The organism is Paraburkholderia sp. BL10I2N1, assembly GCF_004361815.1.
Taxonomy (GTDB): domain Bacteria; phylum Pseudomonadota; class Gammaproteobacteria; order Burkholderiales; family Burkholderiaceae; genus Paraburkholderia.
Genome location: NZ_SNWA01000004.1, coordinates 287,437 through 380,914, shown reverse-complemented (window position 1 = coordinate 380,914; position 93,478 = coordinate 287,437). Strand labels below are relative to the sequence as shown.

The 93,478-nt window shown below is 60.9% G+C and carries 68 protein-coding genes and 10 pseudogenes; 31 read left to right on the top strand and 47 right to left on the bottom strand.

Features of this window, described 5'->3' with window-relative positions:
* Positions 1 to 272: 272 nt before the first annotated feature.
* From B0G77_RS43010 to B0G77_RS45460, 12 genes and pseudogenes are all read left to right on the top strand, one after another.
* Positions 273 to 791, top strand: a complete 519-nt coding sequence (locus B0G77_RS43010) for a biotin/lipoyl-containing protein (protein WP_133667916.1) — start codon at positions 273 to 275, stop codon at positions 789 to 791.
* A 14-nt stretch (positions 792 to 805) separates the two neighbouring features.
* Positions 806 to 1,042: pseudogene (locus B0G77_RS45675) on the top strand (biotin carboxylase N-terminal domain-containing protein); the annotation flags it as partial.
* A 14-nt stretch (positions 1,043 to 1,056) separates the two neighbouring features.
* Positions 1,057 to 1,121: pseudogene (locus B0G77_RS45670) on the top strand (hypothetical protein); the annotation flags it as partial.
* A 49-nt stretch (positions 1,122 to 1,170) separates the two neighbouring features.
* Positions 1,171 to 2,241, top strand: coding sequence for an ATP-grasp domain-containing protein (locus B0G77_RS43005; protein WP_243751544.1), 1,071 nt, complete (start codon positions 1,171 to 1,173; stop codon positions 2,239 to 2,241).
* On the top strand, positions 2,238 to 3,689 hold the full coding sequence (locus B0G77_RS43000) for a hypothetical protein (protein WP_133667915.1): 1,452 nt from the start codon (positions 2,238 to 2,240) through the stop codon (positions 3,687 to 3,689). Before B0G77_RS43005 ends, B0G77_RS43000 begins: the two co-directional genes overlap by 4 nt.
* 28 nt (positions 3,690 to 3,717) lie before the next feature.
* On the top strand, positions 3,718 to 5,211 hold the full coding sequence (locus B0G77_RS42995; RefSeq protein WP_133667417.1) for a carboxylase: 1,494 nt from the start codon (positions 3,718 to 3,720) through the stop codon (positions 5,209 to 5,211).
* On the top strand, positions 5,208 to 5,639 hold the full coding sequence (locus tag B0G77_RS42990) for a Zn-ribbon domain-containing OB-fold protein (protein WP_243751488.1): 432 nt from the start codon (positions 5,208 to 5,210) through the stop codon (positions 5,637 to 5,639). Before B0G77_RS42995 ends, B0G77_RS42990 begins: the two co-directional genes overlap by 4 nt.
* A complete protein-coding gene (locus B0G77_RS42985; protein ID WP_133667914.1) occupies positions 5,636 to 7,186 on the top strand; it encodes an AMP-binding protein in 1,551 nt (516 codons plus the stop codon). The genes B0G77_RS42990 and B0G77_RS42985 overlap by 4 nt, the downstream gene beginning before the upstream one ends.
* Before the next feature lie 6 nt (positions 7,187 to 7,192).
* Positions 7,193 to 8,365 (top strand): acetyl-CoA acetyltransferase, encoded by a 1,173-nt coding sequence (locus B0G77_RS42980; RefSeq protein ID WP_133667913.1) that lies wholly within the window; start codon positions 7,193 to 7,195, stop codon positions 8,363 to 8,365.
* A 72-nt stretch (positions 8,366 to 8,437) separates the two neighbouring features.
* Positions 8,438 to 9,268: an SDR family NAD(P)-dependent oxidoreductase gene (locus B0G77_RS42975; RefSeq protein WP_133667912.1), complete on the top strand. Its 831-nt coding sequence runs from the start codon at positions 8,438 to 8,440 to the stop codon at positions 9,266 to 9,268.
* A 290-nt stretch (positions 9,269 to 9,558) separates the two neighbouring features.
* Positions 9,559 to 10,704, top strand: coding sequence for a porin (locus tag B0G77_RS42970; RefSeq protein WP_133667911.1), 1,146 nt, complete (start codon positions 9,559 to 9,561; stop codon positions 10,702 to 10,704).
* 487 nt (positions 10,705 to 11,191) lie between these two features.
* Positions 11,192 to 12,763: a methyl-accepting chemotaxis protein gene (locus B0G77_RS45460; protein WP_133667910.1), complete on the top strand. Its 1,572-nt coding sequence runs from the start codon at positions 11,192 to 11,194 to the stop codon at positions 12,761 to 12,763.
* Between the two features lie 742 nt (positions 12,764 to 13,505).
* Here the strand turns inward: B0G77_RS45460 and B0G77_RS42960 are convergent.
* Both B0G77_RS42960 and B0G77_RS42955 read right to left on the bottom strand, forming a co-directional pair.
* The gene (locus B0G77_RS42960; RefSeq protein ID WP_133667909.1) at positions 13,506 to 14,999 is read right to left on the bottom strand and encodes a tyrosine-type recombinase/integrase; all 1,494 of its coding nucleotides are present in this window, start codon (positions 14,997 to 14,999) and stop codon (positions 13,506 to 13,508) included.
* Positions 14,996 to 15,961: a DNA-binding protein gene (locus tag B0G77_RS42955; RefSeq protein WP_133667908.1), complete on the bottom strand. Its 966-nt coding sequence runs from the start codon at positions 15,959 to 15,961 to the stop codon at positions 14,996 to 14,998. Before B0G77_RS42955 ends, B0G77_RS42960 begins: the two co-directional genes overlap by 4 nt.
* A gap of 845 nt (positions 15,962 to 16,806) precedes the next feature.
* On the opposite strand from B0G77_RS42955, the gene B0G77_RS42950 reads away from it, so the two are divergent.
* The 7 genes and pseudogenes from B0G77_RS42950 (at position 16,807) to B0G77_RS42920 (ending at position 36,977) form a co-directional block, all read left to right on the top strand.
* Entirely contained in the window at positions 16,807 to 17,832 is a 1,026-nt protein-coding gene (locus B0G77_RS42950) for a hypothetical protein (RefSeq protein ID WP_133667907.1), read from the top strand.
* A gap of 1,189 nt (positions 17,833 to 19,021) precedes the next feature.
* Positions 19,022 to 21,169, top strand: a complete 2,148-nt coding sequence (locus B0G77_RS42945; RefSeq protein WP_133667906.1) for a hypothetical protein — start codon at positions 19,022 to 19,024, stop codon at positions 21,167 to 21,169.
* On the top strand, positions 21,162 to 30,644 hold the full coding sequence (locus B0G77_RS42940; protein ID WP_133667905.1) for an RNaseH domain-containing protein: 9,483 nt from the start codon (positions 21,162 to 21,164) through the stop codon (positions 30,642 to 30,644). The genes B0G77_RS42945 and B0G77_RS42940 overlap by 8 nt, the downstream gene beginning before the upstream one ends.
* Complete coding sequence (locus B0G77_RS42935) at positions 30,592 to 31,830, top strand: hypothetical protein (RefSeq protein ID WP_133667904.1); 1,239 nt, start codon at positions 30,592 to 30,594, stop codon at positions 31,828 to 31,830. The genes B0G77_RS42940 and B0G77_RS42935 overlap by 53 nt, the downstream gene beginning before the upstream one ends.
* A gap of 1,406 nt (positions 31,831 to 33,236) precedes the next feature.
* Positions 33,237 to 34,712: pseudogene (locus tag B0G77_RS42930) on the top strand (CoA-binding protein); the annotation flags it as partial.
* A 138-nt stretch (positions 34,713 to 34,850) separates the two neighbouring features.
* Positions 34,851 to 36,149 (top strand): MFS transporter, encoded by a 1,299-nt coding sequence (locus B0G77_RS42925; protein WP_133667903.1) that lies wholly within the window; start codon positions 34,851 to 34,853, stop codon positions 36,147 to 36,149.
* A 45-nt stretch (positions 36,150 to 36,194) separates the two neighbouring features.
* Complete coding sequence (locus B0G77_RS42920) at positions 36,195 to 36,977, top strand: substrate-binding domain-containing protein (RefSeq protein ID WP_133667902.1); 783 nt, start codon at positions 36,195 to 36,197, stop codon at positions 36,975 to 36,977.
* A 15-nt stretch (positions 36,978 to 36,992) separates the two neighbouring features.
* Here B0G77_RS42920 and dctA read toward each other — a convergent pair.
* The 12 genes and pseudogenes from dctA to B0G77_RS42860 form a co-directional block, all read right to left on the bottom strand.
* Positions 36,993 to 38,295: pseudogene (gene dctA, locus B0G77_RS42915) on the bottom strand (C4-dicarboxylate transporter DctA).
* Positions 38,292 to 39,221, bottom strand: coding sequence for a LysR family transcriptional regulator (locus tag B0G77_RS42910; protein ID WP_133667900.1), 930 nt, complete (start codon positions 39,219 to 39,221; stop codon positions 38,292 to 38,294). Before B0G77_RS42910 ends, dctA begins: the two are co-directional and overlap by 4 nt.
* Positions 39,222 to 39,807: 586 nt before the next feature.
* Positions 39,808 to 40,035, bottom strand: coding sequence for a hypothetical protein (locus B0G77_RS42905; RefSeq protein WP_133667899.1), 228 nt, complete (start codon positions 40,033 to 40,035; stop codon positions 39,808 to 39,810).
* Positions 40,036 to 40,112: 77 nt separating this feature from the next.
* Complete coding sequence (locus B0G77_RS42900; protein WP_208116608.1) at positions 40,113 to 41,636, bottom strand: altronate dehydratase family protein; 1,524 nt, start codon at positions 41,634 to 41,636, stop codon at positions 40,113 to 40,115.
* A gap of 25 nt (positions 41,637 to 41,661) precedes the next feature.
* Positions 41,662 to 42,795 (bottom strand): mannitol dehydrogenase family protein, encoded by a 1,134-nt coding sequence (locus B0G77_RS42895; RefSeq protein ID WP_133667897.1) that lies wholly within the window; start codon positions 42,793 to 42,795, stop codon positions 41,662 to 41,664.
* A 25-nt stretch (positions 42,796 to 42,820) separates the two neighbouring features.
* A complete protein-coding gene (locus tag B0G77_RS42890) occupies positions 42,821 to 43,831 on the bottom strand; it encodes a zinc-binding alcohol dehydrogenase family protein (protein ID WP_133667896.1) in 1,011 nt (336 codons plus the stop codon).
* 112 nt (positions 43,832 to 43,943) lie between these two features.
* Positions 43,944 to 44,273 carry an L-rhamnose mutarotase gene (locus B0G77_RS42885; RefSeq protein ID WP_133667895.1) on the bottom strand — a complete coding sequence of 110 codons (330 nt, stop codon included), beginning with the start codon at positions 44,271 to 44,273 and terminating at the stop codon, positions 43,944 to 43,946.
* A gap of 10 nt (positions 44,274 to 44,283) precedes the next feature.
* Complete coding sequence (locus tag B0G77_RS42880) at positions 44,284 to 44,652, bottom strand: amidohydrolase family protein (RefSeq protein ID WP_279571403.1); 369 nt, start codon at positions 44,650 to 44,652, stop codon at positions 44,284 to 44,286.
* A gap of 24 nt (positions 44,653 to 44,676) precedes the next feature.
* Positions 44,677 to 45,693 carry an aldo/keto reductase gene (locus tag B0G77_RS42875; protein WP_133667894.1) on the bottom strand — a complete coding sequence of 339 codons (1,017 nt, stop codon included), beginning with the start codon at positions 45,691 to 45,693 and terminating at the stop codon, positions 44,677 to 44,679.
* Between the two features lie 113 nt (positions 45,694 to 45,806).
* The gene (locus B0G77_RS42870; RefSeq protein WP_133667893.1) at positions 45,807 to 46,751 is read right to left on the bottom strand and encodes an ABC transporter substrate-binding protein; all 945 of its coding nucleotides are present in this window, start codon (positions 46,749 to 46,751) and stop codon (positions 45,807 to 45,809) included.
* 68 nt (positions 46,752 to 46,819) lie between these two features.
* The gene (locus tag B0G77_RS42865) at positions 46,820 to 47,848 is read right to left on the bottom strand and encodes an ABC transporter permease (RefSeq protein WP_133667892.1); all 1,029 of its coding nucleotides are present in this window, start codon (positions 47,846 to 47,848) and stop codon (positions 46,820 to 46,822) included.
* Entirely contained in the window at positions 47,841 to 49,388 is a 1,548-nt protein-coding gene (locus B0G77_RS42860; protein ID WP_243751551.1) for a sugar ABC transporter ATP-binding protein, read from the bottom strand. The genes B0G77_RS42865 and B0G77_RS42860 overlap by 8 nt, the downstream gene beginning before the upstream one ends.
* Positions 49,389 to 49,628: 240 nt before the next feature.
* Between B0G77_RS42860 and B0G77_RS42855 the strand changes: the two genes are divergently transcribed.
* On the top strand, positions 49,629 to 50,369 hold the full coding sequence (locus B0G77_RS42855; protein ID WP_133667891.1) for a FadR/GntR family transcriptional regulator: 741 nt from the start codon (positions 49,629 to 49,631) through the stop codon (positions 50,367 to 50,369).
* A gap of 453 nt (positions 50,370 to 50,822) precedes the next feature.
* On the opposite strand, the gene B0G77_RS42850 is transcribed toward B0G77_RS42855, so the two are convergent.
* A complete protein-coding gene (locus B0G77_RS42850) occupies positions 50,823 to 51,644 on the bottom strand; it encodes an IS5 family transposase (protein WP_243751541.1) in 822 nt (273 codons plus the stop codon).
* Positions 51,645 to 51,646: 2 nt separating this feature from the next.
* Between B0G77_RS42850 and B0G77_RS45180 the strand changes: the two genes are divergently transcribed.
* Both B0G77_RS45180 and B0G77_RS42840 read left to right on the top strand, forming a co-directional pair.
* Positions 51,647 to 52,006 (top strand): hypothetical protein, encoded by a 360-nt coding sequence (locus tag B0G77_RS45180; protein WP_243751540.1) that lies wholly within the window; start codon positions 51,647 to 51,649, stop codon positions 52,004 to 52,006.
* A 213-nt stretch (positions 52,007 to 52,219) separates the two neighbouring features.
* Positions 52,220 to 53,308, top strand: a complete 1,089-nt coding sequence (locus B0G77_RS42840; protein ID WP_133667889.1) for a fatty acid desaturase — start codon at positions 52,220 to 52,222, stop codon at positions 53,306 to 53,308.
* 83 nt (positions 53,309 to 53,391) lie between these two features.
* Here B0G77_RS42840 and B0G77_RS45175 read toward each other — a convergent pair.
* The 3 pseudogenes from B0G77_RS45175 to B0G77_RS42830 all read right to left on the bottom strand — a co-directional run.
* A pseudogene (locus B0G77_RS45175) lies at positions 53,392 to 53,645 on the bottom strand (ISKra4 family transposase); the annotation flags it as partial.
* Positions 53,646 to 53,717: 72 nt separating this feature from the next.
* Positions 53,718 to 53,942 (bottom strand): annotated as a pseudogene (locus B0G77_RS42835) (ATP-binding protein); the annotation flags it as partial.
* Positions 53,943 to 54,231: 289 nt separating this feature from the next.
* Positions 54,232 to 54,477: pseudogene (locus B0G77_RS42830) on the bottom strand (zinc-binding dehydrogenase); the annotation flags it as partial.
* Between the two features lie 150 nt (positions 54,478 to 54,627).
* Between B0G77_RS42830 and B0G77_RS42825 the strand changes: the two are divergent.
* Positions 54,628 to 55,449: an IS5 family transposase gene (locus B0G77_RS42825; RefSeq protein WP_243751539.1), complete on the top strand. Its 822-nt coding sequence runs from the start codon at positions 54,628 to 54,630 to the stop codon at positions 55,447 to 55,449.
* Between the two features lie 299 nt (positions 55,450 to 55,748).
* Here the strand turns inward: B0G77_RS42825 and B0G77_RS42820 are convergent, their stop codons facing one another.
* Positions 55,749 to 56,363 (bottom strand): hypothetical protein, encoded by a 615-nt coding sequence (locus B0G77_RS42820; RefSeq protein WP_208116607.1) that lies wholly within the window; start codon positions 56,361 to 56,363, stop codon positions 55,749 to 55,751.
* A gap of 262 nt (positions 56,364 to 56,625) precedes the next feature.
* Between B0G77_RS42820 and B0G77_RS42815 the strand changes: the two genes are divergently transcribed.
* A complete protein-coding gene (locus B0G77_RS42815; RefSeq protein ID WP_133667887.1) occupies positions 56,626 to 57,954 on the top strand; it encodes an MFS transporter in 1,329 nt (442 codons plus the stop codon).
* 194 nt (positions 57,955 to 58,148) lie between these two features.
* Here B0G77_RS42815 and B0G77_RS42810 read toward each other — a convergent pair whose 3' ends face one another.
* Complete coding sequence (locus B0G77_RS42810; RefSeq protein ID WP_133660315.1) at positions 58,149 to 59,663, bottom strand: winged helix-turn-helix domain-containing protein; 1,515 nt, start codon at positions 59,661 to 59,663, stop codon at positions 58,149 to 58,151.
* Positions 59,664 to 59,833: 170 nt separating this feature from the next.
* Between B0G77_RS42810 and B0G77_RS42805 the strand changes: the two genes are divergently transcribed.
* On the top strand, positions 59,834 to 60,103 hold the full coding sequence (locus tag B0G77_RS42805) for a DUF4148 domain-containing protein (RefSeq protein ID WP_133667886.1): 270 nt from the start codon (positions 59,834 to 59,836) through the stop codon (positions 60,101 to 60,103).
* 255 nt (positions 60,104 to 60,358) lie between these two features.
* On the opposite strand, the gene B0G77_RS42800 is transcribed toward B0G77_RS42805, so the two are convergent.
* The 12 genes and pseudogenes from B0G77_RS42800 to B0G77_RS42745 form a co-directional block, all read right to left on the bottom strand.
* A complete protein-coding gene (locus B0G77_RS42800; RefSeq protein ID WP_133667885.1) occupies positions 60,359 to 61,801 on the bottom strand; it encodes an aldehyde dehydrogenase family protein in 1,443 nt (480 codons plus the stop codon).
* A gap of 140 nt (positions 61,802 to 61,941) precedes the next feature.
* Positions 61,942 to 63,129 carry a fumarylacetoacetate hydrolase family protein gene (locus tag B0G77_RS42795; protein ID WP_133667884.1) on the bottom strand — a complete coding sequence of 396 codons (1,188 nt, stop codon included), beginning with the start codon at positions 63,127 to 63,129 and terminating at the stop codon, positions 61,942 to 61,944.
* 84 nt (positions 63,130 to 63,213) lie between these two features.
* Positions 63,214 to 64,998 (bottom strand): IlvD/Edd family dehydratase, encoded by a 1,785-nt coding sequence (locus B0G77_RS42790; RefSeq protein WP_133667883.1) that lies wholly within the window; start codon positions 64,996 to 64,998, stop codon positions 63,214 to 63,216.
* 16 nt (positions 64,999 to 65,014) lie between these two features.
* Positions 65,015 to 65,212: pseudogene (locus tag B0G77_RS42785) on the bottom strand (MFS transporter); the annotation flags it as partial.
* Positions 65,213 to 65,440: 228 nt separating this feature from the next.
* Positions 65,441 to 66,436, bottom strand: coding sequence for a LacI family DNA-binding transcriptional regulator (locus B0G77_RS42780; RefSeq protein WP_133667882.1), 996 nt, complete (start codon positions 66,434 to 66,436; stop codon positions 65,441 to 65,443).
* Positions 66,437 to 66,565: 129 nt separating this feature from the next.
* Positions 66,566 to 67,450: an SMP-30/gluconolactonase/LRE family protein gene (locus B0G77_RS42775; protein WP_133667881.1), complete on the bottom strand. Its 885-nt coding sequence runs from the start codon at positions 67,448 to 67,450 to the stop codon at positions 66,566 to 66,568.
* Positions 67,447 to 68,214, bottom strand: a complete 768-nt coding sequence (locus tag B0G77_RS42770) for an SDR family oxidoreductase (protein WP_133667880.1) — start codon at positions 68,212 to 68,214, stop codon at positions 67,447 to 67,449. Before B0G77_RS42770 ends, B0G77_RS42775 begins: the two co-directional genes overlap by 4 nt.
* An 81-nt stretch (positions 68,215 to 68,295) precedes the next feature.
* Positions 68,296 to 70,701, bottom strand: coding sequence for a glycoside hydrolase family 3 N-terminal domain-containing protein (locus B0G77_RS42765; RefSeq protein WP_133667879.1), 2,406 nt, complete (start codon positions 70,699 to 70,701; stop codon positions 68,296 to 68,298).
* Positions 70,702 to 70,963: 262 nt separating this feature from the next.
* The gene (gene ugpC, locus B0G77_RS42760; protein WP_133667878.1) at positions 70,964 to 72,094 is read right to left on the bottom strand and encodes a sn-glycerol-3-phosphate ABC transporter ATP-binding protein UgpC; all 1,131 of its coding nucleotides are present in this window, start codon (positions 72,092 to 72,094) and stop codon (positions 70,964 to 70,966) included.
* 66 nt (positions 72,095 to 72,160) lie between these two features.
* Positions 72,161 to 72,991: a carbohydrate ABC transporter permease gene (locus tag B0G77_RS42755; protein WP_133667877.1), complete on the bottom strand. Its 831-nt coding sequence runs from the start codon at positions 72,989 to 72,991 to the stop codon at positions 72,161 to 72,163.
* A 3-nt stretch (positions 72,992 to 72,994) separates the two neighbouring features.
* Positions 72,995 to 73,912 carry a sugar ABC transporter permease gene (locus B0G77_RS42750; RefSeq protein WP_243751537.1) on the bottom strand — a complete coding sequence of 306 codons (918 nt, stop codon included), beginning with the start codon at positions 73,910 to 73,912 and terminating at the stop codon, positions 72,995 to 72,997.
* A 61-nt stretch (positions 73,913 to 73,973) separates the two neighbouring features.
* Positions 73,974 to 75,269: an extracellular solute-binding protein gene (locus tag B0G77_RS42745; RefSeq protein WP_133667876.1), complete on the bottom strand. Its 1,296-nt coding sequence runs from the start codon at positions 75,267 to 75,269 to the stop codon at positions 73,974 to 73,976.
* 284 nt (positions 75,270 to 75,553) lie between these two features.
* On the opposite strand from B0G77_RS42745, the gene B0G77_RS42740 reads away from it, so the two are divergent.
* Entirely contained in the window at positions 75,554 to 76,603 is a 1,050-nt protein-coding gene (locus B0G77_RS42740) for a LacI family DNA-binding transcriptional regulator (protein ID WP_133667933.1), read from the top strand.
* Here B0G77_RS42740 and B0G77_RS42735 read toward each other — a convergent pair.
* The 10 genes from B0G77_RS42735 to B0G77_RS42690 all read right to left on the bottom strand — a co-directional run bounded on the left by B0G77_RS42735 (position 76,582) and on the right by B0G77_RS42690 (position 86,394).
* Positions 76,582 to 76,971 carry a type II toxin-antitoxin system VapC family toxin gene (locus tag B0G77_RS42735; RefSeq protein ID WP_133667875.1) on the bottom strand — a complete coding sequence of 130 codons (390 nt, stop codon included), beginning with the start codon at positions 76,969 to 76,971 and terminating at the stop codon, positions 76,582 to 76,584. The two genes, B0G77_RS42740 and B0G77_RS42735, sit on opposite strands and share 22 nt — an antisense overlap.
* A complete protein-coding gene (locus B0G77_RS42730; protein WP_133667874.1) occupies positions 76,968 to 77,201 on the bottom strand; it encodes a type II toxin-antitoxin system Phd/YefM family antitoxin in 234 nt (77 codons plus the stop codon). Before B0G77_RS42730 ends, B0G77_RS42735 begins: the two co-directional genes overlap by 4 nt.
* Positions 77,202 to 77,649: 448 nt before the next feature.
* Positions 77,650 to 77,883: a type II toxin-antitoxin system Phd/YefM family antitoxin gene (locus tag B0G77_RS42725; RefSeq protein WP_133667873.1), complete on the bottom strand. Its 234-nt coding sequence runs from the start codon at positions 77,881 to 77,883 to the stop codon at positions 77,650 to 77,652.
* 90 nt (positions 77,884 to 77,973) lie between these two features.
* Positions 77,974 to 79,104 carry a sn-glycerol-3-phosphate ABC transporter ATP-binding protein UgpC gene (gene ugpC / locus B0G77_RS42720; RefSeq protein ID WP_133667872.1) on the bottom strand — a complete coding sequence of 377 codons (1,131 nt, stop codon included), beginning with the start codon at positions 79,102 to 79,104 and terminating at the stop codon, positions 77,974 to 77,976.
* Positions 79,105 to 79,196: 92 nt separating this feature from the next.
* Complete coding sequence (locus tag B0G77_RS42715) at positions 79,197 to 80,534, bottom strand: GH1 family beta-glucosidase (RefSeq protein ID WP_133667871.1); 1,338 nt, start codon at positions 80,532 to 80,534, stop codon at positions 79,197 to 79,199.
* Positions 80,535 to 80,595: 61 nt separating this feature from the next.
* Entirely contained in the window at positions 80,596 to 81,426 is an 831-nt protein-coding gene (locus tag B0G77_RS42710) for a carbohydrate ABC transporter permease (RefSeq protein WP_133667870.1), read from the bottom strand.
* Complete coding sequence (locus B0G77_RS42705; protein ID WP_133667869.1) at positions 81,426 to 82,448, bottom strand: sugar ABC transporter permease; 1,023 nt, start codon at positions 82,446 to 82,448, stop codon at positions 81,426 to 81,428. The genes B0G77_RS42710 and B0G77_RS42705 overlap by 1 nt, the downstream gene beginning before the upstream one ends.
* 94 nt (positions 82,449 to 82,542) lie before the next feature.
* Positions 82,543 to 83,790 (bottom strand): extracellular solute-binding protein, encoded by a 1,248-nt coding sequence (locus B0G77_RS42700; RefSeq protein ID WP_133667868.1) that lies wholly within the window; start codon positions 83,788 to 83,790, stop codon positions 82,543 to 82,545.
* 195 nt (positions 83,791 to 83,985) lie between these two features.
* The gene (locus B0G77_RS42695; protein WP_133667867.1) at positions 83,986 to 85,038 is read right to left on the bottom strand and encodes a substrate-binding domain-containing protein; all 1,053 of its coding nucleotides are present in this window, start codon (positions 85,036 to 85,038) and stop codon (positions 83,986 to 83,988) included.
* A gap of 204 nt (positions 85,039 to 85,242) precedes the next feature.
* Positions 85,243 to 86,394, bottom strand: coding sequence for a porin (locus tag B0G77_RS42690; RefSeq protein ID WP_133667866.1), 1,152 nt, complete (start codon positions 86,392 to 86,394; stop codon positions 85,243 to 85,245).
* Positions 86,395 to 87,080: 686 nt separating this feature from the next.
* Here B0G77_RS42690 and B0G77_RS42685 point away from each other — a divergent pair.
* Together B0G77_RS42685 and B0G77_RS42680 are read left to right on the top strand one after the other, a co-directional pair.
* On the top strand, positions 87,081 to 87,392 hold the full coding sequence (locus B0G77_RS42685) for a BON domain-containing protein (protein WP_133667865.1): 312 nt from the start codon (positions 87,081 to 87,083) through the stop codon (positions 87,390 to 87,392).
* A 323-nt stretch (positions 87,393 to 87,715) separates the two neighbouring features.
* The gene (locus B0G77_RS42680) at positions 87,716 to 88,900 is read left to right on the top strand and encodes an endo-1,4-beta-xylanase (protein WP_133667864.1); all 1,185 of its coding nucleotides are present in this window, start codon (positions 87,716 to 87,718) and stop codon (positions 88,898 to 88,900) included.
* A 59-nt stretch (positions 88,901 to 88,959) separates the two neighbouring features.
* Here B0G77_RS42680 and B0G77_RS42675 read toward each other — a convergent pair whose 3' ends face one another.
* The 3 genes and pseudogenes from B0G77_RS42675 to B0G77_RS45170 form a co-directional block, all read right to left on the bottom strand.
* The gene (locus tag B0G77_RS42675; protein WP_243751536.1) at positions 88,960 to 89,349 is read right to left on the bottom strand and encodes a hypothetical protein; all 390 of its coding nucleotides are present in this window, start codon (positions 89,347 to 89,349) and stop codon (positions 88,960 to 88,962) included.
* 34 nt (positions 89,350 to 89,383) lie between these two features.
* Positions 89,384 to 90,700, bottom strand: a complete 1,317-nt coding sequence (ltrA, locus tag B0G77_RS42670) for a group II intron reverse transcriptase/maturase (protein WP_208116495.1) — start codon at positions 90,698 to 90,700, stop codon at positions 89,384 to 89,386.
* Positions 90,701 to 91,324: 624 nt separating this feature from the next.
* Positions 91,325 to 91,471 (bottom strand): annotated as a pseudogene (locus B0G77_RS45170) (IS30 family transposase); the annotation flags it as partial.
* Positions 91,472 to 91,668: 197 nt separating this feature from the next.
* Between B0G77_RS45170 and B0G77_RS42660 the strand changes: the two are divergent.
* The 3 genes from B0G77_RS42660 to B0G77_RS42650 are packed head-to-tail and all read left to right on the top strand — an operon-like array spanning position 91,669 to position 92,458.
* The gene (locus tag B0G77_RS42660; RefSeq protein ID WP_133667863.1) at positions 91,669 to 91,935 is read left to right on the top strand and encodes a type II toxin-antitoxin system Phd/YefM family antitoxin; all 267 of its coding nucleotides are present in this window, start codon (positions 91,669 to 91,671) and stop codon (positions 91,933 to 91,935) included.
* Positions 91,932 to 92,261, top strand: a complete 330-nt coding sequence (locus tag B0G77_RS42655; protein WP_133667862.1) for a type II toxin-antitoxin system RelE/ParE family toxin — start codon at positions 91,932 to 91,934, stop codon at positions 92,259 to 92,261. The genes B0G77_RS42660 and B0G77_RS42655 overlap by 4 nt, the downstream gene beginning before the upstream one ends.
* An 8-nt stretch (positions 92,262 to 92,269) precedes the next feature.
* Positions 92,270 to 92,458 (top strand): hypothetical protein, encoded by a 189-nt coding sequence (locus B0G77_RS42650; RefSeq protein ID WP_243751535.1) that lies wholly within the window; start codon positions 92,270 to 92,272, stop codon positions 92,456 to 92,458.
* A 61-nt stretch (positions 92,459 to 92,519) separates the two neighbouring features.
* Here B0G77_RS42650 and B0G77_RS42645 read toward each other — a convergent pair.
* Together B0G77_RS42645 and B0G77_RS42640 are read right to left on the bottom strand one after the other, a co-directional pair.
* Positions 92,520 to 92,814, bottom strand: a pseudogene (locus tag B0G77_RS42645) (FAD-dependent monooxygenase); the annotation flags it as partial.
* Positions 92,815 to 93,038: 224 nt separating this feature from the next.
* Positions 93,039 to 93,458, bottom strand: a complete 420-nt coding sequence (locus B0G77_RS42640) for a PaaI family thioesterase (RefSeq protein WP_133667861.1) — start codon at positions 93,456 to 93,458, stop codon at positions 93,039 to 93,041.
* Between the last annotated feature and the right edge of the window lie 20 nt (positions 93,459 to 93,478).

The following is a 93,478-nucleotide window of genomic DNA, read 5'->3' as shown; positions in this document are numbered from 1 at the left end:
TTGGACGAGTCATTTCCACGTTTGAGCCTGGACGGAATTATTTCAAATAATGAAATAACAACGAGAGTTTTCGGACTATTGTTTCAACCGAATGCTATTAGTCGATGCGATGGTGTTCAGACTACACCCAAGTTAAGATTGTAGACAATGTTAATGAAGACATTTTATAGTGGACCCTGTTGTCACCATCGCTGTCCATGGGGGGCAGTGGGGAAATGTGGCGGAGTCGGCCCCAGGCATGGAAGCGGGGCCAAGGAATCAGGGAGTAGCCAATGGGTCTTTCTCACGCCGATGTGCGGCGCATCCTCGATACCCTCGATCGTGCGGAGCAGCTCGAGTCGCTCGAGATCAAGGTCGGAGATTATTTGCTGCAGGCCCGCAAACCCGGCGCGGCACCGCTCGCGGCCCATTTCACCGACTCCAGCGTCGCGTTGAGCATCGGGGCGTCATCGTCCGGCGCGCCGTCGGCGACACCTAAACCAGTCAGTCCGTCCGACTTTGCCGCCGCAGAGGCACCCGCACAGCCGGACGCCGTGCCGGAGGGCATGACGGCGATCCGTGCGCCGATGGTCGGCACCTTCTATCTCACGCCGAAGCCGGACGCCCCACCTTTCGTTGCCGTTGGCAGCGATATCAAGGTCGGCGATACGGTCTGTCTTGTCGAGGTCATGAAGATGTTCAACTCGATCGAGTCCACCGTCAGCGGCAAGGTGCATCGCGTCGTGGCCCGGCACGGTCAACTGGTCCAGCACGACCAGATCCTGATGTTGATTGACGTTACACGCGACTAGAAAGGCCCGATCCAATGAACACTCAACCTTCAATGGCAACCCGCGATATCCGCCGGGTGTTTGTCGCCAATCGCGGCGAGATCGCCGTGCGCATCATCCGCGCCTGCCGAGCACTCGGCATGGAGACCGTCGTCGGCGTTTCCGAAGCCGACGTCGAAAGCATGGCGGCGCAACTGGCCGACCGTTATGTCGTGATCGGCCCGCCCCCCGCTGCCGAGAGTTATCTGATCGCGTCCAATCTGGTCAAAGCCGCGCGCGATACCGAATGCGACGCAGTCCACCCGGGTATGGCTTTCTGGCAGAGCGCTCCGCGTTTGCACGCGCCTGTGCCGAAGCCAACCTGGCGTTCATCGGCCCGTCGCCGGAGGCGATCGACGCGATGGGCGACAAGATCACTGCGGTGGGTCTGGCCGCCGGGTCCGGCGTGCCGCGCGTGCCCGGCTCCGGCGCCGTAGCCGACGTCGAAGACGCGCGCAGCATCGCGCGTGACATCGGCTATCCAGTGCTGGTGAAAGCTACCGCCGGTGGTGGTGGCCGCGGTATGCGTGTGGTGCGTTCGGAATCCGAGATGGAAGCTGCGTTCAGCTCCGCGGCGAACGAGGCCGGCTCGGCCTTTGGTGATTCCACGCTGTACATCGAAAAATTCATTGAACGGGCCCGCCACATTGAGATCCAGGTGATGGGGGATCAGCACGGCAACGTGGTTTACCTTGGAGAGCGCGAGTGTTCTACCCAGCGCCGCCATCAAAAGCTGATCGAGGAAGCACCGTCGCCAAAGTTGACCGCTGCGATGCGCGCCGAAATGGGCGAATGCGCGGTGCGGCTCGCGCGCGATGTCAGGTATTGCGGCGCCGGAACCATTGAGTTTGTGGTCGACGACAGCGACGGCAAGTACTACTTCCTCGAAATGAATACCCGTATCCAGGTCGAGCACCCGGTCACGGAGATGGTCACCGGGCAGGATCTCGTGGTCGAACAATTGCGCGTGGCATGCGGACTGCCGCTGTCGTTCACGCAGGCCCAGATTTCGATCAGCGGCCACGCGATTGAATGCCGCATCAACGCAGAGGACCCGGAACGGAATTTTCTGCCGCGCGCCGGCCTGATTTCCGAATGGCAGAGTCCCGAAGGCGATGGCGTGCGGGTTGATACCCACTGCTACAGCGGCTACACCGTCCCGCCGTATTACGACTCGCTGCTCGGCAAGCTCATCGTGCATGCGCCGACGCGCGCCGAGGCCATCGAGCGCATGCAGGAAGCGCTCGCGGACTTGCGCGTCACCGGTCCCGCGACCACGGCCAGTTTTCATCAAGCGGTGCTCGCGCATCCGGATTTTGCCGAAGGTCGTGTGACCACGCGCTGGGTCGAGGATACCTTCATGCCCCCCTGGAAAGCAGTACTCAAGGAGAAGACGAAAGCTGCCGAGGCAGCAAAAGGAATCGCAGCATGAACACGCACGCAGTCCGCTTTACCGACGCCAGCCTTACCGATGGTCAAAATGCCGTGTGGTCGGGTGCCATGAGCACGCCGATGCGGCTCGACGTGATCCGGCGGCTCGATGGCGCCGGATTGACCGCCATCGAGGTCTCCAGCCCCGCGCTGTTCACGCAGTGCCTGGCACGCGGCGAGAACCCGTGGCAGTTCATCGAAGCGGCGCGCGAACAGTGCCCGCAAACCGTGTTCCGCACCACGATCAATCTGATGACGGGCCATGGCAAACACGGTACGGATATCCTGTCGACCGACGTGGCAACGCATTGGCTGAAGGAGTTCGCCGCGCATGGCGTGCAGCAGGTCATCGTCATGGATCCGCTGATAGCTATCGCGCGTCTGGCACCCGTGCTGCAGGCAGCGCGCCGACTCGAACTCAGTGCAATCGCCGCGCTTCCATTCGTCGAGGATGCCATTTATTCCGACGCATGGTATGGCGAGCAGGCCAGGGCCCTCGTCATGGCCGGCGCCGCACGCATGATGCTGCGTGACGAAAGCGGACTGCTAACGCCGGATCGTGTCGCCACCCTCATTCCGGCCCTCAAGGCAGCGTTGGGTGACACCCCGCTGGACTTGCACACCCGCTGCCACACGGCGCTGGGCCCGATGGTGGTGCTCGAAGCACTGCGACTCGGCGTCGACGGGATCGACACTGCACTCCCAAGCCTCGCCAATGGCGCGTCGCTGCCTTCGATCACCAATCTGGTCCGTGCGCTGAGCCTGATCGATATCGCGACGAACGGTCTGGACATGAGCGTGGTCCGCTCCGCTAATGCCGTCGCCGACGATATCGCCGAGCGTGAAGGTTTTCCGCGCGCCGAATGTTGGGTATTCGACCTTGCCCCTTACGCGCATCAGTTACCTGGCGAGCTCGCCGCTGATTTGATGCGGAGTTTGCCCGACACGGGCCGCAACCGACACCTGAATGCGTTTGCCGTCGAATGCGACCGTATCCGCCGCGACATGGGAACGCCCCCGATGGTCGAGCCGTTCGCCACCCCGATCGCCGAGCAGGCACACCTTCACGTCGCAGGCATGCCGCGCTACGCGCAACTGCGGCCCGGCATCCGCCGTCTGGTGCAGGGCATCTACGGCAGCCTGCCAGGCGTCGTGAATGCGGAGCTGCAGTGCCGCGTCGGTACATTTGAAGTTTGCAAGCCGGCGACCATGGAGGCGTTGCGCGAGAACACTCCCGGCGCAACCGATCTTGCGCGGCTCACCGCACATGTATCCGGCTTCAACATCAAGAATTTGCCTCATCCGTTGCCGCCGGCGCAGCTGCGCTACCAGACCCTGTCTCCGTTCGAGACGCTGGCGCGCGGCCTGCTTGAACGCCTCCCGCACTACGCGTCGTTGCGGGTCAAAGGTCCGGACATGGAAATTGTCTACCAACAGTTAGAGGGATAAGGTCGTGCTGTCACATCTTCAACAGACTATGGCGGACGCGCGCGCCCGCGACGGCAGCCGTCCGGCCATCCGTATTTCCGACGGAACGCTGCGCGATGCCCATCAATGCCTGTGGGCCACCCGCATGCGCACGGAACACATGCTTCCGATCGCCGAGCGGCTCGACAGTGCCGGCTTTTCCTTCATCGAAGCCATCGCCATGGTTCAGTTCGATGTAGCGGTACGGTCCCTGAACCAGAACCCGTTTGAGCGCATCCGGCTACTGCGCGACCGGATCACGCGCACGCCGCTGCGCGCCGCGATACGTAGCAATCTGATGAGCGGCTTTTATCCGGTAGCGCCCGATATCAACGAGCTGTTCGTCGAGCGCATGTTTGCCAACGGCATCCGCGATTTCGGCTTCCTGGAGTCCTTGCATTGCTGGGACAACGTCGCGCCCGCCATTCAGACCGCTCGCCGGCTCGGCGCTACAGTCAGCGCAGGGCTGATATTCAACCTCGCGCCAGGCTATGACGCGGCCTTCTACGAGGCCAAAGCAAGAGAAGTGGTCGAGCGCTTCGACGTGCAAAACATCGTCTTCGGTTGTGCGGCGGGAATCATGTCGCTGGAGGATGTCAGGACCATCGTTCCCGCCATCAAGCGCGCCATTGGCCATCGCACGCTTGAATTCAATACTCACTGCCTGACCGGGCTTGGTCCCTTGCTCGCAATCGAGGCCGCAGTGCACGGCGCGGACTGCGTCTTTACCGCCGTCGACCCGTTGACCAACGGCAACTCTGTGCCTTCGAGTCACATGATCGCCAGCAACCTGCGCGCGTTGGGACTCTCTGTCGATCTCGATGACACGGCGCTCGACGATGTCACTCCTTACCTCGCAGCCCTGGCTGAACATGAGGGCCAGCCGGTAGGCGTTGCAGCTGAGTACAACCCGTTTCTCTATAAATCGCAATTCGCGGGCGGCGCCATTTCCAACCTGGAGGCGCAACTCAAACAAGCTGGTTTGGGCGACAAACTGCCCGAGGTGATCCAGGAAATCGCACGCGTGCGCGAAGAGCTCGGCTCGCCCGTCATGGCGACGCCGTTTCCGGCCATCGTGGCCGCCCAGGCGGTCATGAACGTGGTCAACGGCGAGCGCTATCGCGTCGTTCCTGACGAAGTCAAGAAATACATCTGCGGCTACTTTGGCGCCTTGCCGCTGCCAGTGGACCAGAACATTGCCGACCGCATCATCACGAACGGCTCCCGGGATGTCGCCCTGACGCCGCCGCCGCTAGAGCCGGTCCTGCCAGGCCTGCGCCAGCGATACAAGGGTATGGACGACGACCAGATGTTGCTGCGCTATATGTTCGGCGATGAAAAGATTGACGCCCTGGTTCCTACGTCGCAAGACAGTGCGTTCAGTGTCACCCACCCAATCGTCGACCTGGTGGAGACGCTGGCGAAATTGCCCCGCAAGGGCCGCATTCATGTTTCGCGCGGTGACTGGTCGCTGAACTGCCAACTCAAAGGTGGCCGGTCGTGAAGCAGGCATCTGACACTACCCGTGCGCTTCCGGTGCCAACGAGGGAAACCGCCCCCTACTGGCGCATGGCGAACGAAGGCCGCCTGGTGGTGCAGCGCTGCGGCTCATGCGGACGCCGGCAGTTCTACCCGCGCGCATTTTGCACTGCCTGTCTGTCCGATTCCGTCGAGTGGGTCGATTGCAGCGGTCGCGGCACGATTTATACGTACACGATCTGCCACATTGCGGGACATCCCTCGATGGCGGACAAGGTGCCATACGCAGTGGCCATGATCGACCTCGACGAAGGCGTGCGCATGCTGGCCGGGATCGTCGACTCCGATCTCGCACAGGTTGCCATCGGCGCCCCCGTCGAAGTGACTTTCGAGCGCATCAGCGCCGAATACGCGCTTCCCCAATTCAAAATTGCTACAGGTACGTCTTCATGATTATCGATTCATTCGACGCAGGTGTCCGGCAATTCCCTGATCGCATTTGCCTGCAAAGCGGTGAGCTTCGCCTGACTTATCAGGAAATCGAAAACGCATCGCATGCGGTGGCGCACGCGCTGCTGGAACAAGGGCTCGGCAGCGCGCATATCGGCGTGCTGTCGCCCAATCATGAATTGGCGCTCGTCGCGATGCTCGGCATCATGCGCGCGGGCGCGGTCTATGTGCCCCTGAACGCGCGCGATACCATCGACGACATCGCGTGGTTTATGCAGTTCACGGACGTGTCGGCCATGTTCTGCCACGAAACGTACCTCCCGCAAATGGAAAAGATCCGCAGTGGCGCGCCGGCTTTGAAAACCGTCATTGGCCTGTCGCAAGCGGCACAACCGTCCGGCCCGACGCTGTCCGCGTGGTGTGAGCAGTTTTCGGGCAAGCGGGTGGAAACGATCGACAAGAATGCCGACGATGTGGCGATCATCAAATCTTCCGGCGGCACGACCGGCAAGCCGAAAGCGATCATGCAAACCCATCGCGCACTTGAGACGGCCTACCGGATCTCGAACCAGTTCACACAACCCGACAAAGATCCCGTCCACCTGTTCGTTGCGCCGTTCACGCATGCCGCGGGCGCAACCTTCATGGCACTGGCGCGATTCGGCGCGCGCAACGTGCTTGCGCCTTCTACAGATCCGGGCGAGTTGCTGGCGCTGATCGAGTGCGAAAAGGTTACGCATATCTTCCTGCCCCCGACATTGATTTACCGATTGCTGGCACACCCTGATGTAAAGACGCGCGACTGTTCGTCACTCGAATACGTCATCTATGGCGCGGCCCCGATGTCAGTCGACAAACTGCGCGAGGGGCTGGCACTGTGGGGACAGGTCTTCGCGCAATTCTATGGCCAGGCCGAAGTTCCTGGCGTCATCACGTGTCTGTCGCGCAAAGATCATTACGTCAGCGACGATTCGTCGCAGAATCGCCACCTCGGTTCGGCCGGGCGGCCATCCGGCGCATGTGAAGTGGCCTTGATGGACGACAACGGCAACATTGTCGCGCTCGGAGAGCGAGGCGAAATCGTAGCCAAGGGCGACCTCGTGTCGTCCGGTTATTACAAGAATCCGGAAGCGACTGCCGAGGTACGTGCCTTCGGTTGGCATCACACCGGCGACATCGGTGTCTTCGATGAAAGCGGCTATCTGTACATCGTCGATCGCAAGAAGGACATGATCATCTCCGGCGGCTTCAATATCTATCCGAGCGAGATCGAACAGGTGATCTTCTCCCACCCTTCTGTCCAGGATTGCGCCGTCGTAGGCACGCCCGACGCGGACTGGGGCGAGCGGGTTACTGCCATCGTCGAGCTCAAGCGCGGCACGACCATCACACCCGAGGAAGTCTTCGCATTGTGCAAGGACCGCCTCGCCAGTTTCAAGATGCCAAAGCATGTGGAGATCTGGGAAACCCTGCCGCGCAGCCCCATCGGCAAGGTCCTGAAGAAAGACGTGCGCGCGAAGTTTCTGGCCGACGCGCTCAAGCAGGACTGACCCAGCATGATCAACAAACACCAACTTGCAAATCGCTACGCCATCGTCGGCATCGGCGAGGCCGGTCTCGGCAAGGCGGCAGAGGGGGAGACCGCCCTATCGCTGCAATGCCAGGCTGCCAGATCGGCGATGCTCGACGCAGGCCTGGTGCCGGGCGATATCGATGCTGTCTTTGCGCATTGGGACGACCGCGCTGCTGCTCTTCTAGTATCGGAGTATCTGGGTATCCAGCCGCGCTTCGTCGACAACACCGTCGTAGGCGGGCAATCGAACATCACCCATCTGGTCCACGCGATAGCCGCGATCGAAGCAGGCCTGTGCGACACCGCGCTGATCACCTACGGCAGCACGCAGCGGCTCGATCGCAGCCGCAAAGCGGGCGGCATGAACCAGGAGCCGCGCAATCCGGTCGCACAGTTCGTGCAGCCTTACGGCATGCTGAGCCCGATCGGCTTCTATGCGATGCAGGCACAACTGCACATGCATCGCTACGGCACCAGAGCGGAAGACCTTGGCGAGATCGCGCTAGCATCAAGGAAATGGGCGCAACTGAACCCGAACGCGTTCGCACGTGACGACCTCACGATGGAACAGTATCTGGCCGCGCCCATGCTGGCCGATCCGCTGCGCAAGTTCGACATCTGCCAGGTGACTGACAGTGCCGGTGCGATGATCCTCACGCGAGCCGACCGGGCGCGCGACCTGAAGCAGCAGCCCGTGATGGTTCGCGGCTTCTCCGAGAAATATCTCCACCATTTGACGCCGTTCGGATCGGACGACTGGATCGATAACAAGGTCCTTTCAACCCTCGCCAAAGATGCGTTGGCAATGGCGCAACTCGATCACAAAGACCTCGACCTGGTGCAGATCTATGATGCATTCACGATCAACGTGCTGTTCGGGCTGGAGAGTCTTGGCTTTTGCGAACCCGGTGAAGCTGGCGAGTTCGTTCGTGACGGCCGCATCGCGCCGGGCGGCGATTTCCCACTGAATACCTCGGGTGGCGGTCTCTCGTTCAATCATTCGGGCATGTTCGGCATGCAATTGATGATCGAAGCCGTACGACAGTTGCGCGGCGAATGTGGCGCACGCCAGGTTCCGGACGCAAAGTCCTGCCTGGTCCAGGCGGGCGGCATGGTGATGTCGGCTTATATGGTGATGGTGCTCGGAACTGAGTAGCTCAGGCCAGCACGCATCACGCTGGATGGCGGTTAGGTACCCGGATAAACCGGAATAAAACGGAGACGTTCAGTGAAGCAGCTCAAAGACAAAATTTCTGTCATTACTGGTGCGGCCAGCGGTTTCGGTCGCGAATTGGCGATTTGTTGCGCCCGCGAAGGCATGCATCTGGTGCTGACCGATGTCGATGAAAAGGGTTTGCAGGATACCGTCGGTCTGCTGCCACAGTCGACCCAGACTCTCGCCCTGAAATGCGACGTCGCCAAGGCGGAACAGGTTGAGCAGGTGGCGATCAAGACTTTTGAGCGTTTCGGCGCTGCCCATCTGCTGTTCAACAATGCCGGCGTTGTGCTTGCCGGCCCGCTTTGGGCCACCACGCTGCAGGATTGGGAGTGGGTGTTCGGCATCAACGTGATGGGCGTGGCGCACGGCATCCGCAGTTTTGTTCCGCACATGCTGGAACAGAAGAGTCCATGTCATATCGTCAATACCGCATCGCGGGCCGGTCTGGTGCCGGTGCCGGGAGGCGGCATCTATTGCGCAAGCAAACACGCCGTGGTCGCGATGTCGGAGTGCCTGCAACTGGAACTGGAAGCTGCCGGCGCGCAGATCGGCGTATCCGTGCTCTGCCCCGGCTTCGTCAATACCGGCATCGCCGAAGCGGCGCGTAATCGTCCCGCTGAACTGGCAGCGACGAATCCGCTGGGTGCTCGCTTTCTCAGCACGGGCCACGATGAAAGAATCCGCGACGCCAGATTTTCCGCTGCCGATATTGCGCAGATGACACTTGAGGCGGTCAAGGCTGGACGCTTCTACATTCTGCCGCATCCGGAGACCAGGGAACAAATCGAGAACCGCATGCGCGACATTCTCGATGACCGAAATCCGCGAGCCGGTTCCTGATTTTTCGTTCAGGGGTGACTTCGGGATTCGGATTTGTGCCTACGTTGGTAGCCGTAACACCTCGTAGTTAGGCTCTGGCGCTCATCATGCCGTCGCATTGTCGGCGGCAACATGGGCTCGAGGAGAAATTCATTGAGTTTAATGAGGTACGGGCGTAGTGATTACACTCGTATTTCGTAGTACTTATTTAATAATCATATGCTGCTCTGACGGAGCGGTGGTCGACCTTTTTTGTTGGGTGCGAATACACCCTGTTCCGTTTTTTTGAAAGCAGTGAAACAGGAGACGCAATGAAATTGAAATGGGTAGCAGCAGCCGCGCTGGCTGCAATCGGGGGGGCGGCTCATGCACAATCGTCGGTGACGCTGTACGGCGTCGTCGATTCAGGGCTGTTGTATCAAAGCACGTCGGCGGCATCTTTCAGCCCGACAGCAAAAAACCTCGGGTCGGTTTATCGCTACAAGGATGCCGGTCTCTACTCGAGCCTGTGGGGCATGAAGGGTACCGAGGATATCGGCGGCGGTTATCACTTAAACTTCAGGCTGCAAGGGTCTTTTGACAGTGGCACCGGCAAGTCTGGCCTTGCGGATACGGCGGGTGCGACCGCGATGTTCAACCAGTACGCAACTGTCGGCATGTCAGGATTTTTCGGCTCAGTCACCGCCGGCCGCCAGGTCGTACCGATGGCGTACGCGATGGCTGAAACCGATGTTCGCTCGGGGGGCTATTTCGGCAGTATTCTGACCGCGTGGATCGGCATGAACACGGCGGCAGGCTGGCCGGGCACCAGCACCAACGGGCCGATCGGGGCGCTGTACGACAGCAATGCAATCGTGTACGAATCCCCGAAGTTCCATGGTGCGAGCGCTTTGCTTGAATATGCGCCCGGCGGCGTGCCCGGCAGCTTTCAGGGCGGCACGCGCGAATCCGCAGTGCTGAAGTATTCGAACTATGGTCTCAATCTGTCGGCCGTGTACTACAGCGGGCATGACACCAACCCAGGGCCGACGACGGTCGCCACCGGGCTGAACAACAATCGCTACTGGTACCTCGGCGCGAAATATACGACGCTGAACGGCATTTCGATGTCCGCGTCGTACAGCAATGGCGCGAACCCGGCTGCGAAGAGCGCTTCGAATCCTTTCGGTGGTACGAGCCTCGACCTGTATTCGGCCGGCCTCGGCTATCAGGTCTCGTCGGCATTGAAGGTCACCAGCGGCGTTTACTATTTGAAGGACCGGAACAAATCGGCCAACAAATCGCTCGAGGTCGCCGGAGGCGCCGAATACAGCCTTTCCAAAACTTCACTGGTCTATGCCCAGGTGGGTTGGGTGAACAACCATGGAGATATGACCCAGACGATCGCATACGGGCAGCCGGTGGCGCCGGGGATGGGGACAGTGGCGGTCATGCTGGGCCTGCGTCACGCTTTCTGATCGACAGGAAGACCGGCTCGCGCGCAGCCGTTGCGCGCGAGTCCTTGGTCCCTGACCAACCATGCGGGATCTTCCACGGATCTGACCGCGGACAGAGGCCGCGGACTGCCCGGACAGATGCCGTGGTCCTGCTCCTCAATCATTAAGTACGGTGCGATTCCTTGTATAAGCAGGCAGCGAGATGAAATCTATTATTACCCTTGGTGCGCTCGGCGTGATCACTGCGGTCCTCTGGTTATCCATCGATACGTTTGAGCGGAGCAGCAACATCTCTTTGCCAACGACGTTCACTACTGTCAGAGATCTTGTTGAACGTTGAGATAACGCGGACCGGATAGACTTGCGGCCAACTGTTCTGCTACATGTCGAAGGCAAAGCCACCCTGAGGCCACGCTGGGAACCGGCGCGGCGCCCAGTGTGAACTACAACAACTCACTAAAAAAGGTGTGCGCGCCCCTACAACTCCAGGCGCGCACAGTTCGACGCCATGTTCAAGAACCTCACTATCCGCACCGGGCTGAGCGTCACTATAGCGGTCTACACTATCGCGCTTCTCGCATCAATCCTGACCGCTGCCATGGGCGTCCATCGCCGCGACGTCGAACTCGAACAGATGTACAGCAATGACACGGTCGCGCTGGTGGACCTGAAAGCGAGCGCTGAGCGCATCTTGCAGGCACGCCTCGCATTGAACGAAGTAGAGACGGCCGGGCGAGTCGGGGGGAATGCGGAGCAGGTCCTATCGCATGCACGAAAACTGCTGGGCGAGAGCGATGCGCTCCTCGGCTCTGGCCTGTCGGGGCATCCGGTGGATGGTACCGAGCGGGCACTCGCTGACACGCTGCGACTAAAACGGGATGCGTTCCTGACTAGGGTAATGGCCCCGCAGATAGCGGCGCTGGAACAGAACGACGTTCTGACCTTTCACACCATTCAGGCGCAAGCGGCAAACTCAGCGTACGCGGACTACCGCACTGCCAGTGCCGCGCTCGAGTGGTATCACAGCGAGCGCCAGCGCCAGCGCTATGAAGTGTCCGCGAAGCGATTCGAGGTGGGCCTTTGGATATCTGCCACTACCGGTATTGGCGTTGTCCTGCTGGGCCTCTTCGCGCGTATCGCGCTGGCCGCTGCGATCGTGCGGCCTGTCGACACGACCATTCAGCACTTCGCCAGAATCGCTGCAGGCGACCTGACCGGTCGCATCGAAGCGGGCAGTCGCAACGAGATGGGACAGCTCGCCACCGCGCTGGGCCGCATGCAGGGCGGATTGGTCAATACGGTAGGGCAGGTACGCAGTAGTGCGGACGCAATCGGTCATGGCATTCGCGAAATCGCGGCGGGTAACAATGATCTGTCCGCGCGCACCGAACGGCAGGCCGCTTCGCTGGAAGAAACGGCTGCGAGCATGGAGCAGTTGACGGCGACGGTCAGACAGAATGCCGAAAACGCGCGAGAGGCGAGCGCGCTCGCGGCCCGGGCGTCCGGTATCGCGCAATCGGGCGGTCAGGTCGCGGGTGAAGTGGTCGAAATGATGGACGGAATTTCGGCAAGCTCGCGCGAGATCGTCGATATCATCGCCGTGATCGAAGGCATCGCGTTTCAGACCAACATTCTCGCGCTCAATGCCGCAGTGGAAGCTGCGCGGGCGGGAGAAGAGGGGCGTGGTTTCGGGGTGGTGGCCGGCGAGGTACGGAGTCTGGCGCAACGCTCGGCGACGGCCGCCCGGGAGATCAGGGAACTGATCGGCGACACGGCGGCCAAGGTGCAACGCGGCAGCGAACTTGTCATCCGCGCTGGCGGCACAATGAACGAGGTTGTGCTGGCCGTGAAGCACGTGACCGACATCATGAGCGAAATCAGCGCTGCTTCGGATCAACAGTCATCCGGCATCGATCAGGTCAATTGCGCGATCGTGCAAATGGATCGGGTAACGCAGCAGAACGCGGCGCTCGTCGAGCAGGCAGCAGCCGCAGCCGCGTCGCTTGAGGAGCAGGCGTACCGGCTGCAAAGCGCAGTCGCGGCCTTCCGTGTTTGGGTTCAGGCAGAGCAAAAGCAATAGCAGCGGCGTTGGGTTTTGAGAAATCCTTGCCTCGTTGGTCACCGGTGCCCGGCCGAGAATCGCCACTTCCGACAAGGCGCACGAAATGATGCGGATGCATGAGATGCATGTGGTCTTCAGATCAGGTGATCGCGCGCAAGCCGGTAGTTTAGTCCGCCTCAGCAGGACGCGCGTCCGGGACGCTTGCAACGGTATCCGTGCAGTGGTGTTCCGACATTGATCGGAACGGCAGACGGTCCGATACCGCTGGTCGGACTGGTTCGTAAGCGACCGCTCAAGTTGCGACGATGAGCGAGATCACTGCAAACGTAACTCGCCTAATGCCGACCCGTTGGTTGTTTCAATGTCGCTCGAGACCGATCCGGCCACTAAAATCAGAACCGGTTCGCCGCAACGGTGAAGGTGGTCGCCCCACGATAAGGCTCATTTCGATCAAGTTGCTATCGGGCCACACGACCGGAGAACTCGGTCCGCTAACTGCGTCCGGACTACAAACGAGAGGCGAGGTCAAGCACCCATCTCTCCGCTTCAAATTGAATGGCCGATTCCTGAGTGGAACCGACGCCAGGATGTCTAAGCGATGGTGCGAGCGAATGACGCTTCGTGGCCCGGACTCAGTTGTCTGCTCCCGAACTGGATAGCGTATGTGCTCGATCAGGCAACGCCAGCACGCTCAGCATTCGGAACCGCAAACCGATAGGCAAGCAGCACAACCCGCGCGGCGCGCTCAACACGGCCTCGATCAACTGTCGCTGAACGTCTGGTCCACAAAGGCGCGCAACTGCGACAAGTCGGTTTTTGCGTAGATCGCGGTCGTTTGCACTGACGCGTGCCCGAGCAGAGCCTGTGCGGCCGGCAATGGCACCTGATGGTCCACCACGAGTTGCCTGGCATAGCCGTGGCGCAGCCAGTGCGGTGATGCCGATCGCAGGCGCGCAGCGCCCGCATGATCGGTTTTCTCGATGCGGTCGGCCGTCGCGATGAAGATTGCCTTCACCTCATCGTAGAGGCCGGAGCTGTGCAGCGAGCCGCCCTTAAGTCCGTGAATCAGTGCCGCATGCTCATAGAGACTGGGCTGCGGCGGCAGGCCGCGCAGTTGCCGGTACGTTCTCAGGATCGGAACGCAGAGTCCCGGCAACGGAACCGCTCGCGTCTTGCGACCCTTGCCGAGCACGTGCAGCGTCCAGCACTCGATGCCGTTGATGCGGTCGACCTCGAGTTTCGGCAACTGCGCGTCGTCGGACCACACGAGTTCAACCAGGCGCACGCCGGTGTACCGGTATAGCGCCCAGATTGCGCGGCGCCGCGCGACGACCAGCGCGTCGTCGTCGTTGAAACTTTCAGCGACCCACGTGTCACATGCGGCAAGCAACGCGCTCGGCAGCATCCGTTGCGGTGCGAAGCTCGTGCGCGAGCGTCCGCCACGGACGAGCCCTGCAGCCGGATTGGCGGTCAGATAGCCGGTCTCGGTCCAGTAGCGGAACAGGCTCGCGACGACCGCGAGTGCCCGTGCCTGGGTCGCTTCCGCCACCGTCCGGTTGTTGTCGTCGACGACGTCATGAGAGGGCTTGCGCAATGCCTGCCGGTACGCGAGCAGGTCGTGGCGCGTGAGATCCGACAGCGGACCGAGTTGCTGCGCTTCGCACCACGTGACCAGCCGCCGCAGTTCGGTCCGGTATGCACGCAGCGTATGCGGCGAGCGGCTCGCGCGATCGCGCAGGAAGAGCGCGACAGCCTGCGCGTCGTCGCCCACGCCGAGCGTGTTGGTTGCGCTCGCCACATTCGCGAAGCGTCCAGCCCGGGCAAGCCACGCGATCAATGGTTGCGGCACCGTGACCAGCGCTGTCGTATCCCGTATCGGCTCACCGGTCGCCGCCGGCAACCCGGCTTCGGGCGAGACCTTGAAGCGCCGCCGCTGCGTATGCAGAACGCGTTGCAGCACCGCCTCCGGTGTCGGCGCATCGTCGATGGCCGCGGTGCGCACACGGCCGCGATCCCAGTACTCGATCACGACCGCGTGATCAAGCAACTGCCGCATGACCGCGGGATGGGCCACCTTCGCGTCGGCGAGCGAGGCGTACCGGCCCTTGATCGCCGCCAGGGTCCAGCGCGTGTAGACGACGTGGCCGAGCGTGTCGGCCAGATACGCGAGCGCCGCGTTGGTGTCCGCCGGCAGCCGCCGCGGTGGCGTCATGCCGCCATCGATCCAGTCGGCGGGGCTCGTTGTTTCGCTCATGTCTTCCTGGGCTTAGTCGTGCCGCTCTTCGAAGTGCCGGTGGTGCGCCTCGCGGTCGCGAGACGGCTGGACGCCACCGGTGCGCGACGGGCCTCCTGTGCCGACACGAGGCGCAGCAGTTCGTCGAGCTGCGCATACTGGCTCGCGTTGATCGCCTTGAGCGCCAGCGCTTCGCCGACCGCCTGCTGGCGGGCTTCGCGCTCGCTCGCGAGTTCGCCTTCGAGCCGTTCGCGTTCGCCGTCAAGCGTGGCAACACGGCGCTCGGCGAACTTGAGTTGCGCCGTGGAGTGCGCATGCTCTTTTTTCAGGGCCTCGCGCTGGTGGGCAGTTTCCTGCAGCAACTGTTTCGACAGCGCCTCGTACCGATGTTGCACGTCCGCCAGTGCGCCCGCGTGCGTGCGCTCAACCGCCGCCCGCTCCGCTGTCGCGGCGTGGAGTTGCGCCTGGCGTTCCTGGGCTGCCGCATCGAGCGCCGCGCACCGCTCGCGCAGCATCGCGTTCTGGGCCCGCAGATCGGACAGTTCGATGTCGCGTGAGGAGACCCCCGCTCGCAGCTCGCTCAATTCCTGGCGCAGCAGTTCGACGCGCAGTTCGGCATCGGTGCGCGCCGCATCGGCCGCCGCAATCGCCTGTTGTGCATCTACCTTCAGGCGCACCACGTCCTCAAGTTGCACGGCCACGGCCGCTTGCCACAGCGCGCGCATCTGCTCGGCGATTTCGACGGGAATGCCGGGCATCGCGATGTCGGCGAGTCCCGCGCGCACGACCTCGGCCTCGACGGCGTTGAGTGCCCGCGCAAGGGTAGCCGGATCGCCCGCACCGAGCCGCGCGCGGAGTTTCCGTACCGACACGACCTTGCGGAAGCGTTCGCCAGTGGGCGGTGCTGCATCGCCGGCCTCGGCGAGCATCGACAGCACGGCGGAACGGATCTGTTCGGGGGTAACGGCGGCCGGGCGGGGCATGCAGGACTCCTGGCGGGGAAAAGGATATCTCCGCCATATTATTTCATACAGATATAACGATATAAAACGGTTTTTCTACTCGCCTATGAAAGGCTATCAAAGATAAATTAAATTATCGCTGCCAAACACGCCCCATGTCGCCCGTCAAAGCACCTGACGGCCGGATAAGCCTTGCCAGACCGTTTCTCAGGTAACACAAAAAGACCAGACAGCAAATATTTGATTTTATTGAATATAGTATTGGGGGCTGAGCGCTAGCCCTTGTGGCACCTAGATCGCGCTATCGTCGTAATCTGTATTGAAATCACGGGGATACCATGCAAGTGCTCCGAATCCGCAATCACGGACGAATCTGAAGGGTGTTTATGCGATACGCATGGCCAGAGACGCACTCGAAAAAATGCGCAAACGATTGCGTGACCGAAGGGCGTCGCCTGTTCAAGTTTCTTTGCATCCGGTCGAAAACAACAGGTAAGTCGGCGGGACAGATTGCGATGGACAGCGCCCATGCAAACACTTACGGGTGTGTGTGTTCGTGGCCTTGACTGGCGCGTTGGAGTCGGTATATTGACCGGACAGAAAGTGTACGCTGCCCGACAACAACGATAAATGTGCCGCGCGTCCATGCCGTGACCGAACAGGTACAGCGAGAGGGCGAGCGAAGCTAGAGAACCATGCGCGATGTCTCCGAGAGTGCCGCAGAAATGCGGCAGGCAATGCATGCTGGTGCAACAGAACACGGCGATGAGTCAGGCTTTCATGAATCGACGAACAACGACCGGTTGATCGCCAGCCTGGCCGCGCTAGTCATCCGCTTGGCGAGAATGTCCCTTTTCGAAGGGAAAATGGTCTCCGGGACCAGCCGCACGCATGGATCGCCGGTCGGCCTGGGGCCCGATGACCGCCGGGCAATGGGTGCCATCTCGAGAGCCTGCCTTATCCAGGGTCTTCCCGACCATGGCGCAGAAATCCATGATCTTCTGGCGCTGTGCACCCGTCCATTGGGCGAATGGTTGACGCTTCCCGAGGTCGTGCACGCCGGACTCAATCACACGGTGCTGATTCACGCGGACGACGGCATTCCGACAGCAGAGGCCGAGGAACTGGCCGCAGGGTTCACCGGCATGACGGCTGCGATCGAAGAACAGCTATTCGCCAGGTTCATGGATGTCCTCAGCCGTCATCCCGAAGGGCAGGCCAACGCCTACTACACGAAGGTGCGTGACTTCGTCGTTCGCAATCCTGTGTGCAATCTTGACGACTTCAAGCTCGGATTGACGGAGGAGGTGCCGGCCCGTGTGTGGCTGATTATCCAGCGGGAATTTTACGAGGCTGTGCCAACAGGGTGGTGTGTCGACGGGACGGTTCCCATTTGTGATCACTGCGGAAACGCAATGAAGAAGGGGCGAGCAGGGCTCGTCTGCCGTACAGCCGCGTGCGTTGCCACCTATCCCGCGCGGTCATCGCGATCCGTCGCCGCCAGTTCCGTGATGCGTGTCGCACGCGGTATCCGGCAATACTGGGTCGAACCGGGAATCGACGAACTTCGCCTTTATGACGCGCTCCGTGCGAGCGGCACACCAGCCGAACTTTATCCGTTTCGCGATCGAGTCGACATCGCAGTGGGCGATACAGGCATCGACCTCAAAACCTACGTCAGCCCGGAGACTCTCGGCCAGAAGTTCAAGCGCAGCATCGGCGGCCTCGCTTACTACGCGCAGCGCCTGCTTGTGATACCGGACTGGCACGTCGCATCAGTGCCCTCGTATCTGTACCGGCTCACTCGGACCATGGGCCGGGATGACGTCACCTGCCTGACCGTCAGTGAGGCGCTTGCCAGGCTCGGCTCAAAGGAATCGGGTTATGCGTGAGCCCCTGCAGCCGTTCAGCGGAGTCAGCCGCCTTAACTATCTGTGCATCATCGCCTCCGAACTTCTGAAGCAAAGCAGTCTGGCAACAATGCCAGCTCTCGCCGCGGGGTTTGAGAGCGTAACAAACACGCTCAATGAGGACGTTGCGCTCGCTCTGCGAAATATCCGGCTCGCTGGAATCGCGCCGGGCACGCTGAGCGAACTACAGCTGATGTCAGACGCCTACCGGCAGCATTACCGCCAGGTCGAACTGCGCAAGTCCCGGGGCGACGAAACTGTCCGAGACGAACTGCCGCAGCGATATCGGATCGATGAGAACCTCAATATCAGTCGAACCTGGACGCATCTCGTTCCCGAAGACATTACGATCGCACTGGCGTGCCTGACCTCCATCAGGCCGTTGCGTCTTCGGGCACTTCCTCCCGTTCATGCTGCCGACAGGCGCGCAGAGGTCGACGCCGATCAGGGCTATTCTGGTCTCATCGCTCCGCTTGGATTTACACCTCCCGCACCTCCAATGTACGACCTGGAGCGCGTCGGCACGGCTCCGGGCCTGGTACGCTGGGAAGACCTCATCGCGATTGCGCGACGTTTCGATGACATCGACGTCACGGCCGGGCGTCAGCAGCCTTCGGAAAGCCGCTGGTTTAACCGGCTGCACGATGCCCAGGGAAACCCAACGGCAGTGCTCATGGAGCGAGGCAGCGACGGACTGGTGTTCGCCGAGGCTATTGACCTAACGGGACTGAAGCATCTGATTGGTCTTCCCGGCGCTGGAAAGACCACGCTCCTGCATTTGCTGGCAGGATACCTGTCAGCACAGGGCTATTCGGTCTGCTTCCTCTTCCCTTCTATCGAAGTGGCGAGCGGCTTCATCGAGACGCTGGCCCGCTACGAAGTACCAGCTGGACTTCTTTCGGGGCAAAGCGAGACAGCACGTACCAAACACGTGCTCAACTTTGCAACCGCACTGGCGAACCAGAACCACGGTTATGGAGTCACGCGCGAGATCGCGCCGTTCTTCGCGACAAACTGCGCCCTTGCGGGCTTTGCCAGCGACGAAGACGTCGAATTTCCACACACAAACCCGCCGTGCCTCCAGGTGATGCAACGTCCGGAGACAGGAAAGCGTGCGCGTCGGCACCGATGCGCGCTCTCATCCGTGTGTGGCTTGCAGCACGGTGAGCGGATGCTCGGCAGCGCAACGATCTGGGCCGGTCACATCCTCTCGACGGACCGCCGCGTGTCGCCACTTTATACCGATGCGGAAGTCAGACACTTCGAGTATCTGGCGCGGACCTTTGATGTACTCGTCGTCGACGAGTGCGACGGCGCCCAGACCAATCTGGACGGGCGCGGCACACCTATGCTTAAACTGTCAGGCGACTACGATTCGCTCTGGAGTACGTTGATCCGCGACCTGCACGATCCCGCTGCGCGTGGAAACAATGCGTTCGTGGCCGGCGTTACTGTGCCTTCCCTGCTGGAGATGACCGGTCGCTTCGGACGTGCCACGGAAAGACTTGTGTCCCATCTGCTGCATCTCCCTCCTGCTTTTCGCAAGGCCCATGCGAATGTACTGCTGACGTCGCTGTCGATCATCTCGGACATGTTTGCGGTTGACGACGAGTGGGATGACGCGAGAAGGGATTTGTTCGTGGAGGCACGGCGGGCGTTTGAAGGTGTATTCGATGCGGCCGTCAAGGTTGTGGCATTTCGCCATACACCGCTTCACGGTGATGAAGATGAGGGTATGAGTGACCTAGCCCGCACGCTTGATGAAGCCGCAAAGGCTACCAGTCAGAGCACCGAAGCGGTCCGGGACCTGTACGACCGGTTGCTTCATGCTATCGAAGTGTGGGAGCGCGACGGCAACGAGGCTGCCGTCCACGCCATTGCGAAAGTGCTGCGCACGGTACCCGGCCTGCCGACCAGCCACGATGATGAAACCTTCTACTGTTATACGACGCTTCTCGTCTCGGTTACGCTGCTCGTCCTTCAGCACTTTGGTCTTGCTCCCCACCTGCGCCTGATGAACACGATGGGGCTGGTAAGCGACAACGTCTTCGAGACGCGTTGTTCGCGAGACCAGCTCGGCGTTCTGCCCGAATCACTGATCGGTCGCCTTAGCGGAATACGCTACACCGTCAGCGAGGAAGGTAATGTGGACGTTTCTCACGTGGGATTTGCCGGAACCCCACGCCTGCTCCCTCAGCGCATGATCGAGATCGGAAAGGAGCGGGGCGAGGGCATGGCCGTACTCATGACGAGTGCGACCTCCCTGCTTGAGCAAAGCCCGAGCTTTCACATTGGCGTCGGACCTCATTACGTTCTGCGCCGTCCAAACGCCGGTAGCGGGTGGGAGAAATCGAGGTACTGCTTCCTCCCGAAGCTCGATCCGCAGACGCAGATGCCGTTGCGCTTCAGCGGCGCGAAACTGCTGCAGAGGGAGCGCATCCTCAGAACGATCGTCGATCAGCTGCTGCGTCATGGCGTACTTTCCGACGTCGAGCAGGCGATTCTGAACAACGATGTCGTGGACGGAGCGGGGCGCAAGGCGGCCTTTGTCGTCAACTCGTACGAACAGTGCGAGCAGCTCTTTGACCACATTTACGCCAATCATCCATCCTGGCGCGGCCGTGTACGCTACCTCGTGCAACCGAAGATTCACGGGTCGCTTCACGATGCGGCCGTCACCGCTTCAGAGGTCGAAAGTCTGGGCGAAGACGAAAACTGGGATCTGCTGATCTTCCCGATGAGCGCGATCGGCCGAGGCGTGAACATCGTGTACCGCTTTGGCCCGCGGATCGACAAGGCGATGATCGGGTCACTCTTTTTCCTTACCCGGCCACACCCCCGCGGCGACAGCCTGCAGTTGATCCAGGGGCTCGTCGGAAGGGCTTCGGAAACGTTCGACCGTCGCAAGTTTGCCACCACGCAGGAGGCGCTGGGAGCGCTACGCGAGGCGAGGCGCAGGACGTCCTCAACCATTGAATATCTGCTGCGCATGCAACTTGTTGCGCAAAGATTAGGGGAGTATGCGGAGCCATTTGTGGCGGACCAGATGATCATGATCCTGCAGACAATCGGGAGGGCGATGCGCGGTGATTGCCCGGCCTTCGTGTACTTCGTGGATGCTGCCTGGGCGCCCAATTCTGCCAGGGGAATGCCCGACAACGACCGAACCTCGATGCTTGTGATGATGCAGACGATCCTCGCAAAGTGTCTCGCGCACCACGATCCAGCCGTGCGCGAGAGCTACCAGAATCTTTACCAGTCTTTCTCCGTGCCCATGGGCGCAATTGAAAACCTACTGAACGACCGACAGCATGTCTGAAGAGAAAACAATCACATGGACCCGCGTAGGCGGTCATACCGTGCGTGCGCCGATGCTTATCGGTCGCAAGATTTCGCCCGAATGGTTAAAGCAGGCAGTTTCGCTGGTCGAGTTCTCCTTCTCCGGTGAGCTCTTTAACAGCTTTTCGGCGATCTTGGCGTCCGCAAAGCAGGAGAAAAAGAACCTGCCAGTGACGTCGCTTCGCACGGCTCTCACGGCGGGGCTAGACAAGATAGTGCGTCTTGACCGTGACCTCGGTCTGCTCCCCGACGCAAACGGCAGACGTGGCAGCGCGATCGTGATGCTTCCAGACCTCAGTGAGGACGGAAACTACAGCGCCACGCGCGAGCGCATCGCACGCTATCTCAGCCGGTGGCTCATGAACGAGGTCGAGCCCTGGGCGGAGCGGCACAAGATGGGCGGCCTTGCGTCCCGTATGAAAGCCACCATCCGGTCGGAACTGATTGTGCCCACCGAAATCGAGGCCCCCCTGATCCGCGAAAGTGACGGGCAGCCCGATTTTCCGCTCATCGTGCGCATCATCGGTGGCAGCCTGATGGGCGAAGAACTCTTCGAAGGGCTAGGTGCATGTGAACTGGTGGCCAGTCCGGAGAGCCGATCCAACGCGATCGAACTGATGTCAATGCCGCAACGCGCAACCCGGGGTGACGATGTCTTCTCGATGGTAGCACGACTGACGGTCAGCACCATGCCATACAGCCGCGACCTTTTCCTGGGCGTCTCGGCAATGAAAAGAGTGTGGGCGAAAAAGGTGCCGTTTGCCCATGGCAAGATGCCAAGGCGTGTCACGGGATACGTGCTGGCCCCCGGACGACCCGCCGTCATGATACCGGTGGAGCGTGCAAAAACGGGCTGGGAGTTCGGCGAAGGTTACGCGGCGGCGCAGATCGAGTCACGTTCCGCGCTTCCCGATACGCTTGAGGAGGCAGTGCGTCGAAGGGAGTTCGACGAGCGCACCGGCTGGTGGGCAGGGCTCCCCGAATTGCCGACGCTCTTCAAGTTTGTTTCTCCCCGGACGGTCTTCGAGGGCGACGAAGCGCGACTACTGGAGACTGTTAGCGAAATCGTCGGCTACGCACTCGCCTCGCGTCCGATCGGCTTGCGCGAAATCGCAATCAATCGGAAAAAGCGCCCCTTGCAGGAAATGTTGCGTCTGACAGACCTCGAATTCGGTGCCGCCGGTGATTCGCTCGTGTCCGGCTCTGATGCGGAAGAAGTCGATGTAGACGACGATGAGTCGGGCGATGAAGGTACTACCGAGCGCATCACTTCGATCGCAGACTACCGTGAACAGAACATACGGGCGCTGAAGCTCTCTCACGGTGATAACAAGCCGATATTGTGGGTATTGTGCGACCTCGCACGCGAGCAGGAAATCATTGCCAACTCAGTTCAAACGCTTTTTGGTGACGCCGTAGAAATAAAGCTTGAGGCGCTGCCCGCTGGTACCCACGGTTTGCGCGCTGATCTGGACGGCGTAAACCTGAATGCGCGTGGGCGTTTCGACGAGCGCGTCAAACGCTGGCAGTTGGCGACGACGACGATCAGGCAGGTCAGCGGCACGCGACCCGTAATCGCGCTGATCTGCGCGCCAGACAAGTACAGGCAGCGCAACGAGGACGGTGTCAATTATTACGCTGGCATCCACGCGATGTCGTCGATCGGTGCGAACGTTCACCACCTTTTGCCTATCGAGGCGCCTGATGATCCGGCCGCCGAACAGGCATTCCTGCACCGTACCCAAAGCGCGCTCCTGGACGTCTTCCTCGCGCACTCGGGGATCATTTTCGGCACCCGCGAATTCGCGGCCCAACTATTGTCGCCGGAGCATATGCCTCGGTGTATCTACGGTCTGCAGGCCATACGCTCCCGCGCCAGATTCGGCAGCGGAGAGACCGGCTTCACCTTCCTGCTAAACACGCGCCTCGTGATCGAGACCGGTGTCACTGAGGTGCAGTTTATCTACAAGGGAGGCAAGGGTACGCAACGATCCGAATGGAAACCGCTGTCGGCGGGCCTGCAGTGGCTAGGCAGTCAGCGGCAGATGCACGCAGGAGATGACCGGTGGCTGAAAAGCATCTTCGAGGATGCGATCAGGGAAACGCTGCTTTCCATCCACGAGACCGATCCGTGTGCTGTGGTGCTGATCGACTGGCAGAGCGTGGCAGGTCTGTGGCGCGGAATCCGCGACACCGATCTGACAACGGGCGGTACGGTAAAGCTAGGAAGCGCTGATCTCGCACATTTCAAGGACATGAGCTTCGTGCGGCTGCGTCGTGGTGCGGACACACTGTCGTTGCGCTCGGAGGTGAAGGTCACCTACGAAGGGTGGCTAAGCAGTGACGAGCGCACCCATTCGGGCGAAACGTTCATCGATGCCTATTACAGCACCGGCAAATCGCTCGTTGAATTGTCAGAAGACGGTCCGGCCATCGAACGCGGCTATGGTCATTTCATGGCGACGATGGGCTATGCCAAGACCGTGCAGGTAAAACGCGGCCTTTCCTGCTACCGCGCGACTCCGCGCATGCAACAGATCGGGAAGGGAGCGAAGGAATACGCGCAGAAAATGATGGATCCTGCAGCATGGGATGCGTCGTTGCCCGCAAGTATGGAAATTACCGTACTGCGTGCGCCCCAAGGCGTGATGGCCCGGAATGTCGCCATGCTGGTGATGGGACTTCGCATCGGCTACGCCCACTATGATGACTGGACAACGCTACCTGCGCCGCTGTTCTTCCGCCGCAAGATCGAAGACTATGTGATCCGCTTTCCTGAGGATGAGGATGACGATCCACCGCCGTCGAATGAGGCAACACCGCCTGATGGCGGCGATGCAGCGGAAGAGAAGAATGAGTCGCCGGGTGCACGGACGTACGTCTCGCGCCTCATTGAAAATTCAGCGAAAACTGACAGTCTGACAGCGCAGGATGAGGTCGAACTGCCCGAGGTCAACCGGGCAGCGACCGCGAGCGATGAGACCGATCTCCTGACACGCGTCAAGCTGACGCCGATGCCGACGTTGCACGGTTCACGCGATCTGAGAGTCCGCCGGCTCGGACAACGCATGATGTACCAGGATGCCGGGGTGCGCGTTCGTGTCGAGTTGCCATACTGGATAAAAACCAAAGGCATATTCGGCGAGTTCAACACGACGGTTCGCAGAAAGGCCGCTTCTTACTGGAAGGCTTTACGCGACATGGGCGTGGTCAGGGAGCGTGCGCCCATGCCTCGTGAAAGTGAACTGCTCGACTGGATGGGGGCGCTGCTCCAGGTGCCGCAGTCAGCCATGGCACTTGCGCCAGCCTCAGATCTCATTGGAGGGCTGTCGTTCAGGCGTCTGCACGAACTCATCAATACTGCATATAACCCGGGTCGACCGACCGAAGAACAGTTTTTGGGCCACTCGCTCAAGCCGGCAGTGCTCGAGCAGTTAGCCGGATGGGCACAGCAGACACGTCATGATGAGCTGATGGGCTGGCTGATTTTCCTGGTGGCCCAATACCCCATCGGTGACTGGCGCGATGCCGTAATCGGAAATATCACTGATATTCCCGGACCATTGACCGAGGAGGCGCTGAAGTATTACCTCGACGTCGCGTCCGCGGTCAACGATGCCATTGCGCAGTGCGACCATCTCAACAAGTTTCAGACCATCCTCAGGCGTCGCCCCAAACCTGAGATGCAGGCAGTAGTTGACAGCCTCGCCGCCACCGAGGGCAGGGTGTCTGTGAACACCAACGAGGATTCGCTAGCCGCAAGCACGCCGGCAGATGCCGTCCCGCGCGAGTCACTGGCAGATGCCGGGCAGACCGACTCATTTGAACACGCAGATTCTGCAACACCGCAGCTACGGGAGATACAGATGGCGCACGCCAATACAGAGGCTGCCGAGACCTCCATCAAAGACGGCGATTCATCTGACGATGCCGTTTTCCTGAGTATCAGGTCAAGAATTGCAACGCAGGTCCAGAAGCTTGAACCCGGCACCACCGAATTTTCGGAATCTGTTGCCGAAATCAATGAGTTTCTCGTCACACTTGAGTTGATGCACCGCCGGGCGCTCGAACGAAAAAATGCTGCCCAGCAGGCACGCCAACGTCATTTGGCGCTGCTTGAGCGTAGCCAGCATCTCCTGTCGAAGATAAAGCCGCTCGAACTGCAGCTCGGGTTGGGAGCCGTGAGCTGCGTCGAGGACCTGGAGGACATGGACGTCGCCGAAGAAAGCATCGCGCGCATCGATGTGCTTGTCGGCGACATCGAGGCTCTCGACTCACAGATGAAGAAGATCGAGAGCATGCCGTCCACGCCCGTACTCGCGGAGCGGCAGAAGCGCAACCGGATTTTGTCAGAGACGGTCGACTCGATGCTGAGGAGCGCCGAGGAGCTGAAGGGGCTTGTGCTTCAGAGCCCTTGCTTTACGATGGCAACAGATACGGGCATTGACTCGTTGAGCGACGTCGGCGGGGACGTAAGCGAGGCGGCCGCGGTGATAGAACAAATCATGACTCAGCCCGCGGTCCCGACGTCGCCCGAGACCTACGAACCTGCACCGGCAGTCGATATGAGGGAGCCAGTTTTTCCTGGAGACGGTGACGCCGATCTGGCTGAGACCATGCTGGTAGAGTCGGAAGTCCGGCACGAGATTTCCGTGCCAGAGCAGAGTGACAATGACGTTCCTGTCGAAGACACTGCCGTTGGCCTTTCATCTGTAAGTGAGAATGGCGCGGCCGCAGGTGAGTCTTTGTCTGAGCACACAGGCCAGTCCTTCTCAGACAGCGATGCAGCCCATGAACTCGGCGTCAATTCGACGGCGCCAGACACCGTCGTGCCCGCGACCGATCAGGCTTCGGACGACCTCGATGAAGAGCTGGAAACTGCGCATCAGTTCGTCGAGAAGCACTCAGCCGTCTTGCACCGTCTTGTCGGGCGACGGCTCTATGGTCTTGCCACCGTGCACGTGGAGGCAATGAAGCCGGTTCTTGGAGAGATGGTACCCACTGAGACCAATACCCACTACGTCGTATTGCATGCGCTGGTCGAGTCTCTGTACAGGATGGACTGCCAGTTCGAGTTCGAAACACGGCTGGACCCGGCCCTCAAGGAGATGCTCATCACGCAGTCGCTGACAGGCAGCAGCCTCACCGATTCCGCATCGGTCGCGCTTGGCGTGCTTGCGGCCGGTCTCTCGAGCATGCTTTTTGACAGTTCAGACATCCAGTGGAACATCGGCCATGCGATCAGCGCTCCGCTGACTGGTCATCCGCGGCTCAGGGCGCTTATTGAACACATTGACACGATTCGCCAGCGCGGGCTGCAGTTGACCCGGGACATGTTCCTCGTTTCGCAGATTGGCGACAAAGAAGCATTGAAGCATGAACTGCAGCGCTTTCAGCACCGGGCCACGACCTGGAAAACAGCACCCGAGATTTACTCAAGCTGGAACCATCGCGGGTTCAAGGCGATGCATGAGGAGATGTTCAGTCCGAGGAGTCCGATTGGCTCATGCCTTGAGAGCATTACCAAAGGCGCGCCGGACAAGGTGAGTGCACACTACGAAGAAGCGCGCCGCAAGATGGATAAGCCTGCGGCGATGGTCGATGAAATTTTTCGCAAACTCGGCGAACGTACCCGTCCCGATGGCCTTTTCAGGTCTCGGGCGATCGAGAACATCGAAGTCACAAGAAAATTCATTGAGAGTTATCTCGACCACGCACGGCGCCAGGAAAACCCGAACGTCGAGCTCGTTAAAAGTACGCTGAGTTTTCTCGCGACTCTGCACCGGCATCTTGAGGACTCGCTGGTGGAGATCACCGCGATTGCAACGCGAGGCAACCTGGAAGCGTTCTATCGTGATGCAGCTATCTCGGCGATCAAGTGCGCATTGCGGCTTTATGACAACAATCAGGCCCCCGCGTGTATCCCGCAGGAAAAGCAGAAGCTGCTCATTCAGGCGCCGCTCGGTCGCGATCTCATGCCCGTGCTCGCCCCGGTTGACGAACACACGCCGGCACTTTGCGTACCCGCCGCAATCCTTGAAGAAACCGGGCGATGGGCGGGGGAAGGACTATCTATCGGGGCAGACGACGACAGTATAGATGAGGCGTTGAAAGAAGCGCTTCGCCAACACCTTGCGGCGCAGCGCTTCATCCCCGCCTTCCACATTGACTCGTGCCTCCCGCGCTCCATGCTCACCGCTGGCGACGCGCCCGTGCTTCGGCTTTACAACCAGCGCAAGACCGCCTTCAGCGCAGAACTGCAAAGGGCCCGACAGCGGGTCACTCATGCGATGACGCTATCTGCCCTGACACAGAACGAGGCCAACAGCATGCAGCGTGTGATCGAGGCAATGCAGGACTCCCTACGCCCGGAGAAGGGCATTGGTCACCCCTCCGCAGACGGCGTTATGTATGCGGACTTTCCTCAGGCGGCAGCAGTGTTGCGTCATCGTGTCCTGATGCCGCTGGCAGCGCGACTGAACGAAGTCGCCAGACGGCTGGAAGAGGATCTCAACGGATATGCTGAGGCAAACCGGGGACTTGCATCTTCCCAGGATATCCAGCGCATTCGCGCCATGCTGCAGTCGGACAACGCCGCCAGCCTGCGCACGGCTCACGATGCACTTGCGCTTCTGAAGGCAACGCACAAGCTTCCGGTTCGTCTTGGAGGCCGTGCGGATGTAGCGTTGGACTACGACCAGTTCATGAGCCGGGTCCATCAGTCGGTCCATAGCAATAAATCGCCGCTGGACGCACTGTGTACGGCGCTTGAGCAACCAGTTACCGAAGACGATCCGGAATGGTTGAAGGCGCTTTCCAGCGACGAGCGGGATGAGGCGGTTAAGCTCGTCAGAGCGTGGCTCGATCTGTTCGTAGGCCCACGCCAGAAGCTCTCCGGCGATAGCAGGCAACTGGAAACCGTTTTTCACCTGTTGGGGATCAACCATACACCGTCGACGATTCCGGAGCACGGCCGCACAAACCGCTTGCGCTTCGTGCTGCCAGACCGTTCGTTCACGTTCCCCACGACGGCTGACGACGAGATGTTTATACCGCCCGTGCTTGGGTCACGGGCTGTGCACATTCAAGGATTCATGATGTTCGGTCACTCGACCGAAAATGGTCTGCGTCAGCTCATGCATGAGATTGGCGGAACCCCGACCGTCGTGCTCGCCCGTGCGCGTCTGAACATGACGCGCCGGGCTCGTGTATGCGGCGCTGCGCCGGCGCTGCTGATCGATGACGAACTGGTGGCATATGTCGCGCTGCATCCTGGCGAGCGCCTGCAGGCGCTCATGCGGGTCGGCATGCTGAGCTTCAATACCAATCCGTACGACGACTACGGTGGCCGCCCGGTGCCAACGGAGATGTTCTTTGGGCGTCAGGTCGAGCTCGCCAAGCTTCGCGATGTGAAGAGTCTGGGCGTTCTCTACGGCGGGCGTCGCCTCGGGAAGTCCTCGCTCCTTGCACAAGTCGAACTTGAGACGCAAAGTACGCCCGGCATGTCCGCGGTGTATATCTCGATGGATACGATCGACTCGTCGACGAGTCATGTGCATGCTGCATGGAGTTTCGTGTACCGGAATCTACTTTCCCGGAAAATCATCGGCCCGATGTCGGGGCAACCGACGCAGTGGCAGCATATCAGGGACTGGATCGAGAAAGAGGTCCAGGGAAGGACTGACCTGAAATCCATCTATCTGCTGATCGATGAAGCCGACTCACTGATGGGGCGGGAGTTACGGCTCGCGAAGGGAGAAGTCGGATTTGTCCGAAGTCTCCAGCAGATGGTCGAAAACCTTCATCACGCATGCCACATCCGCTACGTGATCGCGGGCCTTCACAACATGACGCGGATGACCTCCGAGGAAAACTCGGTGCTCGGCAAGGCGGAAACGATCGCACTGGAACCGTTCAGTTCTGCGTCCGACATCCAGCGTGGTATCCGTCTCATCACCAAGCCGCTGGCAGCCATGGGTTTCCTTTTTTCGCATAGCGAGGAGGATCTTCCACTGCGCATCCTGTCTGTTTGCAACTTTTATCCGGCGTTCATCCAGCTTTACTGCAAGAGCCTTGTCGACCGGCTGATGAACCGCCGTCAGGATGCGAAGCCGCCGCTATATATCAGCGCAGACGATCTGGATGCGGTCGAGAATGACAGTTCGTTGCTGAGTGAACTGCGCCACAAGTTCGAACTGAACCTGAATCTCGACAAACGCTACAAGGCGATCGCGCTCCTGCTTGCGGATGTCTACTATTCCCAAAGCGCGTCGGGCCCATACGCAGGCCTCACGATCTCGGAAATCAGCGATCTTTGCGAAACCCTTGTACCGACCCATTTCGCGAACGCCGGGCCGGGCGTCTACGAGGCCCTGCTTGAGGAAATGATCAAACTCAACGTGCTGGAGCGGGTCAACACGCGCTATGTGCTACGGAACCCTAACATTGCCATGATGATGGGCGATGCCGATCGGGTAGCCCACAAGCTCGACGAGCTCGCCAAGGAGCCGCCGGAGGAAACGCGTAACCGCGGCGAGAGACGTGTCACCATGGATCACGGCACGAGCAGTATCCCGTTTCCTTTCCCGGTCGCCTGGGTGCGTCGTTACATGGACTCGTCGGACGGCGAACTGCTGGTGCTTACAGGAAATGAACTGAGCGGGATCGTGGAACTGAACAAACCGGCCGGCAGAGACGAATGGAAGATCGGCCAGGATGGCGTCTACACGATGATGCCGGGTATTGGCCCGATTTCCGCCAATGACTATCTGGTCAATTTGCGTCGAAACAGAGGAGCGCACCCGGTCAGACGCATTGTGGCAGTACGTCCGGCAGCCTGGAACACTGCCCACATTCCCGGCTTCGTGCAGGCTGCCCAGAAGGCCGCGAAGCAGAACCTCGACGTGCGTTTCGCGTTGCTCGCGATGCCGGAGCGCGCACTCGAGCTTGCGCAGGCTATCGAGGCGAAGAAAATTGACGCGGCTGGCTGGCGGGTCGTCCCGCTGCCCCAGTGGACCGAGGATGCCGTTTACTTCCGTCTGCAGGAAAACTCCGAGGTGTCGGAAAACTCCGATGCGCTATCGGCCCTTATCAGGGCATCGTGCGGATTCGATAAGGAAGTGCAGCGTGTGTGCAGCGCGACCATGACTGTTGACGACGCGCTCCGGGCGCCTGATCTCGCGAAGCGGGCCTTTGGAGAAAATCTGGATGAGTTCTACCGCCGCGTCAATCTCCCGGCGACTTTCGCGCCAGAGCGACGCGAAGCTGTGAACTCCTTCCTCGAAACAATCAAGGGAGCACCTCGCTTGTCGGCAGAAGTGGACGATGTGCGTGACATGCTCGGCGTGGCCCGGGCTGAGATGGAATTCCTCCACTGGATGGGCATTCTTCAGGAAGGCGCTGGTGGCACCTGGACTGTGCCGGAAATCTACTTCGAGCTTCTCACTGCCAGATAAGATGGACAAGCCAACTATCGTTCCCGAACTGTACTGGAATCTGCCAGGACCATGCGACTTCGTCACGCGCATCGAAGAGACGGCCGCGAGCTCTCGACTACTGTGGATAAACCTTCCCATCGACACCTTGCCCGGCACATGGGAGGGGGTCCAGCGTGGACTCAGGCATGGACATATCGAACGGATCGTTACGCTCAAAATCAGTGGCGGCACTGACATCGCGGCGGACGTCGGGGTTCATTTCGGCCGCAAGCATGTGACGGCGGCCGAACTGATCCTGCTGCAGGCGGACCGTCGCAGCGCCGTTATTCTCATGCCTGACGGACCTTCCGGAGTCGAGAACATTGAACGGTACGGGAGCACTTTTCTTCGGTCCATTGGCACAGGGGACGGTAACGTTCACATTGTGCTCGGCGTGCATGAGGAATCACTGCCGCGAGACGAACGGGAAGGGGGAGTTCAGGTAATCACGTTCGACGGAGGTCTCTCAGCCGATGAGATGGACGCGTATGTCTCCCTGCGCATGCTGTCGCGTCCCGGACCGGGAACGACCAGATTGTCGCGGGCTATCGTCGCTGAATTCGCTGGCTTCGATGTGGAGCTCGCAGAACGGATAATGCAGATGAGCGAGCCGCAGATCGTCAATATCATCGCTCATCTACAGCAGTTGATGAACGACACGCCGTCGCGATGGCGCAACCGGTCCTGGCTCATGCGAACCTGCTCAAATGCAGCACCAGAGGCAACCCACGTGCTCAACGACGCCTACATGGCAGAGCATGGCCGCCCCGAGGCCCGCGATGACGCGCTTAACCGGATCAGACGTCGATACTGGCGAGCGTGCGTAAAGACATTGACTCCTTGGCTTGAGGAGCGACGGCTGTCAGTCATTCGACGGTTCAGCAGCCAGCTGCAGCGGGAAGCTGCCTTGAACAACGGCAAGATTGCGCGCCCCATCGACCAGACGCGTGTCATGCTGATGGATCCGGACGAGCTCGAGTACAACAACATCGTCGGCATGTGCAAGCTGGGCAAGCTCGTGGCAACCACGACGGACGAAATCTGCGCCGAGCAGGTTTGCAGGCTCGCCAAGCCCGTGCGGGACGATATCGCGCATCTCCGGATGCCTAAACCGGGCGACGTAGGACAACTGATCCGCGAGATGGATCGCCTTCTTTCCAGTTAAGGCGGTGTTGGGTAGCGGGGACCAACTACGGCAGACGTTACGTCGGACGGGGCTACATTCTGCATTGATGCTCGTATAGCCGGAGCAATCGTATCGAAGCACTGAGTGCAGTGCTTCGGAACAAATCCCCGAATGTCGAACGGGCCAGAACGGCCGGGGAGCAAACTTGTGAATATGCAATTCAAGGGGGGCGAATTTGTGAATATCGAATAAAACCTGCCCGCATTCACATTTTAGCTCCGAAGCCCTGCCTGCACGCAGCCGTACCCGACAGTCTGTTCGTTCCCGCCGATTTTGATGGTCCGTCGCTGGCGAGCATCAACGTATGCCTCGTCGTCGGGCGGTCGCTCGCCCCGCACGCATAAGCCGATCGACAGCAAGCCGTTGTAATCACCTAAACAGCCGCCAACGGTTCCCACTCACCGGCTCCGCGGCAAGTTTTCTCGCCTCCGTCAACCGAGAAGTCGCCATGATCGCGGCCGGGCAAGAGACTTAACGTAAATCGCTTAGAAATGACACAACCTCGTCTGTGCGTTCTTTCTATGACGTAAATCCCTTAGAAAAGCCGACAACGGCATTTCTCAATGATTTCTGTCGAGTTTTCATAACGGTTTCTGTGAATGCACTCTGATGATTTTGCTTCCTGGCGACAACTCAGGCCAAGGACGATGCACGGGCTGTCAATCGTAGCTCGCCGGAGCGATTTCCGGCCGCTTGAGTCGCATTTTGCAAGCGACGTAAAAAACCTACTTAAATATGTGAAGCGCTTCTCGTACCTAATTTACGTACTCAAGGTAAATTTGCACCAAAACCGGGAAATCGGCCATGTTTCAGGAAAAATGGTTAGAAGCTTACGTTCACGGACTTCCGATGCCATTAACAGAATCCCCTCGGAAATGGCGCGTGGTTATCGATGCATTCTTTTTTCGACGTAAATCGCTCCGGAAAGACGCATACGCCATTTCCGAACGATTTCTGTCGAGTTTCCCGAACGATTTCTGTAAATGCACTCCGACATTTCTATTTAGCGGAAACGCGACATTTCTACTTTGGACCTACATCGCAAAAATTGATAAATTATGTTATGTCAAGTTGACGATACGAAGCGGCGGCAACGCAACCACCGCTCCCCACAGAACCTTCCGCCATCCCCGCAGCATCCGGACAATCAACCGTGTGACTGATCAGCACAAGACGCATTGCCTTCACCAGCGGCGCTCTCCGGCTTGCCGCCATCCTCAGGGGTATTCGTACCTTTCGTGCAATTTCTGGCGGTTGGTGTCTAAAAACGTTTATTTATCAATGGCTTGGTGAATTCGTGTTCTGAGGAAATGGTGCAGCACGGGAAATCCTTGCTGGACGGGGCTCTGCGGGCGATGACCGCCAGAAATTGCACGAAAGGTACGAATACCCCGTATGGCGCCTCGATGCTCGAAGCGGCGACGCATTCGCTCGAAGCCAACGTCAGCCTTGCCCTGCTTCACGAGTTCGGCGGAGAAAACGACGAGAAGCTCATCAATGTCGCGATCGCTGCGTCCGTCAATCTGTACGGGACGCCGGAACTCGCGGCAGCACAAGCCGCACGCGAGGCCGGCAATGCACCCAACGCCATCCTGGCCGCCGCGGCCTCGATCATCGGGCCGAATCGGCAGCGCGCGGCGCGGGATGCCGCGAAATGGATGATCGAACGCTTCTCGGCAGCCGGCCTTACGAGTGCGCTCGACGAGAACTTCGACATCGCACGGATCGACATCAGCGGCTGCGAGCCGCTCTTTACCGACACCCGCGATTTGCGCGCCGAAGCGATGCTCGCGGGACTCGCCGAGCGTCGAGTCAGATCGGTCCTCGTGCGCTGGCTCACTTCCCAGCCCGCTCACCCGACGGCAGACGCTGTTCTGGCCGCGATCTCGATGACGCTGGCGTGGGGACCGCTGATGCGCAAGCGCGTTTCGCGCGTCACGGCCGAGAGCCTGCCCTGGTGGACCATGTTGTTCGGGACGCTGATCGGTGCATCGGCGGACGCCTCGCGACACAGTCCCGACGGGTTTTGCGGCTTTACCACGCAAGCGCTGCTGAACGAACGCAGCCTGACGGAAATCTGTTTTGCCGCGTTGCTCAACCTCGCGCCGGGCCTCAACGATCTGTTCGCCTGCAAGACGCTCGTCGGTCTTCTGCTCACCAACGGCCCAGGAGCCATCTCGGCGCAGGGAGCAAAGGGCGCGGTATCCGCTGACGGTCCGGAAAGCCCCGAGCGCGTGCAACTCAACAAGGCGCTGGTCGGTTTTCTCACCCATACAGGCTACACGCACGGCGGCAACGGCTATGAAGGCATCGCGTTCCTGATCGAAGCGTTCAGGGACAGCGGGCTTGCGGACCCGTCCGACCCCGCGCACGGTGCAGACCTGCGCTCGCTGGCCGAGCGCGCCGTCGAGCGCTATGCGCAGCACAAGGCGCGGCAGAAGCATGCCGGCAGCCTCGATATCGCGAAGCTGCCGGGCGTGAACCATCCCGTCTTCAAGGACAGGCCGGTCAACTACGATCCACGCGAGGTGTTCATCGCACAACTGTGCGAAAAGCGCGGGGAATATAACGTGTTCCATGCGTTCTATCGCGAACTGGTGCAGGTCTTGTTTGATGCCGGCGTCTCCCGCAATGTGTACTGCGTCAACGTCGATGCCGTGATCGCGGCGCTGCTGCTGAAGATGTTGTGGCAGCCGCTGCAACGTGGTGAATAGACTGAGACCGATCTGGAAACCGCCGCATTCACGATCTTCCTTTATCCCCGCATGCTCGGATGCGCGGCGGAAATCGACGATCATCTGAACCGGGGGCGCAACATGGACACCCGAACGCCCGCATCCCAGTGTCGCTTCGTAGCTTGAGCGATTCGCCGACATTGATAACCAACGAACATCAATCGTTCCGAAAATAGCACTTATCGTTTCGTGCGGTTCGGGCGAATATTCGACAAACAACAAATCGCCCGAACACCGCAAGTTCAAAATTCTGGAGACACCTCGATGCATCCCTCCTCATCCCCGCTGGCCCCCGGGCAATCGAAGGCTTCCGCCGTGCTACGCGTGACGGCAGGCAATTTCCTGGAGCAGTTTGACTTCTTCCTGTTCGGCTTCTATGCCACGCAGATTGCCGCGGTCTTTTTCCCGGCGGGGAGCGAGTTCGCTTCGCTAATGATGACGTTCGCAGTGTTCGGCGCGGGCTTCCTGATGCGGCCGCTCGGCGCGATCATCCTCGGCGCATATATCGACGATGTCGGTCGCCGCAAGGGCCTGATTGTCACGCTGTCGATCATGGCGAGCGGCACCATCCTGATCGCGTTCGTGCCCGGCTATGCGACGATCGGACTATTCGCCCCCGCCCTGGTTCTCATTGGCCGTCTGCTGCAGGGCTTCTCCGCGGGTGCGGAACTGGGCGGGGTATCGGTTTATCTCGCAGAGATGGCGACGCCGGGTCACAAGGGTTTCTTCACGAGCTGGCAGTCGGGGAGCCAGCAAGTGGCGATCGTCATCGCTGCCGCGCTCGGCTTCGCGCTCAATCAGTGGCTGGACACGGCGGCGATCGCCGCGTGGGGATGGCGCGTGCCGTTCTTCGTCGGCTGCATGATCGTGCCTTTTATCTTCATATTGCGGCGCAATCTCGAGGAAACGCAGGAATTCAAACAGCGCCAGCATCGCCCGAGCATGAAGGAAGTGTTTACGACGCTCGTGCAGAACTGGACCGTCGTAAGCGCGGGCGTGCTGCTGGTCGCCATGACCACCACGAGCTTCTATCTGATCACGGTGTATGCGCCGACCTTTGGCAAGACGGTCCTGCATCTGAGCACCGCCGATAGTCTGCTGGTCACGCTGTGCGTGGGCATCTCGAACTTCATCTGGCTGCCGATCGGCGGCGCGCTGTCGGACCGGATCGGACGCCGTCCGCTCCTTCTCGGAATGACGATCCTGGCGATTGCGACCGCCTACCCCGCGCTATCACTGCTGGCTCATGCGCCGAGCTTCGTCAACATGCTGCTTGTGCTGCTCTGGCTCTCGTTCATGTACGGCATGTATAACGGCGCGATGGTCGTCGCGCTCACCGAAGTGATGCCGGTCGAAGTGCGTGTCGCTGGATTCTCTTTGGCCTACAGCCTCGCGACGGCGGTCTTCGGTGGTTTCACGCCCGTTATCTCGACCGCGCTCATTCACATGACGGGCGACAAGGCCGCGCCAGGCTATTGGATGAGCTTCGCCGCGGTATGCGGGCTCGGTGCCACGCTCGCACTTTATCGGCGTCGTTCCGTTCCGCTGCGTGCGGCATCCTGAAGTATTGCCGCCCTTCTCGCACTTCAGACAGACATTCTTTCGAACATGAACTCCTTCCTTCTGAAATTCTGCGGCGCTGCGCTGCTCGGCTGCGCCGTGGCGGCGGCGAACGTGCAGGCCGCCGATCTGCACGTGATGAGCTCTGGCGGCTTCACCGCCGCCTACAAACTGCTCGGCCCGAAGTTTGCGGCGTCAACAGGTAATACGCTTGATACCGCGCTCGGCCCCTCGATGGGCAAGTCGCCGGAGGCCATTCCGAACCGGCTCCAGCGCGGCGAGCCTGCCGATGTGGTGATCATGGTCGGCTATGCGCTCGATGACCTCATCAAACAAGGCAAGGTGATCCCCGATTCGCGCGTCGAGCTCGCGGATTCACGCATCGGCATGGTCGTGCGCGATGGCGCGCCGAAGCCCGACATCGGGTCTGAGGCGGCGCTCAAGCAAACCTTGCTGCATGCCCGGTCGATCGCTTACTCGGATAGCGCGAGCGGCGTCTATATCGAGCGCGAGTTGTTCAAGCGTCTCGGCATCGAGGAACAGGTGAAGACCAAGGCGAAGATGATCCCGAAGATCCCGGTAGCGTCGGTGGTTGCAACCGGCGACTACGAAGTGGGATTTCAGCAGGTGAGCGAGTTGCTCCCGGTGAAGGGCGCGGCTTACGTCGGCAAGATTCCGGAGTCGATGCAGTCCGTCACCCGCTTTGCGGCCGGCATACCGGTCGGCGCGCAGCATCCGAAGGAGGCGAAAGCGCTGCTCGACTATCTCGCGTCGCCCGCCGTGCAGCCGGAGGTGACATCGACCGGGCTCGATTCCGTCGCCACGCATTGAGACGACGGCAACGACTCAGCCCGGCAGGTCGGCGGGCTGATCGAAGGCTTCTTCGGGCTCATGCGCCAGGCTCAATGCATCCTTCAGACGCGTTCGGTCGCAGGCGGCGCTCCCACATCGAGACGAAGATCACCGCGCAGGCGTTGCTGATCACGCTCGTCAGGGCACGCGCCTCGGACATAAAGCGATCGATGCCCACCAGTAACGCGACGCCTGCAACCGGCAGATCGGGAATGACAGCGAGCGTCGCGACGAGCGCAACCAGTCCGCTGCCCGATACGCCCGCCGCGCCCTTCGACGTGATCAGCATGACCAGGAGCATCGTCGCAATCTGGCCGCCCGAGAGGTGTACATCGCACGCTTGCGCGATGAACATCGAGGTGAGCGTCAGGTAGATCGCCGTGCCGTCGAGATTGAAGGAATAGCCGGCGGGCAGCACGAGACCCACGATGCCCTTGTCGCAGCCAAGCGCTTCGAGCTTGACGATGAGGCGCGGCAGCACCGGTTCGGTCGACGACGTCGCGAGCACGATGACGAGTTCCTCGCGAATGTAGCGCAGCAAACGCCAGAGGGAGAAGCGATGCAGGCTTGTGAGGGGACCGAGCACGCAGACGACGAACAGCAGGCACGCCGCATAGAACGACAACATCAGCATGCCGAGCGAGCCAATCGAATGGATGCCGAAACGGCCCACCGTGAACGCCATCGCGCCGAATGCCCCGACGGGGGCAAGCCGCATGATCAGCGCGAGGATGCGGAACAGCACGTGTGCGACGCTATCGATGAATTCCTGCCCTCGCCGGCCGGCGCTTCCGCCGGCGTTCAATGCGAAGCCGAACAGAATGGCAAGCAGCAGGACCGGCAGAACCTCGCCTTTCTCGAAGGCGCCGACGAGCGTCTCCGGAATCAGATGCAGTGCGAACTCGACGAGCCCGTGCGACTGCGTGCGCGTCGAATACTGCGCCAGAATGGCCGTGTCCAGATGATGCGCGTCGATGTGCAGTCCCGCACCCGGATGCAGCGCGAACGCGGTCGCGAGGCCCAGAACTAGCGCAACGATAGTGAGAACGTAGAACAACGCGAGCGCCTTCACGATGGTCCGGCCGATTTTCGAGCCGCTCGCAAGCGACGTGATACCCATGACGATCGTGCAGAAGACGATTGGCGCGATCATCATGCGAACCAGCGCGACGAACGCATCGCTGAGCGGTTTCAGCGACGCACCGACCTGTGGCCAGAAGTGGCCGACGGTCATGCCGATCCCCATTCCAAGCAGGACCTGGACGTAAAGCAGCCGGAATGGCCTTGGCAGTGTCATTTCGAGGTCTTCTTCACCGCGCGGGCCATGCCGCTGCGCTTCGTGTCGAGAATCGTCTGATAGAACTGCTGCGCGGCCGGCGCGAGCGGACGCCCCCGGCGTCTGACAATACCGACTCGCCTCGTCACGACCGGATCGACGAGCGGCACGCCGGTCAAAACCGGATGATCGCGTATGGGCATTGCCATTGAAGGCACCGCTGCCACACCGAGTCCCGCTTCGATCAGGCCGAGCATGGTGGTGACATGGCGAGTCTCGCAGACGCTCGGCACTGCCGGCGCCACGTTGGTCAACGCCTGATCGAGCAGCAGGCGGTTGCCGGAAGTCTTGTCCACGGATACATATTCGTGTTCATAAAGCTCGTTCCAGGTCACCTGCTTTTTCCGGGCAAGGGGATGATCGCGACGGCACGCGGCGACGAACCGTTCCTGCAGCAGAACCTTGAACTCGACCTCGGTTTCCTGGCTGCCCATGAAGCTGACGCCGAAATCGGCTTCACCGCTGATGACCGAGCCGAGCACTTCGTTGGCGCTCGAGTCCAGCAGCTTGACCCGGATACGCGGATAGCGGCTGTGATAGGCGGCAACGACGCTCGGCAGGAAATAGTAGGCGACCGACGGCACGCATGCGATGGTCACATGACCGAGGCGGCTGCTGGAGACGTCGCGAATACCGAGCAATGCGACATCGAGATCGTCGAGAAGTTGTTCCGCGCTTGGGGCGAACACGCGACCTATGGTGGTGAGCGTCACGCTGCGGGTGGTCCGCTCGAAGAGCCGCACGCCGAGCGCCGCTTCGAGCTTCTCGATGCGCCGGCTCAGCGCTGGCTGGGAAATATTGACCGACTCCGCTGCTTTGCGGAAGCTTCCCAACTCCACGACGGCTCGAAACGCCTGCAGATCGTTCAGGTCGAAGTTGACACCCACAGGACATTCTCCGCATTTTCGATGTCGCTATTTTGCATGATGCGGGTGAAAGCGCCCATCGAGGACAACACTCGGTGATAGCGCGCGAGGGCCTACCGGAGTCGGGATCAAGGGTTGACCCGAACGATCACTCGACGAGACGCGATAGTCGAATACACGGCACGGCACCGCTGGTGCGAAGAAGAGTTGGACATGCCGCGATGCGGCCGACTGCTGCGCGACTGCGAACGCGTAATCGGGGGTTATCGTCCTTGTCGTGGGGGTATGTAGCGGTGCCCCCGCACAGCCGCCTGCGGCAACGCTCCGAGGCTCTGCGGGTTTCGCGTAACGCCCGATTCTGTAAGTCTTCGACCAACATCGATTTTTAGGACCTAACCGCCAGTTTTCGCACGAGAAAGACGTTGACCCCGAAAACGCATTGATCGCGTAAACAGATCAACGCACTGAGATCGGGTGACAGATAGGTCACTGCGCGACGACGCCGTATCTGGACTGCAATCCCCGAATTGGATACAGTGCACATCGTCGCTGTTCCTCCGCTGCAAGGCACGATAGCTATCCTGACGCCGGGAGCCAAATCGTGAAATCAGGTGGAAGTCCGACTGGCCACTTCCCACACGCGACGCAGCCGCAGGATGTCGGGGAGTCCGAAGTCCCACACGTTCGGCGCCGCAAGCCCTCTTTTTTTCGCGACTTCAGTAGCAATTTGCAGCGCAGAAGACCGTTCTCTCAAAAGCGACGACAACGCATCCACCAGCAAGGTGTAGTCAGCCTCTGTGACGTCCGGGCTGTCGGACGATTGGGTCATGGGCATGTGGCACCTCCGTCTAAAAACGGTATCGATTCTCGAACCGTAAAATGGCCTTCGCATCTCGGGGGACTCGCCTGCTTTCACATGACAGCGCCGAGTTGCCACGGAACAAACTCGCTGTCTCCCATGCCATGCTGCTCGCTACAGGTTTTTCTTCCTGACGCCGTGTCCAGCATCAACTGGAATATCTGGGCTCCAGCCTGAGCAATGCCAAACGTTCCATCAACGATCGCTCCACAGTTGAAATCCATATCCATACTCATCTGCTCGAACATCCGGGTGTTCGTGGCGAGCTTCAGCGAGGGCGTCGGTTTGCACCCGTACACTGACCCACGGCCCGTGGTGAAACAGATCAGGTTCGCCCCGCCAGCGACCTGCCCCGTCGCCGATACCGGGTCATAGCCAGGGGTGTCCATGAAAACCAGTCCGTGCTGCGTGACGGCTTCGGCGTATTCATACACCTCCATCAAACCCGTACTGCCGCCCTTGGCGACCGCACCCAGTGATTTTTCCAGAATGGTCGTAATCCCTCCGGCCTTATTGCCCGGCGAGGGATTGTTGTTCATGTCACCGTGATGGGTGCGCGTATACGCTTCCCACCAGCGCAGCTTTCCCAATAGCTTGTCCGCCACCCGTGGCGAGGCCGCACGCGACGTCAGCAGGTGCTCCGCACCATATATCTCCGGCGTTTCGGACAGTATGGCCGTTCCTCCATTGCGCACCAGAAGATCAACGGCGCAACCCAGTGCGGGATTGGCGCTGATCCCCGAGTACCCGTCCGAACCGCCGCACTGCAGCCCGACTTTCAGGTGCGCGGCCGACACGGTACTGCGGATCGCGCGATCGGCGAGCGTCAGCATGTTGCCGACGATCTCGATGCCCCTTTGAATGGTTTCACGCGTTCCGCCCTCTTCCTGAATCGTCAGCGTGGCGATCAACCCGTCTTCTCTGCCCGCCAAGGTATCGACCAACGGCGCGATCTGATTCACTTCGCAGCCGAGGCCGACCAGCAACACGCCTGCGAAGTTGGGATTGTTCGCGTACCCGCGCAAGGTACGGCGCAGCAATTCGATACCCTCGCCTGACCCGGCCATGCCGCAGCCGCTGCCATGTGTGATAGCCACGACTCCGTCGACTGATGGAAACGCCTTGAGCGCATTGTCCTTAAAGGCCTCGCCGATATGCCGGCATACGGTTGCCGAGCAATTTACGCTCGCGATCACGCCGATAAAGTTTCGTGTACCAACGTCTCCATTGGCTCGCACATATCCCCGAAACGTTGCCGGCGAGCCGTTCACTTCAGTCGCTTCGAAAGCGCTACCGCTGGTGGGTTCGTGACCGACCGCGCTCATCCCGACGTTATGGGTATGAACATGCTCCCCTGCCTCAATATCGCGCATCGCGACACCGATGACCTGCCCGTACTTCAGAACGGCAACGCCCTTTTCAATGAGGCGTACAGCCACTTTGTGGCCAGACGGGATCGACGCACGCGTGCGCAACGTCGCCGCTCCGAGATTCACCTCGACCCCGGCCGGCACAGCGTGACGTGCGACCGCGACATTGTCCTGTTCGCGCAGGAGAATAAAAGAGTCCGATTCCATGTTCATGACTTTCCCGAGGCAGTTCCTAAACCGATGCGACGCGCTCCAGCATCGCGCGTATTCGCAGCGGCCCAGGCTTCACGCCGAGTTTGTCGGCAAGTTGCACCAGTGGCAGAAAACGCCGCTGCAATTTTTCTGTGTGATTCTGCGCGATGTCCGCTATCCGGTGCTCAAGGAACGGATTGAGCAGGCGATCACGTAGCTCGACGAGATAGGTCAGAGCCTGCTCGCGGTGGCCCAGCGCCGCAAATGTCGAGAGCACGTCTTCTGCCCAGACAGTTTCCAGGCCGGCGCGCAGGATCGGGTCGTTCATTGCCTGACATACGGTCTCGTCAACCGGCCTGCGGTCCTCCAGCCAGCGCTCCGCCAGATAGCTATGACCGAGATTGAGCAGGAACAGCTTCAGACGCTCGAAGCGCTGCAGGTCGTCAGTCAAAACGATGTTCTCGTGTGTGCAGGGTAGAACCAGTCCCGATTGCTGCTCGATCGCCCAAAGCGCATACGGTTCGGCAACTGCGCCTACCGGTTCAATCGCCTGCGAAACAATGCGGTCGACGAGCGAATTGGCCCATATGCAATGCGTTCGAAGGTAGGTAGTGAACGGCTCCGGCAACCGCCACTTTGCCGCGAGAGTCACAACAAGTTCGCGCAGCGTATCGCCGTTCTTGACAACGAGTTCGCATGGAAAAAGGGAGAGCGGCGCATCAGGGTTTCGTTCCCAACGGGCATGCAGCAACGTCAGCAGCTTGGCCGGAAAGCTATGTGGCACGCACTCCGGGTGAGTCACGAGCGCCGCGGTATCCCGGTCATCAAGACAGAATCCCCTGTCCCCCGTATTGGAAACAATCACTTCGACGTGTTCTGCTACGGCGTCCCGCACCTGTGCCCAATGAGTCTCGGCGTGCCATGCTGCGCGCACCGCGTTGCCGCTCAGCATCTCGTCCACCGGCACTCCGCGGCGCATACCTCGAATCCGTACCGGATATGGCCCGCCCTCTGCCAGCGCCGCAATTCGCTTCTGACTGGACTCGCTGCTGGTGGTCTGCACGACCGTGATGCCACCGAGCGCGGCGCCCCGTGTCATGGCTTCCGAAACAAACAGGTCGACATGCGCCTGAAGAAAGCGGCTAGTGCCGAACTGGAGAATTGGCTGGCTCATGGCAAATATCCGATATGCGTCAGAGTCAGCATTCGACGATGGCTTTCACTACGCCCGCGGACGGCTCGAGCAGTTTCGAAAATTCCGCAGGGACATCGGCAAGTTTCATCCGGTGCGTGTTGAGTGCCGCATCGGGCACCTGGCCGGCGCGCATGGCCCTGAGCACCGTTTCGAAATCCTCCGCAGTCGCATTGCGGCTTCCAATCAGGGTGGCTTCGCGCTTGTGGAACTCCGGATCAGAGAAAGTGATCTTGTCTCGCACCACGGAGATCAGCACGTATTTTCCGCCGTGCGCAATAAACTCGAAGCCACGCTCCATGGCAGAGGGATTGCCCGTCGCATCGAAGACCACATCGAAGAATTCACCGTCGGTGAGTCTCGTCAGCTCGTCGACGTCGGCATCACCGATCTGCACGGTAGCCGCCACTTCGATTTGCCCGGCGCAGAAATTCAGACGATCGAGCCGTGTATCGAGTGCCGTCACCGTGGCCCCGCGCAGGCGTGAGAAGATCATTGCGGCCATACCGATCGGACCCGCACCGACTACCAGCACGCGCTGTCCAGTCTGAACGTCTGCGCGCCGAACCGCGTGCGCGCCAATGGCGAGAAACTCGATCATTGCCGCCTGATCGAGTGTGATTCCTTCAGCCTTGTGAACGAACTGACGGGGCAAACTTAGATACTCCGTCAATGCGCCATCCCGATGCACGCCCAATACCTGAATATTCACGCAGCAATTCGTTTTTCCGTTCCTGCAGGCAATGCACTGACCGCATGACAGATAGGGCATCACGTAGACCGGGTCGCCGACGGTCAGGCCGGAATCCGCATCGGCTTCTTCGACCGTCCCCGACAGTTCGTGTCCCATCACGCGAGGGTAGGCGAGAAATGGTTGATTGCCGGTAAAAATGTGCAGGTCAGTGCCGCATACGCCGACGCGTCGCACTCGTAGCAACACTTCGCCGCGGTCGCGCAATGGCCTTGCGCGCGTCTCAGCGCGTAGTACGCCAGGAGTTTCACAAATAACAGTGAGCATGAGGTTTCCTTTTTCAGGTGCGGAACCCGCGAAGCCATGGTGCGGTTTCGATGCGAGTTCGATTAATTCGTCTCTTGGCGGCGAGGTCAACGAGTGCGATGTCGGGACAACACTATTCGAGGTAAAAGACCTGTTCCATCCGTGCCCAGTGTTCCGACGACGCACGGCTCGGCAACGGCTTCTGGCACGGACTGCACAAGCTCCACCAACGTTGTGTTTCCGGGTCGCCCGCGATCTCGGCCATATCGCTTTCATAGTCTGTCCCAACGTATTCCCAGTAACCGAACAACAGGTTCTCGGGCTCCCGCAGGAAAATCGAGTAGCGGGTGACATTCGAGCGTTTCAGGCGATCGAGCACCGTCGGCCACACCTGCGCATGCAGGCGTTTGTATTCGTCGATGTGCTGCGGATCGATACCGATGACCATTCCCATTTGTTGCATCACACTCTCCCTATTCTTCGAGCCGGTAGAAGCGATAAGCATTGCCGCCGAATACAGCGTCTTTGTCCTCATCGCCCGCATACCGGTCACAGTAGTCTTCACAGGCGGCAAGCCAACCAGCGTAGTCGCCCAAATGTGTCGCGAGCCGCTGGACAGGCCAGTCACTTCCCCACAGAAGACGGCGCGGGCCGAACAGCGAAAATAGCGTCTCCACATAGGGCTCGAAAGCAGCAACGCCAATATCTGGCGGCGCTTCCGTCCATAAGCCGGACAGCTTGCAATGTACATTTTCGAGTCTGGCCAGATCTGCCATGTCGGTTCGCCACGGCTCCAGTTGGCCGATAGCGATCAGTGGCTTGGCCGCATGATTGCCAGAAATGGTGATGTGCGTCGATACGCAGGCTCACTGGACCCCCTCGGCCACAGGTGCGGTGTCTGCAATCAGACCATTCGACTTCAGTTCTTGCCACAATCCGGCCGGCAGCGCCTGCTCAAACCACGCGACGTTCTGCCGGAGTTGTTCGACACTGCGCGCGCCCACCACGCACGACACAACCGCGGGATGCGCAAGCGGAAACTGCAGTGCCGCAGCGGGTAACGGAACCTCGAATTCGCGGCAAACATCAGCCAGCCGATGGACGCGCGACACGACACCGGCGGGGGCGTCCCCGTAATTGAACTTGCCATTACCTGCCAGCACGCCGGAATTGAACACGCCGCCGACCACGATCGAATTTCCGTGCCGCACGCAATCGTCGAGAAACGGAGAGAGACAATCCTGCTCGAGGAGCGTATAACGGCCCGCGAGTAACGTCACATCGAGCTGTATCTCCTGCATGGCGTCATGCACCACCTGCCATTCATTCACGCCAAGGCCGATGGCTTTGACCAGCCCTGCACTACGCAGCGTGTCGAGTGCGAGAAAGCCCCCTCCCTCGGTCAGCTGTTTCCAGAATTCGACGTTTGCATCCCCATGCGTCATCCGACCGACGTCATGCACATACAGCAGATCGATCTGCGGAAAGCCGAGACGCTGCTGGCTGTCTTCGAAAGACCGCATGACGCCATCGAAGCTGTAGTCGTAATGCGGCCGGAAAGGAAGCGGCTCGGCCCACCCGTCGTCGCCGCATTGAACAGTCGGGTCCGGCCGAAGAAGCCTGCCCACTTTCGTACTCAGCACGAACTCGTTGCGTGGCCGCGCTGACAACGCGTCGCCCACGCGGCGCTCCGAAAGCGTGTACCCGTAGAACGGCGCAGTGTCGAAGTAGCGCAGACCAAGCGACCATGCTTCGTCCATCAGTGCGCGCGCCTGTTGCGGCGGCATCGTGCGATACAGGCCGCCAAGTTGCGAACAACCCATGCCGAGTGCGCTCAGTTGCACGTCGCCGCGCGACAGATCACGAAGATCACCTGCTTTCATCAGAAATTCCGCCTCCACCGACTCGTTGCTCGATGTTCAACGCCTTACAGCGCGTCCCGAACGGCACGGCCCTTAAGGGCGGACTACGCCCTCTGCGTCGTCCGCGCCGCCCTTCAATACAACACGTTCTTCGCGACGGGCTGATCGATGTTGTCCTTCTCGACCATCACGACACCGGTATCCAGTTGCTTTGCGACCGGTTTGTGGTCGATGACATCCACCGCCGTTTTGACGCCCTTGTAGCCCATCTGATACGAGCCCTGAACAGCGATGGCCTGGATGGTTCCGTCCTTGACGAAGCCCTGGAGGTCCTGGTTGCCGTCAAAGCCGATCGCGACGACCTTGCCCGCTTTCCCGGACTGCGCCAACGCGCGCCCCATCCCCACAGCAGTCGGTTCATTCGCACCGAAGATGCCCTTCAGATCCGGATTGGCCGACAGCACGTCGGTCGTCTGATTGAGCGCGGTCGCCATCTGCGACTGCGAGTAGAACGGTCCGACAATCTGCAGCTTCGAGTGCTGCGCGAGATACTTCCTGAACCCACCCACGCGGCCAATCTCGGAACCCGCGCCGGCGACGTACGACATCACAGCGACTTTCCCCGTCTGTCCGACACGGTCGATCATCGCTTTCGCGCACAACTCACCGGCCTTGGCGTTATCGGTCGAGAGAAACGACTGGTAATACTGCTTGCCGGAATCGGACACGAGCGAATCGATCAGGACAACCGGAATTTTTGCCTCCCAGGCCTTCTTCATAGCCGGGACCAGTGCGTCGGGATCGGACGGCGCGAGCACGATCGCCGCGACATGCCGGTTCACCGCGTTCTCGACCATATTGACCTCGTCGGCCACGGCGGACTCGGTCGCCGGTCCCTGAAACGTCATCGTGTAGCCGTTCAGCCCTTTCATGCCCTCCGTTGCACCCTTTTGCACGTTCTGCCAAAAATTCGAGTTGGCCGTCTTGACAATCACGGCGATCTCTCCGCTCGCCGCATTCGCATGCACCGTCACAGCGGTCAAAAGTGCGGCGGCCAATGCCAGATACGTCTTTCTCATGTCTCACTCCTTGGGTTGGTGATTGCACTGCTTTGTTGGACTTCTCGAATAGCATCATTCGATGTGCTTTATCGACGGTTTCTGATCTGGTCGATCCAGACCGTGCCGAGAATGACCAGTCCGATGATGATCTGCTGGATAAAACTAGATACGCCGTTCATATTCAGGCCGTTGCGCAGTACGCCAATGACGAATGCACCGATAGCCGTACCGGAGATCGTGCCGACACCGCCCATCAGCGAGGTGCCGCCAATCACGGCACTGGCGATCGCATCGAGTTCGTACATGACGCCTTCGTTCGGTTGCGCCGTGACGAGGCGCGACATCAGCACGCAGCCCGTCAGACCGGCGAGCACGCCGGACAGCACATAGGTAATCAAAGTGACGCGGCGGACGTTGACGCCGGAGAGCCGCGCGGCTTCGGCGTTCGATCCGACTGCGTAGATGTGGCGGCCAAGCGAGGTACGCGTCAGCATGATCGACACGGCCACCGCCAGCACGACCATGATGATCACGGGATATGGAATCCCCGGAAATACCGTATCGGGGAACCCGTCAGCCCCGATGTGCGAGATGCGGAACAACGCGCCATTTCCGAGTTCGCCGAACGCGTCGCCAAGTCCCGAAACCGGGCGCGCGCCAGTGATCTGAAGCGCGAGACCACGCGCGACCAGCATCATGCCGAGCGTGGCGATAAAAGGCGGCAGACCCATACGCGTGACGCACAGGCCATTAACGAATCCACATAGGCCGCCCACCACGACGCCGCCGAGCATGCCGAGAGGAATCGGCACGCCAGCCTTGACGAGCAACGCGGCGACCACACCAGACAGCGCGAGTACGGAACCCACGGACAGGTCGATTCCGCCAGTAATGATCACGCAGGTTGCCGCGACGCCGAGATAGGCAATCGACGTCACCTGCAAGGCCACTGTCATGCCATTGTCGACCGAGAAGAAAGCGGAACTGGTCAATGAAAAGACGACCACCAGCATGATCAGACTGCCGAGCGCGGCAAATTTCTGAATCAGGTCGCGACGCCGGAGCTTCGCGCTGGTGTCGACAGTAGTGGTCTGTTCGGATGTTATTTCAAGCATGATTTCGTCCCGATGCGAAGTGCATGATTTCTTCCTGATTGGTGTGGCGCGTCTCCAGGATCGTGGCGATCCGGCCTTCGTGGAATACCGCGACGCGATCGGACATGCCGAGAATTTCAGGCAATTCCGAACTGATCAGCACGACGCCGATGCCCTGCGCGGCGAGCTGATCCATCAGCGTATAGATCGCGTATTTCGCGCCGACATCGATGCCGCGCGTGGGCTCGTCGAAAAACAGAATCTTCGAATCGCGAAACAGCCATTTGCCGATGACAACCTTCTGCTGATTGCCGCCGGACAGGTTGCGCGTGAGTTGATGAACCGTCGGCGTGCGGATCCCGAGCGTTTCGACGTAACGCCGTGCGATGGCCGTTTCTTCGGCAAAGCGGATGAAGCCCGCGCGCCCCGACACCGCTTCGATATTGGCCAGCGTGATGTTGGTCGCGACCGGCATCTTCAGCGCGAGGCCGTCGCTCTTGCGGTCTTCCGACAGATACGCGATACCGTGGCGAATCGCATCGATAGGCGAGCGGATCGAGACGCGCTCGCTCCCGATATGAATCTCGCCGCCGTCCGGTTGGTCGGCACCAAAAATCGCCCGTGCCACTTCGGTCCGGCCTGCGCCCATCAAACCGGCGAAGCCGAGAATCTCGCCTCGCCTCAGTTCGAACGAAACCGGCCCGAATGCCGGTGCGCGCGACAGATTGTCGACACGCAGCAGCACGTCCTGCGTCGGAACCGAGCGGCGCGGCGGGTACGCATCATTCAGCGCCCGGCCGACCATCCGCGCAACGATCTCGTCCATGCTGGTCGTCGCGAAATCGTCCGTTGAAATGTGGTGTCCGTCGCGCAGCACCGTCACGCGGTCGACGATCTGCTTCATTTCATCGAGACGATGAGAGATGTAGACGATGCCGACCCCGCTCTCGCGCAACTCCTTGATGATCCGGAACAGGTGCATGGTTTCGGATTCCGTGAGCGACGAAGTGGGTTCGTCCATGATCAGCACCTGGGCGTCGAGCGAGAGAGCCTTGGCGATTTCGACCATCTGTTGCTGGGCGATCGAAAGCGTCCCCACCTGCCTGGTGGGCGGCAACGACAATCCGATGCGGGCGAGCGCGCGCTGGGCGTTCCCATTCAGTTGTGCCCGGTCGATGAACGGCCCGCGTTTGGGCTCGCGTGCGAGGTAGATGTTTTCCGCAACCGAAAGGTGCGGCACCAGATTCAGTTCCTGGTGAATGATCGCAATGCCTGCTTCCTGTGCCTCGAGTGACGACGCGAACCGCCTTTCCATGCCGCGAAAAACGATCGTGCCTGCATCCGGCTGGTATTGACCGCTGACGATTTTCATCAGCGTCGACTTGCCGGCGCCGTTTTCGCCGCAAATCGCATGGACTTCGCCGCGGCGCAGTTCGAAGTGCACGTCCTCCAGTGCAACGACACCGGGAAAGCGCTTGCCCAGCCCGCTGAGTTTCAATAGCTCCGGGGGTTCCTTCGAAGCGGAGCCGTCCACCGCGCGGGGGGCCAGTTCAGCGCTCAAATCTGTCACGCGTGTCTCCTTCCTTGAATGCGGCGCTGGTGCTGGTCAGGCCAATATGAGGCAGATTAGAGAATAAAAACCACATTTGGTCAAGCCAATTTTCGTAATGTCTAGATTGGCCTTACCCGGCACAAACCCGCATCCTTCCTATCGAATACGCGGAAAACTTGCTGGAGCTTGCGTGATAGACTTGATCGTCGGGCGACAGGCGACCGGGCCACTTTTCCTTCTGCCAGCAAGATGAAACAAACCGAGCCAAAGCGGCTTTACCAATTGGTCGCCGACCAGATTCGCGGCCTCATCCACGGAGGCGATTTCCCTCCGGGGTCTAGACTGCCGCCGGAGCGCGAGTTGTCGCAGCAACTGGGTGTTTCGCGCCCGTCACTGCGCGAGGCGTTGATCGCACTGGAAATCGGCGGCAACGTCGAGACCCGCATGGGTTCGGGCGTCTATGTGCTCGAAACTGCAAACGAAAGTGAAGGCTCACTGGCTGTATTAGGCGAAAGTCCGACGGAAATCATGCAGGCGCGGGCCGTGATCGAAGGCAGCCTCGTCGTGCTCGCCAGCACGCGGCTTACGGCCGCCTCTCTGGACCGGTTGCGGCGCAGCGTGGATGCGATGCATCGCCTCGCCTCTGCCAACAAATCTCCTCTGGAACCGGACCGGCAGTTCCACCTGATCATTGCGGAAGCGGCCGGCAATACGGTGTTGAGCCGGTATGTGGCCGATCTGTTTGACGCGCGGCGCGATCCGATCGGGGCGAGGATTAGCGAACTCGCCGAAAATACAGCCACATGGATGGCTGCCGTTGAAGAGCACGAAAAAGTCCTGCATGCGCTGCAAGCGGGAGACCCCATTGCTGCAGAAGCGGCGATGCGATCGCATCTGAAGTCTTCTGAAGAGCGTTGGGTCGGAAGTGACATCAAGAAAGTTGCGCTCAACGATGCGGACGGTAAAGCTGGCCGCGTACGACTGGGTTGAGCTTCCCCCGAAATTTCACCTCCTTGGAGGTCACGTAAAAAGGTGCCCCGAAGGGCGGGAGTCGTCCATCACATCAGAGCCGGCGACATGTCAGTCATTGTCGTGAGATGGGTGGCCGGGTGTCGGACTCACCTGTGCTTGCGTTTTCAAGAACGCCGGAGCATCGTCGACATCAGGATGGGGCCCGACGAACCCCAAACAGTTCCACAGATCAGCTCGCCCCGGCAAAACCCTACTCGCATAATTTTGACAGAACTGGTTGCGGGTTTCCGCCCATTGCGAACGGAAGAACTACGGTGACCGTTGGTGATCGTGCGAAGCCAGGCACATCGTTGTGAAAAGCGACAGGTATCTCGATATCGAAGTGTGAATTATAATCAGGAATGCGAATGCAACAGGCGTGGGCAATCATGGCGCGTAGCGCCGTCAGTGAAGTGCGGGCCCCGCGCTGATTCAGCAGTAGTGGCGCAGGTTGATCATCGTATAGGCAAGCGCCTTGAACGCGTAGTGAACGTCACTGATGCGCTCAAAGCGCAGCAGCAGACGGCGGAACTTGTCCTCCCAGGCGAAGACCCGCTCAATGGTCCTGAAGCGCTCCTCGAAGATGGCCGGATCATAGCGCTGCTTGCGGCCCCGTTTCGGCGTTTTGCGTCCGCGCGGATTCTCGGGGATGTTCGGGGTCATGCCGCGATTGAAGATCGCCTTGCGGTTGGCCCTGCAGTCGTAGACGCCATCCAGGCTGACGATTGAACCGTGCTGGTCCGCGCCAATGGCGCGGGCCATGGCGGTGAGGCTGGGCAGCGCGTCGCGCAACAGCGGTGATTCGTTGTGGTTGCCGGGAGCGCTGATGAATGGAGCAATGACGTTGCAGTTGCGATCGCACAAGGCCACCACCTTGTCGCCATTCATATGCTTGTGCCCGCTATATCCGAGATTGTCGCCGCCTTTCTTCGCCGCCGTCGTGGTGCCGTCGCCGTGGATGACCGAAAGGTCAAGCAGTTGGTCCTGGTGAAGTTGCTGCACCGAGCCAGAAAAGATGGCATCGATGCAACCATCGGCCTGCCAGCGACGAAACGTTCGGTAGATGCGCGTATAGTGGATTTCAGGGTGACCTTCTGCATTCCCGTCGATCGGCAGCATCTTCCATTGACAACCCATGTACAGTGCCTGCAGGATGTAGTTGAAGATCTTGTGCAAGGCCAGCGTGGGGGGAGGTCCGCGACGGCCCAGGCTCAGATGCGGCCAGACAAATTGCTCGAACTGCTCCAGGCGCAATCTTGTTGGAATCTCTTGCCAGCATCGGCTTCGGGTCATTCGCTGCGTCCAGAAATCTGAACTTTAGCCGATCTGGCTACTCCGACCTGAAATCCAGTCCTGGCGTGGCTTGCAGACAATCTCCACGGCACTCGAAAACCCGCAACCAGTTGCAGGAAAAAGGCATTTATGCGTTCCACAAGAAGTATGGTTATGGGCAGCGCTCGTTGGTCGAAGCGCAGATCTCCCGGATCAAGCGATGCATCGGCTCGACCTTGCGCACGCAGAAGATCGAGTCGCAGGAACGCGAGGGCGTGATCATCGCGAACATCCTTAACCGGTGGAACTCGTTTGGCAGGCCGGTTTCCTTCAAAAATGGATAGTTGCGTCCGTAGTATGGAAACTCGCACCCTTCCGAACAAAGCCCCACGTCGCCGACGCTTCGTAGCAGCTTGGTAAGCGGTGGCCAACGAGCATGCGTGTCTTCGCATGCGTCTTTTGCACGATTTCGCAGATGCATTGCTGAACAAAATGGTTCTGGCGCCCTGCATTGGTCCGTAGGATCGGTCTAAACATCCATCCGACCGATTCAGCTCATGACGATTTACCTCGACGACACGCAGCGCAAAGCAATCGCCAGGCTGGCAACGAGTTGGACATGGCGCACACAGTGGCCGACGTGGGTACTGACCGTCACGATCTACGGTGGATGGTTCGGCGTCGCAATTCACGCGCGAGTGCTCGGTTTGCCCCTGACCGCGGCGCTGCTCACCTTGCTTGGCGCGTGGTACATGTCGCTGCAACATGAGTTGCTGCATGGTCACCCCACGCGCTCGCCGCTCTTCAACGCACTGCTTGGTTTTGCACCGCTCGCGGTGTGGTTTCCGTACCGCATCTATCGCGATTCACATCTTCAACATCACGACGATGCGCATTTGACGCAACCCGGGCGCGATCCGGAAAGCTACCTCGTCGACAGCCGTGTATGGGAACGCGCCGGTTGGGCGATGCGCGGGCTGCTCACGTGGCGCAATACGTTTGCCGGCCGCTTGCTGTTGGGACCGGCATTCGCCATCGCTGCAACTGGTGTCGATGCGTTACGTAAAATCAGACGCGGCGATTGGCGCGACGTGCCGATTTGGCTCGCGCACTTCGCCGCGCTCGCCGCGCTGACCGCGTGGTTGCAGTACGTGTGCTCGATTCCGGCGTGGGTGTTTATTGTCGCCGTGGGCTATGGATCGCTGTCGCTCGGATCGATTCGCTCGTTTCAGGAACATCGCGCCGCGCATAGCTGTGAGCATCGTACTGTCATTAATGAAGCGGCGCGGTTCTGGCGGCTGGTGTTTCTGAACAACAACTATCATCTGGTTCATCATGACTTGCCGCATGTGCCGTGGTTTGCGCTCCGGAGAGTCTATGAAACGTCCCGCGCGCAATACATGGAACGCTCGGGAGGCTTCCTGGTTAAAGGATATAGCGAATGGTTAAGGCTTTATGCGTTCGCACCGGTTGCGCATCCAGTGCATGGCAATCTGTCCGGCTTCATCCACAGGAATCCGCCTGCTTCCACCAGTTTTGCGGGTAAATTGCGGGTGAAATTCATGGTAGTTGTCCGTCGAGGAGGACTCCATGAAGCTGACCTACCCGCTACTGCTGAACGCCAAACCGCAAGACAAGCCCTATAAGATCCGTGACCGCGACTCCATGTATCTGCGGGTGTCGGTCTCGGGTTCGAAGGTATGGAAATTTGACTACCGACTGGGTTGTCCGCGAGCGCCGGGTACCATCGCTCGAAGCAAGATCGCAACTGCTCATTCAGGATGGCCGTCCTCACCTGCAGAAGGCCTTGACATGAGTTGGTCGCCACGCCATCTGCTGCCGTTTCACAAAGCGCTTGCTGACCACCTGGTTGACCGCCGATTCGACGAAGCTCGACGTGATCGGCTCGCCATGACGGTAGCGGTCCCCGTAGTTCACGATAGAGCGCTGGTTGTTCTCGAGATAGCCGATGAATTCCTCCAGTGGACAGCGTCAAGCAGAAAGTCCGGTTTGCCGACAAACATCTTGGCCGGTCGGTCGAAATGTTTGTCGCTGTTAGTTAGGCATGGGTGTCGCTCCGTTTGCGTTGTCGGCGGGTAATTGACGGCGTCGCTCCTTCTGTTTGTCGCTGGCGTTGCGGCGCCGATAGCTTTCAACGTTCAATTCGAAGATCGTCGAGTGATGGACCAGCCGGTCGATGGCGGCCACCGTCATGCCGGGGTCAGGGAAGACATCATTCCAGCCCGAGAACGGCTGATTGGCCGTTATTGGGGGTGCTTCAGAAAACGGAAAATAAAGCACGTTAGCGAGAGGCGATCGTCGCCAGTTGGCCGGGCCCGGCCTCTCGAGGGTACGTACCGATGAGGCAAAATGACGCCCGATCTGGCAGGCAGAAGTCGACCCGTCTCAGTCATGCAGGCACGATTCTTCTCCGTCCGCTTTCGAAGCGACTTCGGCAGATGGTCGAACAGCGCGGAACAGTCGCGGCCTTTAGAGCTAACTCCTTGATAGCGTCCATCGCTAGACCGGCAAAGGGCGTGGCACTTCCGCTTCGCCGGTCATTGAGGCTTCAGCCAATGGGATCGGCACCTGTCGTGAGGACTATCTTTCCAAAGTGCGTGCCGGAATCGATCAGCTCATGCGCGCCGCGAGCATCGGTAAGCGCAAAGGTCTTATAGACGACCGGCTTGATTCTGCCGCTCTCGATGAGCGGCCAGACTTGCCGCTCCAGTTCGTTGATGATGGTCGCCTTGTCCGCAGACGTACGCGAGCGCAATGTCGAGCCCATGTGCGTCAGCCGTTTTGTCAACATCCAACTGGTTGCGGGTTTTCGAGTGCCGTGGAGATTGTCTGCAAGCCACGCCAGGACTGGATTTCAGGTCGGAGTAGCCAGATCGGCTAAAGTTCAGATTTCTGGACGCAGCGAATGACCCGAAGCCGATGCTGGCAAGAGATTCCAACAAGATTGCGCCTGGAGCAGTTCGAGCAATTTGTCTGGCCGCATCTGAGCCTGGGCCGTCGCGGACCTCCCCCCACGCTGGCCTTGCACAAGATCTTCAACTACATCCTGCAGGCACTGTACATGGGTTGTCAATGGAAGATGCTGCCGATCGACAGGAATGCAGAAGGTCACCCTGAAATCCACTATACGCGCATCTACCGAACGTTTCGTCGCTGGCAGGCCGATGGTTGCATCGATGCCATCTTTTCTGGCTCGGTGCAGCAACTTCACCAGGACCAGCTGCTTGACCTTTCGGTCATCCACGGCGACGGCACCACGACGGCGGCGAAGAAAGGCGGCGACAATCTCGGATATAGCGGGCACAAGCATATGAAGGGCGACAAGGTGGTGGCCTTGTGCGATCGCAACTGCAACGTCATTGCTCCATTCATCAGCGCTCCCGGCAACCACAACGAATCACCGCTGTTGCGCGACGCGCTGCCCAGCCTCACCGCCATGGCCCGCGCCATTGGCGCGGACCAGCACGGTTCAATCGTCAGCCTGGATGGCGTCTACGACTGCAGGGCCAACCGCAAGGCGATCTTCAATCGCGGCATGACCCCGAACATCCCCGAGAATCCGCGCGGACGCAAAACGCCGAAACGGGGCCGCAAGCAGCGCTATGATCCGGCCATCTTCGAGGAGCGCTTCAGGACCATTGAGCGGGTCTTCGCCTGGGAGGACAAGTTCCGCCGTCTGCTGCTGCGCTTTGAGCGCATCAGTGACGTTCACTACGCGTTCAAGGCGCTTGCCTATACGATGATCAACCTGCGCCACTACTGCTGAATCAGCGCGGGGCCCGCACTTCACTGACGGCGCTACGCGCCATGATTGCCCACGCCTGTTGCATTCGCATTCCTGATTATAATTCACACTTCGATATCGAGATACCTGTCGCTTTTCACAACGATGTGCCTGGCTTCGCACGATCACCAACGGTCACCGTAGTTCTTCCGTTCGCAATGGACGGAAACCCGCAACCAGTTCAACGAGAATGGCATCGGCAATGACATTAACGTCAGCCCTCTTTCTGACGGTCGCCCTGCCGGGCATCGGCCAATCCGTGGCGCTTGTCCCCACGCCGGTCACGGTGCCGTCCGCGCCGAAGAAGATCGTGCGAGCACCGCCATGAGGCCAGTAGACGGTGACGATCGCGGTGTGGTCGCTGTGGCACGCACGACACCGAATCGGCACAGATGCGTCGGCTGTCCCACACGGCGCGCACAGGGCAGCGTCCCGGTCGCGCTGAAAGCCGTGCCGGGTGACTTCGCGTGCTTGCCGTTGTGGGCCGGCAGCGTACTATTCATCGTCCCGCTCACGCCTGTTCCGCACTTTCCCTCCGTTGGAATCGAAATCAGCGTGACGCCGTCTGCCGCGCCGACCACGCGTGCGTGCGGGTCGCGAAGTATCGCGCGCACGCTGGCGCTGTCGCTATCACCCGGACAACCGACCAGCACCGCCATATGGTCGAGATAGTTGACGGTCGCAGCCCACTCGCCGAGCCGGCGGCATGCGTCGCCCGCCTTCGGATAGCCGTCACCCATCGGCGCAAGCGACGCGGGCCAGACGAACGGCTCAGACGCGGCGGCTGCGCTCGCCGGATGACTGGCCAAACCCATCGCGATTAACGTAACCAACGTGAGCGCCGCGCAAGCCGCGAACGTGACGGCCGCATGGAAAGCTTTGCCAGTGTTTCGCATCGGACTCCCCCTTGGCATCGATACCGGCTTGCGGTATCGGCCAATACTAGCAGTCATCTGGCTCGTCAGTGGCTCACGTGCCTGCTGCGAAGAATGCCAGCCGATCGGCGCCGCGCAACGCCTGCGCCGGTAGGACATGCGACAATTCGCGACCTGAACATCGCCGTGCCCGGCCGTCATGGCCGTGTCGATCCGTGCCGATCCGCGTCGGCGCTCTTTGACTAACGTCCGTAACAATCCCTCAAAAGGAACCCGCCTCCGCATGACCCCGCACGCGCTCGACACCCAGTCAGCCGCAAGCGAGCAAACTCGCGGCGACATCGTCAGAATCATCGTCGCCACGTCGCTCGTCACTGCGCTCGAAATGTTCGACTTCACCGTGTTTGGCTTTTTCGCGGTGATGATCGGCGATCATTTCTTCCCGGCGACCAACCCGATGACGTCGTTACTGCTGGCGGTCGCCACGTTCGGCGTCGGCTTCCTGATGCGCCCGCTGGGCGCGGTGATGATCGGCGCCTACGCGGACCGCGTCGGACGCCGCGCCGCGATGACGCGCACCACCTGGATGATGGCGCTGGGAACTGCCGCGGTGGGCCTGTCTCCATCGTTTGCCACGATCGGCATCGCCGCGCCGCTGGTCGTCATCGCTGGCCGCTCGCTGCAAGGCTTCGCGCTCGGCGGCGACATCGGCGTGGCCGCGACCTTCGTCACGGAGGCGGGGTCCGCATCGAGCCGCGGCTTCCGGGTCAGCTGGCAGCCCGCGAGCCAGGGCGCGGCGGCGTTGCTCGGCGCATCGCTCGGCCTGCTGCTCAGCGGCACGATGCCGCCGCACGCGCTTGCGTCGTGGGGCTGGCGGATTCCGTTCGTGATGGGTCTGCTGATCGCGCCGGTCGGACTCTATGTTCGGCGCCGGCTGCTCGACAGTCCGGATTCCGCCTCGGCCATCCCGAACGCCGCGAACCGCATGAATAACGGCGCGCCGCGCGCCGAGCTGTGGCGCGAACATGGCAAGACGATTCTGCTGGCCATGCTGATGATGATGGGGCAAACCATCCCCGTCTACGCGGTCGTCTACTACATGCCGAGCTACGTGACTCGCGTGATGCACATGCCCGCGCTCACCGGGTTCCTCGCGTCCACCTCGTCCGCGCTGCTGCTGGTGATAATTCCGCCGCTGGCCGGCCGTCTCGTCGATCGCTTGCCGCGCCGCAAGCCGCTGGTGCTGTTCAGCTCGGGATGCACCGCGCTGCTGGTGTATCCCGCGTTTCTGCTGATCACCCGCGCGACGGGCCCGCTGCCCATTCTGGCTGGCGTCGGGCTCGTCAGCGCCGCGATCGCGCTCGGTGCCGGCACCGTCACGCTGCTCGTGCTCGAAGCGCTTCCCGCGCGCGTGCGCGCGAGCGGTATCGCGATCTCCCATGCGCTGAACGTTGCCCTGTTCGGCGGCACCGCGCAGTTCATCGTCACAGGGCTGGTCAAATGGACCGGCAATCCGATGTCGGCCGCCTGGTATGTGGCGCCGGCGTGCGTCGTGAGCTTCGTGGCGGTCGTGCTGTTCACGGAACGGGACGCGCGCGTCGACCACGCGTGATGCGGGTGTTGCCGCCGCGACGCCGTCGGCCCGCTTGGGCTATCTGTCCCGGTGCGGCGGACAACCGTCAGCCGATCAGCCAGCGGCGCCACAACGGCATCGCGTCGTCCTGTCCCCATTGTTTTACTTTTCGGAACAGAGAGTTTGGAAATTAGTAACTAAAAAGTTAAGTCTTCGCGATTTGTGAGAAGACTTCAGTGTGCTGCGGCCAGAATTGGAACGATGTTGAAACGGGTGAGAGAACAGGCAGCAGCGATGGCGGCGCGGCCCAGACGCGTGAGGTAGTAGCGGTAGGTATGGGCCACCTTCTTGATCAAGCCGAGTGTGCGCAGTCGCGAGAGCTGTCGGGACAGCACCGGGGCGCTCATGTCCACATGCCTGGCCAGATCGGCACGGCGCAGGCCATGCACGTTGAACTCGCCGCGCTGCAAGGCACGCAGCAGTGCTTGCTCGCCGCCGTTGAAGAAGTTGAGTCCTTTGACCCTGCGCTCATTACTGCCCACGCGGGACTGGCTCAAACGTTGAAGGTCGCGCTCACCTGCGCTGGGGTCATCCAGACTCGACAAAAACGCGAGGTAGCGCTGGTTGCAGCCCAGCATGATCTCGCGCAGGTCGAACAGGCTGTAGATGGTTTTCCTCAACGCTGCGAGTTCGTAGGTGCTTTGGCCATTCCTGTGTTCCACCTTGCGGTGGTGTTTGAAGAAGCTCACGTCGTTGATGGTGGTTTCTATCCGCAACACATGGGAGAACTTGTCGTAAACCTTGACGCTGGCAACGCCCATATGGTGCTTGATGCAGCGTCCCTCGATGCGGGTGGACAGCCGCGAGCCGATCTCCTGCGCCAATTGCGGCGTGACCTTCTTGCCCAGGAAGCCGGCTACTTTCCCGGCGTGCGCGGCCAGCACCGCCTGACGCGACAGCACGTCGTACAGCGGCACCAGCGTCTGTTGGCTGCGGAACATCAGGTCAGTGGAATACTCGGCCTGCCGCAGGCTCCAGTGGTAGGTCTGGCCGAACACGTCGAGCACCGGGCACAGCCACTGCGCGTAGCGGTCCAGTCGCTCATGCAGCATATCGGGGCTCAGCGCGTCGGCGATGGCCTGTGCACGGTCCATATCGGCAATGCGCAAAAAGGCGTTGTCGGCCTGCACGAACCCGATGCCCTCGCGCTTGAGCGCACGGGCCACGGCGCCGTGGCCATTGCAGTAGAACTGCAAGCCGAACGGTGCCCAGGTCGGGACCCTGAGGTAGCACAGCCCGAGTTCGTCATCGATGAAGTAGAAGTAGTAGTGCAGACACTTGCCCGTCTCGGGGCGCAGGTAGGTCTTGCCGCTGCTCTTGTCGTGCCACGGCTTGTAGCTCGGGCAGGCCTCCATCGCCGAGATGACGTGCACCAGCCCGGGTGCATCGCCACGCCCCTGCAGCACGCGTGCCACCAGATCTTCCTTGCGGATGTGGCTCTTGTTGACGTGCTCAATCTCGATGCCGGCGGCAGCGCAGACCTCTTGCGCGCGCACACGGATGCGTTCGCGCAGCGGTTCGGCGAACCTGGCGTAGTCGAATAGGCGAATGCCGTTGGCGTTCAGAAAACTCGTCATGCCCGCTGCGTAGCACGCGCCAGGCAGCGTGCCCGTGATCAGGATTCGGTCAAAGCACGACAGCACGCCGTGCAAATTCGCCGCGTAACGCTCAATCAGATCGGCCTTCATGGTTCACTTCGGCATCGGCTGGCTATATGGCTACGCATCGTACTACCTGTTTGGTTCCGGCTCGTCCGGCTTAGGTATTTGCCCTAGGTCGCCACCCTCCTAGACTGTCCTCACTGCCGCAAACAAAAGTGTTTGCGGCTCAAACAAGACAAATCCTGGAGGTAGTCATCATGAAATCGCTCGTTCAAGCCGTCGTTATCGCCGCTACCCTCGCTGCTCCGGTTGCCGTGTTCGCCCAGTCGAACCAGCCGCTGACCCGCGCGCAAGTCCGTGAACAACTGGTCCAGATCGAAAAGGCGGGCTACAACCCGGCCCGTTCGAACCCGAATGAATACCCGTCGAACATCCAGGCCGCTGAAGCACGCGTAGCGGCGCAGAACAGCGCAGCGGGTGGAGTGGCCAGCGGTTCGTCGCAGCAAGGTCACGCGGTCGCGCAATAAGGCTTCAGGCCAGCCCGCCGCTGTTGTTTGATATTTGCTGGGCCGTAGCTTGTCGTAGCTTGCCGCAGCGCACACGATCACCGCCTCTGGCAGCTTGAGATCACCGGCCCGTCATCGCGCTTTCGCCGCGATAGCGGGCCGGTTCTACATCAAACCCTCCGCCCCGGATTCCCGGTGGCTTCGCCAGGCCTTCAGGGGCCGGGCGTTTTTTGTTGCCCTGGCGAACGCGTGGCCGGACAAAGCCACGCCTCGCGATCAAACCGCGCCCGGACTCACATACGCGGTCTTCACCACCGTATAGAACTCGCGCGCATAGCTGCCCTGCTCGCGCGGACCGTAGCTCGAACCCTTGCGGCCACCAAACGGCACGTGATAATCGACGCCGGCGGTTGCCGTGTTCACCATCACCATGCCGGCCTGCGCGTGTCGGCGGAAATGGCTCGCGTACTTGAGCGACGTCGTGCAGATACCTGCCGAGAGCCCGAACTCGGTGTCGTTGGCGACCGCGAGCGCTTCGTGATAGTCCTTGACCTTGACGACCGACGCCACCGGGCCGAACACTTCTTCGCGGTTGATGCGCATGGCAGGGGTCGTGTCGGTGACCAGCGCCGGCGCGAGGAAATAGCCGCGCGTGGCGCGCTCGACCAGCTCGCCGCCGAACACGCTGCCGCCCTCTTCCCGCGCGACGGCGAGATAGCGTTCGTCCTGCTCGAGCTGCTTGTCGTCGACGACCGGGCCGATCTGGGTCCCGTCAGCGAGCGCATCGCCGACCTTCAACGCTTGCATGCGCTTCTTCATGCCGTCGATGAACCGCTCGTAAATCCCTTCCGTCACGATCAAGCGGCTCGACGCCGTGCAACGCTGGCCCGTCGAGTAGAACGCACCGTTGATGCACACCTCGATCGCAACGTCGAGGTCGGCGTCGTCGAGCACCACCATCGGGTTCTTGCCGCCCATCTCCAGCTGGAACTTCTTGCCCGACGCGAAACATTTCGCGCCGATCGCACGACCGGTCGCCACGGAACCGGTGAAGCTCACGGCATCGACTTCCGGCGACGAGACCAGCGCTTCGCCCACTACGGAACCACGCCCCATCACGAGATTGATGACGCCCGCCGGCGCGCCGGCTTCGGCGATGATCTTGACGAGTTCCCACGTGCTGCCCGGCACGAGGTCGGCCGGCTTGATGACCACGGTGTTGCCGTAGGCGAGCGCCGGCGCAATCTTCCAGGCCGGAATCGCGATGGGGAAATTCCACGGCGTGATGAGGCCGATCACACCAACCGGCTCGCGCGTCATTTCCACGGTCATGCCCGGGCGCACGGACGGCACGATTTCGCCGCCGAGGCGCAGCGCTTCGCCCGCAAAGAACTTGAAGATCTGCCCCGCGCGGCCCACCTCGCCGATCGCTTCGGGCAGCGTCTTGCCTTCTTCGCGCGCGAGAAGCTTGCCCAGTTCGGCCTTGCGCGCGAGGATCGCGCTGCCTGCATGATCGAGCAGGTCGAAGCGCTGCTGAGGCGTGGACAACGACCATTGCGCGAACGCGTTGCGCGCGGCGCGGATCGCGCGTTGCGTCTGGTCGGCGTCGGCCTGCGCGAACTCGCCGATGACGTCGTCGAGGTTGGACGGATTGACGTTGCGGGACACGCTTGCGCCTTCTACCCACTGTCCGTCGATGTAGTTTGCAAACTGGCTCATGTTCGGGTTCTCCGGTCGATACGGAATAACGCCTCCGCCACCACAACCTGACGGTCAGGCCGGGGCGGAGGCGACTGGCAATACGCCTGGGTGACGCGTGGCACGACGGCCATTCGCGACACCCGGGTTGATCAGTTCAATCAGGCCGACGCAAGCAGGCCGCGCGCGGCCAGGTTCTGATACAGCGCGCGCACCCCGAACGTCCACGGCTCGATTTCGGTGCTCAGCCGAACCGTGTTGGTCAACGCGCCGAGTTGCGGCGTCGCAACCGTCACCAGGTCGCCGAGGTGGTGCGTGAACCCCGCGCCGGGCGCGTCACGGTCCTTGATCGGCGAGAACATGGTACCGAGGAACAGCATGAAGCCGTCCGGATACTGATGATGCCGTCCCCACGTCTGCGCAACGAGGTCCGCCGGATCACGGCTGATTTCGCTCATGTGGCTCACACCTTCGAGCAGGAAGTCGTCGTCGGCGCCTTCCACGCGCAGCGAGACGCTGGCCGTGCGCACCGAGTCGAGCGAGAAGCGCTCGTCGAACAGGCGCACGAACGGGCCGATCGCGCACGAGCCGTTGTTGTCCTTGCACTTGCCCAAGAGCAGCGCCGAGCGGCCCTCGATATCGCGCAGGTTGACGTCGTTGCCGAGCGTCGCGCCGACGATCTCACCACGGCTATTCACCGCCAGCACGATCTCCGGTTCCGGATTGTTCCAGTTCGATGCGGCGAGCAGTCCCACATCGGCGCCGAAGCCGACCGCCGACATTGGCTGCGACTTCGAAAACACTTCCGCGTCAGGACCGATGCCCACTTCCATGTATTGCGACCACGCACCGCGCCGCTCGAGTTCCGACTTCAGCTTCATCGCCGCGTCCGAGCCCGGTTCGATCTTCGACAGGTCGGTGCCGATCATCGAAGCGATGGTCTCGCGGACCTCCTTCGCCTTCGCCGGATCGCCGCCCGCCTGCTCCTCGATCACGCGCTCGATCAGACTCACCGCGAACGTCACGCCGCACGCCTTGATCGCCTGAATGTCGCATGGCGCGAGCAGCCGTACGACCGGCGCGGCCGCGTGAGGCAAATTGGCGGCGATCAACTGCGCGGCCGTGCCGAGCGACACGCCCGGCGCGGTACGCGCGACCTGCGCGGCGTTCTCGCGCTCGAACAGGTCCGCCGTGGTCGGCACGGTCGCGGTGATATCGAACAGCTCGCCGCCGCGCACGACGACCACGCACGGGCCTTCATGCGTGTCGGTCTTGCGCCACACGCGCCCGACGAGCAGCGCCTCATCGAGGTCGTCCGGAAGGAAACTGGATTGGGAAATTGCGGACATGGAAGTTGAGTTCTTCAGGAGAGTTGGGAAACCAGGCGCGCCTGGCTCGATATGAGATCCGAGCCAGGCGCTGCCACCTGCATTTCAGTGCGAATGCCGCGGATTGCCGCGCTCGGCAATCACCTTCAGGTAGAGCGTGGCGGGCTCGAGGCAGCCGCCGGTCGAGAGCTGGCCCACCGTCTGGCGGTACAGTTCCTGCCACGGCGTTTGCGCCGGCGGAATCTTGAAGGTCGCCGTCTCACGGCGCCGCGCGAGTTCGTCGTCATCGACCAGCACGTTGACGCTGCGCGCATTCAGATCCACGCGAATGCGGTCATTCGTGCGCAACAGCGCGAGCCCGCCGCCCACGGCCGCTTCCGGCGACATGTTCAGAATCGACGGGCTCGCGGACGTGCCGCTTTGCCGCCCGTCGCCAAGCGTCGGCAGCGAGTTGATGCCCTGACGCACGAGCGCCGCCGGCGGCGCCATGTTGACGACTTCGGCGCTGCCCGGATAGCCCACGGGCCCGGCGCCGCGAATCACCAGAATGCAGTGCTGGTCGATTTCGAGCGACGGATCGTCGATGCGCGCGTGATAGTCCTCGGGGCCATCGAACACGATAGCCCGCGCCTCGAACGTGTTTTCCGCACCGGGCTCGCTCAGATAGGTCTGCCGGAACGCGTCGCCGACCACCGACATCTTCATGATCGCGCTGTTGAAGAAGTTGCCCGACAGCACTATGAAACCCGCGCCGTGCTTGAGCGGATCTTCCGTTGTCCTGATGACCTCGCGATCCCCCGACGGCGCGTCCGCGGCGATCTCGCCGATGGTCCGGCCCGACACGGTCAGACATTCGCGATGCACGAGGTTCGCTTGCGCAAGCTCGCGCAATACGGCAGGCACGCCGCCCGCACGGTGAAAGCTTTCGCCGAGGTATTCGCCGGCCGGCATGCAGTTCACGATCAGCGGCACCTGCTCGCCCACGCGCTGCCAGTCTTCGAGACTCAGCTCGACGCCCATGTGCCGCGCAATCGCGATCAGATGCGGCGGGCAATTAGTCGACGCCCCCAGCGCCGACGCCACCACGATGGCGTTTTCGAACGCACCCTTGGTCATGATCTGCGACGGCCGCACATCCTCGCGCACGAGGTCGACGATCCGCTTGCCGGTGGCATACGCCATCTGGCCACGCTCGCGGTACGCCGCGGGAATGCTCGCGCAGCCGGGCAGCGACATGCCGAGCGCTTCAGCCAGGCTGTTCATCGAGAGCGCGGTGCCCATCGTGTTGCAGTGACCGATCGACGGCGACGACGCGGTCGTCAGTTGCATGAAGCCTTCGTAGTCGATTTCGCCGGCCGCGAGCAGATTGCGCGCGTGCCAGATGACGGTCCCGGAGCCGATGCGTTTGCCTTCGTGCCAGCCGTCGAGCATCGGGCCGCCGGACAGCACGATGGCGGGCATGTCGACGGTCGCCGCCGCCATCAGGCAGGCAGGCGTGGTCTTGTCGCAGCCGGTGGTCAGCACCACGCCATCGAGCGGAAAGCCGTGCAGGATTTCGACGAGGCCCAGATACGCGAGATTGCGGTCGAGCGCGGCGGTCGGCCGGCGGCTCTGCTCGGCGAGCGGATGGACCGGGAATTCCATCGGGATACCGCCTGCGTCGCGAATACCGGCTTTGGTGCGCGCCGCCAGTTCGATGTGATGCCGGTTGCACGGCGCAAGGTCGCTGCCAGTCTGCGCGATACCGATGATCGGCCGGCCCGACTGCAGTTCTTCGCGCGTGAGGCCGTAGTTCATGAAGCGCTCAACGTAAAGCGCCGTCATGTCCGCGTGCGCGGGATCGTCGAACCATTCCTGGCTTCGCAGCCGGCGCGGTGTGGATGCTGACATGATGCTTATCTCTCCGTCATGGGAAGGGTTGCAGCGCTGGCGTGCTGTGCCGCACGCGCTGGTTGGTGGCCGGGCGCTTGTCGTCGACCGACGCTGCCCGGGCCAGCATGCTGCGCAGTACGAGCAGGATCAGCATACAACTGATCAGCAGACACGCGCCAAGCGCATAGGTACCGTTGTTGATATCGACCGTCAGGCGCGCGGCAGGCGCGGTGGCAGCGGACGGCACGGTGGTCATTCAAGTCTCCATCGGCGTACTTTCATCGGACATGCGTGTAGGTCATCGACACCAAACGGGACCAAACGGCGCCAGAAAGTTACCGGTAACATTTCTGGTTGTGGATGTTACGCGCGGCACACCGTCCGAACAACCAAGGGATATCCCTGATCTGAGCCGATCTGATCCGAGCTGAGCCGAACCGACCTGGCGACGAGCGCGCGTTCAGGCGCTTTCGCGCGCGATGACCGTGAAGTCGATCTTGACGGACTTCGCACGCGGCGCCTCGCCGGCCTCGCGCGCGGCGAGCGCGGCGAGCAAGGTCTCGCCGGCACGCAAGCCGATGCCATAGGCATCCACCGACACCGTGGTGATGGCCGGTTGACAGCACCATGACACCTCGAAGTTGCCGAAGCCGGCAATCGCGATATCGCCCGGCACCGACAACCCGCGCCGGTGGCACTCCATGATCGCGCCAAACGCCGACATGTCGCTCACGCACATCACGGCTTCGGTATCGGGCCACGCTTCGAGCAACGCGCCGATTGCCGGCGCGCCATGACTCATCGTGATCGGCGAGTCGCCGAGCCGGATCACGCGGGGCTCGCCGAGTCCCAGCGCCTTCATTTCAGCGACATAGCCGCGCATCCGGTCGAGGCCGCGCCGATCGCGTTCACTCGCGCCGGCGATAAAGCCGATGCGGCGATATCCGCACGCATGCAGGTGCCGAACCATCGCCCGCGCCGCCGTCGCGTTCGAGAAGCCCACTGCGGTATCGATCGGATCGGCGGGCAGATCCCACATTTCGACCACCGGAATACCGGCGCGCTGCAACAGCGTGCGGGTCGCCTCGGTATGCCGCCCGCCCGTCAGCGCGACGCAACGCGGCTGGTGGCGCAGCATCGAACGCACGAGGAGCTCTTCCTGTTCGAGACGATAGTCGGTGTCGCCGAGCAATAACTGCAGACCATGCGGACTGAGCGCGGCGGTCAGGCCGCGCACCGTGTCGGAGAAGTTGGAACTCGAGAGCGACGGCACCAGCACCGCGACGAACTCCGAGCGTCCCGACGACAATGCGCCCGCTGCCGCATCGGCGACGTATCCGAGTTCATCGATCACCTTCTGAACCCGTTCGCGGGTCGCCTGCGATACGCTGCGTCCGGCCAGCACGCGGGACACGGTCATCTTCGAGACGCCAGCGCGTTCGGCAACATCGGACATGCGGGGCGGGACGGGCAGCCTGGACGTCATGGTGTGGATCACTGCGGGTGCACGGAAGTCATGGAACGCACATGATACCTGGCGACACTGCGCGCGGGGCGAGGTTTCATCCCCATTGCACCGCGCGGTTCAGCGCGAGAAGCCCCATTGGATGCGTGCCTGCGGCTGGCCCGGCACCGGCGAGCGAAACGAAAACAGGCCGCCGGCTTGCGGCTGCCGTTGACGCTCCGCCGCCGAGAGTCCTTTCCACGCCGTCGAGGCATACACGGTCCGCAGATCGTCGCCGCCGAAAGCGAGTTTCGTCACGTTCGCGCAAGGAAACGGCACCTGCTCCACCAGTTTGCCATCGGGCGAGTAGCGTTCGATACGCCAGCCGCCGAATAGCGCGATCCACACGAATCCTTCTGCGTCGACAGCCATGCCGTCCGGGTGGCCATCGCCGGAAATCGCGGCGAAGATGCGCTTGCGCGACAACGTGCCGTCTTCACTCACGTCGAACGCATACACCACGCGCCGCATGGTGTCGTTGTGATAGAGCGTGCGGCCGTCCGGACTCAACGCGGGTCCGTTGGTGATCACATAGTCGTCGTCCTGCGACACGACTTCGCCGTCGTCGTTGACGCGATACAGGATGCCGGTCGGCTTTTCTTCGCCATCGTCCATCGAACCGAACCACAGGTGTCCGGTGGCGTCGACATAGCCGTCGTTGAGCCGGTTGCCGGGCAGGTGCGTTTCGACGTCCTTCAGCTTGCTGAATTGCCCGCTATCGGCATCGAAGCGATACAAGCCGTCCGGCAGTCCGCAGACGAACGCATGGTCCGCCAACGGCACGATAAAGCCCGGCTGATCCGGCGCTTTCCACGTCTGGGTTTGCCCCGTACTGATCGTCAGACGATGGATCTGGCGGCCCTTGATATCGACGAAATACACCGCGTTTTCCGCGGCCTGCCACACCGGGCCTTCCCCCAGTTCAGCATAGATCGGCCATACGCAGGCAGGCAGGTGGATTCTCATTCTCCGTACCACCCGGCGTCGACGAAATAGTCGCGTCCCGAGCAGCGGGCAGCATCATCGGAGGCCAGAAACAACGCCATGCGGGCAACGTGCTCGGACTCGATACGCAAGGGCAGGCATTGGCTCGCGACGAGCTTGGCTTCGCTCTCCGTTGACTGCCAGAGCTGCATCTGACGCGGGGTCCGAACGGCGCCCGGAATGATGCAGTTCACGCGAATGCCTGCATCGCCGAGATCACGCGCAAGGCCTCGTGTCAGCCCTTCGATACCGGCCTTCGCGCTCATGTAGATGGCCAGGTTCGGCAACGCCAGGTGCCACGAGACCGAGCCGAGGTTCAGGATCACGCCGCGCCCGATCTTGCGCATGCCGGCCGCGGCAGCCTGCGCACAGAAGAACTGGTGGCGCAGATTCACCGCCATGCGTTCGTCCCAATAGGTCGACGTGATAGCGTCGACTTCGTGCCGGTCGTCATTGCCGGCGTTGTTGACGAGCACCTCGATCGGCCCTGCGATGTCAGCGACGCCGGCAAATACGTCCTGGATCGCGTCGACACTGCGCAGGTCGCAGCGACGGAACACGGGCGGATACGTGGCGTCGCGCAGCGAGTCCTGCAACTTCCGCGAATCTTCCTCGGCGACGTCGAGGAAGAAAACCCGCGCGCCCTGGCGAGCGAACGCTTCGACCATGGCGGCGCCAATTCCGCTGCCGCCACCGGTGATGACAACCGTTTTGTCCGATAGGCTCGGATAGTTTGCGTAGGACATCTGAAATTCAACTTGTAACGAGTATGACAAAAGACACCTGCCGACCAGCCGCCGGCGGCTGGTGCAGCCGCGGCGTGCCGGTCACGACAGGATATCGACCTCGCTCACCATGCGCCAGTCGCGCTCGAGCGTTCGCACCGCGTGACCGGCGACAGTGACCGTGTCGCTCAGGTGAATGTCGCGGCTCGAGCTGCCAACCATCAGGTCGAAATCGCCCGGCTCGACGATGCGCTCCCCGCGGCCATCGGTGAAATTGAGCATGTCGACAGGAATGCGCACGCGCACCTGCGCGCACGCACCGGCCGCGAGCGGCACGCGCCGGAAAGCCTTCAGTTCGCGCACCGGGCGCGACGACGAGGCGAGCCGGTCGCGCACGTAAATCTGCACAGTCTCGCTGCCTTCGCGCGAACCGACGTTCTCGACCGTGAAGCTCAGCTCGATGGTCCCATCGCCGATCGGCACTTCACGCTGGGCGACATTGAGATCGCCGTAGCGGAACTGCGTGTAGCCAAGGCCGAAGCCGAACGGATAGCGGCAGCCAAAGTGGTAGGCGACCGGCGTACCGGCGCTCTTCAGTCGATGGTTGTACGTGTACGGCACGGCGCCCGCGCTCTTCGGCACCGACAACGGCAAGCGGCCGGAGAAATTCGCGCGGCCCACCAGCAGATCGGCGAGCGCTTCACCGCCTCGCTCGCCCGGCGCAAACGCCATGATCTGCGCCGCGATCCGGTCCTCCAGACCACCGAGGTTATACGGTCGCCCGCCCGTCATCACGACGACCGTCGGCGTGCCGCTATCGACCACGGCCGCGAGCAGCGCCTGCTGCACACCCGGCAGATCCAGGCTGTCGGTGTCGGAGCCTTCGCCGACCGTGCCGGACTGGAACAGCCCCGCCAGATCGCCGACGAAAACGATCGCCACACCCGCCTGCCGCGCGGCATCCACCGCCGCGGCGATGCGGCCGGTGTCGTGACTGATCAGTTCGTCGCGGTTCGCGACGGCCGTGGTGTCGAGCGACACGTCGCCGGGGAACACGGGTGCGCCTGCACGGCGCTCCGCGATGATGTCGCAGCCGTGCGCGTGAATCACCCGCTCGTCGCCGAGCAGTGCACGCAGCGCCCGCAGCGGCGTGCCCATCGTTGCACTCGACTGCTCGCCCGCATTGATCAGGTGGACCGGGAAACTGTAGCCGGCCAGCAGCGCCAATGGGTCGTCGGCGGTCGGTCCGATCACCGCAACCTTCGCCGGGCCTTTTGGATCCAGCGGCAACACGCCGCCTTCGTTGCGCAGGAGCACCGCCGATTCGAGCGCCACCTGATACGCCGTGTCGCCGGCGAACTCGCTTTTCACGTCCACGCGTTCCGGATCGACATACGGATTTTCGAACAGCCCAAGTCGGAACTTCGCGTTCAGCACTCTCGATACTGCCGTGTCGATCGTCGCTTCGCTGATCTCGCCGCGTCCGAGGGCTTCTTTCAGATGCAACGCGCACTCATGCCCTGGCAACTCGACGTCGAGTCCGGCATTGAACGCGAGCGCGGCGGCGGCCGCGCTGTCGCGCGCGACGGCATGGTGGCTGTAGAGCAGATCGACAGCGGCATAATCCGCGACGACCAGCCCGTCGAAACCCCACTTGTCGCGCAAGGTGTCCTGCAGCAACGTGCGGTCCGCATGACACGGCACACCGTCGATATCGTGATACGCAGGCATCACGGACCCTGCGTCCGCGAGCTTGACCGCCATCTCGAACGGCAGCATGAACACGTCATTGAGTTCGCGCGGACCGACATGCACCGGCGCGTGATTGCGGCCACCCTCGCTTGCCGAATGTCCGACGAAATGCTTGAGCGTCGCAAGCAGGTCGCGCCGTTCTCCCTGCAGCCCCTTCACGTAGTGACACGCGAGCACGCCGACCAGATACGGATCTTCGCCGAGCGTCTCCTCGGTGCGCCCCCAACGCGGGTCGCGCGACACGTCCAGCACCGGCGCGAGCCCCTGATGACAACCGATCGAGCGCGCCTGTTGGCCGATGATCTGCCCCACCTCTTCGACCAGCGCCGGGTTCCAGGTCGCTGCGTAGTTCAGCGGCGACGGGAACAGCGTGGCGTCCTTGATCATCAGGCCGACCAGACATTCTTCGTGGGACATCACCGGAATGCCGAGGCGCGTCTCCTCCACCATCTGCCGCTGCAACGCGTTGAGCGCACGCACACCTTCCTTCGGATCGACGGTATGCGTTCCGAGCGGACGCGTGATTTGCCCCAGCCCGTGCTGAAGAATCTTTTCCACCATCACGCCGTCTTCGCCATGCGCGAAATCCACGGTCCGCGCTTCGTGATTGCCGTCCGGCGACAGCCTCAGCCACGCAGCGTGCAACTGGGCAATCTTCTCATCCAGAGTCATGCGCGCCAGCAAATCGGCAACACGCTCGTGCACGGCAGCGTTGGGGTTGCGGTAGAGCGGGACTTCACTTTGGCGAAGCAACATCGAGAACTCCTTTTTATGATTCTGGTGTACGAAGCGCGTCTGGCGCACCGACAATTCCGTTTTTCGTCACAAGCGCAGGGAATGGCGTCGCGTCATCTGAATCGCGGCCCCGCGTTTTTATATTGCTTCCATCAATTCGGAGTCCTGTAAATTGACCAAATACCAGGAGAACTCGAAATGCGATGCTTCGATTTCGTGCCGAGACGGCGCTCGCCGTCGAAGGCACTCTGCCGGCGCAGCCTCGTCAGCAAAAACGCCACGATCAGTGCAGACGCGGCAGCGCGAAATCCTTGTCGTCGAACACGTGGCACGCGTGCGGCGCGAGTGTGAGCTCGATCCGGTCATCGCTCGTTACGCCGCCGTCGCCGGGCAATTTGGCAATCAGCGGATTGCCATCGCGGCTACCGCCGTCCAGATGGACGTAGCTGTGCTCGCCCATCCGCTCCACCAGACGCACCGCGCAACGTATCGTCTGAACGCCTGGTTGACCGGACGGCAGACCCAGATGTTCGGGCCGGATGCCGAGCGTGACGGCCGTGCCCACGCGCAGATTGCGGCCGTCGACTTGCGCACGCACGCGCTCGCCGCTGGTCAGTTCGACCTCGACACCCTGGTTGTCGATCGCCGTCACGACGCCCGGCAGGAAGTTCATCTTCGGCGAGCCGATGAAACCCGCGACGAAGCGGCTTTTCGGCCGGTGGTACAGATCGAGCGGCGCACCGATCTGCGCGATGCTGCCGTGCTTCTCCATTTCCGCACCGGCATGCAACAGCACGATCTTGTCCGCGAGCGCCATCGCTTCGATCTGGTCGTGCGTGACGTAAATCGCGCTCGCCTGGCGGAATTCGCGATGCAAGCGGGCAATCTCGATGCGAGTCTGTACGCGCAGCGCCGCATCGAGATTCGACAACGGTTCGTCGAACAGGAACACGCCCGGTTCGCGCACGATGGCACGGCCGATCGCGACACGCTGGCGCTGACCGCCCGACAATGCGGCCGGCTTGCGATCGAGATAGGTGTCTAGCTGCAGCGCGGTGGCCGCGCGGCGCACCTTCTCGTCGATGATGTTCTTGTCGAGCTTGGCCTGACGCAGACCAAAGGCCATGTTCTCGTACACGCTCATGTGCGGATACAGCGCGTAGTTCTGGAACACCATCGCCACGCGGCGCGCCGCGGGCGCGACCTCGTTCATGCGGCGTCCGTCGATCTGGAGTTCACCGCTGGTGATGTGCTCGAGGCCCGCCACCATACGCAGCAGCGTCGACTTGCCGCAGCCCGACGGGCCGAGGAATACGCAGAATTCGTGACGACCGATCTCGAGGTTCACATTACGGATGACCGGTTCGAGGTTGCCATAGGCCTTGTCGACCTGGCTCAGGCTAATACTTGCCATGACTTTTTCAATCCTTGATTGCAGCGGTATCTACCGCCCGGAAAACGTTTCGGTGACGCCGTCTCGTCAGCCCTTGAGGGAACCGGCCATCATCCCCTTGATCACGCGCTCCTGACCGAACGCGTAGGCAACAATCAGCGGCAACGACGTGAGCACGAGGACAGCCAGCATCGAGGGAATGTTCGACGCGTATTGCCCCATGAAGTCCCAGATCGCCAGCGGCAGCGTACGGTGCTCGGACGTCGACGTGAGCATGTACGCGAAGATGAACTCGTTCCACAGACCAATGCCGTTGAAGATAGCCACAGTGGCGAGCCCCGGTCCCGAGAGCGGGAAGAAAATACGCCAGAAAATGCGGAACGGGCTGCAGCCGTCGAGCTGCGCTGCCTCTTCAAGTTCGCGCGGAATCTGGCGCATAAACTCGGTCAGAATAAAGATCGACACCGGCAGACTGAGCGCCACGTACGGGCCGAACAGCGCGAACGGCGTATCGTAAAGACCGAGGTTACGCGTGAGCAGATAGATCGGCACGAGCGTCGCGTGCAGCGGCACGATCATGCCGGCGACCACGAGACCGAAGAGCATCTTGTTCAGCGCGAAACGCATGCGCGCGAACACATACGCCGCCATCGCACTGATGACGACGATCAGCACCACCGAAATGCCCACCGTGAACATGCTGTTACGGAAATACGTAAAGAACGGCCCCCGCAGAACAGCCGAATAATTGCCCCAATACAGGTGACTCGGCGGCGCCCACACGGACGTCGCGAAGGTCTCCTCCTGGCTCTTGAAGCTCGACGCGACCATGAAGATAAACGGGATCGTCGTGACAGCCAGCCAGATCAGCGCCAGCAGAGGAATCCCCACGCGCGGGAAGCGAAACGTCTTGTTCATGGTTCAGACCTCGGTTGCAAATCGGCGGGTGAAGTACATCGACACCGCCGCCACCGTGATAACGATGAGAAACATCGCCGAGCCGATGGTGCTGCCGTAGCCGAGCTGGAACGAACTAAACACCGTGCGATACATGTAGGTGGCCATCACCTCGGACGAGCCCTCGGGGCCGCCGCCGGTCATGACAAAGACGAGATCGAAGTAACGCAGCGATCCGAGCACGGACAGGAGCACAGCCGTGCGGACCGTGCCTTGCAGGTGCGGCAGCTTGATGCGCCAGAAGATGGTCCACTCGGAGGCGCCGTCGAGGAGGGCAGCCTCGTTGACCTCGGCCGGCATCGATGAGAGGCCAGCGAGGAACAGAATCATGTAGAAAGGCGCGTTCTGCCAGATGATCACGGCGATTGTCGCACCCAGCGACAATTGCGGGTCGCCCAGCCAGTCCCTCGCGAGATTGCCGAGGCCGAATGCCTGCAGCGCGACGTTGAGCGGACCGAAATTCGGATCGTAGATTTGCTTGAACAGCACGCCGATCGCCACGCTCGACATGAGCAGCGGCAGAAAATAGAGAACCTTGAGCACGCGCGAGCCACGGCCGGCCTTCTCCAGCAGCACCGCGAGCGCGAGCGCGATCGGAAGCTGGATGACGATCGACGCGACAGCGAGAATCACGTTGTTCTTGAGCGATTGCCAGAACACCGCGTCGTGGGCGAGTTGGACCCAGTTCGAGAGCCCGATATAACGGGCGGTGTTGCCAAGGCCATTCCAGTTGAGCAGCGACAGCTGCAGGCTGGAGATGAGCGGATAAAGCAGGAATACAGCCAGCAGCAGCAGCGACGGCGCGAGAAACACGACTGCGACGAGCGTTTGCGATGAGAGGCGCAGCCGGCGTTCAGGTGTAGCGGAAAGTGCGATATTCACGAGCTTGTATGCCGACCGGCACCTTGCGATGCCGGCCGGACTTTCCATTAGGACTGGGGGATTAACTGCCCTTCTTGAAAGCGGCTTCCATTTGTTGCGCAGCAGCTTCAGGCGTCACCGACAGACCGAACAGCTGTTGGGTCGTGTCCTTGTGCAGTTCGCCGAGTGCCGGCGGCAGAACCTGGTCATACCAGAGCTGCACGCTCGGTGCAGCCGCGAGCATAGTCTGCAGACGCTGAAGGAACGGATCGTCGATCTTGACCTTGTTGACCGGCGGAACCTTGTGGTCGCTCACGCGATCCTGCATTGCCTGGTCGTCGGTCAGTGCCTGGATCAGCTTGAACGCTGCGTCCGGCGTCTTGCACTCGGTCGAGATGCTCAGGAAGCCATCGCCAACCGTGCCGATCAGGTCACGCGGATCACCCTTGCCGCCCGGCACGCTCGGGAACGGGAAGAAGTCGAGGTCCTTCGAGAAGGCCGGAGCTTCGTTCGCGATCGTCGAAGCTTCCCAGGCACCCATCAGCTCCATTGCAGCCTTGCCCGAGTACAGCAGACGGCGCGAAGCGCCCGAGTCGTAATCCAGACCGTTGATGCCCGGTGCGAATGCGCCAGCCTTCACGAGTTCCTGGACGCGCTTGCCAGCTTCGATGAACGCCGGGTCTTCGAAGCCCTTGCCCTTGCCTTCCACCGCGTCCTTCATGACTTGCGGACCACCGATACGGTCGACGAGGTACATGTAGTACATCGAGCCGGTCCACTTGTTCTTGTTCGCGAGCGAGAACGCAGCGACGTCGTGCGACTTCAGCACGGCAACGACGTGCATCAGTTCGTCCCACGTCTTCGGCGGCGTGATGCCGTACTTCTTGAAGACTTCCTTGTTATAGAAGATCACCGCGGCCGCTGCGTTTTCAGCAGCAACACCGTAGGTCTTGCCGTTGAACGTCACGACATTCCACGACGATTGCATGAAGCGGCCGCGATACGCCGGATCCTTGTTCAGGTACGGCGTGAGGTCGACGATCTGACCTGACTTCACGTACTCGTGCAGGCCGCCACCGCCCCAGTTCTCGAACACGCACGGCGGCTGGTTCGCGCCGAAGGCCACCTTCAGCTTGGTCTTGTACGACTCGTTCAGAACGTGCGAATCCTCGACCTTGTAGCCGGGATTCTGTTGCTCGAAGCGGTCTGCGGCATCCCGCAGCACCTTGCTCGACGTGACGTTGGTCTGCTGATCCCACTCAGTAATCGCCTTGCTCGATTGAGCGAATGCACCTGTCGATACAACTGCCGACAGCGAGCATACGAGCGCCGTGGCGCTAACAATTGACCGCGCTTTAAAAAAAGCCGGGTACGCCATGTTTGTGTCCCCTCTCTCGTGAATATTTTGAATACCAACAGAACCGGTAACGTTAGCCTTAACGTTAGCGAATGTTAGACCTGGGTACGAACGCGCGCTATGCGGGATTTTACCTGGTTATCCGCTGCGGACGTTGCATCCGGCATACAAGCGACCCCGCTGACAGGGGGTACAACCGCGGCGAGCTCCGGTGGGCATGGTAGAATAGTCGTCATATAAACGGTATCGCTAACGTTGGCGGCGAGTCCAACTTTGACATGACCTCTCGTAATCCCCCCACTCGGATGGCAAAGCAGACCCCTACGCTCGAGCACGTTGCCAAGCTGGCCGGCGTGTCCCAGATGACCGCTTCGCGCGCGCTCAACGGCCGTCCCGGTGTGTCGCGCGAGACCCGCGACAAAGTGCTGAGAATCGCGTCGGACATCGGCTACGTCGTCAACCGTACCGCGCAGAAACTGTCTGGGGGGCGCAACGGGATCATCGGCATCATCACGCCGACCCTCGATACCCAGTTCTCCAGCGAGCTGATTCTCGGCGCGGGTCGTGCAACGCGCGGCGCGGGCTGTGAAATGCTGGTCTACACGGTATTCGACGAGGACCGCGACACGCATCACGATCTGCTCGGACTGATCCAGCAGTTCTCGGATGGGATCCTCGCGATCCTGCCGCGCGAATCGCTCTGTCTCGAAGCGCTGGCGACCGCCAAGGTGCCGGTGGTCGTCGTCGATCAGCGCGGCACGCTGACCGGCTTTCCGTCGGTGTCGGTCGATAACTACGGCGGCGCCTGTCTCGCGGTCGAGCATCTCGCGCAACTCGGCCACAAGCGCATCGCGTTTCTCGCGGGTGATGAAACGATCGAAGGCGTGCGCGACCGGCAGCGCGGCTACCACGACACGCTGGCCCGCCTTGGGCTGCCGCGCGAAGATTCGCTGGTCGCGGCCGGCGATCTCTCGCAGATGATGGCGTTCGATGTCACCTTCGATCTGCTCAATCTCGCTGAACCGCCCACCGCGATCTTTACGGCCAACGATCAGAGCGCGTTCGGCGTAATCGCCGCGATCAGGGAAGCGGGCTTGCGCGTGCCGGGCGACATCTCGGTGATCGGCTTCGACGACATCCCGATGGCCGAGCAATTCCATCCGGCCCTCACGACGATCCGCCAGCCGTTCCAGCAAATGGCGCGCTCGGCGGTCAACACGCTGCTCGCGCAGATCGCCGGCATCGATGCCGCGTCGCAGCGCATCACGCTGCCGGCGGAACTGGTCGTGCGCGACTCCACCGGACCAGTCCGGACGAAGCAGCGCCGCGCACGTCACCAGATCGTTTCCACGTAAGTCGACGCGCGCACCTTCGCATCCGACGTGACGAGCGCGCCGCCGAAAGTGCGAGCGGTGGCGACGATCAACCGTTGGTGGGAAGTGAGCGCGGGTGGCAGCGTGGCCGCGCGAAGCGCGATCTCGGTATCGACCGGGACCATCCGCACACCGTCCATCGACACGAAGGTCGACAGCCAGCTGCGTGCGTCCATCGACAGACCCAGACGGCCGTCCTTGACGAAGTCCGCAATTTCGAGCGCACTGATCGCCGAAATCAGGATTTCACCGCCGTCCAGTTCCCGATCGATCGCGTCGTGTGCGGCCTGACTCAATGCCTTCTGCCTGCCTAGCCAGCACACCAGTGCAAGCGTATCGAGCGTGATCATTGCTCTTCCTGCTCCAGAGCAACCTCCTCGGGCGCGTGCTTCACATTGCAATGCACGATCGAAGCACGCAACAGCTCGAGCGGATTCTCGCGCTTGCTGCGGTATGGCCGGATTTCGATGGTGGGTTGCCCGCGATCGGTGACGACCACGGTCTCACCTAGCATCTCGACCTGACGGAACAGTTCGCAGGCCCTGGACTTGAAAATGGCTTTCGAAACTCTCTTTTCCATTGCGATCTCCACCCAAACAATTCATACAGCTATTATTTTGATTCGTGCCGCAACGCTGATGGTTCGCGGCCGATCTTCGTTATCAACCTTCAAACTACGGCATGGAAGCGCTCTCAGGCTCCAGTGCGTTCAAACCCGCGCCGCCGAGGCGCGTATAGGGAAATGATATTTGCCCTCGCGGTGAACATTTGAGTGAAAACAGCGTGGTGAACGTTACCCTTAACGTTAGCCGATGTTAATGGCGCGGATCGGCCATCGCCATGCGGAGTTTACCTGGTCTTTCAGCCCTGCATCTTTCGGCCGGTTACGCGCGCACAGCGTCTTCATGTAAGACGATAAGGCTAACGTTGCCGACGCGCCTACTACGACGCCACGCGCCAGTTCGGCGTCGCGCATGACTGCGCAGCCGGCGCGGAGGAACGTCGCCCCTCGACGCTTGCCGACGCAATCATTGATCTTCCTGCTCCAGTGGAAGCGGCCGGGACGCGCGCTTCACATCGAAATGCACGATCGAAGCACGCAACCGTTCGAGGGGACTCTCGCGCTTGCCGCGGTAAGGCCGGATTTCGACGGTGGGTTGCCCGCGATCCGTGACGACCAAAGTCTCGCCCAGCATTTCGACGTGCCGGAACAGCTCGCATGCCTTGGACTTGAAGGTGGCTTTCGATACTCTCTTTTCCATGCGCTCTCACCCACGACAGTTGATACGGCGATTCCCTGAATCGGGCCGGGACGGCTGGGCCTCACGGCCCGACATTCGCTACCCGTGTTGTCAGACCGCTGCCTGCGCGCGCGCTCCCACTTCAGTGCGCTCGAACGGCACCGCGGCGCCGTGTGCATCGAACAACATGACCGCCGACGACGCCACCTCGATGCCAATGCGTGCGCCAACCGGATGTTGCGCGTCCTGCTTGTCGAGCTTGATTGAAACCGCCTGGCCGACGCCGTCGAGTTGCGCATGCATGATCGACACGTCGCCGAGATGCTCGACCAGCTCGACGCGAGCGCAGAGCCCTTCGGCCTGCACACTGATGCCGAGATGCTCGGCACGCACGCCGAGTGTCAACGGGCCCTCGATCGGGCGCGCCGGCCGGCCGGGCAGCGCAATGTGGCCACTGCCGCCGGTGAGCGCGATGACCGTGTGCGTTTCGTTGTGCGAGACCAGCGTGGCCGGCAGCATGTTCATTTGCGGCGAGCCGATGAAGGCGCCGACGAAACGGTTCGCCGGGCGCTCGTACAGATCGAGCGGCGCACCCATCTGCTCGATCTTGCCTTTGTTGAACACGACGATTTGTTCGCCGAGCGTCATGGCCTCGACCTGATCGTGCGTCACGTAGATCATCGTCGTGCCGAGTTCGCGATGCAGCTTCGCCAGTTCGATTCGCATCTGCACGCGCAGCGACGCGTCGAGATTCGATAGCGGTTCGTCGAACAGGAATACGCGCGGCTTGCGCACGATCGCCCGCCCTATCGCAACGCGCTGCCGCTGGCCGCCCGAAAGCGCCTTCGGTTTGCGCTCGAGCAGATGGCTGATCTGCAGAATCTCGGCGGCCCGTCCAACCGATTCGCGGACCTCCTGCTTCGATTTGCCCGATAGCTTCAGCGAAAAGCCCATGTTTTCCGCCACGCTCATGTGTGGATACAGCGCGTAGCTCTGGAATACCATCGAAATGCCGCGGTCTGCGGGCTGCAGGTCGTTCACGCGCACGCCGTCGATCAGAATATCGCCGCCGCTCGCCGACTCGAGTCCCGCGATCATGCGCAGCATGGTCGACTTTCCGCAACCCGACGGCCCCACGAACACTGTGAACTGACCGTCCGGAATGTGCAGATCGATGCCTTGTATGATCTGCGGCCCTTCACCATACGTCTTTGCGACGTTGCACAATACGAGTTCGCCCATTGTTACGTTCTCCTGAATCCTGATGCCTGCTGTCCCGCACGGCATTTGCACTGCAAGTGCGCCACGCGGGCCGAGGTCCGGTTGACGTCGCGCTAGAGCGGCAACGCCACACCGGTATGCTGCGCAATCACGTCCCCATACCAATACGCGCTGTCCTTCGGCGTACGCTGCTGGGTCGCGTAATCGACATACACCATGCCGAAGCGTTTGTCGTACCCGGACGCCCATTCGAAGTTGTCCATCAGGCTCCACGCGAAATAGCCCGCCACGTCGACACCTTTTTGCGCCGCATCCGACAACGCGGCCAGATGCAGATCGAAAAAGCTGATGCGGTCGTTATCGCGCACCCGTCCGTCGACCAGCACGTCCTTCGAGGCGCGGCCGTTCTCCGTGATGTAGATCGGCGGCAGGGTGTAGTCGGCGTTCAGTCGGGTCAGCAATTCGGTCAGGCCCTGCGGATAGACTTCCCAATCCATATCCGTGAAGCCGAGCACGCCCGGCGGGCGTTTCTCGCCGGAAGCGCTCGCAAAGATCCGCGTGTAGTAGTTGATGCCGAGAAAGTCCATCGGCGCGCCGATGATGTCGAAGTCGCCGTCGCGAATCACCTCTTGCGGGCCATTCTCGCCATACCACTGCAGCACCTCTGCCGGATATTCGCCCTTGAAGAGCGGGTCCATATACCAGCGCACGAACTTCGCGTATTCGAGCGACGCGGCGTTCTGATCTTCGCGCGAATCGGTTGTGCCATCGGCCGGCGACTGGTTAAGCACGATGCCAAGCGGCGCCTTAACGCCGTCGGCGCGCAGCGCCTGCAGCGCAAGACCATGCGAAAGCAGCAAATGATGCGATGCGTGAGCCGCTTTCTTCAGGCTTGCATTGCCCGGCGCGAAATAGCCGGTCGCATTGCCGAGCCACGCGGTGCACCACGGTTCGTTGTGAGTGGCGATCGACGCCACGCGATCGCCGAGCACACTGCCGATCTTTCGCGCGTAGTCGGCGAAGCGGTAGGCCGTGTCGCGGTTTTCCCAACCGTTTTGCGTCTCTTGCAGCGCGAGCGGCAGATCCCAGTGATACAGCGTGGCAAACGGCTGCATGCCGCGTGTCAGCAAACCATCGACCAGGCGTTCGTAGAATGCGATGCCTTTTTCGTTGAATGCGCCGCGGCCATCCGGCTGAACGCGCGGCCATGCGATCGAGAAACGATAGGCCTTGATGCCGAGTTCGGCCATCAAGTCGAGATCCTGTTCGAGACGGTGATAGTGATCGCATGCGACGTCGCCGTTTTCGCCGTTCGCGACCTTGCCGGGTACGCTGCAGAACGCGTCCCAGATCGACGGGCCGCGGCCGTCTTCATGCGCTGCACCTTCGATCTGGTACGAGCTGGTCGCTACGCCCCAGACGAAGTCCTTTTTGAATCGATATGTCGACATGGATGATGTTGTCCTGTTTAGTCTGCCCGCAAGGGCGTGAAATCGATGGAATGCAACCGGATCAGGTTTTGACCGCGCCGGTCGTGAGACCGTCGATCAGCCGCCGGGAAGTGAACGCGAACAGCACCAGCAGTGGCAGCACCGCGACCGCGGAGCCCGCCATCACCGCGCCCCAATCCGAATTGGTCGGACTCTGCAGAATGCGCAGCGCGAGGGGCAGCGTGTACATCGACGGCGAACGCAGCACGACGAGTGCCGACAGAAAATTGTTCCAGGCCTGAATGAAGCTGATCAGACCCAGCGTGCCCAATGCCGGCCCCAGCAGCGGCATCGCGATGCTCCAGTAGATGCGGAATTCGCCGCAGCCGTCGATGCGCGCCGCCTCGATCAGATCGGACGGAATCGCAGACGAAACGTACTGACGCATCAGGAACACACCGAGCGCGGCGGCGGCACCTGGCACGTACAGCGCGCGTGGCTGATTGATCCACCCCAGCAGGTTCATCGTCATGAAGGTCGGAATCATGCTGAGGAACGGCGGCACCAGCATCGCCGTCAGCGCGATCGCGAACAACGTCTTCTTGAAGCGGAACTCGTACATCGCAAACGCGTAGCCCGCCATCGACGTGACCAGCAGCGTCAGCAAGGTCTGCAGCGTCGCCGTGTAGAAACTCCAGCCGAGATTGCGCCAGAACGGGATATGCCGCATCAGCGATGCCATGTTGTCGAGAAACGCGCTGCCGAACCACAGCGGCGGCGGCATCGAGAAGATCTCGGAACTGGTGTGCGTCGCGAATACGAACATGAAATAGAACGGCGAGAACATCAGCAGCGCGCCCGCCAGCACAATCGCATAGCCGGTATAGCGGGCCTTGTGGTTCGACAATTTCATTACCGTGCCTCCTCATTCATGCCGCTGCGATGGAATAAGCATGTGTTCAGCCACATCAGCGCGGCGATCGAAATAAACAGCAGCCACGCAATCGAACTCGCGGTGCCGAAATCGCCGTCGTGGAAAGCCGTTCGGTACATGTAGACGGCGGTGGTCAAACCCGACTGGCTGGTACCCATTCCATCGTTCGGCAGCAGAATGAACGGCTCTTCGAACAATTGCAGACCGCCGATGATGGACAGCGTCACCGCGAAGAAAATCATCGGTTTGATGAGCGGGATCGTGATGCGCGTGAACTGCTGCCAGCCGTTGGCACCGTCGATTCTCGCGGCCTCGTACAGATCCTTCGGAATGGATTGCAGCGCGGACAGATAGAGCACCGTATTCCAGCCGACATAACGCCAGAAGATCACCACCGACACCGCTGGCTTGACGTTGGCCGGGTTGTACAGCCACTCGATCGGATGAGCCGGCACGAGCCAGTGCAGGCCCGGCAGCTTGCCGATCGCGGCAATGGCCAGATTGATCATGCCGAAGTCCGTCGAGTACAGCGACGAGAAGATCAATGCGATCGCGACGCTCGACGTGATGAACGGCAGAAAGTAAAGACCGACGACGAAATTGCGCCAGCGGCGAAATGCCGTCTGCAGGAAGAACGCGAGCGGCAATGCGACGAGATGTTGCGGCACGCCGGACATGACCGCCATCGACGCCGTGTTATAGAGGGACTTCCAGAACCACGGGTCGGTCAGTGTGAACGTGAAGTTCGACAGGCCCACCCACTTCATGCTGGCGAGTCCCGCGGTCGCGTCCCAGCTCTGGAACGACAGGTATAGCGAGAACAGCAGCGGAAAGGCAATGAACAAAGCGAACAACAGGAAAAACGGACCGAGAAACAGATACGGTGCGATCTTCACTGGGTTGATCAGCGATTTTCTGCGAGGTGCCGTCAGCGTCGGCAGCACATCGCGCGCGCGCCCCTCACGGGCGTCCGATTCGGGTGTGGGCAGCGAAACGTTCATCAGGAACTCCGTCCAGTCGTGCGTAGCCGGCAACTGGCACCGGCTACGCTATTGCAAACTTCAGTACGGCGCGGGCCGCGCCGTACTCTTTTCATCAACGCCGGACGCGATGCGCGATCTGGTCCTGCGCTTCCTTAAGCGCCGTCTCGATGTCCTCGTTGTTGTCGACCACCTTGTCGAGCGCCGAATGGACCGCTTCCTCGGCGACCTGGTCGTACTTGCTGCGCTGAATCGCCGGAATGTGGCTCGCGGCATCGCGCCAGATCAGACGCGCCTTTTCATCGCCAAGGAACGACACGGGCTCAGCAAAGAAGCCGTCGTTCTGCGCGGACAGCAGTGCGGGGAACGCATCGATCGAGCGGAACGAAGCGAGCTGGGTGTCCTGGCGGGTCGTCAGGAACTTGATGAACTCCCACGACATCGGCTTCTGGGCCGCCTTCACCGGAATCGAATAGAACGTGCCGCCGAAAGACGCGTACGCGTCGTTCGGCAGGTTGGCCGCGCGCCACAAGCCTTTCGTGTCCGGCGCGATCCACGACGAGAGGTGACCGCCCAGCCACGCACCCATCATCTGCGTCGAGATGGTGCCGCGCTTGAAACCCTCGGCCCATTCGTTCGACCACGGCGAGATCTTCGCGTCGAGGCCCAGATCACGCGCCTTCTTCGCGAGCCGGAACGCGTTCACGAAACGCGCCGAGGTCACGACCGGATTGCCGGCCTTGTCGAAGTAGACGCCGTCGCCTTCCTTCAGGTCGGCGCGAATATAGATATCCTCGATATCGCGCGCCGAAGCCATCAGATAGGAGCCAGTTGCCTCCTTGATCTTCTGTCCGGCGGCCAGATACGAGTCCCATGATTTGGTCAGATCGGCTTCGGTGACGCTCGCCTTGTCGAGGATGTCCTTGCGATAGAACAGCGTGCCCGGTCCGATGTCCGCCGGCATGCCGACAATCGCGCCATCCTGCGTGGTCGCTTGCGCGAACGTATAGCGAATGAACTGGTTCTTGTATTGGCCCGCGTTGTACGGTGGCTTCGACAGATCCTCGAGACCGCCGCCCGCCGCGAACCGGCCGATAAAGCCGACTTCGACCGCCATCACGTCGGGCAGGTCGGAACTGGTGGCGAGTGCGGTCGTCATCGCGTTGTGGTGGTCGCCAATCGCCAGCGCCGACACCTTGATATCGACATCAGGATGCAGCTTTTTCCACGCGGGAATGGCATCCTTGATCTCTTGATCCAGCTTAGGGAACACCGCGACCGTCAACGTGGTGTTGGCATGGGCGGCGACCGCCGCGAAGCTGAGCAGGACTGCAGCGGCAGGACCTGAAAAGCGGAATTTCATTATTCGTCTCCTGTTGAACCGTTCGTGGATTGCGTTTCGATTGCGTCCGGTTACTTCCCGGTTACTTCTTGCTGCTTCGTCACTACTGTTTCCCTGCGACCTTGTTACCACTGTTTGAAACTCATGTTTGAAAGCGCTTTCACGTGATGACAAAAAAATGCCGCCTGCGGGCCGTGCCGCTCGGCTCCCCGATGACTAGGCACGCGAATCCTTTGGCGTAGATGTCGGCTCGTTGCGACGCGTGGTTTCGCGCGTCACCAGCGTGAGCGGAATCGGACTCAGCGCAATCGACGTCTTGCGGATCATCCGCACGATTCCCTGCGCCGCGAGCCGGCCGATTTCGTAAGTGGGCTGGCGGACCGTCGTCAACGGCGGCGTCATATACGACGACGTGGGCAGATCGTCGAAGCCCACCAGCGAAATATCGTCGGGCACGCGCAGCCCATGGCGAAACAGCGCGAGACGCGCGCCGTAGGCGGTCTGGTCGTTCGCACAGAAGACCGCGCTAAACGATAGGTCCCGCGTCAACAGTCGCTCCATGGCCGCCAGTCCGCCCGTCTCCAGATAGTCGCCCTGCTCGACGCGATCACGGTCAAAGCCGATGCCCGCTTCCTCGAGCGCCAACCGGTAGCCGTCCATCCGCTCGATGGCATCCTCGTGATTCGGCGGTCCCGCGATGAAAACGATCTCGCGATGACCCTGCTCGATCAGGTGGCGGGTAGCATCACGCGCACCTTGCAGGTTGTCGATCGGCAAGCCCACGAGGGACCCAGTGTTTTGCACGGAGCGCCCAAGCACGAGCAACGGCGCATGCCGTGAATACTCGATGAGCGACGGCTCGTCGAGTTGGGCATGCAACAGGATGATCCCGTCGACCCGGCGCGCAATGAATTCCTCCATGCGCGACTTTTCGTCGTTGACGTTCCAGCGGCTGCTGACAAAGAGCGCCGTAAAACCCGGCTCCAAAAGCCCGTCTTCGATACCACGCAGCCACTCCGCGTAAAACGGACTGGACACCGTTTGCGTCAACACGCCGATGGTGTTGGTTTTGCCGCTCGCCAGGCTGCGGGCCAGCACGTTCGGCCGATAGTTGAACCGCGCGATCGCCTCCTCCACTGCCCGCCGCTTCTCAGGCAGCACCCGCGCCGATCCATTCAGGATGCGCGACACGGTGCTGGGGGAAACGCCGGCTGCCCGCGCGATTTCCTCGAGTGTCACATTGGGTGGATTGGTGCCATCGTCGGTCATGGTCTGCGTCAATACTTTCTTGAAAGCACTTTCAAAAATGTGTAAGTCAAATGCCGTGCTGCATGAAGTCCGGAATTAGCAGCTGAAAAAGCAGCCAGTGCGACGAGGGTGGAGGAGGCGTCGCACCGGCCTCTCTATGAAAGAGAATTAAGCAGTACCAAAGCTACGGAGATCACTACGATTGCTGGTTAAACCAACCCCGGCTCAGAACATCGTCATGATGCCGGCGAACACACCCGTCTGGCTCTGACCGTAGTTCGGGTTGCTGTTAGACGACGTGCCAGTCACCGGGTTGAAGTTGTTGTTGCCGTACGAGCCATTGCCCAAGTTGATATTCGAAGTCGAGCTGTTGTGGACGTAGCCCGCTTCCATATAGACGAAGGTCCGCTTGGACAGCGCATACGTCGCCGCGAGCGTGAACAGCGTCGCGTTGCCGTTGCCATGGTTCGCGTTCGCGTGGTAGACCGCGCCGGTGACAGCCGTGGCATTGGTCGCCTGCCACTCGGCACCGAACCATTCGTGATCGACCGTGGTCGGTGCGCTCACACCGGCCGGTTGCGATGCGTCGGTGACGCCCATGCTCGCGTTGGTCGCGCTAGGTGCGCTCATGTGCTGGTAACCAGCGTAAAGCCGCACCGGACCGATGTTATAGGTACCGCCAGCGAGAACCATACGGGAAGCCGAGTAGACGTTGTTGAACGAACCGTCGGCACCGCGGACCTCGTCATAGATCACGCGAAAATCGCCACCGCCCCACGTGTAAATACCTTCGACCGCATTGGTACGGCCTTGGCCGGTGGGAACACCTGCAGAGTTGACTGGCGCCGAGTTCCAATGGGTGTTGTTGGTGAGCGAATATTGTCCCTTGAGGACGAGGCCACCGAACAGAACCGGCGAGTTATATTCCGCGCCGTTGCTGGTGCTCGTCCAGTTACGGCCGCGCACCAGCGTCGAGATTGCGTAGCGCTGCATCAACTGCGGGTCCGTGCCCCAGCTGTCCTGCGCCAGTTCACCCGCGCCAAGATTACCGATCTTGAAGAGACCGAACTTGTCGTTGGTGACCCCGATGGTTGCGTGACGGCCGAACAGGTTGCCGGCCGACGCGCCGGTCATCGTATTCAACTGCCCTTCCAGCTGGAAGACCGATTTCGTGCCGCCGCCCAGATCTTCAGAGCCCTGCAGCCCGAACCACGAGCAACCCCAGTCGCCGCTCTGGGCGCTCCACGCGTGCCCGCCCGGAAGGCCGGTCTCGTATTGGATGCCGTTGTCGATACGACCGTATAGTGTGACGCTGCTCTGCGCATGGGCCATCGTCGCAGCTGCCATCATGGACAAAGCAAAGACTTCTTTTTTCATTAGATATCCTATATAGAGTTTGGCGTCTCCAAGCCGCTCGGGGTGTTCGTTGCGTCGCACGCCCCCCGCTTCGCTGAAATGCCCGCTACACATTTCGAGGCGATTATAGAGATGGGTTTTGCGCTACGTATCGATCTCGTGTGTCAGGGAAAACGCTGCTGCTGAAAGCGCTTGCACGCGATTCAATGGCGAAGTAGCACACGCTTTGTGACCATCACGTTGTGGTCATCTTCCTGGGAGATCCGTTTGAGTCCATGCGCATAAAAACAGCAAAGACGCCCGCATTGCCTCGATGCGGGTTCGCAAGACGCGAGGAGTCGGTCGAATGACGGTGCAAAACCGATTTTGATGTTGCACAGATGCAACGAGCCGAAATGCCCAGTTTCTGAGCCAGGCCCTCACTCGCTGCCAGCACGCGCCGAAATTCCGGACTATCATCAATTCATACGACGCGGCGAAGCAAGCCGCGCTCGGACACGACGACCACTCAAGCATTTTTGCCGGGCGATTGCAAGGCGGCCCACTGTTCCGGCCGACAAAACCCCAGTTGCGCCATCCATACACGATGGATATCCGAGCAGTGCGCAGGTTTTGTCTCATCCTCTTCCCCGGCCCCTCATCGAGTCGGACCGGAAGACTTGCTGCCGGAATTCGCCGGCGCATTTGCTTTTGTGCAAGGAGGTATCGTGAAAACAGCCATTGTGTCCACACTCGTATTGCTGATTTCCAGCGCAATCGCCCCGGCAGTGCATGCCCAAAGCGATTCGCAGGTCACTGACCAACAACTCGTCCATAACGTGCGCGTCGCGGCTGCGCGCGCCGGCGTCGGGATGTCTCATGTAACTGTCTTTGCCCGGTCGGGACAGGTCTCGCTGATCGGATGGGTGCAACAGCGAGAACATGTCGCGCTTGCCGAACAGAGTGCGAGGTCGGTGCCCGGTGTCACCTCGGTGGACAACTGGCTGGCGCCCGACGGTGGCTCGTTGAACGCACGTTGAAATCAAACCAGAGCGCCGCGCGGTCGACGCTCGAACCGACCGCTCGCGCTTTTCTGTCCGCATTCCGTGCGATGCGCCGGTATATAGCGTGTCGCGCTCCAATCGCCAACGCCCGTGCGCGCCGCACGAGAAAGCGCCAACGGCACAGGGCTACGTTCGACCAGATTGCCCATGGCGCCACGTCGATTGCATCGTTGAATAAGTCAGGTAAACCCCGCGTAGCGATCGCTACAGTCGTTGCTTAAGATTCTTTGTTACCGGTACCGTTATAAGAAGGTAGAAAGCGCTTTCAAAGAAAAACCCTCACGTCAAGGAGACAAAAGATGCGCACTCGACGTACCTCGGTACGCCTGTTCTACATGGCCGCGACGCTCTGTTCGGCGGTCTGGGCCGCAGGCTGCATGAGCAGCCACACGCCGCTCGCTCACGACGGTCCGCCGCTTGCAACGGCGCCCGCGGAAGCACCGCCGCAATTGAGAAGCGTGATGGCCGCGCACTTCAAGGTCGGCGCGGCGATCGAGCCGGACTCGATAACCAGTCCCGCCGACGCCGCGCTGCTGGCCGCGCAGTTTTCCAGCCTGACCGCTGAGAACAAGATGAAGCCGGGCACGATCGGTGTCGCGGAAGGCAAATACAACTTCGTGCCGGCTGACGAGATTGTCGCGTTCGCGCAGGCACATGCCATCGCGGTGCGAGGCCACACGCTCGTTTGGCACTTCAAGAGCGGCGACTGGACAGAAGCGCCGGACTGGTTCTTTGCCGGCGACCCCAACGATCCGCACTATCGCGACATCGTCGCGGCGCGGCTGCGCCGATATGTAACAGACGTCGTCACACACTTCCGTGGCAAGGTCTATGCGTGGGACGTGGTCAACGAAGTCATCAGCGACGACCCGCATCAGGTCGATCGTGAAGACAGTCCGTGGTATCGCGCGCTAGGCAAGGACTACATTGCGATCGCGTTCCGTGCGGCACGGGCGGCGGACCCGAACGCCAAGCTCTATATCAACGACTACAACACGGACGATGCGGGCAAACGTGCGAAGCTGCTCTCCGTGATCCGCAAGTTGCGTGCTCAGGGCGTGCCGATCGACGGCGTCGGGCATCAGATGCATATCAGCGTCAACTGGCCGCCGCTGCCGAACATCAAGCAGGCTTTCGACGATGTCGCGGCGCTTGGACTCGAGAACCAGGTAACGGAGCTTGACGTGAGTCTCTATACCGACTCGGGCGAATGCTGGAGCAATCCGCATGCATGTCTTCCCGATCTCGGCCAGCCGGTGCCCAACGACGTGATGCGTGCACAGGCGCAGCGCTATCGCGCGGTGTTCGATCTGTTCGAACACGAGCCGAGCATTAAGGCCGTGACGCTGTGGGGCTATTCGGACAAGCATACATGGCTGACTTCGACGCCGGTGCCGCGCACCAATCTACCGCTACTCTTCGAAGCCAATCTGCAGGCGAAAGCGGCCTTCTGGACGATCGTCGATCCGTCTTATCAGCCGTAGCTCACACGAGAACCGGGCCCGTGGTCGGCGCGGGCACGCTCGGCTCGAATCTCGACCGGCTACGGCGCATCGGACCCAATCTCTTCGGGCTCGGGTAACGCGTCGGCCGTTTCGTCTGGCAACTCGGCGGCGGTTTCGTGAGTTCGCTTAGGTAACCTGATGACTGGACCCGGCATCTTGCCAATGCCTTCGTTGATACGTTGCAACACATAAGGGAAGAACAGATTCGATGTGATCCGGAACATCGAGTCGAGCGTGAGAATCAGCGTGCCGCGTTCGCCGCGCGGTGCGAGCGTGCCGAGGTTCTCATTGAAATCTTCCTTGTCGTTCGGTGCGATGCCATAAAGCGCGTCCGTTATCGGGAACGGAATCGCGACGTGTGATAGGGCGGTTTCCGAGTAGGTGAGGAGGTCGCCCCCCTCACCCCTCACAGTCCCGGACGAGCCCAATTAAGGCATCCGGTTCTTCATCGTGCAGATTCGCTCACGATTTTGCGTAGCTATGGACAATCCGAGGCTGCGGCAGCGGAAATAGTTTGAGTATTCCTGCAAAGGCAACCCATGGCAGAGAGCGTTTGTTCGACCTTCGCGATAACCACTTTCGCCAGATGCGTGCGACCTGGTACGGCAGGGTCGCCAGGCGCTCATAGTTCCCGCTGATGCCGAAGTAGGCATAGTGCCCCTTGAGCATCCGACACAGACGCCGGTGCTGATCGCGAAGCGGCCTGGTCCGCATACTACGGCAAACCTGGTTTATCGTTTTAAGCGTACGCGCGATGCGATCTTTGGCGGTTAATTGCCGCACCATGGCCCGGCCCTTCTCCGAAGTCACCCACACGTGGGTGAATCCGAGGAAGTTGAAGGTCGTGGCCAACGGCTTCTGGTCATCATCGTGGCCGAATTGCGGTTGGAAGCGGAAATCAATCATCCGGGTTTTGTCCGGATGCAATTCCAGGCCGTACTTGCCCAGTCGCTTTTCCAGCACCCGCATGACTCGTTCCGCATCGTCTTTGTGCGCGAGTATCACGACAAAGTCGTCCGCGAAACGAACCAGGGTGCTCGGACCGCGAAGGCGCGGTTGCACCTCAGCAGCAAACCATTCGTCCAGAACATAATGCAGAAACACGTTGGCGAGGCAGGGTGAAATCACCCCGCCCTGGGGGGTACCGGAATCAGGATACGTTAGCTGGCCATCGTCCAGTACGCCCGCTTTCAGCCACTTGTCGATCAATCTTCTTACCACGCCATCGGTGACTCGTCTGGCGAGAAGCTCTCTCAATTTGGCCCGATCGATGCTGTCGAAGTATTTCCGAACATCAACGTCGAGCACCCACTGTCCACCACGATACATAACTCCCTTCCACACAGAACGCAACGCCTCGTGAGCACTGCGACCGGGTCTGAAGCCAAAGGAGCAGTCGTGAAAGTCATGTTCATAGATCGGCTCCAGAAGCATGACGATGGCACGCTGAGCCACCTTGTCTTCGAAGGAAGGAATACCGAGCCCGCGACGACCGCCGTCCGCCTTGGCGATGAAATGCCGACGGACCGGCTGCGCGCGGTAGCGGCCTGACTTGAGCCGGTCGACTAGCCCGAGAAGATTCTGCGTAAGATTCACCGCATAGTCCTCTCCAGACTGCCCATCGACGCCGACTGCACCATCCTTACGCGTACAGTCGTAGGCATACCTCACCCACTCAAAGTCGATGTTGTGATTTAACGAGGTGAACGCCATCTCGGGATTACTTCTCGCCAGCATGGCTATTCGTTCCTGTTTCGTTGACACGCTTTCAGGTTTCAAGGCACCTCCGTGTTTCCCACGAACGATTCTGCAACGACGACGCCCCCCTTTCCATCGACCGGGTCCGCCTGAGCGGCGTTCCCCGGCGTCATCAGTACTACGAGGGCGCTAAGACTTCCTGTGTCGAATACGAAGTCGCTTATGGATTCGCTTCTTCGCTCCAATCCTTCTTCTCCACGTTTTGCTCCCTGCGGCGGAGAGGTCCGCAAGGTATGGCCCGGTTTATATCGCCCCGTGCCTCAGGGCCGCACAAGATTGGTCGAACACAGGACCTCCCAGGTTCCTGGGGAATCCATCCTCGTACCTTTGCCCTGCTCTCAGACCCCGGTCGGCCTGGCGAGCCTCACCATTACGGCTCACACAGTGCAGTCCCCAGTATTTGAAAAGTGAAGACACCAACGGTTACTTCATATCGAGGCTCAATCACACGGCTTAAGTACCCGCTGCCTACGCTTCAAGTAGTGCGTTACCGCACTCGCATGCAAGGCTTGCTTCCGGCTGGTGGTTAGCCTTTGCCGGGAGGGAGTCGAACCCTCTGGATTCCAATGACTGGTTTCCGTCACATGACTTCCTCCAATCCCAGGCTTCGCCTGGCGCTATCAAAGGTGAAGCGCAACACAGCGGTCAGTGAATGGAAGCATCCGGTAGAGAAGCGGCGGCGAGGCTGGCAGCAAAGATTTCGAATGGCGAATGAAACGCATGGGTGGCGCGAGGTCTGCTGTTGAGGCTATCCGCGACAGCGTTGAGGTCTTCCTGGCTGTAGACCGAGAGGTGATTCAGAACAGGTATTTATTAGGGCCGGCTTGCTAGCCCGTATGTAGCCTCAATCGAATTAACCGGAAATTCGCACGAAAATCAATGTCACCCCGGACAGCACTGGATTCCGTCGTCACGACGGTTTGGTCGTGGACTGCGGTCTATATTCGGACTAAAATCAGTCCGATCTATGTTCATTGCAGGACTACACCATGAAATTTTCGTCTCAGATCAAACCGATCAGCTACCTCAAAAGTCATGCTGCGCAGATTGTCAGCGAGATTGCGGAGAGTCGCCAGCCGCTGCTGATCACGCAGAACGGCGAAGCGAAACTGGTGGTCATGGACGTGCACAGTTATGAGGAACAGGAACAGACCATGGCGCTCCTGAAAATTCTCGCGATGGGTTCGAAGGAAATCCAGCAAGGGAAATTCAGGGCCGCTGAGGACGTCTTCGCCGATCTGGACCGGCCCGAATGACGCATCGGGTTGTTATCCTCGGGTCCGCGGAAGACGACATTCGCGAGATCCGGCGCTATGTCGTCAGCCAGTTCGGGCAGATCACGTGGAGCCAGACTTACTCGACCCTCAAACAGACGATTCGCCGGTTGGCCGATTTCCCTGATTCCGGCAGTCGGGTCGACGAGTTGCGTGAACTCAATATGACACAGTTTCGGCAGGCAATCTCCGGCTCGAACCGGGTGATTTATCAGATTGCAGATGAGATGGTCTATGTCCACATAGTGTGCGATTCGCGCATGGATCTCACATCCCTGCTTCATCGGCGGCTACTTCGATCTGCCTAGTTCGCGGCTTGCTCTACGAGTTCGGCGTTGTGTTGCCGCAAGGCCGGCGTGCATCGATCGAGGCTGCCAGGGCCGCGCTGGCGTCTCCGGCTGACCAGTTGCCGGCCATGCTGGCAGACAGCCTGCAGGATCGACTCTCGCGACCTCGCGCGCTCGACGAGCTAATCGCACGGATCGAACAGCGCATTCTCGAATGACGCCGTAACAATGACGCATGCGGACGCATCTCCGGGATTCGCGCACGTCCACGACGATTCACTGATTCGGCTTCGTGCGGCCTTCGAACGGAACGTTCAGCGTACTGCGCACAAAGCTGTTACCGCCATCCGCACCGACCATGCAGGCCGCGCGAATCGTGATGCATTGGCCGCTCGCATCGCGCGCGGATAGTCAATGATCTGCTCAAGCTTCTCGATGAGCGGGACGCTCACCCCTGCAGGCCGAGACGATTGGCGATCATCAGGCCGACGGGGCCAGCGCCGATGATCACAACGTCGGTCGAAACGGTGTGAGGCTGCCAGCCGTTCGCGCTCTCCCGGGATTGGGTGTTCATGTGCCCCTTTCGTGACCGGCAAGTATCGCGCTCTCGTCACGTTGATAATCGCTGTTCTTTCTTGTCGTGAAGCGAAGCGCGTTCGTATGTCCGATGCCTGTCAGGTTTCTGTCTCGCGACGGTGCCGCCCGACCGGTCGGTGACCGGTCGACGCAAGGCCCGTTTGCCTGGCTCGCGTCAGCCCGCGTCCACCGCGCAACGCCGGATTCGCGCAAGAAGCACCGTCATCGGCCGGCGATCATGCACACTGCTGTCGCCGTCACCACGAGCTTGTCTTCCTGCCACAGCTCCCCGTTGACGTTGCACACGCCGCGCCCCCTGCGCACCAGCGTCGCCCGGCCGTGCAACCTGCCGGGCTTTGCCGGCCGCAGGTACGTTGTGTTCAGGCTGAGCGTCGCGCAGTGCTCGCCTTCGGCCAGGGTCGAGGTGACGAGCGTCGCCGTGACGTCGTCGAGCATCGCGGACAGGATGCCGCCCTGCACCTGCCCCGCCGGGTTCAGGAACGCCGGTGCACCGATGTACACGGCTTCGAGCGTGTTATCCCGCAGCGACAGAAACTCGCCGCCCAGCGTCGTCGTAATGGGCGGTAGCAATCCGCTCTTGCCGTAAAGCCGCTCGCGAAGCTCGCCATCGTTGATTTCCATAAGTCTCCTACCTCCGTCTC

Bases quoted from the DNA above. Each gene is read 5' to 3' on its own strand.
- B0G77_RS43010 (WP_133667916.1), top strand. From the start codon at position 273: ATGGGTCTTTCTCACGCCGATGTGCGGCGCATCCTCGATACCCTCGAT.
- B0G77_RS43005 (WP_243751544.1), top strand. From the start codon at position 1,171: ATGGGCGACAAGATCACTGCGGTGGGTCTGGCCGCCGGGTCCGGCGTG.
- B0G77_RS43000 (WP_133667915.1), top strand. From the start codon at position 2,238: ATGAACACGCACGCAGTCCGCTTTACCGACGCCAGCCTTACCGATGGT.
- B0G77_RS42995 (WP_133667417.1), top strand. From the start codon at position 3,718: ATGGCGGACGCGCGCGCCCGCGACGGCAGCCGTCCGGCCATCCGTATT.
- B0G77_RS42985 (WP_133667914.1), top strand. From the start codon at position 5,636: ATGATTATCGATTCATTCGACGCAGGTGTCCGGCAATTCCCTGATCGC.
- B0G77_RS42980 (WP_133667913.1), top strand. From the start codon at position 7,193: ATGATCAACAAACACCAACTTGCAAATCGCTACGCCATCGTCGGCATC.
- B0G77_RS42970 (WP_133667911.1), top strand. From the start codon at position 9,559: ATGAAATTGAAATGGGTAGCAGCAGCCGCGCTGGCTGCAATCGGGGGG.
- B0G77_RS45460 (WP_133667910.1), top strand. From the start codon at position 11,192: ATGTTCAAGAACCTCACTATCCGCACCGGGCTGAGCGTCACTATAGCG.
- B0G77_RS42960 (WP_133667909.1), bottom strand. From the start codon at position 14,999: ATGAGCGAAACAACGAGCCCCGCCGACTGGATCGATGGCGGCATGACG.
- B0G77_RS42955 (WP_133667908.1), bottom strand. From the start codon at position 15,961: ATGCCCCGCCCGGCCGCCGTTACCCCCGAACAGATCCGTTCCGCCGTG.
- B0G77_RS42950 (WP_133667907.1), top strand. From the start codon at position 16,807: ATGGTCTCCGGGACCAGCCGCACGCATGGATCGCCGGTCGGCCTGGGG.
- B0G77_RS42945 (WP_133667906.1), top strand. From the start codon at position 19,022: ATGCTCGGCAGCGCAACGATCTGGGCCGGTCACATCCTCTCGACGGAC.
- B0G77_RS42940 (WP_133667905.1), top strand. From the start codon at position 21,162: ATGTCTGAAGAGAAAACAATCACATGGACCCGCGTAGGCGGTCATACC.
- B0G77_RS42925 (WP_133667903.1), top strand. From the start codon at position 34,851: ATGCATCCCTCCTCATCCCCGCTGGCCCCCGGGCAATCGAAGGCTTCC.
- B0G77_RS42920 (WP_133667902.1), top strand. From the start codon at position 36,195: ATGAACTCCTTCCTTCTGAAATTCTGCGGCGCTGCGCTGCTCGGCTGC.
- B0G77_RS42905 (WP_133667899.1), bottom strand. From the start codon at position 40,035: ATGCCCATGACCCAATCGTCCGACAGCCCGGACGTCACAGAGGCTGAC.
- B0G77_RS42900 (WP_208116608.1), bottom strand. From the start codon at position 41,636: ATGGAATCGGACTCTTTTATTCTCCTGCGCGAACAGGACAATGTCGCG.
- B0G77_RS42895 (WP_133667897.1), bottom strand. From the start codon at position 42,795: ATGAGCCAGCCAATTCTCCAGTTCGGCACTAGCCGCTTTCTTCAGGCG.
- B0G77_RS42890 (WP_133667896.1), bottom strand. From the start codon at position 43,831: ATGCTCACTGTTATTTGTGAAACTCCTGGCGTACTACGCGCTGAGACG.
- B0G77_RS42885 (WP_133667895.1), bottom strand. From the start codon at position 44,273: ATGCAACAAATGGGAATGGTCATCGGTATCGATCCGCAGCACATCGAC.
- B0G77_RS42875 (WP_133667894.1), bottom strand. From the start codon at position 45,693: ATGAAAGCAGGTGATCTTCGTGATCTGTCGCGCGGCGACGTGCAACTG.
- B0G77_RS42870 (WP_133667893.1), bottom strand. From the start codon at position 46,751: ATGAGAAAGACGTATCTGGCATTGGCCGCCGCACTTTTGACCGCTGTG.
- B0G77_RS42865 (WP_133667892.1), bottom strand. From the start codon at position 47,848: ATGCTTGAAATAACATCCGAACAGACCACTACTGTCGACACCAGCGCG.
- B0G77_RS42855 (WP_133667891.1), top strand. From the start codon at position 49,629: ATGAAACAAACCGAGCCAAAGCGGCTTTACCAATTGGTCGCCGACCAG.
- B0G77_RS42840 (WP_133667889.1), top strand. From the start codon at position 52,220: ATGACGATTTACCTCGACGACACGCAGCGCAAAGCAATCGCCAGGCTG.
- B0G77_RS42820 (WP_208116607.1), bottom strand. From the start codon at position 56,363: ATGCGAAACACTGGCAAAGCTTTCCATGCGGCCGTCACGTTCGCGGCT.
- B0G77_RS42815 (WP_133667887.1), top strand. From the start codon at position 56,626: ATGACCCCGCACGCGCTCGACACCCAGTCAGCCGCAAGCGAGCAAACT.
- B0G77_RS42810 (WP_133660315.1), bottom strand. From the start codon at position 59,663: ATGAAGGCCGATCTGATTGAGCGTTACGCGGCGAATTTGCACGGCGTG.
- B0G77_RS42805 (WP_133667886.1), top strand. From the start codon at position 59,834: ATGAAATCGCTCGTTCAAGCCGTCGTTATCGCCGCTACCCTCGCTGCT.
- B0G77_RS42800 (WP_133667885.1), bottom strand. From the start codon at position 61,801: ATGAGCCAGTTTGCAAACTACATCGACGGACAGTGGGTAGAAGGCGCA.
- B0G77_RS42795 (WP_133667884.1), bottom strand. From the start codon at position 63,129: ATGTCCGCAATTTCCCAATCCAGTTTCCTTCCGGACGACCTCGATGAG.
- B0G77_RS42790 (WP_133667883.1), bottom strand. From the start codon at position 64,998: ATGTCAGCATCCACACCGCGCCGGCTGCGAAGCCAGGAATGGTTCGAC.
- B0G77_RS42780 (WP_133667882.1), bottom strand. From the start codon at position 66,436: ATGTCCGATGTTGCCGAACGCGCTGGCGTCTCGAAGATGACCGTGTCC.
- B0G77_RS42775 (WP_133667881.1), bottom strand. From the start codon at position 67,450: ATGAGAATCCACCTGCCTGCCTGCGTATGGCCGATCTATGCTGAACTG.
- B0G77_RS42770 (WP_133667880.1), bottom strand. From the start codon at position 68,214: ATGTCCTACGCAAACTATCCGAGCCTATCGGACAAAACGGTTGTCATC.
- B0G77_RS42765 (WP_133667879.1), bottom strand. From the start codon at position 70,701: ATGTTGCTTCGCCAAAGTGAAGTCCCGCTCTACCGCAACCCCAACGCT.
- ugpC (WP_133667878.1), bottom strand. From the start codon at position 72,094: ATGGCAAGTATTAGCCTGAGCCAGGTCGACAAGGCCTATGGCAACCTC.
- B0G77_RS42755 (WP_133667877.1), bottom strand. From the start codon at position 72,991: ATGAACAAGACGTTTCGCTTCCCGCGCGTGGGGATTCCTCTGCTGGCG.
- B0G77_RS42745 (WP_133667876.1), bottom strand. From the start codon at position 75,269: ATGGCGTACCCGGCTTTTTTTAAAGCGCGGTCAATTGTTAGCGCCACG.
- B0G77_RS42740 (WP_133667933.1), top strand. From the start codon at position 75,554: ATGGCAAAGCAGACCCCTACGCTCGAGCACGTTGCCAAGCTGGCCGGC.
- B0G77_RS42735 (WP_133667875.1), bottom strand. From the start codon at position 76,971: ATGATCACGCTCGATACGCTTGCACTGGTGTGCTGGCTAGGCAGGCAG.
- B0G77_RS42730 (WP_133667874.1), bottom strand. From the start codon at position 77,201: ATGGAAAAGAGAGTTTCGAAAGCCATTTTCAAGTCCAGGGCCTGCGAA.
- B0G77_RS42725 (WP_133667873.1), bottom strand. From the start codon at position 77,883: ATGGAAAAGAGAGTATCGAAAGCCACCTTCAAGTCCAAGGCATGCGAG.
- ugpC (WP_133667872.1), bottom strand. From the start codon at position 79,104: ATGGGCGAACTCGTATTGTGCAACGTCGCAAAGACGTATGGTGAAGGG.
- B0G77_RS42715 (WP_133667871.1), bottom strand. From the start codon at position 80,534: ATGTCGACATATCGATTCAAAAAGGACTTCGTCTGGGGCGTAGCGACC.
- B0G77_RS42710 (WP_133667870.1), bottom strand. From the start codon at position 81,426: ATGAAATTGTCGAACCACAAGGCCCGCTATACCGGCTATGCGATTGTG.
- B0G77_RS42705 (WP_133667869.1), bottom strand. From the start codon at position 82,448: ATGAACGTTTCGCTGCCCACACCCGAATCGGACGCCCGTGAGGGGCGC.
- B0G77_RS42700 (WP_133667868.1), bottom strand. From the start codon at position 83,790: ATGAAATTCCGCTTTTCAGGTCCTGCCGCTGCAGTCCTGCTCAGCTTC.
- B0G77_RS42695 (WP_133667867.1), bottom strand. From the start codon at position 85,038: ATGACCGACGATGGCACCAATCCACCCAATGTGACACTCGAGGAAATC.
- B0G77_RS42690 (WP_133667866.1), bottom strand. From the start codon at position 86,394: ATGAAAAAAGAAGTCTTTGCTTTGTCCATGATGGCAGCTGCGACGATG.
- B0G77_RS42680 (WP_133667864.1), top strand. From the start codon at position 87,716: ATGCGCACTCGACGTACCTCGGTACGCCTGTTCTACATGGCCGCGACG.
- B0G77_RS42660 (WP_133667863.1), top strand. From the start codon at position 91,669: ATGAAATTTTCGTCTCAGATCAAACCGATCAGCTACCTCAAAAGTCAT.
- B0G77_RS42655 (WP_133667862.1), top strand. From the start codon at position 91,932: ATGACGCATCGGGTTGTTATCCTCGGGTCCGCGGAAGACGACATTCGC.
- B0G77_RS42640 (WP_133667861.1), bottom strand. From the start codon at position 93,458: ATGGAAATCAACGATGGCGAGCTTCGCGAGCGGCTTTACGGCAAGAGC.